The organism is Streptomyces sp. NPDC003247 (genome assembly GCF_042888135.1).
Classification (GTDB): domain Bacteria; phylum Actinomycetota; class Actinomycetes; order Streptomycetales; family Streptomycetaceae; genus Streptomyces.
Genome location: NZ_JBIAPF010000004.1, coordinates 1 through 111,775, shown reverse-complemented (window position 1 = coordinate 111,775; position 111,775 = coordinate 1). Strand labels below are relative to the sequence as shown.

Below are 111,775 nucleotides of genomic sequence, written 5' to 3'. Positions count from 1 at the left end.
CCGGATCCGCGCTCGGGCACACCACGGTGGCCGACGCGGTCGCCGACCCGCGGTGCCGGGACCGGCTCACGCGGTGGTGGGCGGAGGCCTCCCCCCACCTGCGGCTGCCCGCCCGCGATCTCGCCGCCTACCAGGAGGCGCTGCTGGCGCGCTTCGCCAACCCCCGGATACGGCACACCCTGGCGCAGATCGCCGCCGACGGCTCGCAGAAGCTCCCCGTACGCATCCTGCCGACCCTGCGCGCCGAACGTGCCCACGGCCGGATGCCGCGGGCCGCGACCGAGGTGATCGCGGCATGGCTGCTGCACCTGCGGGGCGCGGGCGCCCCGGTGAAGGACGCCTCCGCGGACACCGCGCTGGCCGCCGCCCGGGGCCCGCTCCCCGAGGCCGCCCGCCGCGTCCTGGACTTCCTCGACCCCGCCCTCGCCCATGACCGGGAACTGGTGGCCGCCGTCGCCGCGCACGCCGCAGGACGGTACGCGCCATGAACGAACGAATCCGAGACGGACGTTCCTCAGAAATCCGATACGGACGTTCCGCAGGAAAACGGTCGGCGGCCGATGTCCGGCCGTTCGGACGGCCGAGCGGTCGAGCGGCCTCGGTGAGGAGCACCGCCCCCATGTACCGCATCGAGTTCCACGAGTCCCTGGACCCCTCCGGCAACCGTGTGACCGAGCTGCGCCACGCGGGGCGCCCGCTCGGCCCTCCCTGCACGGAGACCGCGGCGGCGGTCCCGGGGTACCGCTACCTCCCGGTGTTCTTCCTGGCCAACGCGGTCTGCCTCGGCTGGTCACCCACCCTTCAGCGCCTCTGCCCCGGGGTGTTCCTGCCCGATCGTCCGGCGACCGCCCGCGAGGAGTCCGCCGAGCACGCCGCCGCCGCTCTCGCCCACGTCTTCGCCCTCGACCGGCTCGGCACGGACGTCGAGGACCTGCTGGATCCCGACCTGGTCACCGCGGCCGCCCACCTGAACACCCGTACGGCTCCGCACCTCGCGGCAGCCGACTGGGAGCGTGCGCTGTGGACCGGGCTGCGCGCTTGGCGCCGGCTGTACCAGGGGCTCGGCACGGCGGTCGTGGCCGACCCGGAACAGGGCTGCCTGCGCGTGACGGCGAGACCGCTGTCCGCACCCCGCTGACGTGCGGCGCCTGGACCGCACTGTCCCGCCGGGCGACGACCCGCGCATCCACGGCCGGCACGTGCACGGCTGTCGGACGATGGCCGACGGCAGTCACCAGCACGCCTCACTGATCCCGGCGGCCGTCCGGCCCGGCACCTGAACGGGCCACCCGGCGGACCGGCCGCCCGGTGACCCGTTCGTCTGCTGCCCGGCACTCCGTCAGTAGCCGACCGAGAAGGTGGCGTCGGCCTGGTCCGTGGTGGTCGAGATCGGGTCGATGCGCAGTGCGTAGGCGGAGTGCCGGATGTAGCGGGTGGGCTGGTTGTGGGAGCGGAAGGAGGCCCAGGAGGCGTCGGCCAGGCCGTTGACCCGGTGGAAGGTGGCGTCCTGGGCGAAGGTGGTGGTGCTGTCGTCGGTGTCCAGCCGGAGCTGGTAGTCGTAGTGGCGCAGGTAGCGGGTGGGGTAGTTGACCGACTGGAAGGAGATGCCCGAGGTGTCGGCCAGGCCGGGGACGAGGCGCCACTGGGAGTCGGTGTACGGGTCGAACGGGTAGGTGTCGATCCGTGCGGTGAAGTCGGCGTGGCGTACGTAGCGGTCGGGGTAGTTGTACGACTTGAGCCGGTTCCAGGTGGGTGCGCCCCAGCGGGTGACGAGGTCGGCGTACTGGGTGCTGGTGATGGTGGCGATGGTGCAGTGCTTGGCGTTGACCGGGTGGGTGTAGAGCTTCTGGTCGACCGGGGTCCAGGTGCCGGCGGCGAGGTCGGTGCTCTGCCAGGCGTAGAAGACGCCGTTGGGGGTGTAGGTGTCTCCCCAGAGGTACCAGGTGCCGGTGGTCAGGGACTTCACGAGGGTGGGTGCCTCGGTGCCGCCGTGGGCGACCGAGGTGCTGAAGGGCGTGAAGCTGCCGGGGTTCAGCGAGGTGGACCGGGCGCCGACCAGGCCGCCGGTGCTGCTGCTCTTGAAGTAGAGGTAGTTGACGCCGTTCACGCCGACGGCCATGTCGCCGTCGATGACGTCGTAGCCCGGGTCGAAGAACACCTGGGGGGCGGAGACGGTCGTGAAGTCGGTGGTGTGGTTGACCATGAGGACGTTGTGGCCGGAGGAGTTCACGGACGAGTAGATGATGGCGTACTGGCCGCGGGAGGCGTCCCAGAAGGCTTCCGGGGCCCAGCTGTGGGTGACCAGGTCGTGCAGGTGGGGGCGGCGGTAGTTGGTGAAGGTGCGCAGGTCGGTGGAGTCCCAGACGTGGATGGTCTGGCTGTTGTAGGTCCAGTCGGTGCCCTTGAGGTCGGTGGCGAGCACGACGAAGGTGCCGTCCTGCTTGCGCAGGATGAACGGGTCGCGCAGGCCGCCGGCTCCGGCGGTGGGGGTGACCACGGGGTTGTTCTGGTTCAGCGGCATCCAGTTCAGGGAGTCCGTGCTGACGGCGAGGTGCAGGCCGTAGTCGGTGCCGACGCCCTGGGGCGATTCGGTGAAGTAGCCCATGACGTAGGCGGAGTCGGCGGCGTGGGCGGGTCCGGTCCCCAGCGTCAGATCGGCGGCCAGGGCCAGGGAACCGGCCGCGGCGGAGCCCAGGAACAGTCTGCGCGACGGCATGGCCTGGGGGCGGGATGGTGCGCTCATCGGCTCTCCGGGTGTGTGCGGGTCGGGTGAGCTCACGGCGGCGGACGGGCGAACGGCGGCAGGACGCGTGGACCGTGGGAAAGGAACGGCGGCTCGGCACCTTCCGCATGGCCGATATCTCGAACGTGGTTCGGTCAGGCGGTCAGAAAGTAGAGCCCTGTCCGGGGCACGTCAATATTTTCGACGCGACTTCTCCTGCGGGAGCGGGTTCTGACGCGTCAGGTCACGCGGTGGACGACGATGGTCACGCGGTCGAGGCCGACCGGGGGACGCAGGTCGCCGATGAAGAGGGTGTGGTTCATCCACGCGTAGGGCCCCTCACCCACCTCGAAGCGAGGGTTGGTGCGGCAGTACCAGCCGTCCGGCTCACCTCCGCCGCCCGCGGAGATCCGTCGCACGGACGCCTCGTCCCGGGTGCCCCAGCCCTCGTTGGTGACCATGAGGTGGTGACCGTCGTCGGTGCGCAGGGTGTAGCGCGCCCACAGGTGGGTGACACCGTCCGGGCGGACGAGGTTCCAGTCGGCGCCGCCCGGCAGGACCTGGCCGCGGGCGTCCGGCCCGCTGAACGTGCCGCCGGTGATGGGGATCACCCGGCGCCGGCCGTGCGGGGTCTCGCCCACGTCGATCGGAGGAGCCAGCTCCACTTCCAGGGTGAAGGCGTGCCGGGTGCTGGGGGCGTGCGCCATGCCGTACTCCCGTCGTCGGGGGACACGCCCCGGCGCGGTCGGGGCGCCGGAGCGGTCCGGGAACGCAGGTCCGCGAAGTCGATGCACGATACCGGGCGCGACGGCACCGGCGACGCCCCGGGGGCACGGAGCCGGCCCTCGACCGACGGAGGGTCAGCTCTTCGATCCGTAGAAGTGCACCGGTGAGTTCGGCTCGAAACCGATGCGGGGGTACACGGGTGCCCCGGCGGCGGTCGCGTGCAGAGTGGCGCGGGTCAGTCCGGTCGCTCGGCCGCCTTCGTGCAGCGCCTTCCGGGTCACCGCCTCGCCGTAGCCCCGGCGTTCCCACGCGGGGTCCGTGGCGACGAGCACGACGAAGAGGCGTCCCTCCGCCTCCAGCGTCGCGGCGCACGTCACCGGGACACCGTCCCGCAGGCCGAGGTAGGCGTGCACGCCGGTCTTCCACAGCGCGGAGCCGAGGAGCCCGTCGCGGCCGTCCTCCAGCGGGAATCCGTAGGCGCGCGCGTTGAGGTCCGCGTACGCCCGCAGCTGTTCGTCGGTGCTCACCCGCGCGAACGTCAGGTCCGGGTGGACCGGGTCGGGCACGGGGAGCAGGTTCCCGGCCATGCCGGTGCCGGCGAAGGCGTGCTGGAGACCGGCCCGTTCGGCCGCCTCCGCCAGGCCCGCGCGCGCCCCGCCGTCGAGGAGGTCCTCGAAGAGCCACAGAAAGCCCGGGTGCTTTTTCGCGCGCATGATGTCCGCCGCCTGCGTCAGACGCCTCTCCAGGAGCACCGCGTCCGCCCCCACGTCGGTCAGCGTGACGCAGTTCCAGAACGCGAACCGGCAGTCGGCCCAGCGCACGGCGACGCCCGGCAGGTCCCGCACGTCCGCGCGCGGTTCCCGGTCGAGGACCAAGGCGCGCCAGACCGTGGCGAGTTGCTCCATCGATTCGATCGATTCCGTGAGACCCGTCATGGACAACCCCTCGTGCCGTGGAGTGCGTGGATGCTTCCGAGGAGTAACGAACGGCACCGGTCCAGGGTTCACGCCTGCCACAGGGCGTTTCTGAGGGACCTCCGCGGCGCCCGTTCCCGGCAGGCGGGCGGCGCCGCCTGCCGGGAACGGCCGCCGGGCGATCACACTGGTCCCGACAAGGAGCCCCGGGACCGGCGTCCTCGCCCGACACCGCCCCCGTCCCGGGGCGCGCCGCCCGCACCACCGACCCGACACCCTGGGAGCGCCCATGCCGATAGATCCCTTCCTCGCCGGGAAGCTGCACCTGCTCGACGGCCTCAGCCGGGAGGGCGCCGCGTCCGACCCGGAGGCGGGCGCCCGGCTCGCGGAGTACTACCGCGATCCCGGCGAGTGGAGCCTGCCGGACGTCTCGGTCGAGGACCTCGTGGTCCCCGGACCGCACGGCGAGGTGCCCGTCCGTGTCTACGCCCCGCGCGACGAGCCCCGCCGCGCGCTGCTGTGGCTGCACGGCGGCGGCTTCGCGGCCGGCGATCTCGACATGCCGGAAGCGCACACGGTCTCCGCCGAGCTGGCCGCCCGCGCCGGGGCCCTGGTGGTCTCCGTCGGGTACCGGCTGGCGGTGGACGGCATCCGCCACCCCGTCCCCGTCGACGACGCGCACGCCGCGTGGCTCTGGCTCCACGGACCCGGCCAGGTGCGCGGCCCCGTCGCCCTGGGCGGCGCGAGCGCGGGCGCCGCCCTCGCCCTGTCCACGGCGATCCGGCTGCGCGACCGGCACGAACCCCGCCCGGACACCCTGCTGCTGGCCTATCCGTTCGCCCACTTCCCGACCCCGGCCCTGGACGACGAGACGGCGGCGGCGATGCGGGAACTGCCGTCGCTCCTGCGGTTCACCACCGAGTCGATCGAGGGCATGGTGCGCAACTACGTCGGCCGCCTGACCGACCTGCCGGCGGACGCGATGCCCGGGGCGGCGAACCTGGACGACCTGCCCCCGACCGGTGTCGTCCTCTCCGAGTTCGACGACCTCCGGCCGTCCGGCGAACTCCTCGCCCGGCAACTGGACGAGCGCGGTGTCCCGGTCCGGACGTACCTCGCGGCGGGCATGACGCACGGCCACCTGAACCGCGGCCCCTCCCTCAAGGAGGTCGACCGGTCGCTCGACTTCTTCGCGAGCTTCCTCTCCGGCTGACGGGCCCGCCGTCGTCCCCGGGGAGTACCGGGTCCTCCTCCTGCGGGAGGACCCGGGCGCGCCGGCTCGTGCCCTGCCACCAGGCCACAGTGCCCGCACCGGCACGATGCCCCGGCGCCCCCCGCCACGCCAGGCTGGTCGTCCACCCGACACCAGATCTGGAGATCCGTTTCCCGTGGCCACCTCGCTCTACCGGTGGGGCCGGACCGCCTTCCGGCGGCGCCGGCTCGTGACGTTGTTGTGGGCGGTGCTGCTCTGCGCCGTCGGGGCGGGCGCCGCCACGGCACCCGCCGCCTCCGACGACGGCACGTCCTTCATGCCCGGCATCGACTCCACGCCCGCGACCGCGCCCAGTTCGTCGTCATCGCCTACCAGAGCGGCCTGGTCACCCCGCACCCGCACATCCGACCCCACGGCGGCCGGTGACACACGTGCGTCCGGCGCGAGCCGCGGCGGCACCGCCCCCGCCGGCTCGCCCGGCCGACGACGGCGGGCCGGCTCACCGCGCCCGTGGCGCGTACATGATTACGGCCATGCCGGCGAGGCAGACCAGGGCGCCGACGACGTCGTAGCGGTCGGGACGGTAGCCGTCGGCGACCATGCCCCAGGCGATCGATCCGGCGACGAAGACACCGCCGTAGGCGGCGAGGATGCGGCCGAAGTTCTCGTCGGTCTGGAAGGTGGCCACGACGCCGTACAGGCCCAGCGCGATCACGCCCGCCCCGGCCCAGACCCAGCCCCGGTGCTCGCGGACGCCCTGCCAGACGAGCCAGGCCCCGCCGATCTCGAACAGGGCGGCGACGACGAACAGGGCGACGGAACGGGCGACAGTCATGGGGCGACCCTATCGACCGGGCCGCTGCCGCGATCTCCGGCCGACCCTGAGGAGCCGTCGGGCCGTACAGGCGGCGGACGCCGGGGCCAGGACCGCCCGCGCGCCGGGTCCCGGACCGCCCGCGCGCGCCGGGTGCCGGGGCCGCGCCCGCAGCGGACGCCGGACTGCCTGTGCACCGGGCGCTTGCTTCCGGACCGTGTCCGCAGCGGACGCCTGCTCCCGGACCGTGCCCGTGCCCGTGGCCGACGCCCGTGATCTGGCCGTGAACCGGGCGCCTGCTTCCGGACCGCCCGCGCACCGGGCGCCTGCTCCCGGACCGTGCCCGCAGAGGACGCCTGCTCCCGGACCCTGCCCGCGGCCGACGCCGTGATCTGGCCGTACCGGTGGCTTGATAGCCTGCCGAGGCCAGTCGAGCCACATCCGAGGCCAGGGAATCCGGTGCGAATCCGGAACTGACGCGCAGCGGTGAGGGGGACGGGCGGGGCACGCGTGCCACTGGGAAGGGGACGGGCCGGCCGGCGGGCCGGTGCGGCACCGCACCGGGAAGGCGCCCCGCGCGGACGAACCCGAGTCCGAAGACCTGCTGGCACCGCCACGCCCCAGGGCGTGGCGGACGTCCGCAGGCCAGGCTCCGCGTACGAGCCCCGACACCCGAGGCATGCCCGTGCTCCGTTCCACACCGCCGCGCGCCCCGCGCACCGTAGCCCTCCTGCTCGCCCCCGCCCTCCTGCTCACCGCCTGCGGAGGCTCCGGCGGATCCGCCGCAGGAGGGGAGAAGGCCACCGCCGGTTACCCGCGCACGATCGTCGACTGCGGGCACCGCGTCACGCTGGAGTCGGCACCCCGGCGGGCCGTCTCCCTCAACCAGGGCACCACCGAGATCCTGCTCTCCCTCGGCCTCCAGGACCGCATGGCCGGCACCGCCACCTGGACCGACCCGGTGATGAAGGGACTGGAGAAGGCCAGCGCGTCCGTGCCGCGGCTGGCCGAGAACAACCCGTCCTTCGAGAAGGTGCTGGACGCCGAACCGGACTTCGTCACCGCCTCGTTCGTCTCCACCCTCGGCAAGGGCGGCGTCGCCACGCGCGAGCAGTTCGAGGAGCTGGGCGTGCCCACCTACGTCTCGCCGTCCGACTGCTCGGAGGGCAAGGACAACGACAGCGGCGGCGACGGCTCCCGCAGCGAGCCGCTCACCCTCGACGCCGTGTACGGCGAGATACGCGACCTGGCCCGCGCCTTCGACGTCGAGGCGCGCGGCGAGAAGCTCGTGGCGAGCCTCCAGGAACGGGTGCGCGAGGCCACCGCCGCACTGGACGCCTCCGGCGTCTCCCTCATGTACTGGTTCGCCAACTCCGAGTCGCCCTACCTCGCCGGCTGCTGCGGCGCCCCCGGCGCCATCACCCGGGCCGTCGGCGCGGAGAACGCCTTCTCCGACACACACGACGAATGGCCGCAGATCAACTGGGAGACGGTCGCCGACCGTGACCCCGACGTCATCGTCCTGGGCGACCTGAGCCGCAGGTCGCAGACGGCGGAGACCGCCGAGGCCAAGATCCGCTTCCTGGAGACCGACGCCGCCACCCGCAACCTCACCGCCGTGAAGAAGAAGCGGTACATCCTGCTCAGCGGCCAGGCCATGAACCCGTCGATCCGCACGGTCGAGGGCATCGAACAGGTCGCCGCCGGACTGCGCTCGTTCGGGCTCGCCGGGTGAGGCTGCGCGACACGCTCGTGACGGCCTGCGGCCTGCTCGTCCTCGCCGCCTCGGTCGCCGTCGCCGTGACGATCGGCCCGGCCGACATCTCCGCCTCGGACGTGTGGGCGTCGGTCGCCGCCCGTCTCGGGGCGGGGGAGAGCCGGCTGGCGCCGCTGCGCGACGGCATCGTCTGGAACCTGCGCATGCCCCGCACGATGCTCGCCGCCGTCTGCGGGGCGGGACTCGCGCTGTGCGGGGCGGTGATGCAGTCGCTGCTGCGCAACCCGCTCGCGGACCCCTTCGTGCTCGGGGTGTCCTCGGGGGCCTCCACCGGCGCGGTCGCCGTGGTCGTGCTCGGCGTGGGCGGCGGCGCGGTGTCCCTGTCGGGGGGCGCGTTCGCCGGGGCGCTGGTGTCCTTCGGGCTCGTCCTGCTGCTGAGCCACAGCCTCGGCGGCAGCACCGACCGCGTCGTCCTCTCCGGCGTCGCGGCGATGCAGCTGTTCTCCGCGCTGACCTCCTTCACCGTGCTCACCTCGGCCGACGCCGAGACGACCCGCGGCGTGCTGTTCTGGCTGCTCGGCTCGCTCTCCGGCGCCGACTGGACCGACGTACTGCTGTGCGCGGGCGTCCTGGCGGCCGTGCTCGGCGTCTGCCTCGGACACGCCCGCACCCTGGACGCGTTCGCCTTCGGGGAGGAGGCCGCGGCCTCGCTCGGCGTGCGCGTCGGCCGCGCCCGGCTGGTCCTGCTGTGCGCGACCGCGCTGCTCACGGCCGTCCTGGTCAGCTGCGCCGGGGCGATCGGCTTCGTCGGCCTGGTCCTCCCGCACGTGACGCGCGCCCTCACCGGCTCCGGCCACGCCCGCCTGCTCCCGGTCACCGCACTGGCCGGGGCCGTCTTCCTGGTCTGGGTGGACACCGCCGCCCGTACCGTCCTCGACCCGCAGGAGGTGCCCGTGGGCGTCGTGACGTCCCTGATCGGCGTCCCCGTCTTCGTGGCAGTGCTCCACCGCGGGAGGAGGAAGGCGTGAAGGACACTCACGCCGGAGCCGGAGCCGGAGCCGGAGCCGGAGCCCGAGCCGGAGCCGGAGCCCGAGCCGGAGCCGGGAGCGGGGCGGACGCAGGGACCGTGGCGGACAGGGCTGATACGGCGCACACGGCGCACACGGTGCACACGGCGGACACGGCGGCCGGGCTCCGCGCGAGCCGTGTCACCCGTCGTGCCGACGGCCGGCTCATCCTCGACGGCCTGACCCTCGCCCTCCGCCCCGGCGAGACGGTGGGCCTCATCGGCCCCAACGGGTCGGGCAAGTCGACCCTGCTGCGGCTGCTCGCCGGCGTCCTCGCTCCCACGGCCGGCGTCGTCACCCTGGACGGGCGGCCCCTGGCGCAGGTGGGCCGTCGCGCCACCGCCCGCCGTGTCGCCACCGTCGAGCAGCACGCCCACACCCAGACCGAGCTGACCGTCCGCGACGTCGTCGCCCTCGGCCGCATCCCCCACCGCCGGGCCTGGACGGCCGCCACGGCGGCGGACGCGCGGGCCGTCACCGAGGCACTGGAGCGCACGGGCCTGGCCGACCGGGCCGCCCAGTCCTGGCACACCCTGTCCGGCGGCGAACGCCAGCGCGCCCAGATCGCCCGCGCCCTCGCCCAGGAACCCCGCGAACTGCTGCTCGACGAGCCGACCAACCACCTCGACATCCAGCACCAGCTCGACCTGCTGGACCTCGTCGCCGGTCTCCCGGTCACCACCGTGATCGCCCTGCACGACCTCAACCTCGCCGCCATGTACGGCGACCGGCTGCTGGTGCTCCGGGAGGGACGCGCCGTCGCCGAGGGGACCCCGGGCGACGTCCTGACCGCGGAGCTGATCGAGGAGGTGTACGGCGTCCGCGCCGAGGTCACCACCGCGCACGGCCGTCCGGTGATCCGCTTCCTGCGCCGCGCGTCGCGCCGGCGGTCGGAGGAAGCTCCGTGCCGGGGTCAGTGACCGCTGCTCAGCGGGTGGCTGAAGCCCTGGGCGGAGATGAGGCGGGCGGCTCCGGCGAGTTCGGCGGCGAAGCGCTCCACGGCCTCGTACGGGAAGCGGTGGCTGGGCCCGCTCACGGAGAGGGAGGCGACGACCGCCCCCGAGCGGCCGGTGACCGGCACGGCGACGGCGGTGAGCCCCTCGTCGAACTCGCTGCTGCTGACGGCGTAGCCGCGCTGGGCCGTCTCGGCGGCCCCGGCGCGCAGCCGGTCGGTGTGCGCCTCGCCGTACGGTGAGGCGAGGGCGACCCGGCGCAGGACGGCGTCGGAGGCGTCGCGCAGCAGGACCTTGGAGGAGGCGCCCGCCCACAGCGGCTGTTCGTCGCCGACGTCGACGACGTGGCGCAGGGGGTGGGGGCTCTCCTCGTGCGCGACGCAGACGCGCTGGACGTCCCGGGCGACGAAGATGTTCACGGTCTCGCCGAGCCGGTCGGCGAGGTCGCGCATCACCTTGCGGGTCTCCCGCGGCACCTCCCACCGGCCGCGGGCGAGGTAGGCCCAGCGCCACAGCCCGGGGCCCGCCGTGTAACCGGAGGGGTGCGAGCCGAGCAGCCCGGTCTCCTCCAGGGTCTGCACCAGGCGCAGCGCGGTGGTCTTCGCCAGCCCCGTGGCCTCCGTGATCTCGCGCAGGGTGACGACCGGCCGGTCCTCCCTCAGCAGGTTGAGGATGTCGACGGCCCGGCGCACACTGCGCACGCCGGTGCCCGGCTGCTCCCGTTCGTCCTCGGCCCGCGCCGTCTCGCCGCCGTCCACCCGTCGTCTCCCTGCTTCGTGCCGCCCGTCGCGGACCCCCGTCGGCCACAACGGCAGTCCGCTCTGCGGACCACGGTAACCGCAACGACGCGGGCGCCGTACCGGGATCCGGGAAGGCGGCCTCCACCCCCTCCCGGGTGCCGTGTGCCGGTCTTCGTGGTCCGCTCCGCGGATGGAGCGCGGCGGTAGGACGTCACCCTTGCCAGAGCGGCGCCAGGCCGGTGGGCAAGGGGAGGGCAGGGGTGTCGGTGCCGCCTGGACGCTGACCGGCGGAGGTCCGTCGCGGGCGGCGCTTCCTTGTCCGGTGCCCCACCCTCCTCTACTGTGACCGTACAGTGGACCTGTCGATCCACCTAGTGGTCAGCTTGGAGTTCCAGTGACAGCAGCAGTTCTCACGACGACGGCCGGGCCGGCGGCGCCCGGACGCGGGGCGAGCGCCGGCCCGGCCGGACGCGCGGACCGGACCCGGACCAGCGTCGGCCGGACCCGGACCAGCGTCGGGAGGACGCATGCGTAAGTCGATCGCCACCGTCTGCCTCAGCGGCACGCTCACCGAGAAGCTCACGGCCGCCGCACGGGCCGGCTTCGACGGGGTCGAGATCTTCGAGAACGACCTGGTCGCCGCCCCCCTCAGCCCCGAGGAGATCCGCGCCCGCTGCGCCGACCTCGGCCTGAGCATCGACCTCTACCAGCCGATGCGTGACATCGAGGGCGTCCCCGAGGAACTCTTCGACCGCAACCTGCGACGCGCCCGGCACAAGTTCGACCTGATGCGCAGGCTCGGCGCCGACACCGTCCTGGTCTGCTCCAACGTCTCCCCGCAGACCCTCGCCGACGACTCCCTGGCCGCCCGGCAGCTCGCCCGGCTCGCCGACCTCGCCCAGGACCACGGCATCCGCGTCGCCTACGAGGCGCTCGCCTGGGGACGGCACGTCAGCACGTACGACCACGCCTGGCGCATCGTCGAACAGGCCGACCACCCCGCACTCGGCGTGTGCCTGGACAGCTTCCACATCCTCTCCCGGGGCTCCGACCCCCGGGGCATCGAGGACATCCCCGGCGAGAAGATCTTCTTCCTGCAACTCGCCGACGCCCCGCTGATGGCGATGGACGTCCTCCAGTGGAGCCGCCACTACCGCTGCTTCCCCGGCCAGGGCGGCTTCGACGTCACCGGTCTCGTCCGCCACGTCCTGAACGCCGGCTACGACGGCCCGCTCTCCCTGGAGGTCTTCAACGACGTCTTCCGCCAGGCCGACGCGGGCCGCACCGCGGTGGACGGACTGCGGTCGCTGCTCGCCCTGGAGGAGAACGCCGGCGTCTCCCCCCTGCCCGCCCCCGTCGTCCCCTCGGGAGTGGCCTTCGCGGAGCTGGCCACCGGCGACCCCGAGCCCGTCGGCACGCTGCTCACCGCGCTCGGCTTCGCCCGCACCGGCCGCCACCGCGGCAAACCCGTCGAGCTGTGGCAGCAGGGCGCCGCCCGCGTCCTGGTGAACACCGGCACCTCGACGCGCCGCTCGGGAACCACCCTCGCGGCCATCGGACTGGAGACCCCCGACCCGGCGGCCGCGGCACGGCGTGCCGAGGCCCTCCTCGCGCCCGCGCTCCCCAAGCGGCGCGCGGTCCACGACGTCCCCCTGGAGGCCATCGCCGCACCGGACGGCACCGAACTGCTCCACTGCGCGACCGACCGGCCCGGACTGCCCAGCTGGACCGACGACTTCGAGCCGCTCCACGACGCCCCGAGCCCGGCCGGCGGCATCACCGGCATCGACCACCTCGCCCTCACCCAGCCCTGGCACCACTTCGACGAGGCGGTCCTCTTCCACCGCGCCGTCCTGGGCCTGCGACCGCACGACAGCGTCGACCTCGCCGACCCCTACGGCCTCTTCCGCAGCCGCGCCCTGACCGCCCCGCACGGCGGACCCAGGATCGTCCTCAACCTCGCGCCCGGCCCCGACGACGCGAGCGGAAGCCGCCCCCAGCACGTCGCCTTCGCCGTCGAGGACATCGTGACGACGGCGCGCCGCGTCCGGGAGGAGGGCGCCGAACTCCTGCGGATCCCGGCGAACTACTACGACGACCTCCAGGCACGGTACGAGCTCCCCGCGGACGAACTGGAGACGTACCGCGACCTCGGCATCCTGTACGACCGCGACGAGCGGGGCGGCGAGTTCCGGCACTGCTACACCGCGACCGTCGGCCACGTCTTCCTCGAACTCGTACAGCGCACCGGCGGCTACGGCGGCTACGGCGCCGCCAACGCCCCGGTCCGCCTCGCCGCCCAGCGGAGGTAGCCGGGGCACCGGGTGTCAGTGGAGATCTTTAAGGTGTAGGGGGTGGTCCGGTGCCGCCGCCACCGCAGGTGCGGCGACCGGGGCCGGACCACGGACACCGTTCCCGCACCGTGAGGAAGTCACCGGCCATGTTCCAGGAGACCCCGATCTACGCCCGCCTCATCACCGAACGGGGTGACGTGCCCGACCAGGTGCGCCGCGACGCCGAGCGGATCCACCGCGATCTGGCACGTGTCATCACACCGGGCCCTCCGTCCTTCCCCCCGGCCCCCTACAGAGCCTGACGGCCGCTCCCGGTGGACCCGGCCCGCGGCGCACGACGAGCGGCGCCGCGTCCCCGGCACCCGGTTCACCGAGTGCGGCCGGTTCACCGAGCGCGGCCGGTTCACCGACTGCGGCTGGATCGCCGAGTGCGCCCGGATCACGAGGCGTGGCCGGATCACAGGGCCCGGGCGACGAGCAGGGCGACGTCGTCGTGGTCGTCGGGGTGGCGCAGGCCGTAGAGCAGGAGGTCGCAGGTCTCCTCCAGCCGCCGGTGCGGTTCGTCGAGGAACCCGAGCAGCGTGTCGAGGCGGTCGTCGAGGGGATGGCTGCGGGTCTCGACGAGGCCGTCGGTGTAGAGGACCAGCAGATCGCCGGGGTCGAGGACGACCGTCGTCGTCTCGAAGGCGATGCCTCCGACGCCCAGCGGGGCGCCGGAGGGCAGGTCGAGCAGCCGGGGTTCACGGCCGGGCCCGGACAGCGCGGGCGGCATGTGGCCGGCGTTGGCGACGCGGCACTCCCGGGTGCGCGGATCGAACACCGCGTACAGGCAGGTGACGATGTAGTGCTCCAGATCACAGGTGATCTTGTCCAGGTGCTGGAGCACGGAGGCCGGAGCGAGGTCGAGGTCGGCGTAGGCGCAGGTGGCGGTCCGCAGCCGGCCCATCGTGGCGGCGGCGTCGATGCCGTTGCCCATGACGTCCCCGACGACCAGCGCGGTCTTGTCGCCGGTCAGGGGGATCACGTCGTACCAGTCGCCGCCGACCTCGCTGGTGGCCTGCGCGGGCTGATAGCGGGAGGCGAGCTCCAGACCGGTGTGCCGGGGCGCATGGTCGGGCAGCAGGCTGCGCTGGAGGGTGAGGGAGGTGTTGCGCACGCTCTGGAACCAGCGGGCGTTGTCGATCGCCACGGCGGCACGCCCGGCCAGCTCGGCGGCGAGCACGACGTCGTCCTCGTCGAACGGCAGCGGATTGCGGGTGCGCTTGAGATCGAGGGCGCCGAGCACCTCGCCATGGGCGGTCAACGGCACGACCAGGTACGAGTGGACACCGGCGCGGGCCAGCAGGGAACCGGCCTCGGCGTCCCGGGCGATGCGCGGCAGGTCCCGCTCGCCGACGTGGCGCACCAGGACCGGCCGGCCGGTGTGGACGCACAGGGTGACCAGACGGTCGCCGTCGTAGGCCGTCAGGTCGCCGGGAGGGTCGGCGGCGCGCAGGGCCACCGTCGGCTGGTCCGCCTTGAGCGCGAGGGCGCGGAAGAGCTCGGGGCCGTTGTCCGGACGGCGCGCGCGCCGGCAGGCCAGGGCCGAGTCGAGGACGTCCACGGCGGCCACGTCGGCGAGCTGGGGCACCGCGATGTCGGCCAGTTCGCGGGCGGTCTCCTCCACCTCCAGCGTGGTGCCGACGCGAGCGGAGGCGTCGGCGATGAGCGCGAGGCGGCGCCGGGCCCGGTCGGCCTCGGCGGCCGCGCGGTGCCGTTCCGTGACGTCGACGACCGACAGGGCCGCGCCCAGGACCCGCCCGCCGGGGTCCTCCAGCCGGTAGAACGACAGCGACCAGGCGTGCTCCTGGTCCGGGTCGGTCGGGGGACGGCCCACGTGGTACTGGTCGAGGAGCGGCATGCCGGTGGTGAGGACCTGCCGCAGCGCCGACTCGATGGTCTGGACGTCGGACAGCGGCAGCGTCTCCCGGAGCAGACGGCCGACGTGCTCCTCGGCGGGGATGCCGTCGATGCGCTCCAGCGCCGGGTTGACCAGCAGGTACCGCAGGTCGGGGTCGAGCAGCGCCAGCCCGATCGGGGACTGGTCGATCAGCCGCTCGCACAGCGCCAGATCGGTCTCCACCCGCTGGAGCAGGGAGTGGTCGGCCGCGATGCCCAGGGCGTACACGTCACCGAGATCGTCCTGGAGCCGCATGTTGCGGAACTCCATCAGACGGCTGCTGCCGTCCTTGTGCCGGACGGGGAAGGCACCGGCCCAGCTCCGGCCCGTCTCCAGCACCTCCGTGAACAGCTTCACCACGGCCTTCAGATGCTCGGGGTGGATGATCAGCCGGGCCGCGTACTGGCCGAGCGCCTCCTCGGCGCTGTAGCCGATCAGTTCCTCCGCCTGCGGAGTCCAGAACACGATGCGGCCCTCGGTGTCGAGGACCATCGCGGCCACGCTCAGCACGTCCAGCAGACCGGTGGACGCGGGCCCCTCCGGACGGTACGCGTCCCCGTCCAGCGGGAGGGAGTCGTCGGCTGTCATCCGGCATCGACCTCCACCGCTCGGCGGGACGGAGCGACCTCCTCCGGTATCGGCGCCCGCCCGGGTGCCGACCACCGGTACCTCCATGCTGCCTCCCACGGGCGGCGTCCCCAAACGCGAGGCTTCGCCGGGAGGTCCGTACCCGGCCGGAACCGTGCACATCGGCCGGACACGCAGGAACATGGTCGTGTGGAGGACGGCACCCGCACGGACCGGACGGCACCCGTGGAACCTGCGCCCCAGGATTCCGGCGGGCCGGCGCCCGCGGCACCGCGCGACCTCCTCGACGCGTCCACCGACGCGGCGGCGGTGGTGTCCGCGGACGGCCGGGTGGTGGGCTGGACCCCGGCCGCCGAGGAACTCCTCGGCCACCCGGCGTCCGAGACCGTCGGCGGATCCGCGGCCCGCCTGGTGGCGATGCCCGGCGACCCGGCCCGGGTGGCCGCGGTCGCGCAGCGGTGCCGCGCCGGACAGGGCTGGAGCGGCAGGCTCCCCCTGCGGCACCGCGACGGCCGCTCCGTCGACGTGGACCTGCGGGTCTCCGCGTCCTTCCGGATCGGCGACGACGAGTGCTTCCTGCTCTCGGCGCGCCCGCAGCGGCAGGAGTGGACGGTGGGCCGGTCCGTGCTCGACGGCTTCCTGACCCGCTCCCCGGTCGGCATGGCGGTGATGGACCGGGACCTGCGCTTCGTATGGGTGAACGACACCCTGGAAGCATCGGCGGAGTGCCCCGCGAACAGCGTCTGGGACGCCGGCTGAGCGACCTCCTGCCCGGGCTGCGGACCGACGCCCTCGAAGAACTCATGCGCACGGTCCTGCGGACCAAGGCCCCGATCCCCGATCACGAGTTCGTCGGGTGGAGCTGGGCCGACCCGCACCGCCGGCACGCCTACTCCATGTCCTTCTTCCCCCTGGTGGACGCCGACGAGACCGTCACCGGTGTCTGCTACCTCGTCCTGGACGTCACCGAGCGGTGGAGCGCCCGCCGGCTGCTGTCCCTGGTCAACGAGGCCGGCACCAGCGTCGGCACGACCCTGGACGTGCTGCGCACCGCCCAGGAACTCGCCGACTTCTCCGTTCCCCGCTTCGCCGACTTCGTCGTCGTCGACCTGCTGGAGGCGGTCCTGAGCACCGAGGGGCACGGCGCGTGGCTGATGGACGCCGGACCGGCCCCCGCCCGGCCGGTACTGCTCCGCGCCGGAATGCGCTCGGTGCGCGAGGGCTGCCCGGAGGCCGTGGCCCGGGTCGGTGAGCGGGCGGGCTTCCTCCCCCCGCCGTACGACGCGGACTTCCTCGTCCACGGCGAGCCGCTCCTGCTGCCCGTCCTCGACGCGTCCGACGACCTGTGGGTCACCGAGCAGCCCGAACGGGCGGCGACCATCCGGGAGTTCGGTCTGCACTCCCTCATCTCCGTACCGATGCGGGCACGGAACACCGTCCTGGGCCTCACCACGTTCATACGGTCGCTCAACCCGGTGTCGTTCCGGCCCGACGACTTGTTGCTGGCGCAGGACCTGGTGGCGCGGGCGGCCCTGTGCGTCGACAACGCCCGCCGCTACACCCGGGAACACTCGGCGGCGGTCACCCTCCAGCGCAGCCTGCTGCCCCACGCCCTGTCGGGTGGCACCGCGCTGGAGGTGGCCTCCTCGTACCTCCCGGCGGACGCGACGGGCGGGGTGGGCGGCGACTGGTTCGACGTGATCCCCCTGTCCGGGGCGCGGGTGGGCCTGGTCGTCGGCGACGTCGTGGGCCACGGCATCACCGCCGCGGCGACCATGGGCCGGCTGCGCACCGCGGTGCAGACCCTCGCCGACATGGAGCTGCCCCCCGACGAACTCCTGGCCCACCTCGACGACCTCGTGCTCCGGCTGAGCGCGGAGCGCACCGACGACGAGACGGCCCGGAACACCACGGTCGCCTTCCTCGGGGCGACCTGTCTGTACGCCGTCTACGACCCCGTCACCCGGCGGTGCACGATGGCCCGGGCCGGACACCCGCCGCCCGTCGTCGTCGCCCCCGACGGGCGGGTGTCGTTCCCGGAGCTTCCGGCCGGCCCTCCCCTGGGGCTGGGCGGGATGGCGTTCGAGGCCGGCGAGATCGAACTCGCCGAGAACAGCCTGATCGGCCTGTACACGGACGGGCTCGTGCGGGGGAGCGACGGCGACGTCGAGCGGGGCCTGGCCCGGCTCGGCGAGGTGCTGGCCCGCTCCGACACCGACCTCGGCGGCCTGTGCTCCACCGCGGTGCGGCACCTCGTGCCCCGGCCGCAGCCCGACGACATCGCCCTGCTCCTGGCCCGCACCCACGCGCTGGGCACCGACCGGATCGCCTGCTGGGACGTGCCCGTGGACCCGGCCGCCGTCGGCGACGTCCGGGCCTGCGCCACCCGTCAGGTGGCGGCCTGGGGGCTGGACGAGCTGGCCATGACGACGGAGCTCGTCGTGAGCGAGCTGGTCACCAACGCCATCCGCCACGCCGCACCCCCCATACGGCTGCGCCTGCTCCGCGACGGGCACCTGACCTGCGAGGTCGCCGACGCCAGCAGCACCGCCCCGCGCCTGAGGCACGCCCGCAGCACGGACGAGGGGGGCCGCGGCCTGTTCCTGGTGGCGCAGCTCGCCCATCGGTGGGGCGCCCGGTACACGGCCGAGGGAAAGATCATCTGGGCGGAGCAGGAGATCCTGTGACGGGGACGGTGACGGCGGCGGCCCCCTCTCGGGAGCCGGCCGCTCAGGCGCGTACGCCCCGCATGAGGTTGGCCACCAGGTGCACGGCGAACTCCTCCGTCACCGGCAGGCTGGGCATCAGCAGCCGGTGGTAGCAGGCGCCCCAGAGCTGGTCGACCAGGACCTCGGGATCGACGTCCGCGCGCACCTGGCCCCGTGACTGCGCCCTGCCTATCGTGCGGACCGCCAGCTCGCGGCGCGGGCCGGAGTAGCGCTCCAGCAGGGCGGCGGACAGGTCGGGGTCGGTCTGCGCCTGCCCGATGAGCTCGGCGATCACCTGCCCGGCGGGCGTCCCGGTGACGACGTGGACGAACGCGCGGAGCTGCGCCGTCAGATCGGCCTCGATGTCCCCGGTGTCCGGGAACGTCAGCGCGGACTCCACCGCGTGGAAGTAGCCGTCGAGGGCGAGCGCCCCCTTGGAGGGCCACCACTTGTAGATCGTCGTCTTGCTGACGCCGGCCTCCGCGGCGACCGCCTCGATCGTGAAGGCGCCCATGCCCGCGCGCAGGAGCAGGGTCCCGGCCGCGTCCAGGGTGGCGGCCCGCACCTCGGCGGCCGGGCGCCGGCCCCGGCCGCGCCGGACCCGCGGGGCGTCCTCCCGCTCCGCCCGCTGCGGGGACTCCGTCCGCTGCGGGGACTCGGTTCGCTCCAGTGGCTCCGTCCGTCGTCCCGTCCGCTCCGGCATGTGTCGGCCTTCCCGTGGTGAGCGTGCGGTCCTCCTGCTGTGGTGGTGAGGACCGTTTCTCCACCCTACATATGGACGTCGCGTTCACAAAGTGGTTATATGGACGGAACGTCCATAAGAATGCGAGGCAGCACCATGTCCGACACCACCCGAGTCGCACTCGTCACCGGGGCCTCCGGCGGCATCGGCCGCGCCGTGGCCCACCGTCTGGCCGCCGACGGCATGGCCGTCGGGGTGCACTACGCGGGCAACCGGACCGCCGCCGAGGAGACCGTCGCCGCGATCGAGCGGAGCGGCGGCCGGGCGGTCGCGGTCACCGGCGACGTCGCCGACGAGACCGCCATGAACGAGGCCTTCGACCAGGTGGAGAAGGCCTTCGGCGGGATCGACGTCGTGGTCCACACCGCGGGCGTCATGCTGCTGGGGCAGGTCGCCGAGTTCGATCTCGACACCTTCGACCGGATGTCCCGGACCAACATCCGCGGCACGTTCGTCGTCACCCAGCAGGCGGCCCGCCGGGTCCGCGACGGCGGCGCCGTCGTCACCTTCTCCACCTCGGTGACCCGGCTCGCCTTCCCCGCCTACGCGGCCTACGCCGCGACCAAGGGCGCCGTCGAGGCCATGACGATGGTGCTCGCCCGCGAGATGCGCGGCCGCGACATCACCGTGAACGCCGTCGCGCCCGGGCCCACGGCGACGCCCCTCTTCCTGGAGGGCAAGGACCAGGAGGCCGTCGACCGCCTCGCCGCGCAGCCCCCGCTGGAGCGCCTCGGCCGGCCGGAGGACATCGCCGAGACCGTCGCCTTCCTGGCCGGCCCGGGACGCTGGGTCAACGGCCAGGTCCTGTTCGCCAACGGGGGCATCGCCTGACCGGCCGACGGGCGGCCGGGGAGCGGCCGGAGGCGGCCGGGGCGGTCGGAGGCGGCCGGGGAGGCGGTCGTACGAGCGCCGTCAGGGGCAGTCGTAGGAGAACCGGACCTCGGCCGCGCGCCGGACGGGGGACAGGACGCGCAACTCCGCCGCGGCGGTGAAGCGGCCCTGCCCCGCGAAGGCCCAGAGCAGGTGCAGCCGGGTGTGCCGGGGGCCGCCGGTGACGGTGGCGTGGAGCAGGTCCGAGGCCGTGCCGTCGTTGCGCACCCACCGGTAGGAGAACGTGCCGGGCCCGCCGTCCGTGCGGACGACCGCGACGACGTCGGCGGTCCCGTCGCAGCCCGTGTCCTGCCGGGCCACCGACACCGTCACCTCGCGCACGGCGACGGGACCCGCCGAGTGCTGCCGCCAGAACACGAAGGCCAGGGCGGCGGCCAGGACGAGAGCGGGCAGGGCGTGGCGGCGCAGGCGCCGGCCCGGCGGTGCGGGCGGCGGGAGCGGCGTCGCGGGAGGCGCCGCCCGCGGGTGACGGGCCAGGGCGGCGGTCACCCCCGGGCCGAAGCGCAGGAGGGTCCGGTCGGCGTCCCCGGGCGCCGTCGGACCGGCCCGCGGCGTCGGCGCCGCCGTGGGGGTCCCCGTGGGGGTCCCCGTGTGGATCCCCGTGCGGGTCTCTGTGTGGATCCCCGTGCGGGTCTCTGTGTCCGGTCCTGGCCCTTGGAACCAGTGGCCGGCCAGCACGGTGGCGCTGTAGCCGTCGTCGTCGGCGGCGGCAGCCATGGGCATGGCGCCGGGTGCGGGTGCGGGTGCGGGTGCGGGTGCGGGTGCGGGTGCGGGTGCGGGCGTGGGTGTGGCTCGGGGGTCGTGGGGCGGGTCGTGGGGTGGTGTGGTCATCGGATCTCGCATTGCCGTGTCGGGAGCTGCTGGGTGGCGCCGCCGTCGGCGGAGGCGGGGCTGCTCGTGGCCCGGACGGTCCAGTAGCAGCCGGTGCCCTGGAAGACGTGGTCGACGGTGAGCGTGTAGCGCATGGCGCCGTCGCGCCGCACCGTCGTGGTCTGCCCGTCGGCGGCGCCCGGCTGACCGCCGGTGTCCGCCGTGAACCAGCCGACCGTCACGGAGACCGGCCCGGGACCGTCCGTGGAGACGGTGATCGTCGCCGTCGCCGTGGTGGGACCCGTCTGCCGGAAGTCGGAGACCGCGATGTCCTCGACCGCGGGCGGCGCGGGTGACGAGGGCGGGGCGGAGGTGCCCGTCGTGGCGGTCGGGGAGCCGGGCGTCGTGGGCGCCCCGGTCGTCGTCCCGGTGCCGGGTGCCGCCGGGGACGGAGACGCCGAGGAGACGGCGGGCTCCGGGGAGGGGCCGGGGGCGTCGGACGACGGGCCGGCGGAGGCCGGGGGAGCGGTCCCGGCCGACGACGGGGGCGAGGGCGCCGGGCTCGACGGCACCGAGCCCGCGCCGGGGCCTCCGCCGGCGTCCGGAGTGGCGCTCGTGGTGGCCACGGCCCGTGCCGCCGGCCCGGCACCCACCACACCGCCCTGGCCGATGTCCTCGGCCAGCAGCACCGCGAGGAGCGCGGCGGCCGCCGACACCGCGACCCCCGGCCACGTCGGCCGCCACGGACGGAGCCGGCCCCGGGACGCGTCCCCGCCGAGCACCGTACGGGCCGTGTCGGCGGTGGAGCGGGGCGCCTCCCGGGCGGACGGCAGCAGGAACAGCAGCAGCGCCACGACGGCGGCCAGACGCCCGCGCCCGCGCTCCTCCCAGTCCCCGCCGTACGACGCGACGGCCACCGCCTCCAGGTCCGCGACGAACGACGCCGCGTCCCGGGGACGGTCCGCCGCCGACTTGGCGAGCCCCCGCCGGACCAGCGGGCGCACCGCCTCGGGCACGTCCTCGACGGGCACGGCGCCCCGCACGTGCTGGAGCGCCAGCTCGGCCAGGTTGCCGCCGGAGAACGGCTTGTGGCCCGTCAGGCACTCGACGAAGGTGGCGGTCGCGGCGTACACGTCGGTGGCGGGCGAGGCCGGCGCGCCGGTCCACTGCTCCGGCGCCATGTAGGCGGGGGTCCCGGAGACACCCGCCCGCAGGCCCGTCTCCACGGCGATACCGAAGTCGACGAGCTTGGACAGCCCCTCCGGGGAGACCAGGACGTTCTCCGGCTTGTAGTCCCGGTGCACCACACCGACCCGGTGCGCGTCGGCCAGACCCAGCAGGGAGCCCTTGAGGACGACCAGCGCGGTCTCGGGCGACAGGGCACCCTCCCGGACGAGCACGGTCCGCAGGGAGACGCCGTCCACCAGCTCCATCACGATGGCCGCGCCCTCGGCCGCCTCGACGTACTCGTAGAGACCGGCCACGTACGGACTGTGCAGCCCGCCGAGGAGTTCCGCCTCCGTGCGGAAGCCGCGCACGAAGTCGGGGCGCGTCCGCAGCGACTCGCCGAGGTACTTCACGGCGACCGGCACACCGGTCCGGTCGTGCACGGCCGAGACCACGCGGCCGCCCGCGCCGGAGCCGAGCTCGCACGATTCGGAGTACCCCGGTACCGCCCATGCGCTCATCGCCGTCCCCCCAGCCGCGGCAGGCCGCCGGTCCGCCGTGCCGGACCGCCGGGACACGCGGACTGAGACACCGGCTCGGGCCGGTCCGGTTGCGGGCGACCGGGGCTCAGTCGACCGGCCAGGTGTGCACGGGGGCGTTGAGGTGCATGTAGTCGATGTAGAGCTGCGTCATCCTGCGCAGCGCCTCGTGGCGTCCGGGGCGCGCGGCGGCGGACAGGTGACGGAACATCTCCTTCTGCCACAGCGCCCCGTTGCGGCCGGTGACGCACCGCTGCTCGATGATGCCGAGCAGCGGCTCCCGCCAGGCGTCGTCCATGCCGGAGTGCTCCAGCCCGCGGTGCGCCAGCGGCAGCAGCCGCCGCAGGACCAGCTCGGGCACCGGCACCTCGCCCATCCCGGGCCAGTACAGCCGTGCCTCGATGCCCTGACGGGCCGCCGTGTGCAGGTTGTCCGCGGCGGCCGAGAAGGACATCCGCGACCACACCGGCCGCTCCTCCTCCACCAGGGCGCGGGTGAGGCCGTAGTAGAAGGCGCCGTTGGCGAGGGTGTCGGCGACGGTCGGTCCGGCGGGCAGCACCCGGTTCTCCACCCGCAGGTGCGGGGTGTCGTGGGCGATGGCGTAGACCGGGCGGTTCCAGCGGTAGATGGTGCCGTTGTGCAGGGTGAGCTCGGCGAGTTCGGGGACGTCGCCCTGGTCCAGGGTCTGCTGGGGGTCCTGCTCGTCGCACAGGGGCAGCAGCGCCGGGAAGTAGCGCAGGTTCTCCTCGAACAGGTCGAAGACGCTGTTGATCCACCGCTCCCCGAACCACACCCGGGGCCGGACCCCCTGGACCTTGATCTCCTGCGGGCGGGTGTCGGTCGCCTGCTCGAACAGCGGGATCCGCGTCTCGTGCCACAGCTCCTTGCCGAACAGGAAGGGCGAGTTGGCCGCCAGCGCCACCTGGATCCCGGCGATCGCCTGCGCCGCGTTCCAGTAGCCGGGGAACTCCTCCGGGGAGACCTGGAGGTGGAACTGGGTACTGGTGCAGGCGGCTTCGGGAGTGATCGTGTCCGCGTAGGTCCGCAGCCGGTCGACGCCGTCCACCTCGATGCGCAGGTCCTCGCCCCGGGCCGCGAACACCTGGTCGTTGAGCAGGCGGTAGCGCGGGTTCTCGGACAACGAGTCCTCACCGATGTCCTCCTGCCGCAGGGTGGGCAGGATGCCGATCATGATCAGATGGGCGCCGACCGACCGGGCGCGCTGGTCGGCGTGGTTCAGCGCCGCGCGGATCTCGGACTCCCACGCGTCGGGCCCGCCCTCCGTCAGCCGGCGCGGCGGAACGTTGATCTCGAGGTTGAACCGGCCCAGCTCGGTCGACCAGGCGGGGTCCGCGATCGCCTCCAGCACATCGCTGTTGCGCATCGCCGGCTCGGCGTCCCCGTTCACCAGGTTCAGCTCGATCTCCAGCCCCACCTGGGGCCGTTCGGACTCGAACCGTGCCTCGCGCAGCATCTGGGCGAACGCGTCGAGGCACCCCTGCATCTTGATCCGGTACCGGCGGCGGTCCTCGCGGGTGAAGACCATCGCCGGGACGTCCCGTCCCATCGGCCCTCCCGGTCGCCCTCCTCGGACCCCCTGCCTCAAGCGTCGCACCACCGGGCGGCCCCCACCACGCGGGCCGAGGCCCGGCCGAACGGCCGGTAGCGGACCCCTCCGCCGACCGCCCGGCGACCGCCCACCGACTGTCTGGCGGGCGTCCCGCCGACCGCCCGCTCCCGCGCCGGCCCTGTCAGCGCCAGCCGAAACGCCGGTCCACGACCGCCGCGAACTCCTCCAGGGTCAGCACCGCGTCCCCGTTCTGGTCGGCGGCGTCGAACAGCGCCGAGGAGGCGTCGCCGTCCCCCACCCCCCAGAACGGCAGATCGCCCGACGCGGCCAGCGACGGGCCCTTCGTCCGCAGGGCGGTGATGACCTCTTCGCGGGTCAGCGTCCCGTCCCTGTTGAGGTCGAGCGCCTCGAACAGCTTCCGGGCCTTCTCGCTCATCGTGTCTCCCCCGCTCCGTCCACCGGCGGGCGGGCCCGTCGCCCCGCCCCGACGGGGAACGTCCGTCCGTCCGCCCGGGTTCCCCGCCCACCGTCCCGGCGGGTGCCCGGGCACGGGGGAGCGAGCAGGTGTACTCGGGCGGCGGCGCACCCTCGCGGTCACGGGGTGCCCGGCGGCACGACCGGCGCGCGCCGGGCCGGTGCCAGGGCCCAGCGGATCGCCACCGTGACGGCGGTCCCGAGGGGCCGTACGCAGAGGGCGTCCACCAACGGCAGCCGCGGCAGGCGCAGTTCGTCGGCGGCCCAGCCGGGCAGCAGCGACACGGCGTTGGCGGCCAGTACGCCGTAGGGCAGGCGCGCGGCGAGCGGGACGGGCGGGCTCAGCAGCAGGAAACGCGTGGTGTCCAGGGCCGCCGCGGTGGCCCTGAGCTCCGGGCGGTACGACGCCAGCCGCGCGGCCAGTTCGTCGCGGGTGCGCGGCGGGTCGGGGACCCCGAGCGCCTGCGCGATCCGGGCCGTGTCCGCCACGTAGCCGTCGCACTCGGCGTCCGACAGGGGGTGCCGGCCGTAGCGCTGGTGGGCCCGGAGGAAGCTGTCGATCTCGGCGACGTGGACCCAGCCCAGCAGGTGCGGGTCCGAGGCACGGTAGGCCTCTCCGTCCGCGGTCACCCCGTGGATGCGTGCGTGGACCGCCCTGACCTGGTCGCAGGCCTGCTGCGCGTGCCCGGCGGTGCCGTACGTCGTCGTGGCCAGGAAGGTGCTCGTGCGCTGGAGCCGGCCCCACGGGTCGCCGCGGAAGCCGGAGTGGGCGGCCACGGCCGCCATGGCGAGCGGGTGCAGCGACTGAAGCAGCAGGGCGGAGAGCCCGCCGATGAACATCGACGCGTCGGCGTGCACCCGGCGCACGGGACGCTCCGGACCGAACCAGCGGGGGCCGGGCGTGCCGTGGATCAGGGCGCGGTTGCGCGGACCGTCCGGCCCGGCGACGCGGGCGAAGAGACCGTTGCCCAGCCGCTCCCGGGGGCCGGTGGCACCCGGCCCGGTCGTCCTCACGGCCGCTCGTCGGACGGCGGCGCGGCCGTGGTCGTCGTACGCGAGGGCATGCGGTCTCCCTCCACCGAGCGGCTCCTGCGCCCCGGCTTCCCGCTGCCCGCCGACACAAACCGGACGACCACGGGGCGCTTCCGGCCGGCGGGGGCGGGGGCGGGGCGGGGGTGCGGTCTGGTGCGCCCCGTGGAGCGGGGCGCGGTCCGGTGAGCCCCGAGGGGGCGTGGTCCGGTGCGCCCCCACGGGCCGGGGCATGGCCCAGTACGCCTCATAGGTTGGGGGCGCGGTTCGGCGTGTCCAGGGATCGGGGCGCGGGCCGGTGTTCCCTCACGGGCCGCGTGCACGGCCTGGTGTGACCCATTGGGGCAGGGGCGCGGTCCAGTGAGCCTCCCCCCGCGGGCCGCTTGCAGGGCCCGGTCCGTGCCGCGGGCCGGGTGGGTGGCCCGTGCGCCCCGCGACCGGGGGCGCGGCCCGGTGGTGCGTCCCGCCCCCGACGGCGCCGTCCGGGAGGACGGTCGGCGGGCGTGTGCCGCCTTCGGGGGAGGGAACTCGGGCGCCCGTGGAGACCCGGACCGTCCCAGGAGGTGCCATGACCGCTGATGCCGAGCGGTACGAGGAGCGGAGCGACGGCGAGGAGGACGTGCCGCTCGGCGGCTACGCCGTGCTCGCCGGTACGTTCACGGCCGCTGCCGCCGTGCTCGCCGGCGTGGCGCGGCGGCAGGGGGTGCGGCTGCCCGACCAGGTGCCGCCGTGGGACGTGGTCCTGCTGGGCGCGGCCACCTACAAGGCGTCCCGGCTGCTCACCAGAGACAAGATCACCAGTTTCGTCCGGGCGCCGTTCACCCGCCGCAAGGGCCACGCCCTGGGCGCGGAGGTCATGGACGAGCCCCGGGGCGACGGGGTGCGGCGGGCCGTCGGCGACCTGGTGTCCTGCCCGTTCTGCTCGTCCGTGTGGGTGGCGGGCGGCCTGGTCGCGGCCTACGCCTGGACGCCCAGGGCCACCCGCCTGGTCTGCGCGGGCCTGGGCGCCGTCACGCTGGCGGACTGGCTGCAGTACGCCTGGACCTGGACCCAGCGGACCACCGAGGAGTGAGCGGGCCGCCACACGTCAGGAGAGGTGACCACCATGAACGAGCACAACGAGCACACCACCCCGTCCCAGGCCGAGGGCGAACCGGAGGAGCCGGAAGAGGTCGACACCCGCGAGGCGTCCGGAGACGCGGTTCCCGAGCCGCAGACGACACCCTCCCAGGCGGAGGGCGAGCGCGACGACGAAGACGCGGGCGCGGGCGGCGGCAGCGGTTCCTGAGTACCGCCCCGGCCGCCCGGACGACAGAGGTTCCGGACGATCGCGGTCCCCTCGGGGCCGTGGTGCCCTGCCGGTGGCCCACGCGCTGTCACGGCGTGGGCCACCGGCACGTCCCGCGCCCGCGACGCCGGCTGGCCTCACCGCACGTACCGCCCCACCCCCCCGTACCGCCTCACCCCACCCCCCCCGTACCGCCTCACCCCACGTACCGGCGGGCCGTCGACGACCGGCGGGCCCGTTGCAGCGCCGCCAGCCGGCGCTCGATCTCCGGCGGCACCGGGGAACGCTGCCGCAGCACCCAGGGCAGACCCGCGGCCGCGTACGCGAAGGCGCGCACCGACGCCGCGTCGCGGGGGACGGTGGCCATCAGGTGGGCCGTGCGCCGCAGGGCCGGCACGAGCGGGCGGCGCAGCCAGGTGAACCAGAGGGTGTTGCGGATGCCCAGGATCCGGCGTGCCGTGCTGTCGCGGAGCACCGACGCCTGGTGATGGACCGTCAGTTCCTCGACGTAGCTCAGCCACCAGCCCTGCCGCAGCAGATCGGTGGCCAGCAGTTCCTCCTCGCCGCCGAGCCACAGCCCGGGATGGAAGCCGCCCGCGGCCCGGAAGGCGTCGGTGCGCAGGACGGTGGCGGCGGCGAGGAAGGAGCCGAGGGTCGGCCCCGGCAGGGAGTCCGGCCCGGTCAGGGGCGACTCGCGCAGCTCCTTGACGACGGGGTCCTCGGTGCCGCCGGGCTCCACGACGATGCGGGCCGTGACGCCGGCCAGGCGCGGCCGCTCGTCGAGCAGGTCGGCCGCCCGCCGCAGGCTGCCCGGCTCCCACCAGGTGTCGTCGTCGCAGAAGGCGACGTACGGCGTCCGGACCCGGCGCACCGCGAGGTTGCGTCCGACCGCGCCCAGGTTGCGGCCCGGCTCCAGCAGCGTGAACCCGGGGAAGGCGCTCCGGACCGCCGCGGCCGTGCCGTCGGTCGAGCCGTTGTCGGTGACGATCACCGAGGGCCGCTCGGGCAGTTCCCGCAGGCGCGCGAGGGTGCGCAGGAGTTCCGCGCGCCGGTTGTGGGTGATGACCACCACCGTCGTCCGGGCGTCCTCCGCGCCCGCGTTCACGCCGGCCCGCCGGGTGCGCCGGGCCGGTCCAGCAGCCGGGCCGCCCGCTCCACCGCCGGGGGCAGCGGTCTGCGCCGGGCGAGCGCGGCGGGCAGCCGCACGGCCACCTCCCCCAGGGCGCGGCGGGCCCCCGGCTCACCGGCGGCCGCGGCGGCCGCGAGGCGCGCGGTGGCGCGCAGCGCCACCCCGAGGGGTCGGCGGAGCCAGAGGGTCAGCACATGGTTGCGGCGCACGCGGGCGAGCCGCCCGGCGCGGCCGCCCGGCTCCGGGTGGTGACAGGCCGTCAGGGCGGGCTCGTACGTCACCCCCCAGCCGGCCGCCGCGAGATCGTAGGCGAGCAGGGTCTCCTCGCCGCCGAAGAAAAGCAGCGGATGGTAGCCGCCGGCCCCCAGGAAGGCCTCCCGGCGCACCACACAGGCACATCCCAGGAAACCGAGCACCGGACGCCCCGGCAGATCGGCCTCGTACGGCAGCGGCGACGCGGCGAGCACGGCGTTGAGCGGGTCCTCCGCCCGGCCCGGGCCGACCACGGTGCGGGCGGCCACCAGACCCAGCCGGGGGTGGGCGTCGAGCAGGTCCGCGGCCCGCCGCAGCGCGCCCGGCGTCCACCAGGAGTCGTCGTCGCTGAACGCGACGTACGGGGTGGTGGCGTGCCGTACGGCCAGGTTGCGGCCCACCGCGCCGGTGTTGCGGTGCGGCCTGAGGACGAGGGGGGCCGCCGGGTGGTGCCGGATCGCCTCGACGGTGGCGTCGTCGGAACCGTTGTCGACGACGATGACGGGCGGGCGCTCGGGCAGCGCGGCCAGGGCGTCGAGGGTCCGCAGGACGCCGGCCCGCCGGTCGCGGGTGATCACCGCCACCGTGATCCGGTCGTCCGGCGCCCCCTCGCGGACGGGTTCGACGGACAGGGGCTCAGCGGACACGGGCTTCCTCCTCCTGGTGCGGCGGGGCGGCCGGCCGGCCGGGAGCCAGCAGCGCCAGGGCGGCGGCTGTCGCCTCGTCGGCCCGGATGCGCAGGAGCCGGGGATCGGGCACGGCGCCGTGCGGGTCCCCGGGCGGTCCTGGCTTCCACAGGGCGATGTGGCGGGCGCGGCGGGGCGGGCCCCACAGACGCGGGGAGACCGGTCCGAAGAGCGTCACCGACGGCGTCGCGTGGGCCACCGCGAGATGCGCGAGCCCCGTGTCACCGCTGACGACCAGCGCGGCGCGCGCCACCAGCGCCGACAGCGCGCCGAACGGCAGCCCGCCGCGCAGCACCTCCCGCCCCGGCAGCCCCGCGCGCGCGGCGACGTCCAGGACCAGCGCGTCCTCCTTCGGACCGCCGGTGACCACGACACGGTGGCCGGCGGCGCGCAGCGCGCCCACGACGGCGGCGTACCGCTCGGCCGGCCAGCGGCGGGCGGCGGACTCCGCGCCCGGGTGGACGACCACCGCACCCGGCGCCGGGGAGGCCCCGGCCGGGGCGGGCAGCCGTACGTCGTCGGGGTCGGCGGCGATGCCGTAGGACCGCAGGAACCGGCACCACCGGGCGCGCTCGTGCTCGTCCGGCCGCCACACCGGGGGCGGGGGGTCGGGCTGGGCGAAGGCCAGCAGCCGGCCCGGGGCGAGGGCGGCGAGCGCGTCACGGCTGGCGGGGCCGTTGCCGTGCAGGTCGATCGCGACGTCCGGGGGCGGTCCCGGCCAGTGGTCCAGCGACGGCACACCCCGGTGCGGGGCCTCGGCCGGCAGGACGTCGTCCACCGCCCCGGTGGCCAGGGCGGCCTCGCGCAGGGCCGGGGGCACCGCCAGGACGACCCGGTGCCCGGGGAAGGCCCGGCGCACGCCCCGCAGCGCGGGCACCCCGGCGAGCAGGTCGCCGAGGCCCAGCGCGCGCAGCACCAGCAGCCGCGGTCGCGTCGTCACCCGCGCTCCCGTTCCGGGGCCGGGCCGGACGGCCGCGGCGACCGGGCCGCCCTCGCGGCGATGCCCGTGGTGGAACGGCCGTCCAGGTAGGGGAGGAGGACGACCTGCCCGCCCCAGCTCTCCACGAGCGGCGCCTCCGGCAGTCGTTCCAGGGCGTAGTCGCCGCCCTTCGCCCAGATGTGCGGGCGCAGCTCGGCGAGCAGCCGTTCCGGGGTGTCCTCGTCGAACACGGCGACCGCGTCCACGCACTCCAGCGCGCGCAGCACCCGGATCCGGTCCGCCACCGGCACGAGCGGCCGTCCGCCGCCCTTGCGGCGGCGCACGGACGCGTCCGAGTTGACGCACACCACCAGGCAGTCCCCGGTGCGGCGGGCGGCCTGGAGCAGTGCGACGTGGCCGGCGTGCAGGAGGTCGAAGCAGCCGCCGGCGGCGACCACGGTCCCGCCCGCGGCCCGGACCCGGGCGGCCGTGCGCAGGGCGTCCCGCGTCGGTCCGCCGTCGGCGTCCCGCGTCGGTCCGCCGTCGGCCGGCACGGGTGTGGGCGGGGAGGGGTCCGGGGCCGTTGCGAGGGAGCGGACGCCCCCTTCGGCGACGTACCGGGTCGCCGCGTGCACGGCTTCCCGCACGGCGGTCTCGGTGAGCCCGCCGTCCGCCAGGCATCCGGCGGCGGTGGCGGCGAAGCGGTCGCCCGCCCCGCACGCGTCGCCCTCGGCCGTGACCGGCGACGGCACCAGCAGCGGCGTCCCGCCGTGCGACACCAGCGCGCCCCGCCCGCCCAGGGTGACCGCCACGGACGCCGCCCGCCAGGTGCGGACCAGGGTCTCGGCGTCCCGCGCCGCCGTGCGCAGGGCACTCGCGCCGGCGGGCGGTTCACCGCCGGCGAAGGCCCGCGCCTCGCTCGCGGACGGGGTGACGAGCCGCACGCCGGGCACCGGCCGCTCCCCGCGCGGGTGCGGGTCCCAGACGACGGGCACCCGCGCGGCCACGGCCGCCAGCGCCTCGCGCAGGACCCCGGCGGCGCCCCGGCCGTAGTCCGCGACGAGGACGGCACCGGCCCCCTCGACCGCCCGCCGCGCCTCCTCCGTCGCCTCCAGGGCCCGGCCCTCCCCGTCGTCCAGGCGCAGCAGCGGCGTGCCCTCCGCGAGGACCCGGGTCTTGCTGGACAGGGTCCCGGTCAGCGGCAGCCGCACCAGGCGCACCCGGTCGGCCAGCAGCGCCACCAGCGTCCCGCTCGCCTCGTCGTCACCGAGCGCGGTGACCAGGGTGACGGGCCGGCCGTCGGCCGCCGCGAGGACGGCCGTGAGGGCGGCCCCTCCGGGCCGGGAGGCGCGCCGCGCCCCGCTGACGACCGGGACGGGCGCGTCGGGAGCCAGCCGGTCCGCCCGCCCGCACAGGTCGTGGTCGAGCAGCGCGTCCCCCACGACGAGCAGCGGGGCCGGGGCACTCATGCGCCGTCCTTCCCCGCCGCGGCCGGCCACTGCCCGGCGGCCGGGCGCTGCCTCTCGACGGCGGCGCGCCGCCGGTCGACGGCCGGGTGCCGTCCTTCCACCGCGGCGCGCCGCTCGATCGTCAGGTCGAAGGACTCGCAGAGCATGTGGACGGCCACCAGGTGCAGTTCCTGCACGGTGGCGGCGGCCGCCGCCGCCACGCACACCGCCCCGTCCGCGGCCCCCTCCAGCGGGTTGGGCGCCGGACCGGTCAACGCCCACACGGTCAGGCCGAGACGACGGGCCTCCTCCGCGGCGACGAGCAGGTTCTCGCTGGCGCCGCTGGTGGACAGCAGCATCAGCACGTCCCCGGCCCGTCCGTGCGCGGTGACCTGCCGGGCGAAGATCTCCTGGACGCCGTAGTCGTTGGCGATCGCGGTCGTGGCGGAGGTGTCGGCGTGCAGGGCGAGCGCGGAGAACGGCGGGCGGTCGTCGCGGTAGCGGCCGACCAGCTCGGCGGAGAGGTGCTGGGCCTGGGCGGCGCTGCCGCCGTTGCCCGCGACCAGCAGCCGGGCCCCCGCCGCCAGCCGGCCGGCGAGGCCGGCACCCCACCGCCGCAGCACCGGGGAGGCGTACTCGCGGAACCCTTCGAGCGCCTTCATCAGGTCGTCGCAGTGGGGGACATCGGTGACGCTCTTCATCGGACGACTCCCGAGAGCGAGGGGACGGAGGACACGGCGCCGTAGACCCGGGCCACGCCGTCGGCGACGCGGTCCCAGGTGTAGCGGGCGAGGACACGGCGCCGGCCGGCGGCGCCGTACCGGGCGAGCCGGGGCGGGTCGTCGAGGAGGGCACGGACGGTCGCGCCGAGGTGGTGGTCGTCGTCCGGGGGCACCAGGACGCCGGTGAGGTCGTCCACCACGGTGTCGAGCTGGCCGCCGACGGCGGAGGCGACGACGGGCGCGCAGCAGGCCATCGCCTCGACCGGCACGATCCCGAACGGCTCGTAGCGCGGCAGCGACAGCACGACGTCCGCCGCGGACATCAGCCCGGGCATCCGGTCCGGGCGCACCCCGCCCAGCAGCGTCACCCGGTCGGCGACCCCGCACTCCTCGGCGAGGGCGAGCAGCCGCTCCGCCTCCGGTTCGGCGCCCAGCAGCGCCGGTTCCGGCCCGCCCGCGACGAACAGCTCGGCGTCGGGCACGTCGGCCAGGGCGCGGATCGCCCGGTCGAAGCCCTTGCGCGGGACGAGCCGGCCGACCGACAGCAGCCGGCGCGGCGCGGAGGCGGGCCGGCGGGCGCCGGCGACCGGCGCGAACAGCGTGGGGTCCACCCCGCAGGGGACGACGGAGATGCGGTCGCGGGGCAGGCCCATGGCGACCAGCTCGGACACCTCGTCCGCACAGGTGGCGACGATGCCGGCGCACTCCCGGCCGACCGCCGTCTCGATCGCGACGCGCTGCGGCGGACTGGTGTCGGCGGCGCCCTGGTGCCGCTTCTTCACCGTGCCGAGCGCGTGGTACGTCTGCACCACGGGAACGCCCAGGGCGCGCGCCCCGGCCAGCGCCGCCATCCCCGACATCCAGAAGTGGGCGTGCACCACATCGGGTGGCTCCGCCCCCCACTCCCGCGCCAGCCACGCCCCGAACTCCGGCATGTAGGGCAGGAGTTCGTCCTTGGGTATCGGAGCCGGCGGTCCGGCGGGCACATGCACCACCTTCACCCCGTCCGGCGTGGTGACCCGGGCCGGCAGCCGGGGGTCGTCACGCCGCGTGTAGACGGCGACCTCGTGGCCCCTGCGGGCCAGCCGGCCGGCGAGGCGGGCCACGTACACGTTCTGCCCGCCCGCGTCCGGGCCGCCGAGCTCGGCCAGGGGGCTGGCGTGCTCGGAGACCATGGCGACGCGGCCGGCCGTCGGGTGGCTGGGGCTCATCGGGTGACCTCCTTGATCAGGCGCTCCCAGTCGTCGCGGAAACGCCGTTCTCCGTAGCGGGCCTGTACCGCGGCCCGGGCGGCCTCCCCCGTCGCGCGGGCGTACGCCGGGTCCGCGGTGAAGCGGCGGACGGCGTCCTCCAGCACGTCGAACCGGTTGGAGACCACCCCGGCTCCCGCGGGCACGGCCTCCCGCACCTCGGTGGTGTCGAGCGCGACCACGGGCATCCCCAGGAACATGGCCTCCAGCAGGGAGAGCCCGAGCGACGTCCACCGCACCGGATGCAGGTACAGGCGGCAGCGGGCCATCGCCGGGTGCAGGTCGCCCTGCGGCAGGTCCCGGCAGCGGCAGCGGTCGGGCGGCAGGCCCAGCCGGCCGCCGAGGCCTTCGGTGCGCATGCCGAAGACGTCCAGCGGCACGGTGCGGGCGAACCGGGGCAGCAGGTCCGTCCCGGTGGTACGGCCGCGCCGGACCGGGTCGTTGACGACGACGGCGGCCCGGGGCCGCTCGCCCGTCCACAGATGGCCGGGGTCGATGACGCCGTGCTCGATGACGGTGGTCGGCGCGCGGCCGTTGTCCCACATCAGCCGGTTGAAGTGGGTGACGTGCACGAGCGGGATGTCGGTGCGGTCGGCGAGGGGGTGACGGGTGCTGTCGGCCGACCCGTGCGGGCTGTTGTGCTCGACGTAGACGGCGGGCACGTCGACGCCGGGCCGGCGGCCCGTCCACTGCTCGGCCAGGCCGAGCTCGTGCGGGCGTTGCAGCACCATGAGGTCGATGCCGGCCTCGCGCAGCCCGGCCGGGCCCACCTCGCGCACCGACGGCGGCCAGTCCCACGTCCTGGCCCGCCCCAGCCCGTCCGGTCCGCGCTCCGGTGTCACCGGGACGAGGAAGTCGTACGGGCCCTGGACGAACGACGTCAGCCATGAGCCGTGTACATGCCAGACGAGAATGTTCATGCGCGCTCCTCGACGAGTTTCCGCACCGCCTGCACCACGTCCCGGCCCGTGACCTCCTCCAGGCACGGATGGCCGGGCACGGGACAGTGCCGGGCCCGGCTGTCCGCGCAGGGCGCCCGCTGATCGCCGAGCAGCACGCTCGGCACGCCGTACGGCGCCCACCGCTCGGCCGGTACGACGGGCGCGAACAGCGACACCACCGGCGTGCCGACGGCCGCCGCCAGATGGGCGGGGCCGGTGTTGCCGCACACCACGACGTCGGCGGTGCGCAGCACGCCCGCCAGGGTGCGCGGATCCGTCCGGCCGCCGAGGTCCACCGCCGTGTCCCCGCTCACCCGCCGGGTGAGGTCCGCCTCGCCGGGACCGCCGGTGACGACCACCCGGTGCCCGGCCTCGGCGAGCAGGGCCACCGCCTCGGCACAGCGTCCGGGACTCCAGGCACGGGCGGGCGCGCTCGCCCCGGGGTGGACGACGACGTAGGGCCCGTTGCCGGTCAGCGCGACGGTATCGGGCGGCGGCAGCACCCGCAGCCGGCCGTCGTCCCCGGCGTGCGGCGGGAAGCCCATCGCCGCGGCCGTGTCGAGCGCGGCCTGCGCCTCGTGCCGGCCGGGCAGCCGCCGGTGCCGTACGTCCAGCAGACTGCCCGGGTGGTCGACGCTGTCGGCGCCGATCCGCCCGACGCCCGCCAGGCGCAGCACCAGGGCCGTGGGCAGGGGGCTCTGGTGGAACGACGTGAGGACGAGCGCGACGCCGAACGCGCCCTCCCGCAGCCGCCGCACCAGACCCTCGACGTCGGCCTCCCGGACCGTGGGCGGCCGCACGCCCTCCCACGGCGCCTCCCACACGATCACCTCGTCGACGCCGGGCAGCAGCCGCGCCGCCGGCGCGCCCTGCGGACCGCAGAGCATCGCCACCCGGGAGCAGCGCGCCGCGACCGCGCGGACGGCCGGCCCGGCGAGCAGCACGTCGCCGAAGCTGTCGAGGCGCACGACCAGTGCCTTCACGACCGGCCTCCCCACGCCCCGGTCGCCTTGGCCGCGGTGTCCTCCCGCGCCCTCGTAGCCCTGGCCGCAGTGTCCTCCCGCGCCCCGGCGGTCTGGCGTGGCCGGTCGCCGGGTGCCTCGGTCGGTTCGGCGGGGGTGTGGTCCCGGGTTCGGGCAGCCTGGAGCGGCTGGGTGGGGTCGGTGGGGGTGTGGTCCCGCGTCTTGGTGGTGCGGAGTGGCCAGTGGCCGGGTGCCTCGGTCGGTTCGGCCGGGGTGTGGTCCCGCGCCCCGGCGGTCCGGGGTGGCCGGTCGCCGGGGGGCTCGGTCAGTGGGGTCCCCGTTGCCGTCGGAGCGCGGGCGGGGGCGTCCGTCCGGGCACCGGACGTCAGGATCAGGTGGACCGCCGTCAGCAGGTCGGGGGCGGTGAGGGGGGCCGTGCGGATCTCCGCGGGCAGGGTCGCCGGGGTGGGGACGAGGACGGCGCGGGCACCCGCTGCACGGGCGGCCAGGACGTCGGCCCCGATGTCGCCGATCACCACGCAGGCGCCGGGGGCCACGCCCAGCCGCCGCGCCGCCTCGATCACCAGACCCGGCCGGGGCTTGCGGCAGGCGCAGTCGTCGTCGGGGAGGTGCGGGCAGTACACCCAGGCGTCCAGGCCGCCGAGCAGAGCGTCCGCCCGTTCGTTGACCCGCCGGACGTCGGCGTCCGTGAGCAGCCCGCGGCCGATGCCCGACTGGTTGCTGACCACCGCGGTCGGGACGCCCCGCGCCCGCAGCAGGCCGAGGGCCTCCCGGGCGCCGGGCATCGGGCGCACCAGGCCGGGATCGCCGTTGTAGGGGACGTCCTCGACGAGGGTGCCGTCCCGGTCGAAGAGGACGGCGCCCACGGGGACGCGGCCACGGACCGGGCGCAGCCGCACCGGGCGGCGCGCGCCGGGCCCCGCCGCGGGGACGGCCGCCGCCCGCTTCACGGCCGGCCTCCCACCGGCACGGCCCCGCGGTGCCGCACCGTGCCGTGCAGCCAGTGGCCGACCGCGAGCGGCGGGATGACCACGCTCGTGGCGAGCATGGTGCCGATCTCGTGGCGGGTGCGGGGCCCCGGGCCGATCCGGGCCAGGGCGAACTCGGCCGTGCCGAGCGTCCACAGGGCGCCGGCCAGGCCCGCGGCACGGTGGCGGCCGGCCGCCGCGCACGCGGTCGCGGCGAGCGCGGCGGCCGTCACCAGCACGTGCCGGGGGAGCCGCCCGCGCGGGGCCTCGGCGCGGCTCCACCAGTCGCGGCCGTGCAGCCGGTTCATCAGGGCGTCGTCGGCGTTGCCGCGCTGGGCCCGCACCGACACCCAGCGGTCGGCCGGGCGGACCGGGTGCCGGGTCGTGCGGCTGCCGCGCCGCAGGGTCCAGCCGGCCCCCCGCATCCGCAGCGCCAGGTCGGCGTCCTCACGGAAGGCCCGCCGGAACCGCTCGTCGAAGCCCCCGACGGCGGTCAGCGCGGCCGTACGGTAGGCCATGTCGGCGGTGGCCCAGGCGGCCCGCTCCAGCCCGGCCGTGCCCCGCTCCCAGTCGGTCGGCCTGCGGTCCCCGGGCAGGGGCACGGTCAGCCGCCCCTGGATGCCGCCGGTCGTCGCGCCGGCCGCCCGGAGGTCCTCGGCGAGGCGGCGGGACCAGTCCGGCAGCACCCGCACGTCGTCGTCGAGGAAGACCGTCCACGGGGTGCCCACCGTGTGCCAGCCCGCGTTCCGGGCGGCCGCCGGACCACGTCCGCCCGTACGCAGGGCGCGGACCCGCTCGCGCAGGACGCCGGCCGCCTCCAGCGGCAGCCCGCCGTCGGGCTCCGGGCGGTCGTCGACCACGACGACCTCCTCGGGCGGATGACCGGCGGCCGCGGCCAGCGCGCGCAGGCAGTCGGCGAGGCACGGCCGCCCGACCGTCGGCACGACCACCGAGTACGCGGGGGCGCCGGGCACGGGGGCGCCGGGCACGGGGGCGCCGGGCACGGGGGCGCCCGGCACCCCGGACGCGTCCCTCATGCGAACACCTTCTTCCGCCGGACGGCGAACGGCCCCAGCGCCAGCAGGTCCACCGGCGCCGACCCGAAGCACTCCAGGGCGTCCCGCGGATCGTCGACCATCGGCCGGCCCGCGGTGTTCAGGCTGGTGTTGACCACCACCGGCAGACCCGTCCGCCGCTCGAAGCCCTCGATCATCCGGGCCACCAGCGGCTCCTCGGCCCGGTCCACGGTCTGGATCCGCGCCGTGCCGTCCACGTGGACGACGGCCGGGATCCGCCCCCGCCACTCGGCGGCGACGTCGTGCACGAAGAGCATGTACGGGCTGGGCAGCGGCCCGTCGAAGAGCTCCGCCGCCCGCTCCGCCAGCACCATGGGGGCGACCGGGCGGAACTCCTCCCGCCCCTTGACCGCGTTGAGGCGCTCCAGGTTCTCCGCCCGCCCGGGATGGGCCAGCAGCGACCGGTGACCGAGCGCCCGGGGGCCGTACTCGCTGCGGCCCTGGAACCAGGCCACGACACCGTCCCGGGCCAGCTCCTCGGCGACGGTCTCGGCGATGTCGTCGGGCTCCTCGTAGGGGACGGCCGCCCGCTCCAGCCAGGCGCGCAGCTCGGCGTCGCTCCAGCCGCGGCCCAGGGCGGCCGTCGGCATGGCCTCCACCGTCTCCTTCTGGTGGGCGACGTGCAGGGCGGCGCCGAGCGCCGTGCCCGCGTCGCCGGCCGCCGGCTGCACCCAGACCCGCTCGAACGGCCCCTCCCGGTACAGCCGGGTGTTCGCCACGCAGTTGAGCGCCACCCCGCCCGCCAGCGTCAGGACGGCCTCACCGGTCCGCTCGTGCAGTCGGCGCGCCAGTCCGAGCAGCACCTCCTCCAGGCACGCCTGGGCGCTGGCGGCGAGGTCGGCGTGGTCCCGCGTCCACGGGGCGTCCGCCGGACGCGGCGCCACCAGCGAGGCCCACGGCACGGTACGGGCCCGGAAGCCGCCCCCGCCGTCCAGCCCGACGTACGCGCGCAACGCGTCGAGGAAGCGCGGCTTCCCGTAGGAGGCGAGGGCCATCACCTTGAACTCGTCGCTGCTGCGCAGGAATCCGAGGTGCTGGGTGAGGTCCTCGTAGAACAGGCCCATCGAGTCCGGCAGCGACTGCGCGTCCAGGACGGTGAGTTCACGGTTCGCGTAGCGGCCCGCGAGATGGGAGCCGCACTCGCCGCGGCCGTCGAGCACCAGGACGGCGCAGTCCGGGTAGGGGGAGGCCTGGCCGGCCGAGGCGGCGTGGGCGACGTGGTGGGGGACGAAGCGGACCTTGGCCGGGTCGAGTCCGGGCAGGGCCTCGGCGAGGAACTCCGGGGCGCGCCGCGCGTAGTCCTGGCGCAGGTGGTCCCACGGGTCGTGCAGTCCCAGCAGGTCGGCGGGACGGGCGAGTTCGGGGTCGTAGGAGTAGGCGACCGCGTCCAGTTCGGACGGGTCGAGCCCGGCCCGGTCCAGGCACCAGCGGGCGGACAGCTCGGGCAGCTCCCAGGCGGAGAAGGGCAGCGGCCGCTTGCCGTGCTTGCGACGGCTGAAGCGCTCCTCCTCCGTCGCGGCCACGATCCTGCCGTCCATGACGAGGGCGGCGGCGGGATCGTGGAAGAGGGCGTTGATACCCAGGACACGCATGCAGTGCCTCCGTGGCGGCGTGGGGGAAGGCGTCGGGGGGACGACGTCAGACCTGTGGTGCCGGCTCCCGGGCCGGCGGCCGCGTCGCGGCGAAGTGGGCGATCGTGTGCTTGATCCCCTCCTCCCAGGGCACCTTCGGCGCCCAGCCCAGCAGTTCCCGGGCGAGGGTGGTGTCCGGGCGGCGCCGCTGGGGGTCGTCGACGGGACGGTCGACGAACTCGATGCGGGACGACGACCCGGTCAGCTCCACCACCCGGCGGGCCAGGTCACGGACCGTGACCTCGTCGGTGCCGCCGATGTTCACGGGCCGCACCGAGTGGCTCGCGGCGACCAGCAGGATTCCGTCCACCGTGTCGTCGACGTAGCACAGGGACCGCGTCTGGCTGCCGTCGCCCGCCACCGTGAGGGGCTCGCCGGCCAGCGCCTGGCAGACGAAGGTCGGCACGGCGCGGCCGTCGTGGGCCCGCATCCGCGGCCCGTAGGTGTTGAACAGGCGGACGATCCCGGCGTCGGCGTCCCGGACCCGCACATGGGCGGTGACCAGGGCCTCGGAGAACCGCTTGGCCTCGTCGTACACGCTGCGCGGCCCGACCGGGTTGACGTTGCCCCAGTAGTCCTCGCGCTGCGGGTGCACGAGCGGATCGCCGTACACCTCGGACGTCGACGCGAGCAGGAAGCGGGCCCCGTCGCGCTCCGCCACGGCCAGCATGGCGCGGGTGCCCAGGCTGCCCACGTCGAGCGTCTCCAGGGGCAGCCGTAGGTAGTCGGCGGGGGAGGCGGGACAGGCGAAGTGCAGGACCAGGTCGTACGGCCCGGCCAGGCGGTCGGCGCAGTCCGGCGCGGAGACGTCGCACTCCACGAACCGGAAGCCGGGGTGGTCCTGGAGGTGGGCGACGTTCACACGTGAACCCGACACGAGGTTGTCCGCGCAGTCGACTTCGACTCCCGAACCCAGCAGCCGCTCGCACAGGTGGCTGCCGAGGAAGCCGGCACCGCCCGTGACCACGGCGCGACGCCAGGGCAGGGATGAGGTGGCTTCGGTCATGGGGGACACCCTTCAGCCGCATCCGGAAGACGCTGAGCAGCGCGGCGGGGTCCGGTGCGGCACGCGACGCAGTGACGACAGGGAGGACAGGGAGGGCACGGGCCGGACGGTTCCTGCCGCCGATCGCAGCACCGTCCCGGCCCGACCGCCGTTTTCCCGACGGCACCGGCACGGAGTCTCCGTGCCAGTAGCTTTCACACGTTGACTCCTATTGTGCTCACGCACCGCCGGTGCGCGACTCCTGACCCAGCGGCTCCGGCACCGACCGGCACCGACCGGCACCGACCGGCACCGACCGGCTCCGGCTCCGACCGGCTCCGACCTGCACCAGCCGGCACCACGGCCGGTCCGCCCGGGCGAACCGGTCCCGTCCCGGGTGTCGGCCCGGCACCGCGGGGCACTCGGGCCCGAGGTGGGTGCGACCGGAGCCGTCGTGCCCAGGCTGGAGGTGAAGGACATGGGTCATGGTGGGAACGTCGTCGACGAGCTGGTGACCGATCACCGTGAGGTCGAGGAGCTCTTCGGCAAGATCGAGGCGCTGCCGTCCGGACACAAGGACCGCAAGCTGCGGGCGGACCAGGTCACGATGGAGCTGGTCCGGCACTCGGTGGCGGAGGAGGCCTACCTCTACCCGGCCGTGCGCGAGCACGTGCCCGGCGGGGACGCCATCGCCGACAAGGAGCTGGAGGACCACGCCAAGGCCGAGCAGATCATGAAGGACCTCGAGGGCTGCGACGCGGACGACCCCGAGTTCGACCGGCTGATCAGGATGCTGATGACCGAGATCCGCGACCACGTGGCCGACGAGGAGGGCAACCTCTTCCCCCGGCTGCGCGCCGCGTGCCCTCCTGACGCCCTCGACGAGCTGGGCGACAAGGTCCGCCAGGCGAAGAAGACGGCGCCGACGCGGCCCCACCCGGCCGCCCCGGACAAGCCGCCGGCCAACAAGATGCTGGCGCCGGGCCTCGGCCTCGTCGACCGGATGCGCGACGCGCTGACCGGGCGGGGCAAGAAGAGCTGAGACCGGCCCCCGAGCGCGCGCAGACGTCCCGGGTCCGTCGCCGTGGCGACGGACCCGTCGGCGGGGTGGCGGATGGGTTGACGCGATGGCGGGGACGGGGCGGCGCGATGGCGGACCCGTCGGTGGGGTGGCGGACGGGGCCGCGCCCGCATGTGTGCTGGGGCGCGGTGACCGACCCGTGGCGCGGTGACCGTCCCGTGCGAGGGGCGCGCCCACGGGCTTGTGAGCAACCACACTCGACCCGGCAACCGCCCCGCGACCGGGGCGACTTGGGGTTCCCGGCGGGAGTGCCGCGGGAGGTGCCGGCGCCGTCCGACCCGCCCCGTCTGCCACGATGGTCCGCGCCGTAACCGACTAGGTGGAGTGGCCGCGCAGCGCAGCCGGCGTTCCCCGGTTCCGCCGCCCCTGTGACCACCGCCTCGCCCCTCGGGTACCGCTCTGTGTCTTCCGCCTCCGCGCCCTCCCCTGCCCCGCACACCACTCCCGCCTCCGCCCTCGCCTCTGCCCCCGGCTCCGCCGGGAAGGCGTCGCGCTCGCCGTGGCGGTCCCTGAGGTACCGCAGCATGCGCTGGTGGTCGGTGGCGAACTTCATGTCGAACGCCGGCACCTGGATGCAGCTCACGGTCCAGAACCTGCTCGTCCTCCAGATCACGGGTTCCGCCGCCGCGACCGGCCTGTCCATGTCCGTCCAGGCCGCCCCCGCCCTCTTCATGAGCCTGCTGGGCGGCGCGGCCGTCGACCGCTGGCCGCGCAAGCTCACGGCCGCGGTCAGCCAGGCGCTCCTGGGTGCCGTGGCCTTCACCACGGCCGTGCTCGTCGCGCTGGACCGGCTCGACATGACGTCCCTGATGGTGCTGGCCGCTCTGACCGGCACCATCGCCACCGTCGACGGACCGGCCTGCTCCCTGCTGGGCAACGACCTCGTGCCCCGGGAGGACGTGCCGTCCGCCATCGGCGTCGGGGCGCTGGTCTACAACGCGGGGCGGCTCGCCGGCACGGCGCTGGCCGGTGTGACGGTGGGCTTCCTCGGCACGGCGGCCGCGTACGGGGCCAACGGGCTGTCGTTCCTCTTCGTGACGGCGGTCATCCCCTTCCTGCGCCCGGCGCCCGGCGCGGCCGGCGGCACGGACGCCGGCCGGCTAGTCGTCCCGTCCCAGCGTGACCGGCGTGCCGCCGGCCGCGTGGACTCCGGCACGGGCCGCCGTGCCGACCTGACCGTGCGGGAGGGCCTGCGCTTCTTCGCCACCCGGCCCCGCCTGGTCGCCCTCGCCTCCATCACCGGGATCAGCGGCGTCTTCGGACGGAACTACGGGCTCACCCTCGCCGTCCTCGTCACCGGGCCGCTCGCGGGCGGGCCGGGTGCCTTCGGCACGGTCTCCACCGTGCTCGCCGTCGGCGGCATCCTCGGCGCGGTCCTGGGCGCCCGGCTGCGCAAACCCTCGGTCCGGGTGGTGGGCGCGCTGGCCGCCGCGGGAGGGCTGCTCCAGGTGGTGGCGGGTCTGTCGCCGTCCCTGACCATTCTGCTGATCATGGTTCTGCCCATGGCCGTGGTGGAGTCCGTCTCCGACACCGCCGGTACGGCCGTCCTGCAGACCGACCCGCCGCCCCACCTGCGGGGACGCGTGCTCGGTGTGTGGAGCAGCATCGGTACGGTGTGGAGCCTGGGCGGTCTGCCGGCCCTCGGCCTCCTCATGGAACTGGCCGGCGCCCGCGGCGCCCTCGCCGCGGGCGGTCTCCTCATCGCCGGCACGATCGGATCGGGCTTCCTGCTGCGCACCCGCCGCACCCCCCGAACGGTGACCCTCCCGGCACCGGGCGAGGAGACGACACGCCGCGAAGCCTTGGGGGCGGCGGCCTGAGCACGCCGGTGCCATCGGGGCCGGGTGCTTCGCTTCCGGGGCCGGGTGTCTGTCGGGGTGGGGGGTGGGTGACCACCGAGGCAGGTGGCTACCGGGGTAGGTGGCTACCGAGGCAGGTGGCTAACGGGGCGGTTGGCTAACGGGGCGGTTGGCTACCGGGGTCGAGTCGTTCTCGTTCGCTGCGGAGCCGGCCCGACTGACATACTCCGCGCCGTGACGACTGACGACTTCGGCCCGACCCTGATCATCGGCGAACGCGACACCGAGCTCAACGACCGGCTGACCGAGGAACTGATCGCCTTCAACACGGTCGCCACCGGTGCGGCCGACCGCGGCAGCTTCTCGGTCAAGGTCGCCGATGAGGCGGGTGAGCTCGTCGGTGGACTGGCCGCCTGGACCTGGGGCGGCCTGTGCGGCATCGATCTTCTGTGGGTGCGCGACGACAGCCGCGAGGAAGGGTGGGGCAGCAGGATCCTGCGGGCGGCCGAGGCCGAGGCACGACGACGGGGCTGTGATCGAGTCGCCGTGTCGTCCTTCACGTTCCAGGCGCCTGGCTTCTACCGACGCCACGGCTATGTCGAGACCGGTCGGACCCTCGGCATCCCCGGAGGACATGCAGACGTGCACTTGTTCAAGTCGCTGGTCGCGACGGTTCCCTCCGGCCAGTCGTAGGCGTGCTTCGCAGCCGTGTTGGTCGTAGCCGTGCTGGTCACAGCCGCTCGTCGACGGCTGCGACCGGCACGGCCGCCTCGTGGGGGACGGCGAGCGTGCCGTCTTGTCGGCACCGGCCTTGTCGGGCCGCCGTGGCTCAGGCGATGAGGGCCTGGCCAGGGCCCAGGAGGTGCAGCAGCTGGTCCCGGTGCAGGTGGGCGACCGGGGCGAGGAGGTCGGGGTGGCGGAGCAGGGCCGCCGCCTGGCGGTCGCGGGCGTCGGGCGCGACCAGACGGCGGAACTCCATCGGGATGCCGGTCGTGTGGTCACCGCCGTCGAGGCCGGCCACGGCCAGCGCGGCCAGGTCCGGGTCGGTGAGGAGACAGGCCGCCCAGCTCGCCACGACCTCGTCGACCCAGCTGCGCCAGGCCTCCTCCCCCTCCTCGCCGTCCCGGCCGTCCGTCCCGCTGATCCAGTCCAGCCGGCCCGATCCCCCGGGGCCCGCCATGCCGACCAGCGCCGCGTCCATCACGGTCGGGTACCGCAGCCACGCGGCGACGGTCACCGCCTGGCGCGCCTGCACCTCGCACAGGGCGGAGGCCAGCGCTCCGCCGGAGGCCGGATAGGCCCGCGTCAGCCACTGGGAGGTCGCCGCGATGAGGGGGGAGAGGTCTGCGCGCACTGAAGGCCGTCCGAACGGGTACGGGGAAAGGCTGGAGAAAAACGGTAGCCCGCGGCCCCCGCGGACGGACATGGCCGAACCCTCATCGAAGGCGTGGCTTCGGCCACATCCGGCCGGACACGACCGCGGGGCCACCGGCGGCGGCCCCCGACGGCTTCCCCCCGGCACCGACACCTCCGGCACCGCCTCCAGCACCGCCCCCGCCCCCGGCACACCGGGGTGGGCATCACCGCCCCGCCCGCCCATGGCCTCAGCGATGCAGCAGATAGCGGGTGAGGAGGGAACGGGCCCGCTCCGGGCCGATCCCCAGCGCGGTGCCGACCGAGTCCCAGGACAGCTCGTCGTCCCGGACCGCCTGGGCCGCCTCCCGCCCGATGCCGGGAAGGAGGCGCTCCAGCGCGGTCACCGCTCTCAGGGCGGCCACCGGCGCCTGGTCCACCAGCGTGACCAGATGGTGCTCCAACCGTTCGATCAGGTCGGTGAGCTCGTCGGGGAGCGGTACGGTCCGACGCTCCACGGCGCGCAGGTGCTCGACCCAGTCGCCGTGGGCGGGCCCGGTGTCCAGGTCGTACGGCCGGTCCTCCGGCACCCGCTCCCAGTCGATCGGCCGGGTCTCGCCGCGCCAGCCGCACGCGCACGCCGCGCGGTAGCCGGCCGCCCTCGGACGGCGCAACCGTCCGTCGTACGCCCACCACTCACTGGTCTCCAGCCCGCCGTCGGCGCCGCTGCCGAAGTCCAGGAGCACCGCCTTGGGCTCGCTGCCGTCGGCGAGGACCGCGCCGGCGATGCCCTCGTGGGACGAACCGAACTCCTCACTCGTCCACGCCACGGAATCTTCCCCCTCGTTCCAGAGCCGCCTGCCCGGTGCGCGGTGCGTCACCGCACGGGGACGGCCACCCCCGCAGGCGAGCATGCCCCGGCCCGACCGCCCCCGAACGGCGGTTTCTCCTCAACACCGGCGACCTGCCTCAGCCCGGACGGCGGCGGGGGAGCAGGCGGGGAAGCCGGGGAGGCGGGTGAGCGGGTCCTGGCGTTCGTCAGGCGCACGAGACTTCGGAGTGTCCGCAGGTTCACGGGTCCCTGCCTGCCCGCGCTCCCTGCCTGCCCGCACTCCACGACGAATCCCCAGCTCATCCACGCACGCGCGGGCGCTCGCCGAAGCCGAGGAAGCCGCCGCGGCCGACGGCGCACACGTCGTCGGCATCGAGAAGAACCGCCCCGGTATCGAGAAGAACCGGCCCGCGGGCCGTACCTGGTGGCACGAGGGGCCGCCCGCCCCGACCGCGCCACCGATACAAGGGACGTACCTCATGAACGCAACCGCTGCCATCGGCGTCACCGGCCTCGGCGTGATGGGCCGCAACCTCGCGCGCAACTTCGCCCGCCACGGCCACACGGTCGCCGTGCACAACCGCAGCGTGGGCCGCACGCGCGCGCTGGTCGAGGAGTTCGGGCACGAGGGCGCGTTCGTCCCGGCCGAGTCGGCCGAGGAGTTCGTGGCCGCGCTGGAACGCCCCCGCCGTGTGATGATCATGGTGCAGGCGGGTGCCGTCACGGACGCGGTCATCGACGAGTTCGCCCCGCTGCTGGAGCCCGGCGACATGATCATCGACGGGGGCAACGCGCACTTCGCCGACACCCGCCGCCGCGAGGAGGCCCTGCGGGAGCGCGGCCTCCACTTCGTCGGCGCCGGCGTCTCCGGCGGCGAGGAGGGAGCGCTCAACGGACCGTCGATCATGGTCGGCGGCTCCGCCGAGTCCTACGCCGTGCTCGGGCCGATCGTCGAGTCCGTCAGCGCGCGGGTCGGCGGCGAGCCCTGCGCCGCCCATGTCGGCACCGACGGGGCGGGGCACTTCGTCAAGATGGTGCACAACGGCATCGAGTACGCCGACATGCAGCTCATCGCCGAGGCGTACGACCTGCTGCGCCAGGTCGCCGGATACACCCCCGCCGAGATCGCCGGCGTCTTCCGTACCTGGAACGAGGGCCGGCTCGGCTCCTACCTGATCGAGATCACCGCCGAGGTCCTCGCCCACACCGACGCCGCCACCGGCGCCCCGTTCGTGGACGTGGTGGCGGACGCCGCCGGGCAGAAGGGCACCGGCCGCTGGACCGTGCAGACGGCGCTGGACCTGGCCTCGCCGGTCACCGCCATCGCCCAGGCCACCTTCGCCCGCGCCGCCTCCGGCCAGGGCGACCTGCGGGCCGCCTACGCCGGACTGCCCGGCGGCACCGCGTCCCCGCTCAGCCGGACGGAGGCCGCGCGCTTCACCTCTCAGGTGGAGCACGCCCTGTACGCGTCGAAGGTCATCGCCTACGACCAGGGCTGGAAGATGATCCAGGACGCGGCGGGCGAGTACGGCTGGAAGATCGACCTGGGCGCCGTGGCCGGGATCTGGCGCGGCGGCTGCATCATCCGCGCGTCCTTCCTGGACCGCATCCGCACCGCGTACGCCGCCGACCCGGAGTTGGTGAGCCTCCTCGCGGAGGAGCGGTTCGCCACCGAGATCGCCGAGGCGCAGGTGCCGTGGCGGGAGACCGTCGCCTCCGCCGCCCGGCGGGGCATCCCGGTCCCCGCGTTCTCCGCGGCCCTCGCGCACTACGACACGCTGCGCGCCGACCGCCTGCCCGCCGCGCTGCTCCAGGGGCAGCGCGACTACTTCGGCGCCCACACCTACCGCCGTACCGACCGTCCCGGTGTCTTCCACACCCACTGGTCGGCGCCGGGGCGCCCGGAGACGGAGTCGGCCTGAGGGGCCGTGTCCGGCCCGCCCCCGACCGGGCGGGCCGGACCGTCGGTCAGGCGCTCGGCGCCGGGTAGGTGGGGTACTCCACCCCGGAGACGTGCTGGACGACGCGGACGACCTGGCAGGAGTAGCCGAACTCGTTGTCGTACCAGAGGTAGAGGATCGCGTTGTCGCCCTCGACCTTCAGGGCACCGGCGTCGACGATCGACGCGTGGCGCGAGCCGATGAAGTCGCTGGAGACGGCGTCGGGCGCGGTGATGAAGTCGATCTGGCGCTTGAGCGGCGAGGTCAGGGACACCTCGCGGAGGTGGTCCAGCACCTCCTCGCGGGTGGCCTCCCGGGCGAGCTGGAGGTTGAGGATCGCGATCGACACGTCCGGCACCGGGACCCGGATCGAGCTGCCGGTGATCCGCGCCTTCAGGTCGGGCAGCGCCTTGGCGACGGCGGAGGCGGCGCCGGTCTCGGTGATGACCATGTTCAGCGGCGCGGACCGGCCCCGGCGGTCGGACTTGTGGTAGTTGTCCAGCAGGTTCTGGTCGTTGGTGAACGAGTGCACGGTCTCCACGTGGCCGCGCTGCACGCCGTACTCGTCCGCCATCGCCTTCAGCGGCGGGACGATCGCGTTGGTGGTGCAGGACGCGCAGGACAGGATCCGCTCGTCCGGCTTGATGGTGTCGTGGTTGACGCCGTGGACGATGTTCGGGACGTCGCCCTTGCCGGGCGCGGTCAGCACGACCTTGTCGATGCCGGGACGCAGGTGCTTGGACAGGCCCTCGCGGTCGCGCCACTTGCCGGTGTTGTCGATGAGGATGGCGTTCTTGATGCCGTACGCCGTGTAGTCGACCGTGGTCGGGTCGTCGGCGTAGATGACCTTGATCTCGTTGCCGTTGGCGACGATCTTGTTGTTCGCCTCGTCGACGGTGATCGTGCCCTGGAACTGGCCGTGGACGGAGTCGCGGCGCAGCAGCGAGGCGCGCTTGACGAGGTCCTCGGAGGCCCGCCCGGCGTCGCCGCGCACGACGATGGCACGCAGCCGCAGACCGTTGCCGGAGCCGGACTTCTCGATGAGCAGGCGGGCGACGAGGCGGCCGATGCGGCCGAAGCCGTAGAGGACGACGTCGCGCGGCTCGCGCCGGTCGATCTTCTCGGCGCCCGTGGCGCCGGCGACGGCCTCGGCGGTGAACTCCTCCACCGACAGACCGCGGTCGTCGGCCCGGTGGGTCGCGGCGAGCATGCCGATGTCGATCTGCGAGGGGCCGAGGTCGAGCGTGGTGAGGGCCCGCAGGAAGGGCATCGTCTCGGTGACCGAGAGTTCCTCGCCGGCGATCTGCCGGGCGAAGCGGTGGGTCTTCAGGATGCTGACCACCGACTTGTTCACCAGGGAGCGGCTGTGCAGCAGGACCGTGACGTCCCGCTCCCGGTGGAGCTTGCCGATCATCGGGATCATCGACTCCGCGATCTCCTCGCGGTTCTTCCAGTTGGTGAACGAGTCCTCGTTGACAGTCACAGGTATCTCTTTCGAGCTAGGTGGCGCTCATATGCTAACCCGCTGATGATCCGGCCCTTCAAGCGCCCGACCGCACGGCCACGCGGTCGGGTGCGGGTGCGGAGCCGACGGCGGAGCTGCTCCTTGCTCAACTGCTCTGATTTCGCAGGGAGTTGGCCTCTGCGGGAGATCGCGGTGGTGCGGGGACGGAGTGCGACCGGACTCACAGCGCTCCTGGCGTCGTCGGTGGCCCCTCGCCCGGGCGGCCCGCGGCATGGATCGACGGCGGGCCGTGCCGGGTAGGAGTGTCACGGGTGACCACGACCCCTCGCGCCCCTCACCCGACGGGACGGATCGACACGACCGGCGGACCGGCAGGCTCGACGGACCGTACGACCGACAGGACCGGCGACCGACAGGACCGAACAGACAGGCCGACGATGACGGACGACCCCCACGCCGACACCCCCACCGGCGCACCTCGGCACCCCCGCACCGGCCGGTGGCGGCGTCCGTCCGCGGGAGGCCGGGGCGCGGGTCCGGCCAGGGAGGTGGCGACATGCGGATGACCCCGGCCGGCCTGCTCACCGCCATCGACATGCAGCACGTCTTCGCCGACCCTGCGAGCCCCTGGGCGGTCCCCCGGTTCGCCGGGGCGGCGGCAGGCGTACGACGGCTGCTGCGGTCCTTCGGCGACCGCGTCGTCTTCACCCGCTTCGTCGCGCCCCGGGAGCCCACCGGCGCCTGGCGCGCCTACTACGAGCGCTGGCCGTTCGCCCGGCAGCCCCCGAACGCGCCCCTGTGGCGCCTCGTCGACGAGTTCGCGCCCCTGGCCCGTGACGTGCTGGACGCCCCCACGTTCGGGAAGTGGACCGCGCGTCTCGCCGCGCGCACGGCGCACGAGGGACGGCTCGTCCTGGCCGGCGTCAGCACCGACCGCTGCGTGCTGTCCACGGCCCTCGCCGCCGCCGACGCCGGGACCGAGGTGCTGGTCGTCGCCGACGCCTGCGCGGGCGTCGACGACGCCTCGCACGCCGAGGCCCTGCACGTCATGGACCTCTACGGGCCGCTGGTCCGGGTCACGACGATCGCGGAACTGCTGCGGACGGGGTGAGCCCGCGCCCGGATCCCCGGGCACCGACAGGGCGTCGCCACGGTTGAGCTCCCGCGGGCCGGGTACGCGAGGCCGGACCGGGTCCGCACGCATGTCCGCCCGTACCCGGCCGTCCGACCGCCGCTATCCGGGGAGCTGTCATGCAGACACCCGCCCACGAGCCCGACGCCACTCCCGCCGCGCAGGCGCTGGACGCCCTGGCCCGGGACACCGGGGACGCCACCGCGCTGGACACCCTCGCGCACTGCGACGTGCTCGTGCCCGTGCCGGACGACGCCACCGACGAGGACGTCACCAACCCCAGCACGCTGGCGCTGCCCGTGCTGGAGCAGCCCGGCGGCACGCCCGTCGTGCCCGTGTTCACCTCCGAGCCGGAGATGGCCGACCTGCTGCCCGGGATCGACCGCTACCGTCTGGTACCGCTCGGCGCGCTCGCCGCGCAGTGGCCGGACGGGGAGCTGTCGCTCTCCATCGACGCGGCCGGCGACCACCCGCTGACGCTCACCTCGGAGGGAGTGCGCACCCTGCTGGCGCGGTGAGCCGCGGGCCCTGCCGAGGCCGGGCGTCCCCGCGGACCGCGCACCGGCCGCGGACGGTCGTACGGGGGTGCGCCGCCCTTCGGCCGACCGCGGCCGCTCAAGCGTGCCCGCCTGCTCGCGCCGACGCGGACGTCACGGGATCGCCGTCCGGCCGCGGGTGCTCAGTCGCCCAGCATGCGCTCCAGCACCTCCCGCTGGAGCGGCAGCACCTCGGTGTGCAGGTCGCGGCCCTTGCGGGTGAGGGCGACCCACACCCCGCGCCGGTCCTCCACGCAGACGGAGCGTTCCACCAGGCCGTCCTTCTCCAGCCGGCCGATGAGGCGGGACAGGGCGCTCTGGCTGAGGTGCACTTGTTCCAGCAGGTCCTGCACACGGCACTGGTCACCCTGTCGGGGCGCCTTCGCGGCGAGGAGGTCGAGCACCTCGAAGTCGCTCGCGCCGAGACCGTACGGATGCAGCACGCGGTCGATCTCGCACGTCGTGCGCGCGTGCACCCCCAGGATGTCCCGCCACCGCTCCTCGAGGCCCGCCCCGGCCGTCTTCGCTGCCATACCCGCACGGTAACACCGAAGCCGCTGTTCGTTTACCGTGCAACTAGTGCGGGCGCAAGGACGTACGGGAGGCGCTGCCCCTGACGGCGGAAACCGCCAAGGCGGAACAGGCCGCGGGCGCGGTGACCCGCGGGCGCGCCGACGGCCGGCCGTCGCCGCGCCCGCGCGGAGCGGGACCGGCTCGTCCTCGCCGTACCGGTGTATCGAGGTGTCCGCCATCAGAAGGTGTCCGCCATCAGAAGGTGTCCGCCATCAGAAGGCGTCTGCCGGCAGGAGGTGCCTGCCGGCAGAAGGTGTCCGCCACCGGCCGGCCCTGACCGCGGCCAGAGCGGTGCTGTGGCGTGGGATCACCGACCGTGCGGCGGACCGCTCAGGTCGACTCGCGCTGGACCAGTTCCGTCGGCAGGATCACCGCGGCGGGGTCCTCGCCGCCTATCTGGGCGAGCAGCACGCGGACCATCTCGCTGCTGATCCGGTCCCAGGGCTGGCGGATGGTGGTGAGGGCCGGGCTGGCGGCGGTCGCGGCGGGCGAGTCGTCGAAGCCGCCGACCGCGACGTCCTCCGGCACCCGCCGGCCGGCCCGCCGCAGCGCGGCCAGCACGCCCTGCGCCATCAGGTCGGAGGCGACGAACACCGCGTCCAGGTCGGGGACCCGGGCCAGCAACCGTTCGGCCCCGGCCTCCCCGCTGGCCCGGCTGTAGTCGCCGGGGACGACCAACCGCTCGTCGAAGGCGATGTCCGCCTCGGCGAGCACCTCCCGGTAGCCGGCGAGTCGCTCCACACCGCCCGGGGTGTCCTGCGGGCCGGTGACGACGCCGATCCGGCGGCGGCCGAGCGCGACCAGATGGCGCACCATGTCACGGGCGCCGTCCCGGTCGTCGGCGGCCACGTAACTCACCTTCGACCCGAGCCCGATGGGCTTGCCGCACGCCACCAGCGGCACGCCCGCCTCGCGCAGCTCGGTGGCGACCGGGTCCCCTGAGTGGCTGGAGACCAGCAGCACCCCGTCGACGTGCCCCGCGGTGATGTACCGCGTGATGCGCCGCCGCTCGTCCTCGGTCCCGGCCAGCATCAGCAGCAGCGGGATGTCGTGCGCGGCCAGCGCCTGGGTGCAACCGCGCAGCAGGACGTTGAAGTTGGGGTCCTCGAAGAACCGCTCCTGCGGTTCCGTCAGCAGGAAGCCGATCGAGTCCGAGCGCCCGGTGATCAGCGAGCGCGCGTGCCGGTTCACCACGTAACCCGTCTTGCGGATCGCGGCGTTGACCGCCTCCTGCGCGGAAGGACTGACGTAGTGGCCGCCGTTGAGGACGCGCGAGACGGTGCCTCGTGAGACGCCCGCCTCGCGCGCCACGTCATGGATCGTCGGCGGTCTGCGCCGGCCCCCCGTATTGCTCATGGTCATGACTTTACGGCCCCGGACAGCAGATCCAGGCTCCAGAACCTCTGGACCACCAGGAACAGCGCCACCAGCGGCAACACCGCGAGGAACGCGCCGGTGATCACCAGCGTGTACAGCGCGGGCTGGTTCGAGCCCTGTTCCAGCAGCGTGAACAGACCGAGCGTGATCGGGAACTTCTCGTCGTCGGCCAGCATGATGTACGGCAGCAGGAAGTTGTTCCACACCGCCACGAACTGGAACAGGAACACCGTCACCAGTCCGGGGACCATCATCGGCAGCGCGATCCGGGTGAAGATCCGCCACTCGCTCGCGCCGTCCATCCGGCCGGCCTCCACCACGTCGCCCGGCACCGCCGCGGCCGCGTAGATGCGCGCGAGGTAGACGCCGTAGGGGGAGAGGATCTGCGGCAGCAGCACGGACCAGTAGGAGTCCGTCAGGTCCGCCTGCGCCAGCAGCAGGTACTGCGGGACGGCGAGGATGACGGGAGGCATCAGCACACCCGCGAGCAGCACGTTGAAGATCGTCTCGCGGCCGCGGAAGCGGTAGGTCGCCAGTGCGTAGCCGCTCAGCGCGGACACGCACGTCGACAACAGGGCGCCGAGGCCGGCGTAGAGGGCGGAGTTGCCCATCCACTCCCAGTAGACGCCGTCGCGGTAGGCGTTGAGGTCCTTGAGGTTGTCGGCGAAGCCGGTGCCCGGCAGGAAGGTGAAGGTGGAGAACAGCTCACGCCCCGACTTGGTGGACGCGATCACCACCCACGCCACCGGCAGCAGGCAGTAGAGCGCGCCCAGCAGCAGCGTGATCGTCGGGACGAGCGCGATGCGGCGGCGCAGCGGCGGGCGGCCCTGGGCGGCGCCGGTCGTGCCGGTCGCCGAGGGGACCTTCCGTACGGCAAGAGAACTCATCGTGCTGCCTCCTGCTTGTTGCGGCGGTTCGCGGCGCGCAGGAACCCGAAGGAGAGCAGCAGCGTCGCGAGCGCGATGATCACGGCCTGGGCGGCCGCCGCGTAGACGTCACCGGTGGCGAACGCGTCCCGGTACACCTTCATCAGCGGACTCCAGGTCGTCGACACGGAGTTGGTGAGTGGCTTGAGGGTGGTCGGCTCGTTGAACACCTGGAGGGTCGCGATGATCGAGAAGAAGAAGGTGAGCACCAGCGAGGGCGCCACCATCGGGATCTTGATCCGCAGCGCGACCTGGAGCGGTGTGGCGCCGTCCAGCTTCGCCGCCTCGTACACCTCGGCCGGGATGGCCCGCAGCGAGGTGTAGATGACGATCATGTTGAAGCCGGTGCCGCCCCAGACCGCGATGTTCGACAGGGCGAGGTAGAGCGGACCGCCGTCCAGCAGGTCCGGCTGCGGCAGGCCGAGCTTGTCGAGCACGAAGTAGAAGGGGCTGACGTCCGGCAGGTACAGGAAGCCCCACAGCAGTGCCGCCACCACGCCGGGGATGGCGTACGGCAGGAAGATCGCGAGCCGGGTGAACGGGGTGAGCCGCACCTTCTCGGAGTCGAGCATCAGCGCGAACACCAGGGCGAGGCCCAGCATCACCGGGACGACGATGCAGCCGTAGCCCAGCACCCGCAGCGCGCCGTCCAGCAGCTCGCTGTCGGTGAAGGCGGCGGTGTAGTTCTCCAGGCCGGCCCAGACCTCCTTCCTGGCGTTGGAGCCCAGGCCGAGCCCGGAGACCTTCACCTTGTGGAAGCTGAGCCAGACCGCGTAACCGATGGGCAGCGCGAAGAAGAGGGCGAAGAGCAGCGTGGCGGGGAGGAGGAAGGCGTACGGGGCGCCCTTGACCCCGTACGACTTCCGGTGTGCGCTGATCACTCGGAGACCTCGAAGCCCTGCTTCTTCAGGTCGGCGACGGTGTCCGCCTGCATCTCGTCGAGGGCGGCGGAGAAGTCCGACTTGTTCTTCGCGGCGGCGCCGAAGGCGTCCTTGAAGGTGGTGTAGGCGACGTTCACGTTCGGGCCCCAGGCCGAGGGGGCCGTGGTCTTCGCGATGTCGGCGGCCACGGTGTAGAAGTCCGCCTGGTTGGAGAAGTAGGCCGGCGGGGTGGTGAAGGCGCCGCTGAGCTGGGCGGAGGTGGAGGCCGGGTAGATGCCGCTCTCCTTGGCCAGCGCGTTGAGCGCGTCACCGTCGGTGTTCAGCCAGGCGGCGAACTTCGCCGCGGCTTCCCTGTGCTTCGAGTCGGTGGTGACACCGATGGAGGAACCGCCCCAGCTGCCGGTGACGTTCTCGCTCTGCGACCACTGGGGGAGCGGGGCCATGGCCCACTTGCCCGCGGTGTCGGGCGCGGCGGTGGTCAGCGTGCCCGGCGCCCACACGGCGGAGACCCAGGCGATCTGCTGTCCGGTGTTGAGCGCCTTGTTCCAGGCCGGGGTGTACATCGGCTGGTTGTCGATGGCGCCCTCCTTGACCAGGCCGCCCCAGAAGTCGGCGACCTTCTTGCTGGCCGCGTCGTTGATGCCGACCTGCCACTTGTCGCCGGAGGTGGTCCACCACTGGGCGCCCGCCTGCTGGGCGAGGCCCGCGAAGAGACCGGAGTCGTTGGCGGAGAAGGTGGTGAGGTCGACGTCGGGCGCCTTCTTCTTCAGCGCGCGGGCCGTCTCGGCGAACTGCTCCCAGGTCGTCGGGACCGTCAGGCCGTACTTCTTGAAGAGGTCCTCGCGGTAGTAGAACATCATCGGGCCGATGTCCTGCGGCACCGCGTAGACGGCGTCGGTGCCCAGCGTGGTCTGCTGCCACACGCCCTCGGCGAACTTGTCCTTCGCGTCGCCCACGTCACCCGATATGTCGGCGAGCGCGTCGTTGCTGACCAGCGTCGGCACCGACTGGTACTCCACCTGGACCAGGTCGGGCGCCTTGCCGGCCTTGTGCGCGGTGAGGATCTTGGTGATCAGCGAGTCGCCGGAGGCCTGCTTCTTCACCGTGACCGTGATCTGGTCCTTCTTGCCTTGGCCCTTGTTCCACAGGTCGACGACCTTGTCCATGCCGGGCGTCCAGGTCCAGTACGTCAGTGAGACCGGACCCGACTCGGTCTCACTGTCGTCGGACGAGCCGCAAGCGGCGAGGGCGGTGCCGCCCAGCGTGATGGCGAGGGCGGTGGCCACGAGGCGACGGCGCTTCGTGATGGGCATGGATTACTCCCCTGACCTGGGGTCCCCGCCTGCTGCGAGGACCTGCCATGCTTCTGTGAGCGTTCACAGTAGAGAAACATCCCGGACACTTGTCAATGGTTGTTGCTGTGCGGTTATGTTGGGATCGCACCGCAGATCGAGTGTGTGCACGTTCCCAAATGATCGATTACACGGGAGACACCCATGCCGGAGACCACCCCCAAGGGCCTCACCAGGCTCGCCTTCGGTGGGGACTACAACCCAGAGCAGTGGCCGGAGAGCGTCTGGCAGGAGGACGTCCGGCTGATGCGGGAGGCCGGCGTCACCATGGTGAGCGTCGGGATCTTCTCCTGGGCCCTTCTGGAGCCCGCGCCGGGCGAGTACGACTTCGGCTGGCTCGACCGCGTCGTGGACCTGCTGCACGAGAACGGCATCCGCGTCGACCTGGGCACGCCCACCGTGGTCCCGCCCGTCTGGTTCTACCGGCAGCACCCCGAGGCGCTGCCCGTCACCGCCGACGGCCGCCGCCTGGCGTTCGGCTCCCGCGGCGCGATCTGCCACAGCAACGCCGACTACCGCGCCGCCGCGGCGAACATCACCACGCGGCTCGCCGAGCGCTACGCGGACCACCCGGCGCTGGCCCTGTGGCACGTGCACAACGAGTACGGCGTCCCCGTCTCCGCCTGCTACTGCGACTCCTGTGCCGCCCACTTCCGCCGCTGGCTGGAAACCACGTACGGCACGGTCGACGCGGTCAACGAGGCCTGGGGCACCGCCTTCTGGGGCCAGCGCTACGCCCGCTTCGAGGACATCGACCCGCCGCGCGCCACGCCGACCGTCGGCAACCCGGGCCAGGCGCTGGACTACCGGCGGTTCGCCGACGCCACCATGCGCGAGAACTTCTGCCGGGAGCGCGACATCCTGCACCGCCTCGCGCCCGGCGTCCCCGTCACGACCAACTTCATGACGGCGCTCAGCCAGTGCGACACGATCGACTACTGGGCCTGGGGCCGCGAGGTCGACCTCGTCAGCAACGACCACTACCTGATCACCGACGGCCGCCGCACCCACGTCAACCTCGCGATGGCCGCCGACCTGACCCGCTCCGTCGCGGGCGGCGCCCCCTGGCTCCTGCTGGAGCACTCCACCTCGGGCGTCAACTGGCAGCCCCGCAACCCGGCCAAGGCCCCCGGCCAGATGGCCCGCAACTCCCTCTCGCACGTCGCCCGGGGCTCCGAGGGAGCCATGTTCTTCCAGTGGCGGCAGTCCCGGCGCGGCGCCGAGAAGTTCCACTCGTCGATGGTTCCGCACGGCGGCACCGACACCCGCGTGTGGCGCGAGGTCGTCGAGCTGGGCGCCTCCCTCGACACGCTGAACCCGATCCGCGGCACCCGCACCGTGGCCGACGCGGCCGTCCTGTGGGACTGGCACTCCTGGTGGGCGCAGACCCTCGACTGGCGTCCCTCCCAGGACCACGACGCCCGCGAGCGCGCCGACGCCTTCTACGAGGCCCTCTACGACCGCCACCTCACGGTCGACTTCGCCCACCCGGAGGCCGACCTCTCGGCGTACCCCCTGGTCGTCGTGCCCGCCCTGTACCTGATGACGGAGGCGGCCGGGAACAACCTCAAGGCGTACGTCGAGAACGGCGGCACCCTGGTCGTGTCGTACTTCTCCGGCATCGTCGACGAGCACGACGCCGTCCACGAGGGCGCCTACCCGGGCCCGCTGCGCGACGTCCTGGGCCTGACCGTCGAGGAGTTCTCCCCGCTGCTCGCGGGCGAGGGCACCCGGCTCACCGGCCCGGACGGCGCCGAACTCCGCGCGGACCTGTGGACGGAGTTCGTGGTGCCGCGCGGCGCCGAGACGGTGTGGACGTACGCCGACGGACTCACCGCCGGCCGGCCCGCCGTCACCCGCCACCGCCTCGGCGAGGGCACCGCCTGGTACGTCTCCACCCGCCTCGGCGCCGACGGCCTCGACGCCGTGCTCGGGCGGGCCGCCGAGGACGCCCGCGTCGCCCCCCGCGCCGACCTCCCGCGTGACGTCGAGGTCGTACGCCGCACCGGCGAGACGGGCAGCTTCCTCTTCGCGATCAACCACACCGCCACCGACGCCAAGGTGCCGCTGGACACGTCCGGCACCGAACTGCTGACGGGCGAACGCGCCGCGGGCCCCCTCGTGGTCCCGGCCGGAGCCGTCCGGGTCGTGCGCCTCGACGGCTGAACCGACTCAGCCGTCCGGGGCGTACGCCTCGACGGCTGAACCGACTCCCTCTCCGCCCGTGGAGCCGCGAGCCGCGGGCGGAGAGGGCCCCTCACCCCGAGGGGACGGCGGGTCGCACCGGCCCGCACACACCGCCATCACGTCGAAGGGACGACGGACGACGATGTTCCATCCCAGACGCACGCTCGCAGCCCTGCTGCTCCCGCTCGCCGCGGGGCTCTCCCTCGCCGCCCTGCCCGCGCAGACCGCCCAAGCGGCGGCCACGCTCACCAACGGCGGCTTCGAGTCCGACGGCACCGGCACGGCCACCCCGGCCGGCTGGTCCACGTACTCGGCGGCCGGCCAGAACTCCGCCTCCTTCACCGAGGCGGGCGGCCACGCCGGCAGCTACCGCCTCACCCACTGGGCGTCCACCGCGTACAAGGTGGAGACCTACCAGTCCCTCACCGGCCTGACCAACGGCTCCTACAAGCTCACCGCCTGGGTCCGCTCCGGCGGCGGCCAGAACTCCGCCTACATAGCCCTCAAGAACTGCGGCGGCACCGAGCAGCGCACCGCCCTGCCCGTGTCGGCGAGCGGCTGGATCCGGATCGTCGTCCCGGTCACCGTGACGACCAACCAGTGCACCGTCAGCATCAACAGCGACGCCAACGCGGGCAACTGGATCAACGTGGACGACCTGACCTTCGCGTCCGGCACGTCCGGCCTGTCGATCAAGGGCGCCGACATCTCCTCCCTCGCCAAGAGCGAGGCCAAGGGCGGCGTCTACAAGACCGCCTCCGGCACCACCGGCGACGCGGTCACCATCCTGAAGAACGCCGGCATGAACTACGCGCGCCTGAAGGTCTGGGTGAACCCGGCCGACGGCTACAACGACAAGGCGCACGTGCTCGCCATGGCCAAGCGCATCAAGGCCGCGGGCCAGAAGCTGCTGGTCGACTTCCACTACTCGGACACCTGGGCCGACCCCGGCGCCCAGACCAAGCCGGCCGCCTGGGCGGGCCACTCGTACAGCCAGCTCAAGACGGACGTGTACAACCACACGTACGACGTGCTGAACGCGCTGAAGGCGCAGGGCACCACCGCCGACATGGTCCAGGTGGGCAACGAGATCAACGGCGGCATGCTCTGGTCCGAGGGGTCCACCGACAACTGGGCCCAGCTCGCCGGTCTGCTCAACTCCGGCTACGACGCGGTCAAGGCGGTCAGCTCCTCCACCGCGGTCGCCCTGCACCTCGCCAAGGGCGGCGACCTGTCCGGCACCCGCTGGTGGTTCGACAACGCCGTCGCCAACGGCGTGAAGTTCGACACGATCGGCCTGTCGTACTACGGCTACTGGCACGGCACCCTGGCGGACTTCCAGACCACGCTGGACGACGCCGCCTCCCGCTACGGCAAGCCGGTCTACGTCGCCGAGACCGCCTATCCGTTCCGCCTCGACAGCGACGACACGCTCGAGAACATCATCGACCTGTCGAGCGAGCTCGTCTCCGGCTACCCGGCGACCGAGGCCGGCCAGCTCGCCTGGACGAACGCCGTGGCCGACATCGTGGAAGCGGTGCCGGGCGGCCTCGGCCTGGGCGTCTTCTACTGGGAGGCGACCTGGACCGCCGTCACCGGCAACGGCTGGGACCCGACCGACGCGTCGTCCGGGAACGGCTGGGAGAACCAGGCCCTCTTCGGCTACGACGACCGGGCGCTGTCCTCGATGGCGTGGTTCAGCCACCGCTGACCCGGCCGTCGCCGACCCCGCTGGACCCATAGCACGGCACGACACGGCACGGCACGACACGGCACGGCACGGCACGGCACGGCACGGTCCGGCCACGCCGTCCCCGTGACCGGCCGTCCCGGGGCCCGGCCGCTTCCCCGCGGCCGGGCCCTGCCCGTGGTCCGGCGCCTCCACCCCCGACTCCCTTACAGCGCAAGGGTGTTCGATCCCGCCAAGCGTGCGGGAGTCCGGGACACGGCGGCTTCCCCTGCGGAAGAGTGGGAAGACGCGGTACGAGGGGTGCCCCGACCAAGGGACGGAGGGGGCGACGATGCTGAGGACACCCGTGAGTGAACGGCGGCTGGACATCCTGGAGTGGCTGAAGGATCCGGCCCGGCACTTCCCGCCGCAGCGCCACGGCGACCCCGTCGAGGACGGGGTCACCGCGGACGCCGTCGCTGCCAAGCTGGGCGTGCGCCGCCAGGTGGCGGACACCCACCTGAGCCTGCTCGCCGACCTGGGCCTGCTGCGCGCCAAGCGGATCCGCCGCCGCACCTACTACCGGCGTGACGAGATGCGCATCGCCGAGGTGGCCCGGATGTTCGAGAAGGGCTGGTAGCCGCTCCGGGGCGGCTGTCCGTCGGGAGCACGGCGGCCGGATCGGGCCGGGCGAGGCCTGGTCGGGCGAGGCCTGGTCGGGCGAGGCCGGGCTGACTTGACATCGCCCGCTCCTCGCGCGGACCATCGCTCCCGTGAACCTGTCAGACAGCCAGACAGGTGGTCGGGTCGCCCCGCGTCGCGTCAGTGCGATGGAGGCGGTGCTCGGCCACCTGCGCGACGCCATCGAACACGGCCGGTACGCCATCGGGGACAGACTCCCCTCCGAGGCGGAGCTCTGCCGCACCCTCGAGGTCTCCCGGCCCGTCCTGCGGGAGGCCCTGCGCGCCCTCCAGACCATGGGTCTGACGGTCTCCCGCACCGGCAAGGGCACCTTCGTGATCGCGGACACCGTCGAGGACCCCACCTTCGGCGACTACACGGCCGGCGACCTGATGGAGGCCCGCCGCCACGTCGAGGTCCCGGTGGCCGGCTACGCGGCCCTGCGCCGCACCCCGGAGGACCTGGCCCGCCTGGCCCGCCTCCTGGACCGCATGGAGCGGGAGACGGAGACCACCGCGTGGGTCGCGATGGACACCCTCTTCCACCTCGCCGTGGCCGAGGCCGCCCGGAACCCGGTCTTCCGCCGGGTCATCGAGGAGATCCGGGACGCGCTGGCGCGCCAGTCGGCCTTCCTCGACGAACTGGGCGGGCGCCGCGAACAGTCCGACCGCGAACACCGGGCCATCGTCGAGGCGCTGGTCGCCGGCAGCGAACGCGCCGCCGTGGACGCCATGACCCACCACCTGGACCGCGTCGGGACGACCCTCACCGACATCGTGCGGTCCCCGCGCGCCGACAGCCCCACGCAGGCGCCGTGAACCCGGCGCCCACCCACACCACCCCACCGACGACCCAGGCAGTGATGTACACCAGCTTCCTCGCCGACGCCCCCGCGATCCGCGAACCCCAGCACGCACCCGTCGCCCACCTCGTCCGCGGCGGGGTGACCGAGGGCGTCCACCACGGCTCCGTCGTCGTCCTCGGCGCGGACGGCCGGGTCGGCCTCCGGCTGGGTGACATCGAGGCGGCCTTCTACCCGCGCTCGGCGCTCAAGCCCGTCCAGGCCGTCGCCATGGTCCGGGCCGGACTCCCGCTCGACGGCGAGCTGCTCTCCCTCGCCGCCGCCAGCCACTCCGGCGAGGAACGCCACCTCGCCGGGACCCGGCGCATCCTGGAGCTGGCCGGCCTCACCGAGGACGACCTGCGCAACGTGCCGGACCTGCCGTTCGGTCCGGCGGTCCGCGACGCGTGGGTGCGGGAGGGCCGGCCGCCCGCCCGCCTCGCCCAGAACTGCTCCGGCAAGCACGCGGCCATGCTGTACACCTGCCGGCTCAACGGCTGGCCCCTCGACAGCTACCTCGACCCGGAGCACCCGCTCCAGCAGGCGATCGCCGAGATCGTCGAGGACCTCACCGGGCAGCGGACAGCCCGGGTCACCGTCGACGGATGCGGCGCGCCCCTCTTCGCGGTCTCCCTGCACGGCCTGGCCCGCGCCGCCGCCCGCATCACCACCGCGGCGCCCGGCACCCCCGAGGCCCGGCTGGCGGACGCCGTGCGCCGGCACCCCGAGACGGCCTCCGGCTCCGGCCGGGACGTGGCCGCGCTGATGCGGGCCGTGCCCGGACTGCTCGCCAAGGACGGCTTCGAGGGCGTCGAGGTCGCCGCGCTGCCCGACGGCCGCGCGATCGCCGTCAAGATCGCCGACGGTGCGGACCGGGCCCGCGTCCCGGTCGCCGCGGCCGCCCTCGCCCACGCCGGCGTGGACCCCGCCCTGCTCACCGAGTTCGCGGGCGAGCCCCTGCTCGGCGGCGGCGTCCCGGTCGGCCGCGTCCGCCCGGTCCGGTCACTCGACCCGACGTCCTGGCCGGCCTGCGCCTGACGGCCGCACCCGCCGGCGCGGCCGGGCACGGCCACCCGCCCGGGACCCACCGCCCCACCCCTGACCAGCGGCGAAGCCCCGGACCCGGCCAGCAGGGGGCACAATGGCGATCATGACTGTGACGTCGTCCCTCACCTTCCAGCCGGTCCTGGAGCGCATCGCCGAGGAGATGGAGCGCACGCCCGGCCGCGGCCGGCCCGCCGACTACATCCCGGCGCTCGCCGCCCGCGACCCGCGCCGCTTCGGCATGGCCGTCGCGGAGCTGGACGGCACGGTGTACGGCGTGGGGGACTGGCGCGAGCCGTTCTCCACGCAGTCCATCACCAAGGTCTTCACGCTCGCCCTGGACCTCGCCCGCGAGGGCGACGAACTCTGGGAGCACGTGGGCCGCGAGCCCTCCGGCAACCCCTTCAACTCCCTGGTGCAGCTGGAGTACGAGAACGGCATCCCGCGCAACCCCTTCATCAACGCGGGCGCCCTCGTCGTCACCGACCGCCTCCACACCCGTACCGCGGACGCGGCCGGCGAACTCCTGGCGTTCCTGCGGGCCGAGAGCGGCAACCCCGCCCTCGACTTCGACCTGGAGGTCGCCGCCTCCGAGACCGCGCACGGCGACCGCAACGCCGCACTCGCCCACTTCATGGCGTCCTACGGCAACATCGACAACCCCGTGCCGCTCCTGCTCGACCAGTATTTCCGCCAGTGCTCCATCACCGCCTCCTGCGCCGGCCTCGCCCTGGCCACCGGCTTCCTCGCCCGGCACGGCGTCCGCGCGGACGGCACCCGGCTGCTCACCCGCAGCCAGGCCAAGCAGGTCAACGCCGTCATGCTGACCTGCGGCACCTACGACGCGGCCGGCGACTTCGCCTACCGTGTCGGCCTGCCCGGCAAGAGCGGCGTCGGCGGCGGCATCATCGCCGTCGTCCCCGGCCGCTGCACGCTGTGCGTATGGAGCCCGGGCCTGGACGAACGCGGCAACTCGGTGGCCGGCGTGGCGGCCCTGGACCGGTTCACGACGCTGACGGGCCTGTCCGTTTTCTGATCGCGCCGGTCGCGCCGGTCGCGCCGGTCATGCTGATTGTGCGGGTCGTCCCGGTCGTGCCGGTCGTGCCGGTCGTGCCGGTCGTGCTGATTGTGCGGGTCGTCCCGGTCGTGCCGATCGTGCCGGTCGTTCCGATCCGCCCGGCCGCGGCGCGGCGCTCACATGGCGGTCACGCGCAGGCCGCCGCCCGGAAGGCGGGACGTCGCTCACCGGCCACCCGGCGCCGACACCCTGGCGGAGTGTTGGCCATGGCTCTTCCCGTCGATCTCCGCCGCTGTCAGGTGCTGGGCCTGGCCGGCACCTCCTGTCTCGCCCTGGGCGGTGAGACGGCCGGCGCGCTGCCCGCCCGCGAGCTCCTCGCCCCCTCCTCTCCGCAAGCCGTACTGGGCCTGGTCGGCGTCTACTTCGGGCTCGTCCTGCTGACCGCGGCCTGGGTGCTGCTCGGCCGCCTGGTGCGCGGCGGCGATCCGCCCACCCCGCGCGCCCTGCTGCTGGTCCTCGCCGTGTGGGCGGCACCCCTGCTGATCGCGCCGCCGCTGTTCAGCCGGGACGTCTACAGCTACCTGGCCCAGGGCGCCATGGTCGACGCCCGCATGGACGTCTACGCCCACGGCCCCGCGCGGCTCGGCGGTCCGCTCGCCGAGGAGGTCGCCCCGCTGTGGCAGCACACCGGCGCCCCCTACGGCCCGGTGTTCCTCGCCGTCGCCGCGGCCCTGTCCGCCCTGACCCGCGGCGAACTGCCCGCCGGTCTGATCGGGATGCGCTGTGTCGCGCTGTGCGGGGTGGCGCTGATGGCCGCCGCGCTGCCCCGGCTGGCCCGGCACAGCGGCGCCGACCCGGCCGCCGCCCTGTGGCTGGGTGCCCTCAACCCCCTGGTCCTGCTGCACCTGGTGGCCGGAGCCCACAACGACGCGATCATGCTGGGCCTGCTCGGCGTCGGCCTGGTCGCCGCCCTCGGCCGCCGCCCGGTCCTCGCCGCCGTCCTGGTCACCCTCGCCGCCCTGGTCAAGGCGCCCGCCGCGCTCGGTCTGGCCGCCGTCCTGGTCCTCCAGCTGCGCTCCGGCCGCCGCCCGGTCGCCGCGGTCCTGACCACGGCCGCCGCCTCCGCGGCCACCACGGTCACCGCCACCGCCGTCGCGGGCACCGGATACGGCTGGATCGCCGCCCTCGACACCCCGGTCTCCCCGCAGAACTGGGCCCTCACCAGCCTGCTCGGCCGTGCCACCCGGGCCCTGCTGGAGACCCTCGGCAGCGACCTGGCCCCGCTCGCCGTCCCGGTCTGGCACGCGCTGGGCCTGGTGGTCACCGCCGTCGCCCTCGCCGTCATCTGGTGGCGGCTGCGCCCCCGCCCGGTGTACGCGCTCGGTCTGAGCCTCGCCGCGGTCGCCGCGTTCGGCCCGGCGATCCGCCCCTGGTACGCCCTGTGGGGCCTCTTCCTCATCGCCGCCGCGGCGCCCAGCACCTCCGTACGGCACCGGACGGCCGCCGTGGCCGGCGTCCTCGCCCTCGCCGTCCTGCCCGACGGCGGACCGGCCGACCCCGGCCGGCTGGTCCTGGCGGTCTGCGGGGGCGCGCTCGCGGTGGTCGTGCTGTGGCAGGCGCGCCTCGCGGCGTCGGCCCCGGCCGTGCCGGTGCGTACGGCATGACACCGCTCCGGGCGCCGCGCACCGACCGCGGCCGGCTGCTGCTGGTCCTCGCCCTCGCCACGGCCGTGACCGTCTTCACCGCGACGGTCCCGCTGCTGCGCGACTGGTTCGACCTGCGGGTCTACCACGGCACCGTGCACTCCTGGGTCCACGACGGCGGCCGCGTCTACGACTACCGGGTGCCGGGCACGCCGTACGGCTTCACCTATCCGCCGTTCGCGGCCGTCGCCATGCTGCCGATGGCGCTGGTCGGGCTGCGCACCGCGATCGCGGTGACGCTGCTGCTCAACCTGACGGCCCTCGCCGCCGTCGCCCGCGTCCTGGCGGGCCCCGAACGGCTGCGGCGCCACGGCTGGTACGGCGCCGCCCTCGCCGCCTGCGCGCTGGCGCTGTTCGAACCGCTGCGGGACACCTTCAGCTTCGGCCAGGTCAACCTGCTGCTGCTGGCCCTGGTCCTGACGGACTGCCTGCTGCTGTCGACGGGGCGGTCCCGCTGGGCCGGGGTCGGCATCGGGCTGGCGGCGGCGGTCAAGCTCACCCCGGCGCTCTTCATCGGCCTGCTGCTGGTCGCCCACCGCCGGCGCGCGGCGGCCGTCGCCACCGGCGTCGCCGTCGGGGCGACGGCGGCCGCGGCCCTCGTCGCCCCGGACGCCTCCCGCTTCTACTGGACCCACGCCCTGTGGGACACCTCCCGGGTGGGCCGTTTGGACTACGTCTCCAACCAGTCGCTCCAGGGCGTGCTGGCCCGGCTGGGCGTGGAGAGCCGGCCGGTCTGGGCGGTGCTGGTGGTACTGGTGCTGTGCGGGTGGGCCTGGCGGGCGCGGCGGGCGGCGGCCGCGGGCGACTGGACGGCGGCGTTCGCGCTCACCGGCCTGACCGCCTGCCTGGTCAGTCCCGTCACCTGGGTGCACCACCTGGTGTGGCTGCTGCCGTCCTTCGCCGTGCTGGTCCGCGCAGGGCACCCGAGGACCGCGGCCGCCCTGTACGCCGTGCTGTGCACGAGCGTGGTGTGGATGTGGTTCGACGACGCGTCCGGCGTCGACGGCTTCCTGGGCTCCAACCTGTACACGTGGATCACGCTCGGCCTGCTCGTCCGGCTGCCGGTGGGTCATCCGCCGCGGACCCGGCGCCGTACGACCGTCAGCACGAGCGCCGCGGCCACGCCGCCGGACACGGCGGTGCCCGTGACGACGGCCGCGTGCGGCCAGCCGGGCCCGGAGTCGTCCTTGCCGGCGGAGGCCGGGGACGCCGAGGGACCCGCGGCGGTCACCGGCGCCGAGTCCGGTCCCGGCCGTTTCCGGGTCGCCCGCAGCGCGTCCAGGGAACCGACCGGGTCGACGTGTCCGGCGGCCTCGAACCCCCAGTCGAGCAGCTCGCGCGCCTCCTCGTAGACGGTGAACCCGCCCCCCGCCTGGGGGTTGAGCACCGTCACGACGAGGGTGCGCCCGTCCCTGCGGGCGGCGGCGACGAGCGTGTGGCCGGCCTCGCTGGTGTAGCCGTTCTTGATGCCGACCAGCCCCGGATAGGGCTCGACGCCGCTGCGGCCGGTCAGCAGCCGGTTGGTGTTGACGATGGCGTACGTGCTGCCGTCGTAGCCGGGGAACCACGCCTCGGCCGTCGCGCAGTACCGCGCGAAGTCGGGGTTGCGCAGCCCGGCCCGGCCGAACACCGCCAGGTCGTAGGCCGAGGAGACCTGGCCCGGTGCGTCGTAGCCGTCCGGGGACAGCACGTGGGTGTCGAGGGCGCCCAGGGAGCGTGCCGTGGCCTGCATCCGGGCGGCCGTGGTGTGCCAGCCGCCGTCGAGGGCGGCGAGGACGTGCACCGCGTCGTTGCCGGAGCTGAGGAACACCCCGCGCCACAGGTCGGCGACCTGGTAGGTGAGCCCCTCGGCGACGCCGACGAGGCTGCTGCCGGGCCCGATGCCGGTGAGTTCCTCGTCGGACACCTGGTGCAGGGCGCCCGCGGGCAGGTCGGGCAGGACCGTGAGGGCGAACAGCGTCTTCAGGGTGCTGGCGGGCGGCAGCGGGCGATGGGCGTCGGAGGCGGCGAGCACCTCGCCGGTGCCGGCGTCGGCCACCAGCCAGGACAGCGCGGAGACGTCCGGCAGCCCGGGCGCTCCGGGGCGGGGCCGGACCAGGGTGCCGGGGTGGTAGAGCAGCCCTGGCCATGGCATCGCCGTCCGGGGGCCGCCGGGGGGTCCGGGGTCCGTGGCGGCGGGGGCGGGGGTGGTGACCGTGGCGGGGCCGAGGGCCAGGAGACCCGCCACGCAGAGCGCGCAGGTCGGCACGGCGACTCGGGAAGAAAGTCTGATCATCATATGATCAACGTAGAAATGAATCCGGCCCAACCCGCGCTGCCCGTGCCGGGGACCGCGCGCGTGCACCCGGATGCCGCACGTCCCGCGCTCCGGAGCGGCCGGTCCGGATCGCTCGCGGGGTTCCTCGCCGGGTCCCTCGCCGGATCTCTCGCCGGGTCCCTCGCACCCGACCGTCAGCTGTGTCCGAGCCCGCACGTCAGGCGTGTCCGAGCCGCACGTCAACTGTGTGCGGGGCCGAAGGTTCGTCCGTCCGGAGGTGAGGGGCTCCCGTGCGGAGGTGAGGGGGTGCCTGTACGGAGGTGAGGGGGGTGCCTGCGCGGAGGGCGGGGAGGCGTCTGTGCGGGGGAGGGGGGCGGCCCTACGCGGCCGGGAGCGTCGGCTGGATGCGCCGCAGGAAGGTCGCGTTGTCCGGGGTCTGCCGCATCCGCTCCAGGAGCGTCTCCAGGCTGCCGCGGCCGTCCCGGGTCCGCAGCGCGCGGCGCAGGCCGCGTACGGTGGCCAACTCGGCCGGAGTCAGCAGGAGTTCCTCGCGGCGGGTGCCGGAGGCGTCGATGTCGACGGCGGGGAAGACGCGGCGGGAGGCGGGTTCCCGGTCGAGGCGGAGCTCCATGTTGCCGGTGCTCTTCAGCTCCTCGAAGAAGAAGTCGTCGGCGCGGGAGCCGGTTTCCACCAGCGCGGTGGCGAGGATCGTGAGCGAGCCGCCCTCCTCGGCCGCCCGCGCGGCGCCGAAGAACCGCTTGGGGCCGATCAGCGCGGTCGCGTCGACGCCGCCGCTGAGGGTGCGGCCTCCCGCGGCGGCCGCGTTGTTGTGGGCCCGGCACAGCCGGGTCAGCGAGTCGAGCAGGATGACGACGTCGTCGCCCGCCTCGACGAGCCGCTTGGCCCGTTCGACGACGAGTTCCGCGAGGGCGATGTGCTGCCTGGGCGTCCGGTCGAACGTCGAGGCGTACACCTCGCCGTGCACGGAGCGCCGCATGTCGGTGACTTCCTCCGGGCGTTCGTCGAGCAGGACCACCATCAGCCGGGCCTCGGGGTGGTTTCCGGCGACGGCGGCGGCGAGCTGCTGGAGCAGGACGGTCTTGCCGGTCTTGGGCGGGGCGACGAGCAGCCCGCGCTGCCCCTTGCCGACGGGCGCGAGCAGATCGGTGACGCGTCCGGCCAGGCCGGACGCGGGGTGTTCGAGGCGGAGCCGCTCGTGCGGGTGGAGGGGCGTGAGGTCGTGGAAGTGGCGGCGGTCGCGCAGTTCCTGGGGAGTACGGCCGTTGACGCGCGCCACGTCGGTCAGCGCGCGCGCCGCCGAGCGCATCCCTTCGACGAAGTCGCCCTTGCGCAGGCCGAGTCGGCGGATCAGCGCGGGCGGGACGGGGAGGTCGGTGGGGGAGGGCAGGCAGCTCTCGGCCCGCAGGTGGCCCTTCCCGTGGCCGTCGATGTCGAGGACACCGGTGACGAGCTGGGCCTGCTGCTGGAGAGGGGGGTGTTCGAGTGTGGTGGTCATGGTGGTCGGTCCTTTCGAGGACGGAAGACACGGGACTGCGTGAGGGGGGAGAGAGGCCGCTCGGCCAGGGGCGTGAACGCGCGCCTGGGGCGGCGGAGCATCACTCGGGCGCAGCGGAGAAGTCCTGCACACGAGGTTGCGGGGGAACTGTCGCACCGGCCGCTGCGGGCGGGCGATCAGTGAACTGAAGGAGAAACGGCATCGGCGCCGAACAGGGCGTACACAGATGCTGCCGCGAGTTTAGCACTCGAGTGTGATCGTGGCCAGTGCCGCGTGCGCTCCTGCCGGAACAAGGCGTGCGCTCCTGCCGGGACGACGCGTGCGCTCCTGCCGGGACGACGCGTGCGCTCCTGCCGGGACGACGCGTGCGCTCCTGCCGGGACGACGCGACGGCGGCCCTGTCCGTTCCGATGTACGCGTACGGACTCCGTGCGTCGCGGGGCCCGCTCGTGACGCCGGCTCTACCCCGGTGGTCCGGCCCTGGTCCGGACCGGGGTGTCGTCATCCTGCATCGGATGTCCCCGGACCATAACGATCCGTGACGACAAGGGACTTGAACGCTGTCGCTGGCTTATCTTCACGTCATGTCCACGCCGCCCCAGCCTCCGTCGCAGCCTCCGCAGCAGCCCGAGCGGCAGCCGGAGCAGCCCTCCGACGCGCCCGCCCAGCCGACCGCCTATCCGTATCCGCATCCGCAGTCGCCGGGCGGGCAGCCCTTCTACGCCCAGCCCACCCTCGTGGGGCAGCCGGGCCCGTCGGCCAATCCGTACCTCCAGCAGCCCCCGTACGCCCCCGGAGGCGTTCCCCCGGCGAGCGGCGGCGCCGGCGGCGCCGGGCGGGCGGTGCTGTGGGCCGTCGTCGGAGCGCTGGTCGCGTCCGCCGCCTGGGCGGCCGGAGTGTTCCTGATCGCCGGTCGGGGAGCCGACGCGGAGCTGAGCGGCTACACGGCGCCGTCCAACCTGTGCACCAGCGCGGACTACTCGACGTTCCAGGACGAGTACCCCGAGGCCGACGACGACCCGGTCCACAACGAGCTGGAGCACGAGGCCCTCGACGAGAGCTACTGCAGCCTCGGCCTGAAGAAGACGGGCTCGACCTACTCCGACGCCTACCTCTCCCTCGAACTCGGCCTCCACAAGAAGACCGATCCCGCACCGGAGTTCACGGCCCGGTGGAAGAACTACGGGAGCAGCCACACGGAGTACGACGTGGACACCGTGACGGGCATCGGCGACGAGGCGTACCTCATCAGCCAGGACAGCACGGACAGCTCCGACAGCGGCTCCATGGACGTCACGATCGCGGTGCGGGACGGCTGGGTGACGTACACCATGAACTTCAACATCTACCTCACCTCCTACGACGAGGACCAGGACCCGCCGACGCTCGACGAGGTGACCGACTGGCTCAAGAAGGACGCCGAAGCCAGCCTGGAGGAGCTCAAGGGCTGACGTCCCCCCGCCGCCCCCGTCCGGGAGGCGCGCTCCCTCACGCGGACCGCGCCTCCACCTCCTTCGCGATCTCCTCGGCCCGCGCCCCCATCGCCGCCGCCAGCGCCTGCGCGCCGGACAACGGCCGCACCATCACGGTCAGTCCGTCGATGAGACCCTCCTCGTTCACATGGATGAAGTCGCAGCCCGTGAGCTGCCGTTCGCCCACCCGGGCGGTGAACACCAGGGCGTGGTCGCGGCCGTCCGCCCCGGCCAGCTCCCGCTCGTACCGGAAGTCCTCGAAGACCTGTGCCACGGCCCGCACGATTGCCGCCGTGATCGCCTTGCCGGGGTACGGCCGGAACACCACCGGACTGGTGAACACCACGTCCTCGGCCAGCAGGGCTTCCACCGCGTCGAGGTCGCGGGCCTCGACCGCCTCACGGAACGCGCGCATCGGATCACCTCATAGGCAATTTTTTGATTAGGTGCGGATGACAGTATCCGTCGGCCCGTACCATGTCCACATGTCCCTCAAGTACGCCGTGCTGGCCGCCCTCCTGGAGGGCGAGGCCTCGGGCTACGAGCTGTCCAAGACCTTCGACGTCTCGCTCGCGAACTTCTGGCCCGCGACCCCGCAGCAGCTCTACCGCGAGCTGGAGCGGCTCGCGCAGGCCGGCCTGATCCAGGCACGGGTCGTACGGCAGGAACGGCGTCCCGACAAGAGGATGTTCACGCTCACCGAAGCCGGCCGGGACGACCTGCGCGCCTTCGCCGCCGCCCCGCCCCGCCGGCCCACCGCCGTCCGCGACGAACTCCTGATCAAGATCCAGGCGATGGACGGCGTGGACCCCGGGGTCACGCGGGCGCAGATCGAGGAGCGCATGACCTGGGCGCGCGGCAAGCTCGCCCGCTACGAGCGGGTGCGCGAACGGCTCCTGGACGGGCGGACCGAGGACGAGTACCTCACCGCCGCCGACCGGATCGGCCCCTATCTGACCCTGATGGGCGGCATCGCCTTCGAGGAGGAGAACCTGCGCTGGTGCGCACGCGTCCTGGCCCTGCTGGAGCGCCGAGCCTCCGTCACCCGGCAGGGATGACGGCGACCGGGACGGCGACCGGGATAGGGTGACGCCGATGTTCAGCCCCGAGGGTCCCACGCTGCGCGAACTCGCCGTCCAGGCGCTGTCGTCCGTCGAGCACGGCTACGACCTGCTCGCGCCGAAGTTCGACCACACGCCGTTCCGCACACCCGACTCCGTCCTGGACGCCGTCGCCTCCGCGCTGCACGGGACCGGCCCCCACGACGACGGGCTCGACCTGTGCTGCGGCACCGGCGCCGGCGTCGGCGCGCTGGCGGCGGTGTGCCGGCGCAGCGTCACCGGGGTCGACTTCAGCGCGGGCATGCTCGACGTGGCCCGTGCGCGGACGCGTCCGACGGGCCCCCGGGTGTCCTGGGTGCGCGCGGACGCCCGCGCGCTGCCGTTCACGTCCGCCTTCGACCTCGTCGTCAGCTTCGGCGCGTTCGGCCACTTCCTGCCCCGCGAACTGCCGGGCCTCTTCGCCCAGGTGCACACGGTGCTGCGGCCGGGCGGCCGCTTCGCCTTCCCGGTGCTCGCCCCGCCCCGTCCGTCCTCCGCCGCCTTCTGGACGCTCCTCGGCTTCGACACCGTGATGCGGGTGCGCAACGCGCTGTGGCGGCCGCCGTTCGTGATGTACTACCGGGCCTTCCGGCTCGGCGAGGTGCGCCGTGAACTGGAGCGCGCCGGCTTCCAGGTGGACCTGCGCGCCCTGCCCGAGTTCGGGACCAGGAGCGACGGGAGCCCCCGCGTACGTCTGGTCGAGGCGCGCCGCCTCCCCTGACCGGCGCGCCCCGGCCGTCCGGCGACGGACGCGGGGCCGTCCGGGCGGCCGGGACGGGACTGTGCGGGCGGCCGGAATGCCCACCGCCCAGCGACCGGCACCGGACCTCCGGCGCGCCTCACGGCGCGCCGTACACCGCCTCCGCCAGGGGCATCTTCCGCGGGTCGTCCGCGATGTGCGGCCCCATCCGGTTCATCACGTATCCCGGCGACAGCCCGGCCTCCGGGTCGGCGAGGCCGCAGGAGCCGCCGAAGCCGTCGTGACCGAAGGCCCGCGGGCTGGGTCCGTACGAGCCGTTCGGGCCGCTGAGCCACAGGCCGAGCCCGATCCCCGTCTCGTGCGCGAACCCGGACCCCCGGCACATACCGACTGGTCGGACTGGGGAGGGGGAGGGGGCCGTCTCAGGCGTACGACCGCAGCCAGCGCAGCTTGGCCGCCTGGTGAAAGGGGCCGCCGCCCTCGTGGTCGTTGAAGTCGTACACCTCGATCGCCTTGTCCTCGTGCGCCCAGGCGTGGAAGGCGGCGTACACCGTCGACGGCGGGCAGGTCTGGTCCTCCAGGGCCACCGAGAAGAGCGTGGGGGCCGTGGCGCGCGCGGCGAAGTGCACGCCGTCGAAGTAGGCCAGGGTGCGCAGTGCGTCCTCGGTGCGGCCGCGGTGCGTCTTGAGGTACAGGCCGATCTCCCGGTAGGGGTGACGGTCCGTCAGCACCGCGGCGCGCGGGTAGTCGCACAGGAACGGTACGTCCGGGGAGACCGCCACCAGGTCCGGCACCAGGCCGCCGACGGCGATCGCCAGACCGCCGCCCTGGCTCGCGCCGAGCGCCACCGTGCGCGCCGCGTCGGTCAGCGGATGCGAGCGGGCCGCCTCGACGGCGCGTACCGCGTCGGTGATCACCCGGCGGTAGTAGTAGTTCTCCGGGGCGTCGATGCCGCGTGTCATGAAGCCGGGGTACGCCGGCGCGCCGCCCACCGGATCGGCGGTGGCGCCGCCGCCGCCCCAGGCGCTGCCCTGGCCGCGGGTGTCCATGATGAAGTGCGCACGGCCCGTCGACGCCCACAGCAGGTGCTCGTGCGGCAGGCCCCGGCCGCCGCCGTAGCCGACGAACTCCACCACCAGCGGCAGCGGCTCCTCGGCCGCGGCGGGCAGCGTCAGCCAGCCCTTCACCGGGTGTCCGCCGAACCCGGCGAACGTCACGTCGAACACCCGCACCGTGGTCAGCCCCGTGTCGACCGGGTCGAAGCGCGCGTCCAGGTCGTGCTCCCGGGCCTCCTGGAGGGTCTTGGACCAGAAGGCGTCGAAGTCCTCCGGTTCGGTGGACGCGCTGCGGTACTCCTGGAGCTCCTCCAGGGACAGGTCGAACTGGGCCATGAACAACCGCCTTGTGTAATAAGTGGCCGTACGAATGATCACACCGTACGTGGCGGGTGGTAGCGCTTTCTAGACCCACGCCCCGGCCGTGCCCGACCCCCGTCCGTCGTCCGCCCGTCCTCCGTCCCCGGTGTCCTCAGGCGCTGCGCCCGCTCCACTCCGGACCCGTCCGGGCCCACTCCCGGTCCCACTCCTCCAGCCGGTGCCGCATCGCCACCCGGCGCACCACCGCGTGCCCGAGCAGGACGACGCCGGCCGTACAGCCCGCCGCGGAGACGCCCAGGGAGAGGGTGTGCTGCCATACCGCCGTACCGTCCGCCGGCGGACCGACGCTCCGCCCCCGCGCGTCGAACCACACCTCGACCACGTCACCGTGCCGGGTGCCCGCCGGCACGCGCGCGACGGCCGTCCGGGTTCCCTGCCCGGGCTCCGTCCAGCGCACGTCGACCCGGTAGGAGTCCGCCCGGCCGCCGCTCGCCGTCGGCAGCGCGTCGGGCGGCCGGCCGATCACCTCGGCCCGCACCCGGTGCCGTTCCGCCCGTTGCTCGGCCGCCGTCGCCGTCGCCTCCTGGTGGGCCCACCGGCCCACCACGGCCCCCGTTAGGGGTGCGCCCACCAGCAGCAGTACGGCCACCAGCAGGGCCGTCCACGCCTCCACCACGTCCGACCGGCGCAGCAGCGGGTTGCCCCGCCGTCGCCAGGCCCGCACCCGGGTTCGCATGTCGACCTCCTCGCCGTCACGCGGACGAGTGCCCACAGGGAGGGGATACCCCGTATGGGCCGGATCGTTCACGACGGCCACAGGGTTCCGGTGTCATGGTCGGCGGTCGGTCGTTCCCTCCGCCGCGGGCGCGGCCCGGCCGTGCTCCGGCCGGGGGCCGCCCCCGTCCCCGGCCACCGCGTTGTACCGCGTCAGATACGCGGCGAAGCGCTCCAGGTCCTCCTCGGGCCAGCGGGCGAGCCGCTCCCGGAAGGCGGCGCGCCGCCTGTCGGTGACCTGGGCGAGGACACGGCGGCCGGAGCCGGTGAGATGGAGGAGGTGGACACGGTGGTCCGCCGGGTCCTCGCGCCGCTCGATCAGGGCGGCCCGCTCCAGAGCGGCCACCTGGCGGCTGACGGTGGACTTGTCCAGCGCGTAGTGCGCGGCGAGGTCGGTGGCCCGGCAGCCGCCGCTCTCCTCGAGATGACCGAGCAGGGTGTACGACACGAGCGACAGCTCGGGGTGCAGCCGGCCCGCCGAGGCACGCGCGCGCCGCGCGAAGACCGTCATCTCGCGCTGGATGGTCTCCACGGCTCGTGCTGTTTCCATGGGACCTCCCTCGCCGTTCCAGTTGTACCGTACAACCGGATCGACGAGGGGGCAGCACGGCCTCCGGGCCCGCCCGTTGGGGTAGGGTGACGACTCGGCTGCGGACGTTCCCCGGCCGTGAGCGACCGAGGAGGTGAGACCCATTACCGCAGTGTCAGGTCGGGTGCTCTCACCTCGCGACGGCGCGGACCGCCGCTAGGTCCATCGGCGACGCGAGAGCGCTCTTCGGCTTCCGAAAGGTCTCTCGGCTTCCATGCCCTCTCTGTCGACCCCGTCCCCGTCCCCGTCCGCTTCCTCGTCCGGGCCGCCCTGCTCCGCGGCTCCCTCCGCGGCCGCCGTCACGGACTCCCGCACCGAATCCCCTACGGAATCCCCTACGGATTCCCCTACGCATTCCTCCACGGAGTCCTTCGTGGACCCGTCCCGTTCCCCCTCCCGCTTCCCTCCCCGTGACGCCGTCGTCGGTGCGCTGCGCGCCGCCGGGTGCGTCTTCGCGGAGGACGAGGCGGAGCTGATCCTCGCGGCCGCCCGCACACCGGAGGGGCTCGCCGGCCTGGTGGAGCGCCGCGTCGCGGGCCTCCCCCTCGAACTCGTGGTCGGCTGGGCCGAGTTCCACGGTCTGCGCATCGACGTCGAACCGGGCGTCTTCGTGCCCCGCCGCCGTACCGAGTTCCTCGTCGCCCAGGCACTCGCCGGCGCCCCGCACGCCCGCGTGGTCGTGGACCTGTGCTGCGGCTCGGGCGCGGTGGGCGCGGCCCTCGCCTCGGCCCTCGGCCCGGTCGAACTGCACGCCGCCGACATCGACCCGGCCGCCGTGCGCTGCGCCCGCCGCAACGTCGCCGGCGTCGGCGGACACGTCCACGGGGGCGACCTGTTCGAGGCGCTCCCCGCCGCCCTGCGGGGCCGCGTGGACATCCTGGCCGCCAACGTGCCGTACGTCCCCACCGGCGAGGTCGCCCTGCTGCCCGCCGAGGCCCGTGACCACGAACCCCTCACCGCCCTCGACGGCGGCGCCGACGGGCTCGACGTGCTGCGCCGGGTCGCCGCCGGCGCGGGGGAGTGGCTCGCCCCCGGCGGCAGCCTCCTCGTCGAGACGAGCGAACGCCAGGCCGCCGCGGCGGTCGAGGCGTTCCACCGCGGCGGCCTGACGACCCGCCTGGCCGTGGACGAGGAGCTGCACGCCCACGTGGTGATCGGGACCAGGGCCGTCGGGGCGTAGGCCCTGCCTGCGGACTCCCGTCGGACTCCCGTCGGACTCCCGTCGGATTGCCGTCGGACTCCGGTCGGACTCCCGACGGCCCGGCGGCGCCCTGCGTGCTCCCCCCACTGCCCGAACGGCGTGGGGCGGTGCCTCCGCTCGCCGCGCCGGGCCCTGACGGCGGGCCCGACGGCGTCAGGTGCGTGCCCTCGGAGTGGCGGACCGGCCCCGGCAGCCCTCGTACCCGGAGTGACCGGGGACCGAGGACCGGGACCGGGACCGGGACCGGGTCACTCCATGGCCCGTGCCCGGGCCACGAGCAGGGCGACGTCGTCGTGGTTGTCGGGGTGGTGCAGGGCGCGCAGCAGCAGGTCGCACAGGTCCTCCAGCGGGCGCGCCGGGTCGTCGAGGAGGGCGAGCAGGGCGTCCAGCCGTTCGTCGAGGGAGTGCCGGCGGGTCTCGACCAGCCCGTCGGTGTACAGGACGAGCTGGTCGCCAGGGGTGAACTCGACATCGGTCGTGGAGAACGCCACCCCGCCCACGCCCAGCGGCACCCCGGTGGGCAGGTCGAGCAGCTCCGGCGGGCGCCCGGGGCGTACGCGCGCGGGCGGCAGGTGCCCGGCGTTGGCGATCCGGCACCGGCCGAGACGGGGGTCGTGCACGGCGTACACGCAGGTGGCGATGGAGTGGGGCAGACCGGACGTGATCCGGTCGAGGTGCTCCAGCAGCACCGCCGGATCGAGGTCGAGGGAGGCCAGCGTGGTGGTGGCGGTGCGCAGCCGGCCCATGGTGGCGGCGGCGTCGATGCCGCTGCCCATCACGTCGCCGACGACGAGCGCGGTCTTGCCGCCCTCCAGCGGGATCACGTCGAACCAGTCGCCGCCCACCTCGGTGCCGGCCCCGGCGGGCTGGTAACGGGAGGCCACCTCCAGGCCGCCGGTGACCCGCGGATGGCTCGGCAGCAGGCTGCGCTGGAGGGTGAGGGCGGCGGTGCGGGTGTTCTGGTACCAGCGGGCGTTGTCGATCTGCACGGCCGCGCGGGCGGCCAGCTCCCCGGCGAGCAGCAGGTCGTCCCGACCGAACGGCACGGGGTGGCGCGTCCGGGCGAGGTCGAGCACGCCCAGCACCTCGCCGCGCGCGATGAGCGGCACCGCCAGATAGGAGTGGAAGCCGGCCCGTTCCAGCAGCGCGGCCGTCTCCGGGGAGCGGGCGATGCGGGCCATGTCCTCGTCCTTGACCCGCGCCACCATGACCGGCCGGCCGGTGCGCAGGCACTCCGTGACGATGAGGTCGGGCGCGTAGCTCGTGACCCGGCCGGGAGGATCCGCCGCGGCGCGCACACGCGACCCGTCGGCCGCCCGGAAGGCCAGCGCGCGGATCACGGCCGGTTCGGAGGGGCCCAGGACGGTGCGCCGGCCCTCGACCACCGCGTCGAGCAGGGTCACCGTGGCCACGTCGGCGAGCTCCGGCACGGCGAAGTCGGCCAGTTCGCAGGAGGTCCGCTCCAGGTCCAGGGTGGTGCCGATCCTGGCCGAGGCGTCGGCGATCAGGGCGAGCCGGTGGCGCGCGGCCTCGGCCTCGAGGCCCGCCCGGTACCGGTCGGTGACGTCGACGACCGACAGGGCGACGCCCAGGACGGTGCCGCGGGCGTCCTCCAGGCGGTACAGGGACACCGCCCAGGCGTGGTCCTCGTCGGGGTCGGCGGGGGCGCGTCCGACGACGGACCGGTCGACGAGCGGCACACCGGTGCGCAGCACGTCGCGGGCCTCCGACTCCAGGGCCTCGGTGTCCACTCGGGGCAGCACCTCGCGCATCGTCCGGCCCACGAGCTTGCGTGCGGGGAGGCCGTGGATGCGTTCCAGCGCGGGATTGACGGTGACGTAGCGCAGCCCGGTGTCCAGGACGGCGAAGCCGATGGGCGACTGCGTGACCATCCGCGCCGACAGGGCCACGTCCCGCTCCAGCCGCCGTACGGTCGACTGGTCGGCGGCCAGGCCCAGGGCGTACACGTCGCCCCGGTCGTCCACCAGGCGCATGTTGCGGAACTCCACCAGACGCGTGCTGCCGTCCTTGCGCCGGATGGGGAACGCGCCCGCCCAGCTGCGGCCCGTGGACATCACGTCGGCGAAGAGTTTCACCACCAGTTCGACGTGGTGCTCGTGCACCATCACGTGTGCGGCGTACCGGCCCAGCGCCTCGTGCGCGGAGTAGCCGAACAGCTCCTCCGCCTGCGGGCTCCACAGCACGATCCGGCCGTCGGTGTCGAGCACCACCGAGGCCATGTTCAGCACGTCCAGCAGGCCACTGGGCCCGACGGGGCCGCTCTCGGCGGCCGCGGCCGCCCCGACGTCACCACTCATGCCACGCACCGCCCCGCAAGGCCGACTCGGCGCACAGCCCCCCGTGCCGACTCTCCTGGTTCCACCGCGCACAACCTCTCTCGCCCACGCCTGCGGCACCGACCGTCTTCCATGCTCCTCCAGTACGGCGCGGCGCGCCGTTCTCCGCACGGCCTCCCCCCGTCCATGCGATTGGTCTGTACATGACCACCCGGTGGGGCCACACTGTCCGCCGAGCGCGCACCCCACCCCCCGCCCCGGAGGAGACCCATGCCCCTGCGCCCCACCCGCAGACGCACCCGCCCGGCTCGCAGACGCGGACGCCCGGCCCGCGCCGCACGTCCGGTCCGTGCCACACGCCCCATGCGTGCCGTACGTGCTGCCTTAGTCGCGCTGGCCACCGCGACGGCGGCGGCCCTCGGCGCCGCCCCGCCCGCCGCGGCCGCCGACACCTGGACCGAGATCGGCTCCGACCGCGCCGACCCGCTGACCGAGAGCCAGGGCCTGACCTCCGTCGAGGTGCCGGCCGGCAGCGCCAACCGCTACACCGGCATCGGCACCATCCCCCTCGGTGTGAGCATCCGCGGCTGGAACCACGTCGGCGACCCCGACGCCTCCTACGACGGCCACTACGTCGAGCCCTACCAGCGGGACTCGGGCACCTCGAAGATGTTCCGGGTGCAGGCCCCCGGCGGCGCCTGGTCGGAGTACGTCCACACGCTCGGCTCCGGCGAGGCCCTCAACAACTCCTGGGTGGCGATCACGCCCGGCGGCCAGTGGATGCTGACCGGCGAGTGGGGCACGATGACCCGCTTGCTGGTCCTCCCCACCCCCGGCGTCAACCCGGCCACCTCGCCCTCGGCGGACCTGCCCCAGGTGTCCACCGTCCGCCTCGACCACGCCGTGCGCGACGTCCAGGGCTGCGACTTCACCGGCCCGGTCACCCTGCTGTGCTCCTCGGACGACCCCGAGGGGACCCTGTTCGGCATCACCAAGCCGCTCCTGCGTGTCGACCTGTCCGCCGAACCCGGTACCTCCGACGTCACCGGGCACGTCACCGCGCTGCGCGCGCTGCCGTTGCGCAGCTCCTGCTCGGGCGCGTTCGAGACGGAGGGCATCGACTACGACCGCCGTACCGGCACCCTGCGGGTGATCGTCGTCTCGCCCGGCGTCTGCGTGCTGACGGACAGCAAGAACTACCGCTTCACCAGCGGCTGAGCACGGCACCGGGCGGGCGCGGACGGGCGCCGACGGGCGTACGGCAGGTGGTGCCCGCCCGGGAAAGTGGTGCTTTTCTAGGGATGTGGCGCGGTTCGCGGGGAACCCGCGCTGTCGCGCCACCGCCACGAGAGGAGCGATCACGATGGACCGCGAGCGAACGCACGAGGAGTCCGTCTCCGTCGAGATCAGCGGATGCAGCAAGGAAGACGCCCGGATCGTGTTCGACGCGCTGTGCGCGTGCTACGAGTCCGACCGGTGCGCCGAGGACGTGCCCGAACAGCTCCACGAGACACGCCCGATGGTCTGGCTCGGCACCTTCGAGGTCAGCGAGGCCCAGGAGTGCGCGACCCCACCCCGGTTGTCGTCCTCCGTGGAGGCCGACGCGCAGGGCGGCTACTGGGCGATCGACCGGCTCCGCACGACGCTCGACTCCCTGTTCGCCGTGCGCGACCTGTCCTCGGCCTCCGGGGACCAGGAGCGGGAACTGCACGTCCTGCTCGAAAGCCGGTGACCTGCGGCACACCCCTCACCCCCTATTGTGCAACTAGTTGCACAACCCGTGCGCGGTCCTCTAGAACTGGAGGTGACGACACCGCGCACGGAGGCCTGCCTTGAGCCGTTACCCGCATCTGCTGAGCCCGCTGGACCTGGGCTTCACCACCCTGCCCAACCGCGTCCTGATGGGCTCGATGCACATCGGCCTGGAAGAGGCCGAGGGCGGCTTCGAGCGCATGGCGGCCTTCTACGCCGCCCGTGCGCGCGGGGGAGTGGGCCTCATCGTCACCGGCGGCATCGCCCCCAACGACGAGGGGCGGCCGCGCGAGGGCGGTGCCAAGCTGACCACGGACGCGGAGGCCGAACGGCACCGGGTGATCACCGAGGCCGTCCACCGCGAGGGCGGCCGCATCGCGATGCAGATCCTGCACTTCGGCCGCTACGCCTACCACCGCGACCTGGTGGCCCCCAGCCCCCTCCAGGCCCCGATCAGCCCCTTCCCGCCGCGCGAGCTCACCGACGCCGACGTCGAGCGCACCGTCGACGACTACGCCCGCGCCGCCCGCCTCGCCCGGCGGGCCGGCTACGACGGCGTCGAGATCATGGGCTCCGAGGGCTACCTGATCAACGAGTTCACCGCCGCGCGGACCAACCGGCGCACCGACCGCTGGGGCGGCTCCTACGAGAACCGGATGCGCTTCCCCGTGGAGATCGTCCGGCGGGTGCGCGAGGCCGTCGGCGAGGACTTCGTCGTCATCTACCGGCTGTCGATGCTGGACCTGGTGCCCGGCGGCTCGACGCTCGACGAGGTCGTCACCCTCGCGCGGGCCGTCGAGGAGGCCGGGGCGACGATCATCAACACCGGCATCGGCTGGCACGAGGCCCGCATCCCCACCATCGCCACCTCCGTGCCGCGCGGCGCCTACACCTGGGTGACGAGGAAGCTCATGGGGAAGGTGTCCGTCCCCCTCGTCACCACCAACCGCATCAACACCCCGGAACTCGCCGAGCAACTGCTCGCCGACGGCTGCGCCGACCTGGTGTCCATGGCCCGCCCCATGCTCGCCGACCCCGACTTCGTCGCCAAGGCCGCGGCCGGCACGCCCGAGGCCGTCAACACCTGCATCGGCTGCAACCAGGCCTGCCTCGACCACACCTTCGGCGGGCGGATCACCTCCTGCCTGGTCAACCCGCGCGCCTGCCACGAGACCGAGCTGGTGCTCGCCCCGACCCGGGTGCGCAAGCGCGTCGCCGTCGTCGGCGCCGGACCGGCGGGCCTCGCCTGCGCGGTGTCGGCGGCCGAACGCGGCCACCGGGTCACGCTGTTCGACGCCGCGAGCGAGGTCGGCGGCCAGCTCAACGTGGCCCGCCAGGTCCCCGGCAAGCAGGAGTTCGACGAGACGCTGCGCTACTTCCGCCACCAGATCGACGCGCACGGCGTGGACGTACGCCTGAACACCTGGGTGACCGCCGGGGACCTGTCCGGCTACGACGAGGTCGTCGTCGCCACCGGCGTGACCCCGCGCACCCCCGACATCCCCGGCGTCGACCACCCGAGCGTCGTCGGCTACCTGGACGTCCTGCGCGACCGCGTCCCCGTGGGCGAGCGCGTCGCCGTCCTGGGCGCCGGCGGCATCGGCTTCGACGTCGCCGAGTTCCTCACCGACGGCGGCGACCGGGCGAACGAGGACCCCGCGACGTACTTCCGCCACTGGGGCGTGGACATGGACTACCGGGCCCCCGGCGGCCTCGCCGAGCCCGAGCGGCCCGCCCCGCCGCGCACCGTCCACCTGCTCCAGCGCAAGACCACCAAGGTCGGCGCCGGACTCGGGAAGACCACCGGCTGGATCCACCGCACCGAGCTCAAGCACCGCGGCGTCACCATGGTCCCGGGCGTGCGCTACGACCGCATCGACGACGCCGGACTCCACATCACCGTCGGCGAGGAGAGCACGGTTCTCCCCGTCGACACCATCGTGCTGTGCACCGGCCAGGAACCGCGCCGGGACCTCTACGAGGAACTGGTCGCCGCCGGGGTGAAGGCCCACCTCATCGGCGGCGCCGACGTGGCCGCCGAACTGGACGCCAAACGGGCCGTCAAGCAGGGCACCGAGCTGGCGGCGGCGCTGTAGGGCGCGTAGGGCGCGTCCCTAGGATGGCCCCATGTCACTCCCGCACGCGATCCTCACCGCCCTGCTCGAGAAGCCGTCGTCGGGACTGGATCTGACCCGCCGGTTCGACAAGTCGATCGGCTACTTCTGGTCGGCGACGCACCAGCAGATCTACCGTGAGCTGGGGCGGCTGGAGGCCGGGGGCCACATCCGGGCCCTGCCCGCCGAAGGGCCGACGCGCGGGCAGCGCAAGAGCTACGAGGTCCTGCCCGCGGGCCGCGCCGAACTCGAACGCTGGACCGCCGCGGCGCAGGACCCCAAGCCGCACCGGGACGCGCTGCTGCTGCGGCTGCGCGCCGCCGCCGTCGTCGGCACCGCCGGCCTGGAGGCCGACCTGCGCCGCCATCTGGACCTGCACCGGCGGCAGCTGGCCGAGTACGAGGAGATCGAACAGCGCGACTTCCCGCCCGGCAGCGACAGCGCACAGGCCAGGCTTCAGCATCTGATCCTGCGCGCGGGCATCCAGATGGAGACCTTCTGGACACAGTGGCTGACCGAGGCACTGGAGGAACTTCCCGGGGTACCGCCCGGGGGCCCGGCCGAGCAGGCGTCCTAGCTCGGACCGGCTGATGCGGCGTCCTGGCACCGGTCGAGGCGGTGTCCCGGGACCGGCTGAGGCGGTGTCCCGGCATCGGTCGAGGCGGTGTCCCGGGAGCCGCTGAGGCGGTGTCACGGGACCATCTGTTCCGGCCCGGGTGGGAGCCTCCCGCCGGCCCTCCCACCGGCCGGGCAGGCGTACCGGGACCGGCCGGGCAAGAGTGGCCCGGGGCTAGTAGCGGTGCGGCCTCGAGCGGCGGCGCAGGTACCAGACCGCCGCGACGGCGCCGGACCCGACCAGGGCGCCGCCGACCGCCATGGTGACCGCGCCGTAGTCGCGGACCGTGCCGCCCGTGCCGCCCAGGACGCCCCGGGTGGGCGAGGACGTCGTGGAGATCGTCGGGACGGACGCGGCCGCGACGATCACCGACTGGGTGCCGGCGGTGGTGCCGTTCGCGCACATGACGACGACCGTGTACGTGCCGGGGGTGATGCCCGACCAGGCGGCGGACTGGCTGACGCTGGTGCCCGACAGGGCCACCTGCCGGCCCTGGGAGAAGTTCGCCTGGCCGCTGGTGAGCAGCGCCGCCGTGCCCCAGCTGCCGTTGGCCTGGGTGCAGGCGCTGGTCACCACGGACACCGTGGAACCGGTCGTGCTGACGGAGATGCCGGAGATCCCCGCGGCCGGCTGGGCGGTCACCGTGAGCGGGAGCGCGGCGGCGGCTGCCACGGTCAGTCCGGAGCGGGCGAGGAGACGGGAAGTGCGCATCGGATGTCCTCCGGCGGCACGGTTGGCGGTACATCCCTTGCGCCGCCGAGGATCGGGTACGCCCGTGCTGCCTCAGGGGCAGCCAATGTGCCCCCTGCCCGTGCCGCACTCCGGCCGCCTCCGTCCGGGTGACGTGGTCCCCCGGACGGCTCAGCCCCGGTGGCCGCCCGTCGTCACCGTCCGCTCCTCGGAGAACGCCCCCCACGTCCCGTCCGGCAGCCGTGCCCGCAGCCGCACCCGGTGCCCGACCCCCGCCTCGCGCCCCACGTAGAAGCTGTAGGAGGCCTTCCCCTGCGGGGGGTTCCCGCCCCATACGAGGGAGGTGGCCGGCTGCCCGTCGAGCTGGATCTGGTACTCCGTGACCACGCCGTCCACGCGCGGTGGCACCCAGGTGAGCTCGACGGAGAACGCCCCGTCCGCCGCGCGGACCGTCGCCCGCAGGTCCGTCGGCGCGGTGTCCCGCCCCTCGTCCGTGCCGGGCCCGGTGGTCAGGCGTACGACCGCGCCGGCCGGCGAGAGGTTGTCGGCCGCGTCCCGCGCCCGCACGGTGAAGGAGTACCGGGTGCCCGGCCGCAGCCCCGTGACCACCGTCGCCGTCTGGCTCCCGCCGACACTGTGGATCTTGACCCCGCCCTGGTAGACGTCGTACGACACCACCCCGCGGTCGTCCGTGGAGGCCGACCAGGACAGCTGGGCCGCCCGGCTCCCCGCGGCCCGGCCCACGGTGCCGGCCGGCCGGGTCGGGGCCGTCCGGTCCGCCGCGACCGCCGCCGGGGTCTTCGCCCGTACCTCCCGGCTGCGCGGGCCGAGCCGTCCCCCGGCGTCCCGCGCCCGCACGGTGAAGACGTAGCCGGTGGCCGGGGCGAGCCGGGTGACGTCGAGCATGTGGGCGGAGCCGGGCACCTCACCGACCTTCGTGGTGCCCCGGTACACCTCGTACGCGCGGGCCCCGGCGACCGCGTTCCACATCACGTGCACGCTGGTCGCGCTTCCCGCCTCGGCCGTGACCCCGGTCGGAACGCCGGGCGCCCGCTCCCCGTCCCCGTCGCCCGGCGCCGCGCATCCGCAGCACACCGCCAGGACCCACCCGCACAGCACTACACGTCGCACGGCGTCGCCTCCCGGCCCGACACGGCGGCAATGGTCCGGACCAATATGGCGCGGGGGCGCGAGCACATCAAGAGGGCGGTGCGGGGCCGGTGTTGGTGGGCGGCCGGGACAGTTCCGTATGCTGAGGTTTCCACGGCTGAACTTCCCTCTGATCCGGGGGAGTTCGCGCCGTCGGCGTGGAACGCTGTCGTCGCTGATCCCACGCCGGCGGGGCGGCCGGGGACCGGTACCGAGACGGCACCGGTCCCCGGCCCTCGACCCCGTCCCTCGTCCCCGGCCCTGGGGCCCGCGTCGCGAGGGGCGCGTGCACCGTACGGCCCCCTCGGGTGGCCCCCGGAGACGGCCGGCCCCAGATTGGGCTGGGAGTTCTCCCCCGTCCCCCACGAGAGGGTCCCGCACCGTGCCTGTCCAGTTGCCGCACCGGGTGAGGCGGAGGGCGCCCCTGACGCTGGCCGCGGCCGGCCTCGTCCTGCTCGCCCCGACCGCCGCCCCCGCCGTGGCGCGGCCGGCCTCCGACGTCCCCCGGAGACCGGCCGCGCCGCGGGAGGGCGCCGTGTCCGCCGCCGACCTGCTGGCCCGCGTGCGGAACTGCACCCGCGTCTCCCGCGGCCTCTACCGCAGCGATGCCGCCGCTCCCGCCACGATCCCGGTCTGCGGCACCGAGGGCGCCGTCTTCTGGACGGCCGACATGGACATCGACTGCGACGGCCGCCCCGGCACCCGCTGCAACGCCACCACCGACCCCACGTTCTCGCCGGCCACCGCCTTCACCCAGTCCGACGGCCGCTATCTGAGCGCCGAGAGCCTGCCGTACGTCGTCGTGCCCGCCCCGAGCACCCTCTGGGACTACCGCGCCCACGGGGTGCGCGGCGGAACCGTGGCGGCCGTCGTCCACCAGGGCCGGGTCCAGTACGCCGTCGTCGGGGACGTCGGACCGTCCGCGATCATCGGCGAGGCCTCGTACGCCACCGCCGCGGCCCTGGGCATCCGCCCCGACCCGCACGGCGGCGGAACCGCCTCCGGCGTCACCTACATCCTCTTCGAGGACTCCCGGGCGACCCCCGTCGAGAGCCACGCGGCCGCCGTCGAGGTGGGCGAACGGCTCGCGCGTTCGTTCGTCCGGGGCACCCGGGACGCGGCGCGGCGGCCGGGCGCCACCGGGGCCGGGCAGCCGCTCGCCGAGGACCGCGGGGCCCCGTGACCGGCAGGGCCGGGCGCGCGAAGGGGCCCGGTCACACCTTCCGGTAGGAGTACGCCTCGGCGGCCGCCGCCTCCACCGCGTCGAGGTCGGCTCCCGTGGCCGCCGTGACGACGGCGGCGACCGCGCCCTCCACGAACGGCGCGTCCACGAGGCGGGTGCCGTCGGGCAGCTCGTCGCCCTCGGCGAGCAGCGCCTTCACGGTGAGCACGGCGCTTCCGAGGTCGGTGAGGACGGCGATCCCGGCACCGCGGTCCACCGAGGCCGCGGCAGCGCTGATCAACTCCGCGCTCGTCCCGAGCCCGCCGCCCTCGGTGCCGCCCGCCGGGGCGACGGGCACGTCCGTGCCGCCGCCCGCGAGACCCCGGGCCAGCTCCGCGACGGCGGCGGCGACCTGGGCGCTGTGCGAGACGAGCACGATCCCGACCCGTCGGCTCTCACTCACCGGAGGCCTCCACGAGTCCCGCGACGAGCAGGGCGGCCGAGGTGGCGCCCGGGTCCTGGTGCCCGATGCTGCGCTCGCCCAGATAGCTCGCCCGGCCCTTGCGCGCCTGGAGGGGGACGGTGGCGACGGCCCCCCGCTCCGCGGCGTCCCGCGCCGCGCCGAACCCGGCGCCCAGCGCCTCCACGGCGGGCACCAGCGCGTCGATCATCGTCTTGTCGCCCGGCGCGGCCCCGCCGAGCTGCATCACCGCGTCCACGCCGGCGCGCAGCGCCTCGGCGAGCTGCTCCTCGCTCACCTCGGACCCGTCCCCGAGCGCCTTGCCCGTCCGCCGCAGGAGCGTGCCGTACAGGGGCCCCGACGCCCCGCCGACGGTCGAGATGAGCTGACGCCCGGCGAGCACGAGGACGGCCCCGGGCGTCGCCGGCGCCTCCTTCTCCAGGGCGGCGGTGACGGCGCTGAACCCGCGGTGCAGGTTGCTGCCGTGGTCGGCGTCCCCGATGGGGGAGTCGAGGGCGGTGAGCCGTTCCGCCTCGCGGTCGACGGACGCGGCGGTGGCCGTCATCCAACGGCGGAAGAAATCGGCGTCGAGCACTGGATCTCCTTGCCTGGTAGGTGGGCCGGGCGTCGTGGCCTCCCGGCGGGCGGGCCCGCGGGTCACCTGCCCCAGCGCAGCCCCGGCGTGCTCACCGGCGCGTCCCACAGCCGCAGCAGTTCCTCGTCCACCTGGCACAGGGTGACCGAGGCGCCGGCCATGTCGAGGGACGTCACGTAGTTGCCGACGAGCGTACGGGCGACGGCGACCCCGCGCCGGGTCAGGACGCGCTGCACCTCGGCGTTGAAGCCGTACAGCTCCAGCAGCGGGGTGGCGCCCATGCCGTTGACGAGGACGAGGACCGGGTTGCGCGGTGACAGGTCCTCCAGGAGGGCGTCGACCGCGAAGTCGGCGATCTCCCCGGCGGTCATCATCGCGCGCCGCTCGCGCCCCGGCTCGCCGTGGATGCCGATGCCCAACTCCAGCTCGCCGGGCGGCAGGTCGAAGGTCGGACTGCCCTTGGCGGGGGTGGTGCACGCGCTGAGCGCCACGCCGAAGCTGCGCGCGCTCTCGTTGACCTTCCGCGCGATCGCCTCGACACGCTCCAGCGGCAGGCCCTCGTCGGCGGCGGCGCCGGCGATCTTCTCCACGAACAGTGTCGCGCCGGTGCCGCGCCGCCCCGCCGTGTACAGGCTGTCGGTCACCGCGACGTCATCGTTGACCAGCACTTTCGCGATCTGGATGCCCTCGTCCTCGGCCAGTTCCGCGGCCATGTCGAAGTTGAGCACGTCGCCGGTGTAGTTCTTCACGATGAACAGCACCCCGGCCCCGCTGTCGACGGCGGCGGCCGCGCGCACCATCTGGTCCGGCACCGGCGAGGTGAAGACCTCCCCCGGGCAGGCCGCCGAGAGCATCCCCGGTCCCACGAATCCCCCGTGCAGGGGTTCGTGCCCCGAGCCGCCCCCCGACACCAGCCCCACTTGCCCGGCCACCGGCGCGTCCCGCCGCACGATCACCCGGTTCTCGACGTCGACGGTCAGCTCGGGGTGGGCGGCGGCCATCCCGCGCAGGGCGTCCGCGACGACGGTCTCGGGAACGTTGATGAGCATCCTCATGGGTACCTCCCGGCTAGGCTAGCAGGTGGGCTCCTGGCCTGCGTTGTGGCTGGTCAGGTGGTGTACGGACTGCTGTCGGTCCTGGCGGTCCGCGACGGTCGGAAGTGGTGTCCGGCGGTACTGCTACTGCTTGTTACTGATGAGTAATCAGGGAACTCGGACGGGCGGACGCGAGATGACCGGAGCACTCCTACCGGCAGTATCGACCTTGCGGCAACGAAGGTCACCTGTGACGACCGCGGAGGTGAACGAGGGACTCGACGTGCCGCGGTCGACCGGCGCTGGGAGGAACTGGGCGCCGAGGTCGGCTGCCCCGAGCGGCTCGAGGCTGCCTCCGTCCCGGCCGATCGCGGTGCGCAGCGGCTCGCGGACGACGATGTCGGACGACCCGCTCGTCCTCGCGGTCACATCAGCCTCCCGCCGGTCACCTCGAGCACCGTCCCCGTCATGTACGACGACAGATCACTCGCCAGGAAGAGGGCGACCTTGGCGATCTCGGCCGGTTCGCCGGCGCGGCGCATCGGGATCTCGGCCGACTTGGCCTCCCAGATGTGCTCGGGCATGGCTCGGGTCATGTCGGTCGCGATGAATCCGGGCTGGATGGCGTTGGCGCGGATGCCGTCCTTCGCGAGCTCTTCGGTCGCGGCCTTGGTGAGGCCCACGACCCCGGCCTTCGCCGCGGAGTAGTTGGTCTGGCCGAAGAAGCCGACCTTGCCTGAGACTTTTCTTGAGCGTGGCGTCGCGGGTGATGCCGGCGTTATTGACCATCACGTCGACGCCACCGAACTCCCGCTGGACGAGGCCGAGCAGCGCGCGGACCTGCTCGCCGTCGACGACGTCGCAGTGGAAGCCGCGGACGCGGTCGGGGTCGGCGATCACCACACGGGCGCCGTTGCCCACGAAAAGGCGAGCGATGGCTTCCCCGATCCCCTGGGCGGCGCCGGTCACGACGGCGACCTTGTTGTCGAGCAGTGGCTTCATACGATCACACCTTCGGTCTGTCGGTCGGTCTGCTGGTGCTGAACCGCGGCCCCGGTCTCCATGAGCTGAGCGATCTGATGTTCGTGGAGTCCGCCCTCGCACAGGACGGCGACGGTGTGCTCGCCGAGCGCAGGCACGGGGCCCATCGGCGCCTCGACGTCGGCGAACGTCGCCGGCGGCAGAAGAGCGTCGACCGTGCGAGGTCGGCCCGCTCGATGACCTCGACCAAAGAGGTGCGCCAGCCCTGGTCGCTCTGAACGCCGATCAGCACTTCGCCGTCGCTCCAGCGGCGGGGCCGCTGCCTCGGCCGTCGCCGGAATCGCTCCGGTGGCCTGGGGCTCCGACGGCGCAGGCTCCATCCGGGTCCCCTCGTCCCTGTGCGGAGCAGTCGGAGTCAAGCCCTCGACCGGCCGCACCCCCTCCGGGAGAACACCGAACCGGACAGCACCGAGGGCCCGATAACCCGCCACGTCGTGGACGCCGCGCTGCTCCTCGACGTCACCGTCGGACCGCACCCACTCGACCGCTTCTCCCTGCCGGCCACCGGTGAACGCTGCGCGGAAGCCGCCCTGGCCGAGGGCGACCCCGGCGGACTCCGCATCGCGGCCGACCCGGGCCTGCAGCACGGACCGGTGGACAGGGAGCCCCAGCGCGTGTTCGCCGCTGCCCTGCGGGACCCGAGGGCCGCCGGGGCGGTCGTGGAGGAACTCCAGGTCGAACTCCCCGACCCGCTGGAGTTCTTCGTCGCCTACTGGGGGCCCCGAGTACATCTCCCACGCTGCCGATATGCGGGCGAACGGCCTGGACGTGTGGCCGCTCATCACCGACGTCGCCGAACGGGCGGCGGCCCTGTCGCCCGCAGAGATCGCGCGGGTGGGACGCGCCACGAAGATCTACCTCGCCTACCCGAAGGTGTTCGCCGACTTCGACCTCGGCATGCGGATGCGGCCGTCGTCTCTGCTGCCGCCCGCTACGAGCGGGCCACCGACTGGTGCACCATGCACCCCACACTGTGAAATCCCCGGCGGCCGTGCCGTCGGTCCCATCACGAGGGCCCGGCGGCGGCATTCTCAGGGGGCTGACCCCTCACCTCTTCCGGGCGCTGCAATGGACGCGAACATGACGGACGTAATCCCCTCCGACCCCTCCCCGCACGTCACCTCACCTACCGCCTCACACCGTGGGCCTCTCGCTGGAGCCGCCGTGTCCGCCACAGCCGCGAACGCCCTGGAGAGCCCGTCGGCCCATGCCACCCCCGGCATCGACCGTCCCGACGTCCGGCGCCCCCGCGACCTGGCCCGCATCCCGTACCGGGACGCGGCCGAGTTGTCCGTCGCCATTCGTCGCCGCGTCGTTTCCTGCGAGGAGGTGATGCGGGCTCACCTCGACCACATCGCCGCCGTCAACCCCAAGGTCAACGCCATCGTCGCCCTGCGCCCGCGCGCCGAACTCCTCGCCGAGGCGGAGGAAAAGGACTGCCTGCTGGCACGAGGCGTCCACCAGGGCTGGATGCACGGCTTCCCACATGCGGTCAAGGACCTCGCCGACGTCAAGGGCCTGCCGACCACCTACGGCCTCCTCCCTCACGGCAGTGCCGCCTGCCCGACACCGACTCCCTGTTCGTCGCGCGCCTGCGGGCAGCAGGCGCCGTCTTCATCGGCAAGACCAACACTCCGGAGACGGCAGCGACTTCATGGGGTCCCTGCGCAACCCACCCGGCTGGAACAACGTCTACGGCCTGCGCCCTTCGTACGGGCGCGTCCCTTCGCACGGCGGAGACGTGTTCATCGCCCAGGGCGGAGTCGACGGCCCCATAGCCCGTACCGCCGTCGACCTCGCCCTGCTGCTGCGCACCATGTCCGGGTACGACGACCGGGCGCCCCTGTCCCTCACCGAGGATCCCGCCCCGCTGACCGACCCGACCGGCCGTCAACACGGCAGGAAGATCGCCTGGCTCGGGGATCTGGGCGGCTATCTGCCCATGGAGAAGGCCGTTCTCGACGTCACCCACGACGCCCTGAAGCACTTCACCCGCCTCGGCATGCACGTCACCCCTGTCGAGGACCTACCTGCTGCGGGCACGTTCCGCGGCAACCAGGACCTGTGGCCGACCTGGCTGACCTACCGCCACGTGCAGGCGGGAATGTCCGTCAAGACCGCCATCGACGCCGGCCTGGGCCATCTGCTCAAGCCCGAAGCCCTCTACGAGTACGAAGGCCTCGCCACCGGCGCCGACGGCAACGGTCCGCATCGACGTCTGCGCGAACTCCGTCAAGCGCAGCGACCTGTACCGAGCCTTCCACGCCCTGTTCACGAAGTACGACTACGTCGTTCTTCCCACGGCGCAGGTCATGCCGTTCGACGCCACCCTTGACTGGCCCAAGACCGTCGACGGCGTGCGGATGTCCTCCTACCACCGATGGATGGAAGTCGCCACGATCGGTACCCTGCTCGGCGCCCCGACCCTGGCGGTGCCCGCCGGCTTCAACGCGGAAAGCAGACGACGTCCAGGAGGGAGTCGCGGTGCGTAGGCGGGCCGTTCCGCGCGTCGGGCAGGACGTCACACGGGCGTGGTGCTCACCCGGCCGTGGCGGCGAGGCATCGGATCACGCCCCGCGCCGGTCCCTCACCCTTCGGAGCTTGCCGACGGAACGCTCCAGGGTCTCCGGGTCCACGACGGCCACCTCCACGCTGATGCCGACACCGTCCTTGACGCCCTGGGCGATGGCGCGGGCCGCGCTCTCGCGCTGCTCCGGTCCGGCGTCCGGCCGCGCTTCCACCCGGACGGTCATGTGGTCCATCCGTCCGCGTCTGCTGAGGTCGATCTGGAAGTGCGGGGCGACGCCGGAGGTACGCAGCACGATCTCCTCGATCTGGGTCGGGAAGACGTTCACCCCACGCAGGATGATCATGTCGTCGCAGCGGCCGGTGATCTTCTCGATGCGGCGGAACCCGGTCCGGGCCGTGCCGGGCAGGAGACGGGTCAGGTCCCGGGTGCGGTAGCGGATGACGGGCAGCGCCTCCTTGGTGAGCGAGGTGAACACCAGCTCACCGCTCTCGCCGTCGGCGAGGACCTCGTCCGTGAAGGGATCGACGACCTCGGGGAGGAAGTGGTCCTCCCACACGTGCAGGCCGTCCTTGGTGTCCACGCACTCCTGGGCGACGCCGGGGCCCATCACCTCGGAGAGGCCGTAGATGTCGACCGCGTGGATGTCCATGCGCTCCTCGATCTCGTGGCGCATCTCCTCCGTCCACGGCTCGGCGCCGAAGATGCCCACCTTCAGGGAGGTGGCGCGCGGATCCACGCCCTGTTTCCCGAACTCGTCGAGCAGGGTGAGCATGTAGGACGGGGTGACCATGATGATCTCGGGCTGGAAGTCCTGGATGATCTGTACCTGGCGTGCGGTCATACCGCCCGAGGCGGGGATCACCGTACAGCCGGCCCGCTCCGCGCCGTAGTGGGCGCCGAGTCCGCCGGTGAACAGGCCGTAACCGTAGCTGATGTGGACCTTGTGGCCGGGGCGGCCGCCGGCGGCGCGGATGGAGCGGGCGACGAGATCCGCCCAGGTGGACAGGTCCCGCTCCGTGTACCCGACGACCGTCGGGCGGCCGGTGGTGCCGCTGGAGGCGTGGATGCGCCGCACCTCCGACATGGGCACGGCGAACATGCCGAACGGGTACGTCTCGCGCAGGTCCGCCTTCGTCGTGAACGGGAAGCGGGCCAGGTCCTCCAGCGTCCGGCAGTCACCGGGCGTCACACCGGCCCGGTCGAACTTCTCGCGGTAGAGCTCGACGTTGTCGTAGGCGTGCCGCAGTGTCCGCCGGAGACGGCGCAGCTGGAGGTCGCGCACCTCCTCGCGCGGCAGCCGCTCGGCGTCGTCCCACAGGTCCGCCGGAAGGGGTTCGCCGCGGCGGGGGCGCGCGTCCGCCGGTGCTGTCGGTTCGGTGGTCATTGCGGCTCCTCGCATTGCGTGCTCCGGATGCTGCGGCTGCGACCGCGGAACTCCGCGATCACCGCGTCGCCGCGTGCGACGCTCACGTCGTAGATGCCGCTGCGGCCGAACCGGGTCACTTCCCGGGCGGTGGCCACCAGGACGTCGCCCTCATGGGCGGGCGCCACGAAGGTGACGTCCGCCCCGGACGCGACGGTGACGGGGCCGTGGCTGTCGCAGGCGCAGGCGAAGGCGGTGTCGGCGAAGAGGAACAGATAACCGCCGTGGGCGATCCCGTGGCCGTTGACCATGGACGCCGTCACCGTCATGCGGAGCACCGCGGTCCCCTCGCCGTGCTCCAGCAGTTCGATGCCCAGCAGCCGCGAGGCCCTGTCCGCGGCGAACATGCGCGCCGCGGGCCCCGGCATCGCGGGCGTCGCCTCCGTCGCTTCCGTCATGGTGTGCACCACCTTGTGTCCCGACCGAACATTCGGTTAGCGTGCGGCACGGCCAAGTAATCAAGCCACGCCCCGGCCTGTCAAGGGGCGCGTCACAGGCGGCCCGCAGCCCCTGAGGCGCCCGGCTTCTTCACGCGCCACCGCACGTTGCCGGACCGGGCGGTCGCCGCGCCGGAGAGCCGTGGGCACTGGACGCCGTACCCCGAATCGCCCAGCAGGACGGTCTACGGCGAAGACGCCCCGAAGCTAGGCGAGGCGGCCTTCCGCGAGCGGATCGGCAGACCGGCGACCTGGACGCCCTCGGGCGGGGCCTCGCCCCCGGGACCGCCGCGCCGCCGTCCGTGCCGTCCCCGACGGCCGGCGGCCCTCCTCCACGGAGAACTGGCCCTCTCCGGCACTTGCCGGAACCCAGGAAGCTCGTCGTATCATTGACCGAACGAATGGTCGGTTGGGAAGGTGGTACGGATGACGGCACAGCACCCCGGCTCATCGGCCGCGAACGGTGTTCCGCCCGAGCTCCAGGCTCACTTCGACGCGACGATCGCGCGCGACCAGCGGATCGAGCCGCGGGACTGGATGCCGGACGGCTACCGCAGGACGCTGATCCGGCAGGTGGCGCAGCACGCGCACTCGGAGATCATCGGCATGCAGCCGGAGGGGGAGTGGATCACGCGCGCCCCGTCGCTGCGGCGCAAGGCGATCCTGTTCGCCAAGGTGCAGGACGAGGCCGGCCACGGGCTCTACCTGTACTCGGCCGCCGAGACCCTGGGGGCCGACCGCACGGACCTCACCGAGCGGCTGATCGAAGGGCGGCAGAAGTACTCGTCGATCTTCAACTACCCGACGCCGACCTTCGCCGACGTCGGCGTGATCGGCTGGTTCGTGGACGGCGCCGCGATCTGCAACCAGGTGCCCCTGTGCCGCAGCTCCTACGGCCCCTACGCCCGCGCCATGGTGCGCATCTGCAAGGAGGAGTCGTTCCACCAGCGGCAGGGTTACGAGCTGCTGATGACGATGATGCGCGGCACCGGAGCCCAGCGCGAGATGGTCCAGGACGCGGTGAACCGCTGGTGGTGGCCGTCCCTGATGATGTTCGGCCCGCCCGACGACAACTCCCCCAACTCGGCCGCGTCCATGGCCTGGAAGATCAAGCGGCACAGCAACGACGAGCTGCGCCAGAGGTTCGTCGACATGACCGTCCCGCAGGCGGAGAAGCTCGGTGTCACCCTGCCCGACCCGGAGCTGCGCTGGAACGAGGGGCGGGGCCGCCACGACTTCGGCACCCCCGACTGGGACGAGCTGATGCGTGTCATCAAGGGCGACGGGCCGTGCAACACCGAACGGATCGAGCGGCGACGGGCCGCTCACGAGGACGGCGCCTGGGTGCGCGAGGCGGCCACCGCCCACGCGGCCAAGCAGGCGGCCCGCGCGCGGAAGGGAGCGGCGGCATGACCCCCGACCAGCAGGGCTGGCCCTTGTACGAGGTGTTCGTGCGCGGCAAGCGCGGCCTCAACCACGTCCACGTCGGCTCGCTGCACGCCGCCGACGACGCGATGGCGCTCACCCACGCCCGCGACCTCTACACCCGCCGCAACGAAGGCGTGAGCATCTGGGTGGTGCGCTCGGAGCACATCGCCGCCTCGACGCGCGACGAGAAGGACCCCTTCTTCGCGCCCAGCGCGGACAAGGTGTACCGGCACCCGACCTTCTACGACATCCCCGACGACGTCCCGCACATCTAGGAGCAGGGTTTGAACGACGACCACGTCTACATGACCCTCGCCCAGGGGCACGAGGACGACAGCCGGTGGGCCTACGGCACCGGCTTCGAGGACCCCCTGCACGGTGTGAGCACCGCCGTGCCCGACGGCGTCGACCGGACCGCACTGGCCGCGCTCTGCCTGGCGCTCGGCGACGACGCCCTCGTCATGGCCCAGCGCCTGGCGGAGTGGACCACCCGGGCACCGGAACTGGAGGAGGAGGTGGCGCTGGCCAACCTGGGCCTCGACCTCCTCGGCCAGGCCCGTCTGCTGTACGCGCGCTGCGGCCAGGTCGACGGCACCGGCCGCGACGAGGACGCCTACGCCTACTTCCGCGACGCCGGGGACTTCCGCAACGTCACCCTGGCCGAACTGCCCAACGGCGACTTCGCGTTCACCATGGCACGGCTGCTGGTGTTCGCCACCTGGCGACTGGCCCACTTCGACCGCTTGGCCTCCTCGGCCGATCCGGTGCTGGCCGCCGTCGCCGCCAAGGGCGTGAAGGAACTGGCGTACCACCGGCAGTACGCGGCCGAGTGGGTCGTCCGGCTCGGCGACGGCACCGCGGAGTCCCACCGGCGCATGCGCACCGGCCTCGCCGAGGTGGCCGTCCACCTGGGCGAGCTGTTCGCGGCGCACGACGCACGAGACGAGGTCCTCGCCGTCCTGGGGCACGTCACGGAGGCCGCGGGCCTGCCGCTGCCGGACGGAACCGCGGGGACGGCCGGCTCGGGCCGCGACGGTGACCACACCGAACACCTCGCGCCCCTGCTGGCCGAGCTCCAGTCGGTGGCCCGCGCCCACCCGGAGGCGACATGGTGACCGTGCTCACCGACACCCGCAGGGCCCGGCACATCGCCGAGCAGGTGCCCGACCCGGAACTGCCCATGCTCACCCTGGCCGACCTCGGCGTGCTGCGGGACGTGACGGTGACCGCCGACGGCACGGTCGTCGCCGCCCTCACCCCGACCTACTCCGGCTGCCCGGCCATGGCCGAGATGCGCGCCGCGGTCACCGCACGGCTGACGGACGCCGGCTACGAGCGGGTGGAGGTCCGCACGGTCCTCGACCCGCCGTGGACCACCGACTGGATCACCCCCGAGGGGCGCCGCAAGCTCGCTTCGCACGGCATCGCCCCGCCCGGACCGGCGCCGTCCACGGCGTCCGGACCGGTGCCGCTGATCCTGTCCGCCACCCGCCGCACGGTGCCCTGCCCCCGCTGCGGCGCGACCGACACGGAGGAGACGTCCCGCTTCGGCGCCACCTCCTGCAAGGCGCTGTGGCGCTGCCGCGCCTGCCTCGAACCGTTCGAGTACGTCAAGGAGATCTGATGGAGGAGCGGCCGGCCCCCGGCGCCACCACCTCGGCCCCGGCGCGGCGCACACGCCGCCGCCCGGCCTTCCACACCCTGAAGGTGGCGGACGTACGGCGGCTGTGCGAGGACGCCGTCGCCGTGGGTTTCGACATCCCCGCCCACCTGGCGGAGGAGTTCGCCTTCGCGCCGGGCCAGTCGCTGACCCTGCGCCGCGTGGTCGACGGACGGGACGAACGACGCTCGTACTCGATCTGCTCCCCGGCCGGCTCGCAGCCCCGGATCGGGGTGCGCGTGGTGCCCGGCGGGCTGTTCTCCTCCTGGCTGGTGAACGAGGTCCGCTCGGGCGACGTCGTCGAGGTGATGGCCCCGACCGGCGCCTTCACCCCGGACCTGACCGTGCCCGGACACCATGTGCTCGTCGCGGCCGGTTCGGGCATCACCCCCATGCTCTCCATCGCCGAGTCCGTCCTCGCCGCCGACGACCGCTCCCGCGTCACCCTCTTCTACGGCAACCGGCGTACCGACTCGGTGATGTTCGCCGACGACCTCGCCGACCTCAAGGACCTCTACCCCGCCCGGTTCCAGCTCGCCCACGTGCTCTCCCGCGAGCCCCGGGAGGCGGAGCTGCTGACCGGCCGCCTGGACGCCGACCGGCTCACGGCGCTCGTCGACGGCCTGGTCGACGTCCCCCGGGCCGACCACTGGTGGCTGTGCGGCCCGCACGGCATGGTCCGCGACGCCCGGAAGGTCCTGGCCGGACTCGGGGTGCCGGCCGACCGGATCCATCAGGAGCTGTTCTTCGCCGGCGAGGAACCGGCAGGGGCCGTGCGCCGGGAGGAGGAGCGGCCCGACGGGCCGGTCAGCCAGGTCACCGTCGTCCTCGACGGCCGCTCCACCACCTCCGCGCTCTCCCGCGACGCCACCCTCCTCGACTCGGCCTCCCGGGTCCGCCCCGACCTGCCCTTCGCCTGCAAGGGCGGCGTCTGCGGCACCTGCCGCGCCCGGGTCACCGACGGCACGGCGGACATGCGCCGCAACTACGCGCTGGAACCCGCCGAGGTCGACGCCGGCTACGTCCTGACCTGCCAGACCTTCCCCGTCTCCGACACCCTGACCGTCGACTTCGACAGCTGAGGAGCAGCGGGTCGACCCCCGGCCCGACGCCTCGCGGGGCGTGGGCACGCTGCGTCCGGACCCCTACCGGGGACGGGTCGGGCCGGGAGGCGTTCCGCTGACCGGCCGGTGCCGGGCGGGGCCCGGCGCCGTGTCGCGCGCAGGCGTCGGGCAGGACGTCCCACGGTAAATTGAACGAGCTGGAGGACTGACTCCACCACCCTCAGGAGCAGCGATGACGGGTCTCCCCGACGCGCACGACGCGGGAGCGTGGCTGCACGGCAGGTCGTTCTCGAAGACCTCGCCACCCGGCAGCGCCACTGCGGTGCTGGACGACCGCATGCGGTTCACCGGATGGAGCCCGGAGGCCGAGGAACTGTTCGGTCTGCGGGCCGACGACGTCCTCGGCCGGTCCGCCGACGCGGTCCTGGCCGCTGCGGGGACCGGAGCGGACGCACCCCTCGCCGGCGACCCCGACACGACACGGCTGCTCGGCGCCCGGGTCGTCCGCCGCGGTGACGGACGCCCGCTGGAGGTGGTGCTGTCCCTCACTCCGCTCGCCCACGGGGACGGCGCGTCCGGGTGGATCCTCATGGCCGCGGGCGCGGAGCAGGCGCACTGGGAGGCCGTCGGCCGGAGCGTGCTCGCCGGACTCGACCGGGAGTCGCCCGTCCATCTGGTCGTGTACGACACGGGCGCCCGGCTGCGCTGGATCAACGCCGCCGTCGAGAAGCAGTTCGGAGTGCCGCTGCGGGAGGCGGCCGGACGGTTCGTGAAGGACCTCCTTCCGCAGGGCCGCGTGCTCGGACACGACGACCGGAAGGTCTCGGGGGTCGAGGAGATCGTCGAGCGCGTGATCCGCACCGGCACGCCCGTGGCCGATGTGCGCTACCGGAGCTCCACCCGCCTCGACCCCTATCGCGAGCGCGTCTGGTCGTGCTCCTACTTCCGCCTCCAGGACGAGGAGGGCCGGCCGATCGGGGTCTGCGAGGCGAGCCTCGACATCACCGACCGTTATGTGGCGCGGCAGCGTCTCGCCCTGCTCAGCCGGGCCAGCGGCAGCATCGGCCGGACCCTGGACATCCGGCGCACGGCGGGCGACCTGGCGGAGCTCGTGGTCCCCGACTTCGCCGACGCCGCCGTGGTCGACATCTTCGAACCGGTCCTGAGCGGACAGGAGCCGCCGCGCGGCGACACCCGCTCCCCCCTTCGCCGAGCGGCGCGGCGCCCCAGCGACGACGCGTCCGGCGACATCGCGTCCGGCGACATCGCGTCCGACGCGCTGGACGCCCTCCGCCTGCGCTGTCTGGACGAGAACGGACCGGTCGCCGACCCGGCCGCCGGAGCGGTCGCCGTTCCGCTCACGGCCCGGGGCGCCCTCCTGGGCGTCGTCGCCCTCGTACGGTCCTGGCCGAGGAGCCCCTTCGAACCCGAGGAGATCCTGCTCGCCGAGGAGCTCGTCTCCCGCACCGCGGTGTGCGTGGACAACGCCCGTCGCTACACCCGCGAACACGCGACCGCACTCATGCTCCAGCGTGATCTGCTGCCGCGGGCGCTGCCCGAGCCGCCGGGCGTCGAGATCGCCCACCGCTATCTGCCCGCGGCCGGGCCCGCCGGCGTCGGCGGGGACTGGTACGACGTCATCCCGCTGTCCGGAGCGCGCGTGGGCATGGTGGTGGGGGACGTCGCCGGTCACGGCATGGGCGCGGCCGCCACCATGGGCCGGGTGCGCACGACGGTGGCGGCCCTGGCGGCGTTGGACCTGGCCCCCGACGAGGTGCTCGCCCGTCTCGACGACCTCGTGGCGCGGACCGGCACCACCCTGCCGTCCGGGGCCGCCGAGGCCGAGGACCAGGCGTTGGGCGTCACCTGTCTGTACGCGATCTACGATCCGGTCTCCCGGCACTGCGTCATGGCCCGTGCGGGGCATCTTCCCCCGGTGCTCGTCACCCCCGACGGCCACGCCGAGTTGGTGGACCTTCCCCCCGGACCGCCCCTCGGACTGGGCGGCCTGCCGTTCGAGAGCGCCGACATCGAGCTGCCGGAAGCCGCGACGCTCGCCCTGTACACCGACGGACTCGTCGAGAGCCGCGAGACGGACATCGACCGGGGGGTCCGCTCCCTGTGCGCCGCGCTCTCCGGTCCCCGGCACGCCCCGCTGGACGAGACGTGCGACGGCGTCATCGGGAGGCTCCTGCCCCAGGCACCCGAGGACGACGCCGCCCTGCTGCTGCTCCGCGTCCACGCCCTGGCCGAGAACCTGGTGGCGACCTGGGACATCCCGCTCGACGCCGGAGAGGTGGCGAGGGCGCGCTCGCTGGCCCGTGACCGGCTGAGCGCGTGGGGGGTCGACGAGGCGGCGTCGTTCGTGGTCGAGCTCGTCGTCAGCGAGCTGGTCACCAACGCCCTCCGGTACGGCGGCGCTCCGGTGACCCTGCGGCTCATCCGGGAGCGCGGCCTCATCGTCGAGGTCTCCGACGGCGGCCACACCTCCCCCCACCTCCGGCGGGCCGCCATGGAGGACGAGGGCGGCCGGGGCCTGTTCCTGGTGGCACAGCTGACGCGGCGCTGGGGAACCCGCTACACACCGACGGGCAAGACCATCTGGACCGAGGTGTCACTCACCCCGGCACCGCTCACGGAAGCCCTGGCGGACGGACTGTTCGCGCTGTGAGGACCCGGACGACGGCCGCCGGTCCGGACGGCCGCAGGTCCGGGCCGGCGGGGCACGGGCCGGTGGGGGACAGACTGGCGGGGCACGGACCGGTGGGGCATGTGTCCCCCCGGCCGGCCGGCCGGTCGGCTGGGCAGGCGGGTGTCCGACCTCCCCGCCGGTCACAAGCGCGCCGATGGCGACCGCCCGGCCTCCTCGCCGGTCACAAGCGCGCCGATGGCGTCCGCCCGGCCTCCCCGCCGTTCACACGCGCGCCGATGGCGACCGCCCGGCCTCCCCGCCGTTCACACGCGCCGACGCCGCCCGGCCCCGGTGACCGCGGGTACCGCCTCAGCGGGCCGCCCGTTCGACGGGACGCGGCTGCTCCTCCGCGCGGTCCGAATCGCCCGACGCGGCCGTGACCGTCGTGGCGGCCTTCCGCCTGCCGGGCAGCAGCGCCGCCACCACGACCGTCCCGACGCCCAGGATCACCGCGCCGACCAGGCTGGTGTGCGCCACCGCGTCCGAGAACGCCGCCCCGACCGTGTGCCGCAGTTGCCCGGCGTTCCGCGCGAGCTCGTCCGACTGCGCCTTCAGCGCGGCGGCCTCCGGTGACGAGCCCGCCCCGGCGGCCTGCTCGGCGAGCCGACGTGCCTGCTCTCCGAGTGCCCGGGCCACGCCCCCGCCCGCGCCCACCGAGTCCTGTGCCTGGTCGAGGGCGGCAGGGGGCAGCCCGCCGCCAGCCGTCCCGTCCTCCACCCCGGAGGCGTACGAACCGGCGAGGATCGAGCCGAGCACCGCGATGCCGAGCGAGCCGCCGAGCTCCAGGGACGTGTCGTTGACGGCACCGCCCACCCCCAGTTCGGACTCGGGGAACGCGCCCATGATCGCGTCGGTGCACGGGGAGACCGCGAAGCCGAGCGACAGACCGAGCACGATCAGGGCCGGGACGAAGTCCCCGTACGTCGACGCCGACCCGGTCGCCGCCATGAGCGCCAGTGCCGTCGTACCGCCGACCATGCCCGCCGTGACCATGACCCTGGCGCCGAGGCGCGGGGTGAGGACACCGGTGAGCGCCGAGCCGACGAAGACCGCCCCCGCCAGCGGGAGCATGCGCAGGCCCGTCTCCAGCGGGTCGTACGCCAGGACGAACTGGAGGTGCAGGGTGAGGAAGTAGAACGCGCCGAAGACCGCCAGGAAGAAGAGGGTTACGGCCAGGTTCGCCCCCGAGAACCCGCGGTGCGCGAACTTGCGGACGTCGAGGACGGGCCGCGGGTGCTTCAGCTCCCAGGCCACGAACGCCGCCAGGCCCACGGCCGCGACGACCGCCGCCGCGATCGGACGCGTGCCCCAGCCGAACCCCGGCCCCTCGATGATCATGTAGATCAGGGCGCTGATCCACAGGACGGACAGCAGGCCGCCGACGTAGTCGACGCTGCCCTGGTCACCGGCCTTCGACGGCGGGACGAGGACGAACGCGCCGACGATCGCGAGGACGGGGACCGGGATGTCGATCAGGAACGTCGACGCCCAGCCGTGGTCGGTCAGCAGCGCTCCGGCGATCAGCGGGCCCGCCGCGATGGCCACGCCGGACGTCGCCGCCCACAGGGTGATCGCCTTGGCCCGCTCCTCGCGCGGGAAGGTCGCCGCCAGCAGGGAGAGCGTGGCCGGCATGATCATGGCCGCGCCCACGCCCATCACCGCGCGGGCGGCGATGACGCCCGTCGGACTGTCCGCGAGCGCGCCCGCCCCCGCTCCCGCCGCCAGGATCACCAGGCCGAGCACGAGCGCGCCCCGGCGGCTCCACTTGTCGCCCATGGCGCCGAGCAGCAGCATCAGGGCGGCGTACGGCACGGTGTAGGCGTCGATGACCCATTGCAGTTCGGAGCTGCTCAGATCGAGGTCGCCGGTCATGTCGGGGGCCGCGACGGTCAGCGCGGTGTTCGCCATGACGGCGATCAGCAGGCTCAGGCACAGGACGAGCAGGGCCCACCAGCGGCGGGCGTAGGGCTGCGGCATGCGTGCGACCGGCTCATTGATGAATAAGGGCATGCGAAAGCTCCTTGAAGGGATTGCGCGCGGGTGTGCAATTGCGCAGCACTGTGCAATGTATCCCGTCGAGGACTGTTGATGCACGCGGTTGTGCAACGACGGTGTTTCCCGTGCAGAATGGGCCCATGACGGGCACTCAGCCGGGCCGCACCGCCCTGAACGGTGGACGTACGAGCCGTACGCGACCGACCTCTCCCTCGGCCGCCCAGCAGCGCGCCGACGCCAACCGGCGGCGCATCCTGGACGTCGCCGTCGTGGAGCTGCTGCGCGATCCCGACGCCTCCATGGAGCAGATCGCGCGCGCCGCAGGAGTGGTCAGGCGGACCATCTACGGCCATTTCTCCAACCGGGAGACCCTGGTCACCGCGATCGTGGAGGAGGCGGTCGAGGCGGTGCAGGCCGCGCACCTCGCCGGTATCGCCGGCATCGACGACCCGGCCCGTGCCGTCGCCAGCGCCATGCTCTCCGTATGGCGTGTGACCGACCGCTACCGCCTGCTGCTCTCGCTCGCCCAGAGCGCCGTCACGATGCAGGGCATCCGCGAGCGCCTCGCCCTCGTGCACGAGTCGGGTGCCCAGGTCCTGCGACGCGGTCTGGACGAGGGCAGATTCCGTACGCCGCTGTCGGACCGCGTGCTCGTCTACGTCCTCGAACAGATCATCTTCAGCCTGATGGAAGCCGTGAACGACGGCCTCCTGGACAGCGGGGAAGCCAGCCGTGCCGCCCCGATCACGTTCCTGAGCGCGGCCGGAGTCCCCGCGGACGAAGCCGCCGCGCTGGTGGCCGAGCTGGTCGAGGAGCGCGCGTCCGGCGGATGACCCCCCTCGCTCGCCCAGCCCTTCAGCCGTACTCCAGGGCTCCCCGTCAGGCTCGCCTTGCACAGGCAGCGACGGACACGTGGGGAAGGAGCGCCATGACGGCGGAGTCGCAGACCGAGGAGCAGCGGGTCGCGTTGGTCACCGGGGCCACGCGGGGCATCGGCCGCGCGGTGGCCGAGACGCTGGGCGGGGCCGGCATCAACGTCTTCATCACCTCGCGCAACGCCGACGACGTGGCGGCGACGGTGAAGGAGCTGACCGAGAGCGGGATCACCGTCGACGGCGTCGCCGCCGACGTACGGCGGGGCGAGGACGTGGCGCGGTCCGTGGCGGCCGCGGTCGACCGCTTCGGGCCCATCGGCATCCTGGTCAACAACGCGGGCCGCAGCGGCGGCGGAGTGACCGCGCAGATCCCCGACGAGCTGTGGAACGACGTCATCGAGACCAACCTGACCAGCGTCTTCCGCATGACCCGTGAGGTGCTCAACGCGGGCGGGATGGCGGCCGGACCGGTCGGACGGATCATCAACATCGCCTCCACCGGCGGAAAGCAGGGCGTGGTGCTCGGGGCGCCGTACAGCGCCTCCAAGCACGCGGTCGTCGGCTTCACCAAGTCGCTCGGGCTGGAACTGGCGAAGACCGGGATCACCGTCAACGCCGTCTGCCCGGGGTACGTGGAGACCCCGATGGCCAGGTCGGTGCGGGAGGGATACGCGGGCCACTGGGACATCGCGGTGGAAGAGGTGCTCGAGCGGTTCGAGGCCAAGATCCCGCTGGGCCGGTACACCGCTCCGGAGGAGGTGGCCGCCCTGGTCGGCTACCTGGTCACCCCCGCCGCCGCCTCGATCACCGCCCAGGCCCTCAACGTCTGCGGCGGCCTCGGAAACTACTGACGCCCGACGGGTGTACCGCTGATGTCCGTACGAGGGCCCGCCCCGGCCCCGACCCAAGGAGGCCCTGTTCCGCCATGGCAGTGACGCATCGCGCCCGGCACACGATCACCGTCGACGCTCCGGCGCCGACCGTGTACGCAATCATCGCGGACGCCGCCGACTGGCCACGCGTCTTCCCTCCGTCGGTGCACGTGGAGCAGACGCCGCTCGGCGACGGCGAGGAGGTGCTGCGCGTCTGGGCCACGGCCAACGGCGAGGTCAAGGCGTGGCGGTCCCGGCGCCGGCTCGACCCGGACGGCCTGGTGATCGGCTTCCGTCAGGAGAGGACCCAGGCGCCGGCGGCGTCGATGGGGGGCGAGTGGCGCATCCGCCCGTTGTCCGACGCCCGGTGCGAGGTGGTGCTGCTGCACGACTTCACGGCCGTGGACGACGCCCCCGAGAACGTCGCGTGGATCAACCAGGCGCTGGACCGCAACAGCGAGGCCGAACTGAGCCGGATGAAGGCCACCGCCGAGTCCGCCGACCGGCTCGGGGAACTGCTGTGCACCTTCGAGGACCGGGTGCGCATCGAGGCCCCGAGCGCCGATGTCCACGCCTTCCTGTGGCGGGCCGAGGCGTGGGAGGACCTGCTTCCGCACGTGGCCCGGGTGGGACTGAGGGAGCCGGGCACGGACATCCAGATCCTGGAGATGGACACGATCGCCCGGGACGGCTCCCGGCACACCACCGAGTCGGTGCGCGTGAGCCTCGGCCCCTCCCGCATCGTGTACAAGCAGCTCCGCGTGCCGCCGTTGCTCACCGCGCACGTGGGGGCCTGGCTGCTGGAGGAGGCGGACGGGGTGACGACGGCCGTGGCCCGGCACACCGTCGTCGTCAACCCGTCCTCCGTCCACCTGCTCGGCCCGGACGCCACCGTCGCCGACGCGCGGGCCTTCGTACGGGACGCGCTGGGCACGAACAGCCTGGCGACGCTCCGGCACGCCAAGGAGTTCACCGAGCGCAACCCCGTCGGCTGACACCCCGCCCGTGCGAGGGGCGGTCCGCCGCCCGGAGTCGCCCATGTGCACGGGTGGGCGGTCCCACCCCCCGGGGACCGCCCACCCGTGCGAGGGGCGGTCCCGCCGCCCGGAGCCGCCCCTCCCGCCCTGCACCGGCACCGGGGCGGTGCCGTGGATCCGGCGGGCCGTCCCGATGGCGTGCGCCGGGGCCGCGGCACCGCCGCCTCAGGCGTGGCAGGCGACCGGGCGGCCGCCGTTGAACCGCGCCATCTCGGCGAAGACCGGTGCCGACCGGATCTCGGTGTCGCGCGGCAGCCGCGACTCCTCGGCGTAGGCGCGGTGCAGGTTGGCCACCAGCCGTTCGGGGTCGCGCAGCCGGGCGTACGCGCCCAGGTCCGTGCGGAGCGCGGTCCGCAGGGGGGAGAGGCCGGCGGCCAGGCCCTCGCGGGCGGTGTCGCGGACCCACAGCAGGTAGTCCCGCGTCGCGTCGAGCACCTCCGGCCCCGCCACCGGGCCGTGCCCGCCCACCACGACGGCCGGGTCCAGGGCCCGCAGCCGCGCGATCGCCTCCAGGGTGCCGCTCAACGAGCCCATGAGGACGAACGGGGTGCAGCCGGGCAGCAGGACGTCCCCGGCGAACAGGACCCGCTGCTCCGGCAGCCAGACCACGATGTCGCCGGTGGTGTGGGCGGGGCCGACGTGGATCAACTCGGCGGTCAGGGAGCCGACATGGAGCGTGGCGCGGTCGCGGAAGGTGAGCGTCGGCAGCGAGAGGCGGACGTCGCCCCAGTCGGTGGCCGGCCAGACCTCCCGCATCGCCAGACCGCGCCGGGCCATCTCGGCCCGGGTGACCTCGTGGGACACCACGGTGGCGTGCGGGGCGGCCACCGCGTTGCCGAAGTGGTGGTCGCCGTGGTGGTGGGTGGTGACGACGGTGCCCACCTCCAGCGGGGTGAGCGAGGCGACGGCCGCGCGCAGCGCACGGGCCCGCCGTTCGGTGGCGGCGGTGTCCACCAGGGCCACGGCGTCCTCGCCGATGAGCACGCCGGCGTTGTTCAGGCACCAGCCGCCGTCCGGCTGGATGTAGGCGTGCACGCCGGGCGCCAGCTCTTCGAGGCGGGGAGGGGCGGGCGGGAGCGGGGTGCTGGGGCGCGGCCCGGCCGTGGGCTGGGTCATCCGGGGTTCCTTCCCGAGGCGGTGGTGCGGAGCGCGAGCGGTCCTCACGATCCGCCGTTCCGCTGGAGGGGCGCAGGTGCGGGGGTGGCCGCGGGGAAGAGGGCCGGCGGAGAGACCTGGTGGAGAGGCCTGGCGAAGAGGCCTGGTGGAGAGACCTGCGAAGTGGCCGGATCCCACTGTGGAACAGCTTGCACCGGAGCTGAGTGTGGGGCATGATGCTCCATAGTTGTGGGGCAAGTTGTTCCGAAGTTGGCGGATGGCCTGCCTCCGCCCTTTCCCTTGCCTTTCTCCTTTTCCCTTTCCCATCGCCCACCGGCAGGAGAGATCTGGTGTCCGAACGATCCGTGGGGCAGCCTCCCGTGACCGCGCCCGCCGTGCCGCGGAACGGCGCGGTGGCGGGCTCCCGCTCCCCCAACAAGGGACTGGCGCTGGCCGCCATCGCGGTGGCCCAGCTGATGGTCGTCCTCGACGTCTCGATCGTGAACGTCGCGTTGCCGTCCATCCAGTCGGCCCTCGACTTCTCCGCGACCGACCTGGAGTGGGTGGTCAACGCCTACGCGCTCGCATTCGGCGGACTCCTGCTGCTGGGCGGGCGGATCGCGGACCTGTACGGCCAGCGCCGTACGTTCCTCGTCGGCGTCGGCGTCCTGACGGTGGCCTCGCTGCTCGGCGGCATGGCGCCCCACCAGGGCTGGCTGATCGCGGCCCGGGCCGTGCAGGGCCTGGCCGGGGCGCTCGTGGCGCCCGCCGCGCTGGCCCTGATCGCCAGCACGTTCTCCGAGGGCGCCGAACGCAACAAGGCCATGGGCATCTACGCCGCCATGGGCGGTGCCGGCGGCGCGCTCGGCAACGTGCTCGGCGGGGTCTTCACCGACGCGCTGAGCTGGCGCTGGGTGCTGTTCGTCAACGTGCCCATCGGGGTCCTCCTGCTGCTGGCCGCGGTCCGGGCGTTCCCCGCCGAGCGGGCCGACGCCGCCGGCCGGCGACTGGACCTGCCGGGCGCCGTCACCTCGACGGCCGGCATGTCCCTCGTCGTCTACGGGCTGATCCACGCCGCCACCGAGGACTGGGGCAGCGCGGGTACGGTGACCCCGCTCGCCGTCGGCGCGGCGCTGCTCGCCGCCTTCGTCGTCATCGAGGCGCGCAGCGGCTCCCCGCTGATGCCGCTGAGCATCTTCCGCAACCGCAACCGCTCCGGCGCGTACGCGATCATGCTGACGCTCGGCGCCGCAATGATCGTCCTCTTCTACTTCCTGACCCTCTTCATGCAGATCGTGCTCGGCTTCAGCCCGCTGAAGACCGGCTTCGCCTTCCTGCCGTTCGCCGTGGGCGCGGCCGTCTTCGCGACGATCAGCAGCCAGGTGGTGGGGCGGGTCGGCCCACGGGTCCTGCTCGGCGCCGGGACGGTGCTGGCGGCGGTCGCCTTCTTCTGGTTCTCGCGGATCAGCGAGGACGGCAGCTACGGCGGCGACCTGCTCGGCCCGCTGGTCCTCGCCGGGTGCAGCGTGGGCCTGTGCTTCGTGCCGCTGACCCTCGCGGCGGTGGCCGGGGTGCGCAAGGCCCAGGCCGGCGTCTCCTCGGCGCTCCTCAACGCGGGACAGCAGGTCGGAGCGGCACTGGGCCTCGCGGCCCTCGGGACGGTCGCGGTCACCGTCACCAAGGACCGGCTCACGGAGCTGATGGGCGCGGCCGCCGCCGAGTCCGCCGAGAGCTACGGGCCCGCGGACGCGGCGCACATGCCGCCGGAGGTCCGCAAGGCGGTGTTCGACTCGCTCGCGCACGGATACGGCACGGCGTTCCTCGTCACGGGCTTCGTCCTGCTGGGCGCGTTCCTCCTCGCCGTCCTGGTCATCCGGGTCTCCTCCGCGGACGCGGAGAACGCCGAGATCGGCGTCGTCGTCTGAGCCGCTCCGGCCACCGCCGAACCCCCCGCCCGCCCGCCGCTCCCGACCAGGAGGAGTCCACCATGAGCGCCCGAGCGCAGTCCGGCACCGCGTCCGGCGTCGACCTGACCATGATGTACGCGATCCACCGGGCCCTCCGGCGGGATCTGCGGCTGCTGACCGCGGCCCAGCACGACGACATCGCCGCCTTCAGGGACGGATGGCAGCTCTTCGAGCGCTACCTGACGATCCACCACGTCGCCGAGGACCACTCGCTCTGGCCCGTCCTGCGGAACAGACTGGCCGGGCGGCCGGAGGCGCTGGCCATGCTGGAAGCCATGGAGGCCGAACACGCCCTCCTGGACCGGGCCGCCGAGAAGGTCGACGCGGCCCTCGCCGAGAAGGGCGGCGAGCGGGCGCTGCCGGACCTCATGCGGGAGGTCGCCGCCTGCCTGTCCGACCACCTCGACCACGAGGAGGCCCAGGCGCTGCCCCTGCTGGAGAGCGAGCTGACGGCCGCCGAGTGGAACGGCTTCGTGGCCGAACAGCGCAGCCAGGTCGGCCTCAAGGGCGCGGCGACGTTCTTCCCCTGGCTGCTCGACGGGGTGCCGGAAGCCGACCGGCGGGACGTGCTCGCCCGGCTGCCCCCGCCGCTGCGCCTGGTGTACCGCGCCGTGTGGCGTCCCCGCTACGAGCGGCACTCACCCTGGCAACAGCCGGCTGCCTGAGCCCCGCACATTCCGGTGCCGGACGGGTGCCCCCCGCAGACTCCGGTGCCGGACGGGTAACCCCTACACACTCCGGTGCCGGACGGGCAACCCCTACACACTCCGGTGCCGGACGCGTGAACCCCCGCACGCGTCCGGCACCGGTCCGTCGGCAGCCCCGGTCTCCGGGCGCCCGCCGTGGCCGGCCGCCGCGAGGTTCCCCCTCCGCGGCGGCCGGCCCTCGGCGTCCTCAGCCCATCAGGCGCTGCTCGTCCTGGTCGTGCAGCAGCGTGCACAGGTCCCTGAGGCCCGCCTCCAGCTGGTCGATCTCGGCGTCGGTGAGCTGGACGGACGGCGCGAACCGCAGGGTGTTCGGGGCGCTCGCCGTCGGCAGCACCCGGATGCGGTGCCGGCGCAGCAGGAAGCCGGCCACGGCGTAGCCGAAGACGCCCTGCCGGGCCAGCGACCCGATCAGCTCGGAAGGCGCCTGCGACTGGTCACGGAACTCCAGGCCCTGCAACAGCCCCTTGCCGCGGACCTCCTCCACGACGTCGGGGTGGTCCGCACGGACACGGTCGAGCATCTCCCGCAGCCGCGCCCCGCGTTCCGCGGCCGTGCGGTACGCGGCCCCGTCGTCCGCCTCCAGCAGTTCGAGCACCTTCAGCGCGATCGCGCACGAGAAGCCGTCCTTGGCGAACGTCGAACTGTGCACCAGCTCGAACTCCTGGCGGTAGCGCGCCTGGCCCACCAGCGCGACCGAGCACTTGGCGATGCCACCGCCGAGGCTCTTGGCCAGGACGTAGTAGTCACCGCGCAGCCCCACCTGCGCGCTGGCGAAGAAGGAACCGGTGCGTCCCACGCCGGTCTGGATCTCGTCGATGATCAACGGACAGCCGGCCTCGGCGCAGACCCGCTGCACCTCCGCCGCGAACTCCTCGCCGAGCATCCTGATGCCGCCCTCGCCCTGGATCGGCTCGACCAGGAACGCGCAGAACACGGGGAAGTCCCGCTCCACCAGCCGTACGGTCCCCTCCTCGACCACGACGTCCAGCACCCGGGCCCGCGCCTCGTCCACCGTCTTCGCCAGGACGTCCGGCTGGTCGAGGGGGACGAACCGGGCCTGGGCGCCCAGCGCCGCGAACGCCGACCGGAACCCGGTGTTGTGGGTGAACTGCACGCTCCCCATCAGCTTGCCGTGGAAGGAACCCTCCAGCGCCAGCAGCACCGGCGGCCGGGCCGACACCGCGGTGTTGTGGCGTACGACGGCGGCGGCGAGGTCCTCGAAGGAGGCGGCGCCGGCCCGCTCCAGGCCGGCCGTGGCCCACGCGCCGTCCGCCACGGTGACGCCACCCGCAGCCGCCAGGGCGCGGGCCTGCTCGACGTGCTCGCCGATCTCGGCCAGCAGCGCCGACACCTTCAGCACCCGGTCGAACTCCGCCTGCTTGACCGCGGTTTCGACGGCCTCCGCACCCGTGCTCGCGAAATGCGCGAAGTACGGTTCGGTGGCGCCCGTCTCGCGGCGCAGGATCTCGTTGAGTTTCAACGCGACGTCGTTGGCCGTGGAGTGCGGGGAGAACTGCGTGAGAACGGGCGTGCCCGCGGACAGGACCCGCTGCGCGTGCGCGACGATCTCCGGGTTGTTGTGGCCGAGGAACAGGGACGCGTAACCGCCGCAGTAGTCGACCACCGGGATCTCGGACCCGTCGTCGCCGAGGTGGTGGAGCGTGTTCCCCTCGGCCCGGACGTATTCGACAGCGAGGCCGATACCGGCCAGCATCCCGGTCAGATACGGCTCGGTGAGCTCCGCTCGGCTGGTTTCGGATTCCATGGCTCTCCTCCGTCGTCGGGGTCGCGGGCGAGCCTAGGCAAGCGCGGTGTGAGGGATCTCAGCCGAGGGTCATCGGCCGGTAACGCCGCTCCCGGATGGTGCCGCGATGGCCGTGCGGTGGGCGGGCGATGGGCGGGCCGCCGCTAGCTTGTGCCGAAGCACGCCGCACGCACTCGTGCCGAAGCACGGCGCACGGGACAGCCACCCGGTGCGCTCTGCGCACCACCCACCGACGCCAACGGAAGCCGACCACAGGGAGCGGCAGGTCATGACACCTCGCGCCGAAGCGCATGCGATCGTCCTCGGAGCGGGGATCGCCGGACTCTTCACCGCCCGCGTCCTGTCCGAGTTCTACGGGCGCGTGACCGTACTGGACCGGGACGACCTGGCCGGTGCGCCGCACGAGCCGCGCCGCGGCGTGCCGCAGAGCGGACACGCCCACGACTTCCTGGCCCGCGGCCACCAGATCTCCGAGGAGCTCTTCCCCGGGCTCGGCGACGAACTGGCCGCCGCCGGCGCCCACGCCGGTGACATCGCCGGCGCCATGCGCTGGATCGTGGGCGGCCACCCCCTGAGGAAGCCGGTCGCGGGACTCGGCACGGTGACCGCCTCGCGCCCCTTCCGGGAGTTCCACCTGCGCCGGCGCGTCCGGGCGCTGCCCGGCGTGACCGTGCACGGCGACCGGGACGTCACCGGGTTCACCACGGCCGGCGACGGGGACGCCGTCGTCGGCGTGACGGTGACCCGGCGGGACGGCACCGGGGCCGAGCACCTGCCCGCGGACCTCGTCGTGGACACCACCGGCCGCGGTTCCCGCACCCCCGTCCGGCTGGAGGAACTCGGGTACGGGAGGGTGGAGGAGACCCGGCTCAAGGTCGACATCGGATACGTCACCCGCTACGTCCGCACCCCGCCCGGGGCCTTCGCCGGGGACATCTCCGTCAACATCGTCGCCTCCGCCGACTCGCCCCGCGGGGGAGCCTGCCAGCGGGTGGACGGCGAGCGGACCGTGGTCACGCTCTACGGGCTGCTCGGCGACCACCCGCCGCTCGACCACGACGGCTTCCTCGCCTTCGCCAAGTCGCTGGCGGCGCCCGACATCCACGAGATCCTGGAGGTGTCCGAGCCGCTGTCCGAGCCGCGGCGCTACCGCTTCCCGGCCGGCCTGCGCCGGCACTACGAGCGGCTGGCCCGCTTCCCGCGCGGACTGCTGGTGCTCGGCGACGCCGTGTGCAGCCTCAACCCGCGCTACGGCCAGGGCATGACGCTCGCCGCCCTCCAGACGACGGTGCTGCGGGACCGGCTGCGGGCCGCGGACGGCGCACAGCCGGACCCCGCGGAGTTCTTCGCACAGCTCACCGAACAGGTCGTGGGGCCCGTCTGGGACATGACCGTGCTCAGCGACCTCAGCATCCCCGGCGTCGAGGGCGAGCGCCCCCCGGAGCTGATGCAGGTGCTCGAACTCGTCGGGCGGACCCAGGCCGCGGCCACCCTCGACGACGAACTGGCCGTCGCCTGCCTGAAGGTGTTCGGCCTCGTCGACCCGCCGGCCGCGCTCCTGGGCCCGGAGATCCAGGAGCGGGTCGCCGCGACGCTCTGACACGGCGCCACCGGCGGCCGTCCGCGCTCCGGTACGGCGCGGCGCCATCGGAGATCAATCCTTTCACCCGGGCCGAAGATCAGCCCTTTCACCCGGGCCGTCCGAAAGGCCCGGACCGCTCGATACGTCAACGGACAATCAACGGACAATCAACGGACAAACAGGAGGTATGGGTCGTGGATCTGGAGTATGCGGGGAAGTCGGTGGTGGTGACGGCCGCGGGTCGGGGGATCGGGCTGGCGGTGGTGCGTGCGTTGTTGGGTGAGGGTGCGCGGGTGCTGGGGGCGGATGTGGAGGTGTCGGCGGCGTTGAAGGAGTCGGGTGCGTCGTCGGTGGAGGTGGATCTGGCCGGGGTGGAGGGTGCTGCGGTGTTGGCGGCGCGGGCGGAGGAGGAGTTCGGTGAGGGGGTGGATGTGCTGGTGAACGCGGTGGGTGGGCTGGTGGGTCT

100 protein-coding genes, 6 pseudogenes and 1 riboswitch (1 of these 107 cut by a window edge) are annotated in these 111,775 nt (G+C 74.0%); of the genes and pseudogenes, 53 read left to right on the top strand and 53 right to left on the bottom strand.

Annotated features, from left to right (window positions below; genetic code table 11):
• Together ACFYWQ_RS14215 and ACFYWQ_RS14210 are read left to right on the top strand one after the other, a co-directional pair.
• A protein-coding gene (locus ACFYWQ_RS14215) for a mannitol dehydrogenase family protein (protein ID WP_389516163.1) crosses the window boundary here: on the top strand, window positions 1-488 show its 3' portion. Its footprint begins 919 nt before the window's first position; only the last 488 of its 1,407 coding nucleotides appear in the window; the start codon falls outside the window, past its left edge; it ends in the stop codon at window positions 486-488.
• Between the two features lie 131 nt (window positions 489-619).
• Complete coding sequence (locus ACFYWQ_RS14210) at window positions 620-1,138, top strand: hypothetical protein (protein ID WP_389516161.1); 519 nt, start codon at window positions 620-622, stop codon at window positions 1,136-1,138.
• A 201-nt stretch (window positions 1,139-1,339) separates the two neighbouring features.
• Here the strand turns inward: ACFYWQ_RS14210 and ACFYWQ_RS14205 are convergent, their stop codons facing one another.
• From ACFYWQ_RS14205 to ACFYWQ_RS14195, 3 genes are all read right to left on the bottom strand, one after another.
• A complete protein-coding gene (locus ACFYWQ_RS14205) occupies window positions 1,340-2,743 on the bottom strand; it encodes a glycoside hydrolase family 43 protein (RefSeq protein WP_389516159.1) in 1,404 nt (467 codons plus the stop codon).
• Window positions 2,744-2,961: 218 nt separating this feature from the next.
• Entirely contained in the window at window positions 2,962-3,429 is a 468-nt protein-coding gene (locus ACFYWQ_RS14200) for a DUF3237 domain-containing protein (RefSeq protein WP_389516157.1), read from the bottom strand.
• 153 nt (window positions 3,430-3,582) lie between these two features.
• Window positions 3,583-4,383 (bottom strand): GNAT family N-acetyltransferase, encoded by an 801-nt coding sequence (locus ACFYWQ_RS14195; RefSeq protein WP_389516155.1) that lies wholly within the window; start codon window positions 4,381-4,383, stop codon window positions 3,583-3,585.
• A gap of 268 nt (window positions 4,384-4,651) precedes the next feature.
• On the opposite strand from ACFYWQ_RS14195, the gene ACFYWQ_RS14190 reads away from it, so the two are divergent.
• Window positions 4,652-5,575, top strand: coding sequence for an alpha/beta hydrolase fold domain-containing protein (locus ACFYWQ_RS14190; RefSeq protein ID WP_389516152.1), 924 nt, complete (start codon window positions 4,652-4,654; stop codon window positions 5,573-5,575).
• A 189-nt stretch (window positions 5,576-5,764) separates the two neighbouring features.
• Here the strand turns inward: ACFYWQ_RS14190 and ACFYWQ_RS14185 are convergent, their stop codons facing one another.
• Window positions 5,765-5,971 (bottom strand): hypothetical protein, encoded by a 207-nt coding sequence (locus tag ACFYWQ_RS14185; protein WP_389516149.1) that lies wholly within the window; start codon window positions 5,969-5,971, stop codon window positions 5,765-5,767.
• A gap of 103 nt (window positions 5,972-6,074) precedes the next feature.
• On the bottom strand, window positions 6,075-6,410 hold the full coding sequence (locus ACFYWQ_RS14180) for a YnfA family protein (RefSeq protein WP_389516148.1): 336 nt from the start codon (window positions 6,408-6,410) through the stop codon (window positions 6,075-6,077).
• Between the two features lie 389 nt (window positions 6,411-6,799).
• Window positions 6,800-7,013, top strand: a riboswitch (cobalamin riboswitch).
• 55 nt (window positions 7,014-7,068) lie between these two features.
• Between ACFYWQ_RS14180 and ACFYWQ_RS14175 the strand changes: the two genes are divergently transcribed.
• From ACFYWQ_RS14175 to ACFYWQ_RS14165, 3 genes are all read left to right on the top strand, one after another.
• The gene (locus ACFYWQ_RS14175) at window positions 7,069-8,124 is read left to right on the top strand and encodes an ABC transporter substrate-binding protein (RefSeq protein WP_389516146.1); all 1,056 of its coding nucleotides are present in this window, start codon (window positions 7,069-7,071) and stop codon (window positions 8,122-8,124) included.
• Window positions 8,121-9,134, top strand: coding sequence for a FecCD family ABC transporter permease (locus ACFYWQ_RS14170; RefSeq protein ID WP_389516144.1), 1,014 nt, complete (start codon window positions 8,121-8,123; stop codon window positions 9,132-9,134). The genes ACFYWQ_RS14175 and ACFYWQ_RS14170 overlap by 4 nt, the downstream gene beginning before the upstream one ends.
• Window positions 9,135-9,271: 137 nt before the next feature.
• Entirely contained in the window at window positions 9,272-10,093 is an 822-nt protein-coding gene (locus ACFYWQ_RS14165) for an ABC transporter ATP-binding protein (protein WP_389517383.1), read from the top strand.
• Here ACFYWQ_RS14165 and ACFYWQ_RS14160 read toward each other — a convergent pair.
• Complete coding sequence (locus ACFYWQ_RS14160; protein ID WP_389516141.1) at window positions 10,087-10,884, bottom strand: IclR family transcriptional regulator; 798 nt, start codon at window positions 10,882-10,884, stop codon at window positions 10,087-10,089. The genes ACFYWQ_RS14165 and ACFYWQ_RS14160 overlap by 7 nt on opposite strands.
• A gap of 509 nt (window positions 10,885-11,393) precedes the next feature.
• On the opposite strand from ACFYWQ_RS14160, the gene ACFYWQ_RS14155 reads away from it, so the two are divergent.
• Together ACFYWQ_RS14155 and ACFYWQ_RS14150 are read left to right on the top strand one after the other, a co-directional pair.
• Window positions 11,394-13,178, top strand: coding sequence for a bifunctional sugar phosphate isomerase/epimerase/4-hydroxyphenylpyruvate dioxygenase family protein (locus ACFYWQ_RS14155; protein WP_389516138.1), 1,785 nt, complete (start codon window positions 11,394-11,396; stop codon window positions 13,176-13,178).
• Window positions 13,179-13,306: 128 nt separating this feature from the next.
• Complete coding sequence (locus ACFYWQ_RS14150; protein WP_389516137.1) at window positions 13,307-13,462, top strand: hypothetical protein; 156 nt, start codon at window positions 13,307-13,309, stop codon at window positions 13,460-13,462.
• Between the two features lie 155 nt (window positions 13,463-13,617).
• Here ACFYWQ_RS14150 and ACFYWQ_RS14145 read toward each other — a convergent pair whose 3' ends face one another.
• On the bottom strand, window positions 13,618-15,687 hold the full coding sequence (locus tag ACFYWQ_RS14145; protein WP_389516135.1) for a SpoIIE family protein phosphatase: 2,070 nt from the start codon (window positions 15,685-15,687) through the stop codon (window positions 13,618-13,620).
• A gap of 225 nt (window positions 15,688-15,912) precedes the next feature.
• Between ACFYWQ_RS14145 and ACFYWQ_RS14140 the strand changes: the two are divergent.
• A pseudogene (locus tag ACFYWQ_RS14140) lies at window positions 15,913-18,374 on the top strand (SpoIIE family protein phosphatase).
• A 43-nt stretch (window positions 18,375-18,417) separates the two neighbouring features.
• On the opposite strand, the gene ACFYWQ_RS14135 reads toward ACFYWQ_RS14140, so the two are convergent.
• A complete protein-coding gene (locus tag ACFYWQ_RS14135) occupies window positions 18,418-19,098 on the bottom strand; it encodes a TetR/AcrR family transcriptional regulator (protein WP_389516133.1) in 681 nt (226 codons plus the stop codon).
• A gap of 135 nt (window positions 19,099-19,233) precedes the next feature.
• Here ACFYWQ_RS14135 and ACFYWQ_RS14130 point away from each other — a divergent pair, with 135 nt between their 5' ends.
• On the top strand, window positions 19,234-19,968 hold the full coding sequence (locus tag ACFYWQ_RS14130) for an SDR family oxidoreductase (RefSeq protein WP_389516131.1): 735 nt from the start codon (window positions 19,234-19,236) through the stop codon (window positions 19,966-19,968).
• 81 nt (window positions 19,969-20,049) lie between these two features.
• On the opposite strand, the gene ACFYWQ_RS14125 is transcribed toward ACFYWQ_RS14130, so the two are convergent.
• The 5 genes from ACFYWQ_RS14125 to ACFYWQ_RS14105 form a co-directional block, all read right to left on the bottom strand.
• Window positions 20,050-20,859 (bottom strand): hypothetical protein, encoded by an 810-nt coding sequence (locus ACFYWQ_RS14125; RefSeq protein ID WP_389516129.1) that lies wholly within the window; start codon window positions 20,857-20,859, stop codon window positions 20,050-20,052.
• Entirely contained in the window at window positions 20,856-22,526 is a 1,671-nt protein-coding gene (locus tag ACFYWQ_RS14120) for a serine/threonine-protein kinase (protein ID WP_389516128.1), read from the bottom strand. The genes ACFYWQ_RS14125 and ACFYWQ_RS14120 overlap by 4 nt, the downstream gene beginning before the upstream one ends.
• A 106-nt stretch (window positions 22,527-22,632) precedes the next feature.
• Window positions 22,633-24,111, bottom strand: a complete 1,479-nt coding sequence (locus ACFYWQ_RS14115; protein WP_389516126.1) for a glutamate--cysteine ligase — start codon at window positions 24,109-24,111, stop codon at window positions 22,633-22,635.
• Between the two features lie 184 nt (window positions 24,112-24,295).
• On the bottom strand, window positions 24,296-24,550 hold the full coding sequence (locus tag ACFYWQ_RS14110; protein WP_389516124.1) for an EF-hand domain-containing protein: 255 nt from the start codon (window positions 24,548-24,550) through the stop codon (window positions 24,296-24,298).
• A gap of 158 nt (window positions 24,551-24,708) precedes the next feature.
• Window positions 24,709-25,602 (bottom strand): oxygenase MpaB family protein, encoded by an 894-nt coding sequence (locus ACFYWQ_RS14105; RefSeq protein ID WP_389516122.1) that lies wholly within the window; start codon window positions 25,600-25,602, stop codon window positions 24,709-24,711.
• Between the two features lie 583 nt (window positions 25,603-26,185).
• Here ACFYWQ_RS14105 and ACFYWQ_RS14100 point away from each other — a divergent pair.
• Together ACFYWQ_RS14100 and ACFYWQ_RS14095 are read left to right on the top strand one after the other, a co-directional pair.
• Complete coding sequence (locus ACFYWQ_RS14100) at window positions 26,186-26,689, top strand: DUF1360 domain-containing protein (protein WP_389516120.1); 504 nt, start codon at window positions 26,186-26,188, stop codon at window positions 26,687-26,689.
• 33 nt (window positions 26,690-26,722) lie between these two features.
• The gene (locus ACFYWQ_RS14095) at window positions 26,723-26,905 is read left to right on the top strand and encodes a hypothetical protein (protein ID WP_389516118.1); all 183 of its coding nucleotides are present in this window, start codon (window positions 26,723-26,725) and stop codon (window positions 26,903-26,905) included.
• A gap of 196 nt (window positions 26,906-27,101) precedes the next feature.
• Here the strand turns inward: ACFYWQ_RS14095 and ACFYWQ_RS14090 are convergent, their stop codons facing one another.
• From ACFYWQ_RS14090 to ACFYWQ_RS14035, 12 genes are read right to left on the bottom strand one after another with little or no spacing between them, the layout of a single operon-like run.
• Complete coding sequence (locus tag ACFYWQ_RS14090; RefSeq protein ID WP_389516116.1) at window positions 27,102-28,010, bottom strand: glycosyltransferase family 2 protein; 909 nt, start codon at window positions 28,008-28,010, stop codon at window positions 27,102-27,104.
• On the bottom strand, window positions 28,007-28,933 hold the full coding sequence (locus tag ACFYWQ_RS14085) for a glycosyltransferase family 2 protein (RefSeq protein ID WP_389516114.1): 927 nt from the start codon (window positions 28,931-28,933) through the stop codon (window positions 28,007-28,009). Before ACFYWQ_RS14085 ends, ACFYWQ_RS14090 begins: the two co-directional genes overlap by 4 nt.
• On the bottom strand, window positions 28,923-29,912 hold the full coding sequence (locus ACFYWQ_RS14080) for a glycosyltransferase family 9 protein (RefSeq protein ID WP_389516112.1): 990 nt from the start codon (window positions 29,910-29,912) through the stop codon (window positions 28,923-28,925). The genes ACFYWQ_RS14085 and ACFYWQ_RS14080 overlap by 11 nt, the downstream gene beginning before the upstream one ends.
• Entirely contained in the window at window positions 29,909-31,360 is a 1,452-nt protein-coding gene (gene rfaE2 / locus ACFYWQ_RS14075) for a D-glycero-beta-D-manno-heptose 1-phosphate adenylyltransferase (RefSeq protein ID WP_389516110.1), read from the bottom strand. The genes ACFYWQ_RS14080 and rfaE2 overlap by 4 nt, the downstream gene beginning before the upstream one ends.
• Window positions 31,357-32,040 carry an SIS domain-containing protein gene (locus ACFYWQ_RS14070; RefSeq protein ID WP_389516108.1) on the bottom strand — a complete coding sequence of 228 codons (684 nt, stop codon included), beginning with the start codon at window positions 32,038-32,040 and terminating at the stop codon, window positions 31,357-31,359. The genes rfaE2 and ACFYWQ_RS14070 overlap by 4 nt, the downstream gene beginning before the upstream one ends.
• On the bottom strand, window positions 32,037-33,272 hold the full coding sequence (locus ACFYWQ_RS14065) for a glycosyltransferase (protein ID WP_389516107.1): 1,236 nt from the start codon (window positions 33,270-33,272) through the stop codon (window positions 32,037-32,039). Before ACFYWQ_RS14065 ends, ACFYWQ_RS14070 begins: the two co-directional genes overlap by 4 nt.
• Window positions 33,269-34,231, bottom strand: coding sequence for a glycosyltransferase (locus ACFYWQ_RS14060; RefSeq protein WP_389516105.1), 963 nt, complete (start codon window positions 34,229-34,231; stop codon window positions 33,269-33,271). The genes ACFYWQ_RS14065 and ACFYWQ_RS14060 overlap by 4 nt, the downstream gene beginning before the upstream one ends.
• Window positions 34,228-35,235 (bottom strand): glycosyltransferase family 9 protein, encoded by a 1,008-nt coding sequence (locus ACFYWQ_RS14055; RefSeq protein WP_389516103.1) that lies wholly within the window; start codon window positions 35,233-35,235, stop codon window positions 34,228-34,230. The genes ACFYWQ_RS14060 and ACFYWQ_RS14055 overlap by 4 nt, the downstream gene beginning before the upstream one ends.
• Window positions 35,232-36,185, bottom strand: a complete 954-nt coding sequence (locus ACFYWQ_RS14050; RefSeq protein ID WP_389516101.1) for an HAD-IIIA family hydrolase — start codon at window positions 36,183-36,185, stop codon at window positions 35,232-35,234. The genes ACFYWQ_RS14055 and ACFYWQ_RS14050 overlap by 4 nt, the downstream gene beginning before the upstream one ends.
• Window positions 36,182-37,240 carry a glycosyltransferase family 2 protein gene (locus ACFYWQ_RS14045; RefSeq protein ID WP_389516099.1) on the bottom strand — a complete coding sequence of 353 codons (1,059 nt, stop codon included), beginning with the start codon at window positions 37,238-37,240 and terminating at the stop codon, window positions 36,182-36,184. The genes ACFYWQ_RS14050 and ACFYWQ_RS14045 overlap by 4 nt, the downstream gene beginning before the upstream one ends.
• Window positions 37,237-38,871 carry a carbamoyltransferase gene (locus ACFYWQ_RS14040; protein WP_389516097.1) on the bottom strand — a complete coding sequence of 545 codons (1,635 nt, stop codon included), beginning with the start codon at window positions 38,869-38,871 and terminating at the stop codon, window positions 37,237-37,239. The genes ACFYWQ_RS14045 and ACFYWQ_RS14040 overlap by 4 nt, the downstream gene beginning before the upstream one ends.
• A 46-nt stretch (window positions 38,872-38,917) precedes the next feature.
• Complete coding sequence (locus tag ACFYWQ_RS14035) at window positions 38,918-39,916, bottom strand: NAD-dependent epimerase/dehydratase family protein (RefSeq protein ID WP_389516095.1); 999 nt, start codon at window positions 39,914-39,916, stop codon at window positions 38,918-38,920.
• Window positions 39,917-40,373: 457 nt separating this feature from the next.
• On the opposite strand from ACFYWQ_RS14035, the gene ACFYWQ_RS14030 reads away from it, so the two are divergent.
• The 3 genes from ACFYWQ_RS14030 to ACFYWQ_RS14020 all read left to right on the top strand — a co-directional run bounded on the left by ACFYWQ_RS14030 (window position 40,374) and on the right by ACFYWQ_RS14020 (window position 43,468).
• Window positions 40,374-40,937, top strand: a complete 564-nt coding sequence (locus tag ACFYWQ_RS14030) for a hemerythrin domain-containing protein (protein ID WP_389517381.1) — start codon at window positions 40,374-40,376, stop codon at window positions 40,935-40,937.
• Window positions 40,938-41,500: 563 nt separating this feature from the next.
• The gene (locus ACFYWQ_RS14025) at window positions 41,501-42,796 is read left to right on the top strand and encodes an MFS transporter (RefSeq protein ID WP_389516093.1); all 1,296 of its coding nucleotides are present in this window, start codon (window positions 41,501-41,503) and stop codon (window positions 42,794-42,796) included.
• 213 nt (window positions 42,797-43,009) lie between these two features.
• Window positions 43,010-43,468, top strand: coding sequence for a GNAT family N-acetyltransferase (locus tag ACFYWQ_RS14020; RefSeq protein WP_389516091.1), 459 nt, complete (start codon window positions 43,010-43,012; stop codon window positions 43,466-43,468).
• Window positions 43,469-43,604: 136 nt separating this feature from the next.
• Here ACFYWQ_RS14020 and ACFYWQ_RS14015 read toward each other — a convergent pair whose 3' ends face one another.
• The gene (locus ACFYWQ_RS14015; RefSeq protein ID WP_389516089.1) at window positions 43,605-44,129 is read right to left on the bottom strand and encodes a hypothetical protein; all 525 of its coding nucleotides are present in this window, start codon (window positions 44,127-44,129) and stop codon (window positions 43,605-43,607) included.
• Window positions 44,130-44,379: 250 nt separating this feature from the next.
• Entirely contained in the window at window positions 44,380-44,958 is a 579-nt protein-coding gene (locus ACFYWQ_RS14010; protein WP_389516087.1) for a hypothetical protein, read from the bottom strand.
• 481 nt (window positions 44,959-45,439) lie between these two features.
• Here ACFYWQ_RS14010 and gndA point away from each other — a divergent pair, with 481 nt between their 5' ends.
• Window positions 45,440-46,882, top strand: a complete 1,443-nt coding sequence (gene gndA, locus ACFYWQ_RS14005; protein WP_389516085.1) for an NADP-dependent phosphogluconate dehydrogenase — start codon at window positions 45,440-45,442, stop codon at window positions 46,880-46,882.
• 46 nt (window positions 46,883-46,928) lie between these two features.
• Here the strand turns inward: gndA and ACFYWQ_RS14000 are convergent, their stop codons facing one another.
• Window positions 46,929-48,383 carry a glyceraldehyde-3-phosphate dehydrogenase gene (locus ACFYWQ_RS14000; RefSeq protein WP_389516083.1) on the bottom strand — a complete coding sequence of 485 codons (1,455 nt, stop codon included), beginning with the start codon at window positions 48,381-48,383 and terminating at the stop codon, window positions 46,929-46,931.
• 544 nt (window positions 48,384-48,927) lie between these two features.
• On the opposite strand from ACFYWQ_RS14000, the gene ACFYWQ_RS13995 reads away from it, so the two are divergent.
• Both ACFYWQ_RS13995 and ACFYWQ_RS13990 read left to right on the top strand, forming a co-directional pair.
• Window positions 48,928-49,476, top strand: coding sequence for a cysteine hydrolase family protein (locus ACFYWQ_RS13995; protein WP_389517379.1), 549 nt, complete (start codon window positions 48,928-48,930; stop codon window positions 49,474-49,476).
• A 140-nt stretch (window positions 49,477-49,616) separates the two neighbouring features.
• The gene (locus ACFYWQ_RS13990) at window positions 49,617-50,015 is read left to right on the top strand and encodes an SseB family protein (RefSeq protein WP_389516082.1); all 399 of its coding nucleotides are present in this window, start codon (window positions 49,617-49,619) and stop codon (window positions 50,013-50,015) included.
• A 161-nt stretch (window positions 50,016-50,176) separates the two neighbouring features.
• On the opposite strand, the gene ACFYWQ_RS13985 is transcribed toward ACFYWQ_RS13990, so the two are convergent.
• From ACFYWQ_RS13985 to ACFYWQ_RS13965, 5 genes are all read right to left on the bottom strand, one after another.
• Window positions 50,177-50,566, bottom strand: a complete 390-nt coding sequence (locus ACFYWQ_RS13985; protein ID WP_389516080.1) for a MarR family winged helix-turn-helix transcriptional regulator — start codon at window positions 50,564-50,566, stop codon at window positions 50,177-50,179.
• A 370-nt stretch (window positions 50,567-50,936) separates the two neighbouring features.
• Window positions 50,937-51,968, bottom strand: a complete 1,032-nt coding sequence (locus ACFYWQ_RS13980) for a LacI family DNA-binding transcriptional regulator (protein WP_389516078.1) — start codon at window positions 51,966-51,968, stop codon at window positions 50,937-50,939.
• Window positions 51,965-52,870, bottom strand: a complete 906-nt coding sequence (locus tag ACFYWQ_RS13975; RefSeq protein ID WP_389516077.1) for a carbohydrate ABC transporter permease — start codon at window positions 52,868-52,870, stop codon at window positions 51,965-51,967. The genes ACFYWQ_RS13980 and ACFYWQ_RS13975 overlap by 4 nt, the downstream gene beginning before the upstream one ends.
• Complete coding sequence (locus ACFYWQ_RS13970) at window positions 52,867-53,790, bottom strand: carbohydrate ABC transporter permease (RefSeq protein ID WP_389516074.1); 924 nt, start codon at window positions 53,788-53,790, stop codon at window positions 52,867-52,869. Before ACFYWQ_RS13970 ends, ACFYWQ_RS13975 begins: the two co-directional genes overlap by 4 nt.
• Window positions 53,787-55,103 carry an ABC transporter substrate-binding protein gene (locus ACFYWQ_RS13965; protein ID WP_389516072.1) on the bottom strand — a complete coding sequence of 439 codons (1,317 nt, stop codon included), beginning with the start codon at window positions 55,101-55,103 and terminating at the stop codon, window positions 53,787-53,789. The genes ACFYWQ_RS13970 and ACFYWQ_RS13965 overlap by 4 nt, the downstream gene beginning before the upstream one ends.
• 183 nt (window positions 55,104-55,286) lie before the next feature.
• Here ACFYWQ_RS13965 and ACFYWQ_RS13960 point away from each other — a divergent pair, with 183 nt between their 5' ends.
• From ACFYWQ_RS13960 to ACFYWQ_RS13925, 8 genes are all read left to right on the top strand, one after another.
• Complete coding sequence (locus tag ACFYWQ_RS13960) at window positions 55,287-57,308, top strand: beta-galactosidase (RefSeq protein WP_389516070.1); 2,022 nt, start codon at window positions 55,287-55,289, stop codon at window positions 57,306-57,308.
• Window positions 57,309-57,471: 163 nt separating this feature from the next.
• Window positions 57,472-59,040, top strand: a complete 1,569-nt coding sequence (locus ACFYWQ_RS13955) for an arabinogalactan endo-beta-1,4-galactanase (RefSeq protein WP_389516068.1) — start codon at window positions 57,472-57,474, stop codon at window positions 59,038-59,040.
• A gap of 310 nt (window positions 59,041-59,350) precedes the next feature.
• Window positions 59,351-59,638, top strand: a complete 288-nt coding sequence (locus tag ACFYWQ_RS13950; RefSeq protein ID WP_389516066.1) for an ArsR family transcriptional regulator — start codon at window positions 59,351-59,353, stop codon at window positions 59,636-59,638.
• Window positions 59,639-59,771: 133 nt separating this feature from the next.
• Window positions 59,772-60,497 carry a FadR/GntR family transcriptional regulator gene (locus ACFYWQ_RS13945; protein ID WP_389516064.1) on the top strand — a complete coding sequence of 242 codons (726 nt, stop codon included), beginning with the start codon at window positions 59,772-59,774 and terminating at the stop codon, window positions 60,495-60,497.
• A gap of 44 nt (window positions 60,498-60,541) precedes the next feature.
• A complete protein-coding gene (locus ACFYWQ_RS13940; RefSeq protein ID WP_389517377.1) occupies window positions 60,542-61,558 on the top strand; it encodes an asparaginase in 1,017 nt (338 codons plus the stop codon).
• Between the two features lie 103 nt (window positions 61,559-61,661).
• The gene (locus tag ACFYWQ_RS13935) at window positions 61,662-62,600 is read left to right on the top strand and encodes a glutaminase (RefSeq protein ID WP_389516062.1); all 939 of its coding nucleotides are present in this window, start codon (window positions 61,662-61,664) and stop codon (window positions 62,598-62,600) included.
• A 248-nt stretch (window positions 62,601-62,848) separates the two neighbouring features.
• Complete coding sequence (mptB, locus tag ACFYWQ_RS13930) at window positions 62,849-64,246, top strand: polyprenol phosphomannose-dependent alpha 1,6 mannosyltransferase MptB (RefSeq protein WP_389516060.1); 1,398 nt, start codon at window positions 62,849-62,851, stop codon at window positions 64,244-64,246.
• The gene (locus ACFYWQ_RS13925) at window positions 64,243-65,637 is read left to right on the top strand and encodes a glycosyltransferase family 87 protein (protein ID WP_389516059.1); all 1,395 of its coding nucleotides are present in this window, start codon (window positions 64,243-64,245) and stop codon (window positions 65,635-65,637) included. Before mptB ends, ACFYWQ_RS13925 begins: the two co-directional genes overlap by 4 nt.
• Before the next feature lie 83 nt (window positions 65,638-65,720).
• On the opposite strand, the pseudogene ACFYWQ_RS13920 reads toward ACFYWQ_RS13925, so the two are convergent.
• Both ACFYWQ_RS13920 and rho read right to left on the bottom strand, forming a co-directional pair.
• Window positions 65,721-66,419: pseudogene (locus ACFYWQ_RS13920) on the bottom strand (D-alanyl-D-alanine carboxypeptidase family protein); the annotation flags it as partial.
• Window positions 66,420-66,921: 502 nt separating this feature from the next.
• Entirely contained in the window at window positions 66,922-68,058 is a 1,137-nt protein-coding gene (gene rho, locus ACFYWQ_RS13915; protein WP_389516057.1) for a transcription termination factor Rho, read from the bottom strand.
• A gap of 584 nt (window positions 68,059-68,642) precedes the next feature.
• On the opposite strand from rho, the gene ACFYWQ_RS13910 reads away from it, so the two are divergent.
• The gene (locus ACFYWQ_RS13910; RefSeq protein ID WP_389516056.1) at window positions 68,643-69,509 is read left to right on the top strand and encodes a hypothetical protein; all 867 of its coding nucleotides are present in this window, start codon (window positions 68,643-68,645) and stop codon (window positions 69,507-69,509) included.
• A 37-nt stretch (window positions 69,510-69,546) separates the two neighbouring features.
• Here the strand turns inward: ACFYWQ_RS13910 and ACFYWQ_RS13905 are convergent, their stop codons facing one another.
• Entirely contained in the window at window positions 69,547-69,945 is a 399-nt protein-coding gene (locus ACFYWQ_RS13905) for a nuclear transport factor 2 family protein (RefSeq protein ID WP_389516055.1), read from the bottom strand.
• A gap of 70 nt (window positions 69,946-70,015) precedes the next feature.
• On the opposite strand from ACFYWQ_RS13905, the gene ACFYWQ_RS13900 reads away from it, so the two are divergent.
• Window positions 70,016-70,588, top strand: a complete 573-nt coding sequence (locus tag ACFYWQ_RS13900; RefSeq protein WP_389516053.1) for a PadR family transcriptional regulator — start codon at window positions 70,016-70,018, stop codon at window positions 70,586-70,588.
• A gap of 37 nt (window positions 70,589-70,625) precedes the next feature.
• Window positions 70,626-71,351, top strand: coding sequence for a class I SAM-dependent methyltransferase (locus tag ACFYWQ_RS13895; protein ID WP_389516051.1), 726 nt, complete (start codon window positions 70,626-70,628; stop codon window positions 71,349-71,351).
• A gap of 118 nt (window positions 71,352-71,469) precedes the next feature.
• Here ACFYWQ_RS13895 and ACFYWQ_RS13890 read toward each other — a convergent pair.
• From ACFYWQ_RS13890 to ACFYWQ_RS13875, 4 genes and pseudogenes are all read right to left on the bottom strand, one after another.
• Window positions 71,470-71,706: pseudogene (locus tag ACFYWQ_RS13890) on the bottom strand (serine hydrolase); the annotation flags it as partial.
• A gap of 46 nt (window positions 71,707-71,752) precedes the next feature.
• On the bottom strand, window positions 71,753-72,721 hold the full coding sequence (locus ACFYWQ_RS13885; RefSeq protein ID WP_389516049.1) for an acetylxylan esterase: 969 nt from the start codon (window positions 72,719-72,721) through the stop codon (window positions 71,753-71,755).
• Between the two features lie 136 nt (window positions 72,722-72,857).
• Window positions 72,858-73,442 carry a hypothetical protein gene (locus ACFYWQ_RS13880; RefSeq protein ID WP_389516047.1) on the bottom strand — a complete coding sequence of 195 codons (585 nt, stop codon included), beginning with the start codon at window positions 73,440-73,442 and terminating at the stop codon, window positions 72,858-72,860.
• 93 nt (window positions 73,443-73,535) lie between these two features.
• Window positions 73,536-74,030, bottom strand: coding sequence for a MarR family winged helix-turn-helix transcriptional regulator (locus ACFYWQ_RS13875; RefSeq protein ID WP_389516045.1), 495 nt, complete (start codon window positions 74,028-74,030; stop codon window positions 73,536-73,538).
• Between the two features lie 412 nt (window positions 74,031-74,442).
• Here ACFYWQ_RS13875 and ACFYWQ_RS13870 point away from each other — a divergent pair, with 412 nt between their 5' ends.
• Entirely contained in the window at window positions 74,443-75,249 is an 807-nt protein-coding gene (locus ACFYWQ_RS13870; RefSeq protein ID WP_389516043.1) for a putative protein N(5)-glutamine methyltransferase, read from the top strand.
• 269 nt (window positions 75,250-75,518) lie between these two features.
• On the opposite strand, the gene ACFYWQ_RS13865 is transcribed toward ACFYWQ_RS13870, so the two are convergent.
• Window positions 75,519-77,588, bottom strand: a complete 2,070-nt coding sequence (locus ACFYWQ_RS13865; protein ID WP_389516041.1) for a SpoIIE family protein phosphatase — start codon at window positions 77,586-77,588, stop codon at window positions 75,519-75,521.
• Between the two features lie 342 nt (window positions 77,589-77,930).
• Between ACFYWQ_RS13865 and ACFYWQ_RS13860 the strand changes: the two genes are divergently transcribed.
• From ACFYWQ_RS13860 to ACFYWQ_RS13845, 4 genes are all read left to right on the top strand, one after another.
• Window positions 77,931-78,785, top strand: a complete 855-nt coding sequence (locus ACFYWQ_RS13860) for a hypothetical protein (RefSeq protein WP_389516039.1) — start codon at window positions 77,931-77,933, stop codon at window positions 78,783-78,785.
• A gap of 145 nt (window positions 78,786-78,930) precedes the next feature.
• Window positions 78,931-79,299 carry a hypothetical protein gene (locus ACFYWQ_RS13855; RefSeq protein ID WP_389516037.1) on the top strand — a complete coding sequence of 123 codons (369 nt, stop codon included), beginning with the start codon at window positions 78,931-78,933 and terminating at the stop codon, window positions 79,297-79,299.
• 100 nt (window positions 79,300-79,399) lie between these two features.
• The gene (locus ACFYWQ_RS13850; protein WP_389516035.1) at window positions 79,400-81,415 is read left to right on the top strand and encodes an FAD-dependent oxidoreductase; all 2,016 of its coding nucleotides are present in this window, start codon (window positions 79,400-79,402) and stop codon (window positions 81,413-81,415) included.
• Between the two features lie 31 nt (window positions 81,416-81,446).
• On the top strand, window positions 81,447-82,010 hold the full coding sequence (locus ACFYWQ_RS13845) for a PadR family transcriptional regulator (protein ID WP_389516033.1): 564 nt from the start codon (window positions 81,447-81,449) through the stop codon (window positions 82,008-82,010).
• 213 nt (window positions 82,011-82,223) lie between these two features.
• Here ACFYWQ_RS13845 and ACFYWQ_RS13840 read toward each other — a convergent pair whose 3' ends face one another.
• A complete protein-coding gene (locus tag ACFYWQ_RS13840) occupies window positions 82,224-82,760 on the bottom strand; it encodes a hypothetical protein (protein ID WP_389516031.1) in 537 nt (178 codons plus the stop codon).
• Between the two features lie 150 nt (window positions 82,761-82,910).
• Entirely contained in the window at window positions 82,911-83,870 is a 960-nt protein-coding gene (locus ACFYWQ_RS13835) for a fibronectin type III domain-containing protein (RefSeq protein ID WP_389516029.1), read from the bottom strand.
• 400 nt (window positions 83,871-84,270) lie between these two features.
• Between ACFYWQ_RS13835 and ACFYWQ_RS13830 the strand changes: the two genes are divergently transcribed.
• Window positions 84,271-85,071, top strand: a complete 801-nt coding sequence (locus ACFYWQ_RS13830) for a glycoside hydrolase family 75 protein (protein WP_389516027.1) — start codon at window positions 84,271-84,273, stop codon at window positions 85,069-85,071.
• 31 nt (window positions 85,072-85,102) lie between these two features.
• Here ACFYWQ_RS13830 and ACFYWQ_RS13825 read toward each other — a convergent pair whose 3' ends face one another.
• From ACFYWQ_RS13825 to ACFYWQ_RS13805, 5 genes and pseudogenes are all read right to left on the bottom strand, one after another.
• A complete protein-coding gene (locus ACFYWQ_RS13825; RefSeq protein WP_389516025.1) occupies window positions 85,103-85,513 on the bottom strand; it encodes a PTS-dependent dihydroxyacetone kinase phosphotransferase subunit DhaM in 411 nt (136 codons plus the stop codon).
• Window positions 85,506-86,105 (bottom strand): dihydroxyacetone kinase subunit DhaL, encoded by a 600-nt coding sequence (dhaL, locus tag ACFYWQ_RS13820; RefSeq protein WP_389516023.1) that lies wholly within the window; start codon window positions 86,103-86,105, stop codon window positions 85,506-85,508. Before dhaL ends, ACFYWQ_RS13825 begins: the two co-directional genes overlap by 8 nt.
• A 62-nt stretch (window positions 86,106-86,167) precedes the next feature.
• Window positions 86,168-87,160 (bottom strand): dihydroxyacetone kinase subunit DhaK, encoded by a 993-nt coding sequence (gene dhaK / locus ACFYWQ_RS13815; RefSeq protein ID WP_389516022.1) that lies wholly within the window; start codon window positions 87,158-87,160, stop codon window positions 86,168-86,170.
• Window positions 87,161-87,564: 404 nt separating this feature from the next.
• Complete coding sequence (locus ACFYWQ_RS13810; RefSeq protein WP_389516020.1) at window positions 87,565-87,822, bottom strand: SDR family oxidoreductase; 258 nt, start codon at window positions 87,820-87,822, stop codon at window positions 87,565-87,567.
• Between the two features lie 121 nt (window positions 87,823-87,943).
• Window positions 87,944-88,141, bottom strand: a pseudogene (locus ACFYWQ_RS13805) (SDR family NAD(P)-dependent oxidoreductase); the annotation flags it as partial.
• Here ACFYWQ_RS13805 and ACFYWQ_RS13800 point away from each other — a divergent pair.
• From ACFYWQ_RS13800 to ACFYWQ_RS13780, 5 genes and pseudogenes are all read left to right on the top strand, one after another.
• Window positions 88,132-88,398, top strand: a complete 267-nt coding sequence (locus ACFYWQ_RS13800) for a hypothetical protein (protein WP_389516018.1) — start codon at window positions 88,132-88,134, stop codon at window positions 88,396-88,398. The pseudogene ACFYWQ_RS13805 and the gene ACFYWQ_RS13800 sit on opposite strands and share 10 nt — an antisense overlap.
• Window positions 88,399-88,468: 70 nt before the next feature.
• Window positions 88,469-88,603, top strand: coding sequence for an amidase family protein (locus tag ACFYWQ_RS13795; protein WP_389516015.1), 135 nt, complete (start codon window positions 88,469-88,471; stop codon window positions 88,601-88,603).
• Between the two features lie 11 nt (window positions 88,604-88,614).
• On the top strand, window positions 88,615-89,157 hold the full coding sequence (locus tag ACFYWQ_RS13790; RefSeq protein ID WP_389516012.1) for a hypothetical protein: 543 nt from the start codon (window positions 88,615-88,617) through the stop codon (window positions 89,155-89,157).
• Window positions 89,078-89,659, top strand: a pseudogene (locus ACFYWQ_RS13785) (hypothetical protein); the annotation flags it as partial. The gene ACFYWQ_RS13790 and the pseudogene ACFYWQ_RS13785, both read left to right, overlap by 80 nt.
• Window positions 89,617-90,515: pseudogene (locus tag ACFYWQ_RS13780) on the top strand (amidase family protein). The pseudogenes ACFYWQ_RS13785 and ACFYWQ_RS13780, both read left to right, overlap by 43 nt.
• A 232-nt stretch (window positions 90,516-90,747) precedes the next feature.
• On the opposite strand, the gene paaK reads toward ACFYWQ_RS13780, so the two are convergent.
• Together paaK and paaI are read right to left on the bottom strand one after the other, a co-directional pair.
• Window positions 90,748-92,094, bottom strand: coding sequence for a phenylacetate--CoA ligase PaaK (gene paaK / locus ACFYWQ_RS13775; protein ID WP_389516010.1), 1,347 nt, complete (start codon window positions 92,092-92,094; stop codon window positions 90,748-90,750).
• Window positions 92,091-92,531: a hydroxyphenylacetyl-CoA thioesterase PaaI gene (gene paaI / locus ACFYWQ_RS13770; RefSeq protein WP_389516008.1), complete on the bottom strand. Its 441-nt coding sequence runs from the start codon at window positions 92,529-92,531 to the stop codon at window positions 92,091-92,093. Before paaI ends, paaK begins: the two co-directional genes overlap by 4 nt.
• 465 nt (window positions 92,532-92,996) lie before the next feature.
• On the opposite strand from paaI, the gene paaA reads away from it, so the two are divergent.
• From paaA to ACFYWQ_RS13740, 6 genes are all read left to right on the top strand, one after another.
• A complete protein-coding gene (gene paaA / locus ACFYWQ_RS13765; RefSeq protein ID WP_389516006.1) occupies window positions 92,997-93,983 on the top strand; it encodes a 1,2-phenylacetyl-CoA epoxidase subunit PaaA in 987 nt (328 codons plus the stop codon).
• Window positions 93,980-94,273 (top strand): 1,2-phenylacetyl-CoA epoxidase subunit PaaB, encoded by a 294-nt coding sequence (paaB, locus tag ACFYWQ_RS13760; RefSeq protein ID WP_389516004.1) that lies wholly within the window; start codon window positions 93,980-93,982, stop codon window positions 94,271-94,273. The genes paaA and paaB overlap by 4 nt, the downstream gene beginning before the upstream one ends.
• Window positions 94,274-94,282: 9 nt before the next feature.
• Window positions 94,283-95,113, top strand: a complete 831-nt coding sequence (gene paaC, locus ACFYWQ_RS13755) for a 1,2-phenylacetyl-CoA epoxidase subunit PaaC (protein WP_389516002.1) — start codon at window positions 94,283-94,285, stop codon at window positions 95,111-95,113.
• Window positions 95,107-95,622 carry a 1,2-phenylacetyl-CoA epoxidase subunit PaaD gene (gene paaD / locus ACFYWQ_RS13750; protein ID WP_389516000.1) on the top strand — a complete coding sequence of 172 codons (516 nt, stop codon included), beginning with the start codon at window positions 95,107-95,109 and terminating at the stop codon, window positions 95,620-95,622. The genes paaC and paaD overlap by 7 nt, the downstream gene beginning before the upstream one ends.
• Window positions 95,622-96,740, top strand: coding sequence for a 1,2-phenylacetyl-CoA epoxidase subunit PaaE (paaE, locus tag ACFYWQ_RS13745; RefSeq protein WP_389515998.1), 1,119 nt, complete (start codon window positions 95,622-95,624; stop codon window positions 96,738-96,740). The genes paaD and paaE overlap by 1 nt, the downstream gene beginning before the upstream one ends.
• 214 nt (window positions 96,741-96,954) lie before the next feature.
• The gene (locus ACFYWQ_RS13740) at window positions 96,955-99,393 is read left to right on the top strand and encodes a SpoIIE family protein phosphatase (protein ID WP_389515996.1); all 2,439 of its coding nucleotides are present in this window, start codon (window positions 96,955-96,957) and stop codon (window positions 99,391-99,393) included.
• Window positions 99,394-99,723: 330 nt separating this feature from the next.
• On the opposite strand, the gene ACFYWQ_RS13735 is transcribed toward ACFYWQ_RS13740, so the two are convergent.
• Window positions 99,724-101,424: an MFS transporter gene (locus ACFYWQ_RS13735; RefSeq protein WP_389515994.1), complete on the bottom strand. Its 1,701-nt coding sequence runs from the start codon at window positions 101,422-101,424 to the stop codon at window positions 99,724-99,726.
• A 125-nt stretch (window positions 101,425-101,549) separates the two neighbouring features.
• On the opposite strand from ACFYWQ_RS13735, the gene ACFYWQ_RS13730 reads away from it, so the two are divergent.
• The 3 genes from ACFYWQ_RS13730 (at window position 101,550) to ACFYWQ_RS13720 (ending at window position 104,151) form a co-directional block, all read left to right on the top strand.
• The gene (locus ACFYWQ_RS13730) at window positions 101,550-102,242 is read left to right on the top strand and encodes a TetR/AcrR family transcriptional regulator (protein ID WP_389515992.1); all 693 of its coding nucleotides are present in this window, start codon (window positions 101,550-101,552) and stop codon (window positions 102,240-102,242) included.
• A 95-nt stretch (window positions 102,243-102,337) separates the two neighbouring features.
• Window positions 102,338-103,135 carry an SDR family NAD(P)-dependent oxidoreductase gene (locus ACFYWQ_RS13725; protein ID WP_389515990.1) on the top strand — a complete coding sequence of 266 codons (798 nt, stop codon included), beginning with the start codon at window positions 102,338-102,340 and terminating at the stop codon, window positions 103,133-103,135.
• 74 nt (window positions 103,136-103,209) lie between these two features.
• Window positions 103,210-104,151 carry an aromatase/cyclase gene (locus ACFYWQ_RS13720; RefSeq protein ID WP_389515988.1) on the top strand — a complete coding sequence of 314 codons (942 nt, stop codon included), beginning with the start codon at window positions 103,210-103,212 and terminating at the stop codon, window positions 104,149-104,151.
• Window positions 104,152-104,358: 207 nt separating this feature from the next.
• On the opposite strand, the gene ACFYWQ_RS13715 is transcribed toward ACFYWQ_RS13720, so the two are convergent.
• Window positions 104,359-105,309 carry an MBL fold metallo-hydrolase gene (locus ACFYWQ_RS13715; RefSeq protein ID WP_389515986.1) on the bottom strand — a complete coding sequence of 317 codons (951 nt, stop codon included), beginning with the start codon at window positions 105,307-105,309 and terminating at the stop codon, window positions 104,359-104,361.
• 329 nt (window positions 105,310-105,638) lie between these two features.
• On the opposite strand from ACFYWQ_RS13715, the gene ACFYWQ_RS13710 reads away from it, so the two are divergent.
• Window positions 105,639-107,213: an MFS transporter gene (locus tag ACFYWQ_RS13710; protein WP_389515984.1), complete on the top strand. Its 1,575-nt coding sequence runs from the start codon at window positions 105,639-105,641 to the stop codon at window positions 107,211-107,213.
• Between the two features lie 62 nt (window positions 107,214-107,275).
• On the top strand, window positions 107,276-107,920 hold the full coding sequence (locus ACFYWQ_RS13705) for a hemerythrin domain-containing protein (RefSeq protein WP_389515983.1): 645 nt from the start codon (window positions 107,276-107,278) through the stop codon (window positions 107,918-107,920).
• A gap of 229 nt (window positions 107,921-108,149) precedes the next feature.
• Here the strand turns inward: ACFYWQ_RS13705 and ACFYWQ_RS13700 are convergent, their stop codons facing one another.
• Window positions 108,150-109,727, bottom strand: coding sequence for an aspartate aminotransferase family protein (locus ACFYWQ_RS13700; RefSeq protein ID WP_389515981.1), 1,578 nt, complete (start codon window positions 109,725-109,727; stop codon window positions 108,150-108,152).
• 268 nt (window positions 109,728-109,995) lie between these two features.
• On the opposite strand from ACFYWQ_RS13700, the gene ACFYWQ_RS13695 reads away from it, so the two are divergent.
• Both ACFYWQ_RS13695 and ACFYWQ_RS13690 read left to right on the top strand, forming a co-directional pair.
• The gene (locus tag ACFYWQ_RS13695; RefSeq protein WP_389515979.1) at window positions 109,996-111,327 is read left to right on the top strand and encodes an FAD-dependent oxidoreductase; all 1,332 of its coding nucleotides are present in this window, start codon (window positions 109,996-109,998) and stop codon (window positions 111,325-111,327) included.
• Between the two features lie 176 nt (window positions 111,328-111,503).
• Window positions 111,504-111,775, top strand: a 272-nt coding sequence (locus ACFYWQ_RS13690; RefSeq protein ID WP_389515977.1) for an SDR family NAD(P)-dependent oxidoreductase, incomplete at its 3' end; no start/stop codon positions are given.

Bases quoted from the DNA above. Each gene is read 5' to 3' on its own strand.
- ACFYWQ_RS14210 (WP_389516161.1), top strand. From the start codon at position 620: ATGTACCGCATCGAGTTCCACGAGTCCCTGGACCCCTCCGGCAACCGT.
- ACFYWQ_RS14205 (WP_389516159.1), bottom strand. From the start codon at position 2,743: ATGAGCGCACCATCCCGCCCCCAGGCCATGCCGTCGCGCAGACTGTTC.
- ACFYWQ_RS14200 (WP_389516157.1), bottom strand. From the start codon at position 3,429: ATGGCGCACGCCCCCAGCACCCGGCACGCCTTCACCCTGGAAGTGGAG.
- ACFYWQ_RS14195 (WP_389516155.1), bottom strand. From the start codon at position 4,383: ATGACGGGTCTCACGGAATCGATCGAATCGATGGAGCAACTCGCCACG.
- ACFYWQ_RS14190 (WP_389516152.1), top strand. From the start codon at position 4,652: ATGCCGATAGATCCCTTCCTCGCCGGGAAGCTGCACCTGCTCGACGGC.
- ACFYWQ_RS14180 (WP_389516148.1), bottom strand. From the start codon at position 6,410: ATGACTGTCGCCCGTTCCGTCGCCCTGTTCGTCGTCGCCGCCCTGTTC.
- ACFYWQ_RS14175 (WP_389516146.1), top strand. From the start codon at position 7,069: ATGCCCGTGCTCCGTTCCACACCGCCGCGCGCCCCGCGCACCGTAGCC.
- ACFYWQ_RS14155 (WP_389516138.1), top strand. From the start codon at position 11,394: ATGCGTAAGTCGATCGCCACCGTCTGCCTCAGCGGCACGCTCACCGAG.
- ACFYWQ_RS14150 (WP_389516137.1), top strand. From the start codon at position 13,307: ATGTTCCAGGAGACCCCGATCTACGCCCGCCTCATCACCGAACGGGGT.
- ACFYWQ_RS14145 (WP_389516135.1), bottom strand. From the start codon at position 15,687: ATGACAGCCGACGACTCCCTCCCGCTGGACGGGGACGCGTACCGTCCG.
- ACFYWQ_RS14135 (WP_389516133.1), bottom strand. From the start codon at position 19,098: ATGCCGGAGCGGACGGGACGACGGACGGAGCCACTGGAGCGAACCGAG.
- ACFYWQ_RS14130 (WP_389516131.1), top strand. From the start codon at position 19,234: ATGTCCGACACCACCCGAGTCGCACTCGTCACCGGGGCCTCCGGCGGC.
- ACFYWQ_RS14125 (WP_389516129.1), bottom strand. From the start codon at position 20,859: ATGACCACACCACCCCACGACCCGCCCCACGACCCCCGAGCCACACCC.
- ACFYWQ_RS14120 (WP_389516128.1), bottom strand. From the start codon at position 22,526: ATGAGCGCATGGGCGGTACCGGGGTACTCCGAATCGTGCGAGCTCGGC.
- ACFYWQ_RS14115 (WP_389516126.1), bottom strand. From the start codon at position 24,111: ATGGGACGGGACGTCCCGGCGATGGTCTTCACCCGCGAGGACCGCCGC.
- ACFYWQ_RS14110 (WP_389516124.1), bottom strand. From the start codon at position 24,550: ATGAGCGAGAAGGCCCGGAAGCTGTTCGAGGCGCTCGACCTCAACAGG.
- ACFYWQ_RS14100 (WP_389516120.1), top strand. From the start codon at position 26,186: ATGACCGCTGATGCCGAGCGGTACGAGGAGCGGAGCGACGGCGAGGAG.
- ACFYWQ_RS14095 (WP_389516118.1), top strand. From the start codon at position 26,723: ATGAACGAGCACAACGAGCACACCACCCCGTCCCAGGCCGAGGGCGAA.
- rfaE2 (WP_389516110.1), bottom strand. From the start codon at position 31,360: ATGAGTGCCCCGGCCCCGCTGCTCGTCGTGGGGGACGCGCTGCTCGAC.
- ACFYWQ_RS14070 (WP_389516108.1), bottom strand. From the start codon at position 32,040: ATGAAGAGCGTCACCGATGTCCCCCACTGCGACGACCTGATGAAGGCG.
- ACFYWQ_RS14065 (WP_389516107.1), bottom strand. From the start codon at position 33,272: ATGAGCCCCAGCCACCCGACGGCCGGCCGCGTCGCCATGGTCTCCGAG.
- ACFYWQ_RS14060 (WP_389516105.1), bottom strand. From the start codon at position 34,231: ATGAACATTCTCGTCTGGCATGTACACGGCTCATGGCTGACGTCGTTC.
- ACFYWQ_RS14045 (WP_389516099.1), bottom strand. From the start codon at position 37,240: ATGAGGGACGCGTCCGGGGTGCCGGGCGCCCCCGTGCCCGGCGCCCCC.
- ACFYWQ_RS14040 (WP_389516097.1), bottom strand. From the start codon at position 38,871: ATGCGTGTCCTGGGTATCAACGCCCTCTTCCACGATCCCGCCGCCGCC.
- ACFYWQ_RS14035 (WP_389516095.1), bottom strand. From the start codon at position 39,916: ATGACCGAAGCCACCTCATCCCTGCCCTGGCGTCGCGCCGTGGTCACG.
- ACFYWQ_RS14030 (WP_389517381.1), top strand. From the start codon at position 40,374: ATGGGTCATGGTGGGAACGTCGTCGACGAGCTGGTGACCGATCACCGT.
- ACFYWQ_RS14025 (WP_389516093.1), top strand. From the start codon at position 41,501: ATGCGCTGGTGGTCGGTGGCGAACTTCATGTCGAACGCCGGCACCTGG.
- gndA (WP_389516085.1), top strand. From the start codon at position 45,440: ATGAACGCAACCGCTGCCATCGGCGTCACCGGCCTCGGCGTGATGGGC.
- ACFYWQ_RS13995 (WP_389517379.1), top strand. From the start codon at position 48,928: ATGACCCCGGCCGGCCTGCTCACCGCCATCGACATGCAGCACGTCTTC.
- ACFYWQ_RS13990 (WP_389516082.1), top strand. From the start codon at position 49,617: ATGCAGACACCCGCCCACGAGCCCGACGCCACTCCCGCCGCGCAGGCG.
- ACFYWQ_RS13985 (WP_389516080.1), bottom strand. From the start codon at position 50,566: ATGGCAGCGAAGACGGCCGGGGCGGGCCTCGAGGAGCGGTGGCGGGAC.
- ACFYWQ_RS13980 (WP_389516078.1), bottom strand. From the start codon at position 51,968: ATGACCATGAGCAATACGGGGGGCCGGCGCAGACCGCCGACGATCCAT.
- ACFYWQ_RS13975 (WP_389516077.1), bottom strand. From the start codon at position 52,870: ATGAGTTCTCTTGCCGTACGGAAGGTCCCCTCGGCGACCGGCACGACC.
- ACFYWQ_RS13965 (WP_389516072.1), bottom strand. From the start codon at position 55,103: ATGCCCATCACGAAGCGCCGTCGCCTCGTGGCCACCGCCCTCGCCATC.
- ACFYWQ_RS13960 (WP_389516070.1), top strand. From the start codon at position 55,287: ATGCCGGAGACCACCCCCAAGGGCCTCACCAGGCTCGCCTTCGGTGGG.
- ACFYWQ_RS13955 (WP_389516068.1), top strand. From the start codon at position 57,472: ATGTTCCATCCCAGACGCACGCTCGCAGCCCTGCTGCTCCCGCTCGCC.
- ACFYWQ_RS13950 (WP_389516066.1), top strand. From the start codon at position 59,351: ATGCTGAGGACACCCGTGAGTGAACGGCGGCTGGACATCCTGGAGTGG.
- ACFYWQ_RS13940 (WP_389517377.1), top strand. From the start codon at position 60,542: ATGTACACCAGCTTCCTCGCCGACGCCCCCGCGATCCGCGAACCCCAG.
- ACFYWQ_RS13935 (WP_389516062.1), top strand. From the start codon at position 61,662: ATGGCGATCATGACTGTGACGTCGTCCCTCACCTTCCAGCCGGTCCTG.
- mptB (WP_389516060.1), top strand. From the start codon at position 62,849: ATGGCTCTTCCCGTCGATCTCCGCCGCTGTCAGGTGCTGGGCCTGGCC.
- ACFYWQ_RS13925 (WP_389516059.1), top strand. From the start codon at position 64,243: ATGACACCGCTCCGGGCGCCGCGCACCGACCGCGGCCGGCTGCTGCTG.
- rho (WP_389516057.1), bottom strand. From the start codon at position 68,058: ATGACCACCACACTCGAACACCCCCCTCTCCAGCAGCAGGCCCAGCTC.
- ACFYWQ_RS13910 (WP_389516056.1), top strand. From the start codon at position 68,643: ATGTCCACGCCGCCCCAGCCTCCGTCGCAGCCTCCGCAGCAGCCCGAG.
- ACFYWQ_RS13905 (WP_389516055.1), bottom strand. From the start codon at position 69,945: ATGCGCGCGTTCCGTGAGGCGGTCGAGGCCCGCGACCTCGACGCGGTG.
- ACFYWQ_RS13900 (WP_389516053.1), top strand. From the start codon at position 70,016: ATGTCCCTCAAGTACGCCGTGCTGGCCGCCCTCCTGGAGGGCGAGGCC.
- ACFYWQ_RS13895 (WP_389516051.1), top strand. From the start codon at position 70,626: ATGTTCAGCCCCGAGGGTCCCACGCTGCGCGAACTCGCCGTCCAGGCG.
- ACFYWQ_RS13885 (WP_389516049.1), bottom strand. From the start codon at position 72,721: ATGGCCCAGTTCGACCTGTCCCTGGAGGAGCTCCAGGAGTACCGCAGC.
- ACFYWQ_RS13880 (WP_389516047.1), bottom strand. From the start codon at position 73,442: ATGCGAACCCGGGTGCGGGCCTGGCGACGGCGGGGCAACCCGCTGCTG.
- ACFYWQ_RS13875 (WP_389516045.1), bottom strand. From the start codon at position 74,030: ATGGAAACAGCACGAGCCGTGGAGACCATCCAGCGCGAGATGACGGTC.
- ACFYWQ_RS13865 (WP_389516041.1), bottom strand. From the start codon at position 77,588: ATGAGTGGTGACGTCGGGGCGGCCGCGGCCGCCGAGAGCGGCCCCGTC.
- ACFYWQ_RS13860 (WP_389516039.1), top strand. From the start codon at position 77,931: ATGCGTGCCGTACGTGCTGCCTTAGTCGCGCTGGCCACCGCGACGGCG.
- ACFYWQ_RS13855 (WP_389516037.1), top strand. From the start codon at position 78,931: ATGGACCGCGAGCGAACGCACGAGGAGTCCGTCTCCGTCGAGATCAGC.
- ACFYWQ_RS13845 (WP_389516033.1), top strand. From the start codon at position 81,447: ATGTCACTCCCGCACGCGATCCTCACCGCCCTGCTCGAGAAGCCGTCG.
- ACFYWQ_RS13840 (WP_389516031.1), bottom strand. From the start codon at position 82,760: ATGCGCACTTCCCGTCTCCTCGCCCGCTCCGGACTGACCGTGGCAGCC.
- dhaK (WP_389516022.1), bottom strand. From the start codon at position 87,160: ATGAGGATGCTCATCAACGTTCCCGAGACCGTCGTCGCGGACGCCCTG.
- paaK (WP_389516010.1), bottom strand. From the start codon at position 92,094: ATGACCACCGAACCGACAGCACCGGCGGACGCGCGCCCCCGCCGCGGC.
- paaI (WP_389516008.1), bottom strand. From the start codon at position 92,531: ATGACGGAAGCGACGGAGGCGACGCCCGCGATGCCGGGGCCCGCGGCG.
- paaA (WP_389516006.1), top strand. From the start codon at position 92,997: ATGACGGCACAGCACCCCGGCTCATCGGCCGCGAACGGTGTTCCGCCC.
- paaB (WP_389516004.1), top strand. From the start codon at position 93,980: ATGACCCCCGACCAGCAGGGCTGGCCCTTGTACGAGGTGTTCGTGCGC.
- paaD (WP_389516000.1), top strand. From the start codon at position 95,107: ATGGTGACCGTGCTCACCGACACCCGCAGGGCCCGGCACATCGCCGAG.
- paaE (WP_389515998.1), top strand. From the start codon at position 95,622: ATGGAGGAGCGGCCGGCCCCCGGCGCCACCACCTCGGCCCCGGCGCGG.
- ACFYWQ_RS13740 (WP_389515996.1), top strand. From the start codon at position 96,955: ATGACGGGTCTCCCCGACGCGCACGACGCGGGAGCGTGGCTGCACGGC.
- ACFYWQ_RS13735 (WP_389515994.1), bottom strand. From the start codon at position 101,424: ATGCCCTTATTCATCAATGAGCCGGTCGCACGCATGCCGCAGCCCTAC.
- ACFYWQ_RS13730 (WP_389515992.1), top strand. From the start codon at position 101,550: ATGACGGGCACTCAGCCGGGCCGCACCGCCCTGAACGGTGGACGTACG.
- ACFYWQ_RS13725 (WP_389515990.1), top strand. From the start codon at position 102,338: ATGACGGCGGAGTCGCAGACCGAGGAGCAGCGGGTCGCGTTGGTCACC.
- ACFYWQ_RS13720 (WP_389515988.1), top strand. From the start codon at position 103,210: ATGGCAGTGACGCATCGCGCCCGGCACACGATCACCGTCGACGCTCCG.
- ACFYWQ_RS13715 (WP_389515986.1), bottom strand. From the start codon at position 105,309: ATGACCCAGCCCACGGCCGGGCCGCGCCCCAGCACCCCGCTCCCGCCC.
- ACFYWQ_RS13705 (WP_389515983.1), top strand. From the start codon at position 107,276: ATGAGCGCCCGAGCGCAGTCCGGCACCGCGTCCGGCGTCGACCTGACC.
- ACFYWQ_RS13700 (WP_389515981.1), bottom strand. From the start codon at position 109,727: ATGGAATCCGAAACCAGCCGAGCGGAGCTCACCGAGCCGTATCTGACC.
- ACFYWQ_RS13695 (WP_389515979.1), top strand. From the start codon at position 109,996: ATGACACCTCGCGCCGAAGCGCATGCGATCGTCCTCGGAGCGGGGATC.